Below are 115,343 nucleotides of genomic sequence, written 5' to 3' on the forward strand. Positions count from 1 at the left end.
TGTCATTGGTTTTCTCACAGGATGGTCTTGGATCTTACATTCTTTATCTCTAGCACATCTTTAGAAAAATGGTATAACTTGTACCCCAGAAAATCACGGTGCCGGCAATTGTAAATAATAACCCTGCCTTTGTACGCAAGCATTCAAGGCAGGGTTATTATTGAGTATTCGGAATTCTCTGCGGTGAAGCCAGGGCACTGCTGCCGAATTCGGCTGCCGAGCAGTGCACTACTCGCCTAATCGAGTTATTTTAGCGCTGCGTTCGGCCAACATCAGCAGTACATAAATAGTCATTACATAGCCGGCGGCCAGAATGGGAATAATTAGAGGAATATCGCGATAAATCATAATTAGAACCAAAAGTCAAGGACTAGGAGGAGGAGGACAAGTTCAAGACCTACTACATTAAGTCAGCACGCAAGACAATGCCTTGGTTCTGAAGGCCGCTTTTCCATATCAAGCCTGCGGGAACATTTAGGCGCTCCCGGTCATCAACAATGATTTACTGCTTTACAGATGCTTAAACAGCCTAAAACTATCCACTTTAGCTGCTTTGAGCTACCGTGCAAATAAGATGCGCTACTCTTAACTTCTGGAAACTTTTAGCCGCGAGGAACTAAAAATCTGTCCCAGAAATTTTCGCTGCGATCGACTAACAAGGCTGGATCTACGAAACTTTTACAGGCACCTAAAAGTTACCTGCCAGTCTGGCTGTACTTAATGTATAGAATTGTTGAAATCCTTAATAGCCATAATAACACAGGGTTTCTGGGATTTAGAGATTTTTTGGCAGTGTCCTTAACAATTCGATACAATAGGGACAACCCATCTGGCCGGGGGCTACTCGTCGTCTCTGGCAGTCGGGTCACTCCCATCGGCTTGCAGATGACAAATAACTCGCGATCGCCTAAATTTTTCTTTTCTATTGCAGAGAATTACCTTAAAATAAAGATATGATATGTAAAATTTTGTTACTTTACGGCTTGAGTCGGCGTATCCATGATCTCTAGCACTCTCCTATTTTCCTCGGTTGAAGAAGACCTGCGACTGTTGACAGAAAACTTAAAACAGTTAGTGGGTGCCCGTCATCCCATCTTGTACGCGGCTGCAGAATACTTATTCGGCACAAAGGGAAAACGAGTGAGACCCGCAATCGTTCTGTTGATGGCCCGGACAACTATGCCCGATGGGGAAATCACGGAAAAACACCGCCGCCTCGCTGAAATCACGGAAATGATCCACACAGCTAGTCTAGTGCACGACGACGTGGTTGACGAGTCGGATCTGCGGCGGGGAGTGCCGACGGTTCACAGTCGGTTTAACAACCGAGTGGCAGTATTGGCAGGAGATTTTCTGTTTGCTCAATCTTCCTGGCATTTGGCAAATCTCGACAACCTGCCAGTAGTCAAACTGCTTTCAGAAGTGATTATGGATTTAGCTGAGGGGGAAATTCAACAGGGACTAAATGGATTTGACACCAGCTTGTCGATCGAAGCGTACCTAGAAAAAAGTTATTACAAAACAGCGTCTTTAATTGCCAATAGTTCCAAAGCAGCGGGCTGTTTGAGCGAGGTTTCAGTGGAAATAGCAGACGACTTGTACAACTACGGTCGCAACATTGGTTTGGCATTCCAAATAGTAGATGATATATTAGATTTCACCGCTTCAACGGAAACTTTGGGCAAACCAGCAGGCTCGGATCTCAGAAGCGGTAATCTGACAGCACCAGCACTATTTGCCCTAGAAGAAAAGCCTTTCTTGGAAGTTCTCGTCGATCGCGAGTTTGCTCAAGAAGGAGATATAGAGCAGGCCCTGGCACTGGTAGAAGATTCTAAAGGCATAGAGCGATCGCGAGAACTAGCAACAAATCACGCACAGAAAGCCGTCGAATACTTAGCTGCGCTGCCCCATTCAGAGTCCCGTCAAGCTTTGATTGATTTGGCTGAATACGTTTTGAGCAGACTTTATTAGAGGTTAAAAAGTTACACTTTTAGGACTTACGCAAGAAATTATTTTTTACACTATCTGTAGTGCTAAGGTGCGGTGTGCATCGCCCTACAGTTATAGTCTGCGCGTCCAAGACCGACTTTATTGGTAATGGGGAATTGGTAATGGGTAATGCCCAATACCTAATCCCCTATTACCAATTAATAGAAAATTGAGTTGTTTAGGCAATATCCGGCGGTGGAGCAGATCGATACTGTTGCAAGTAAACGTTAATTAAGCTCTGTATTTGCTCGCGAGGGATTTCCGTCCCCACTTCCTGATTGCCTGGACTTTCAAAAAAAACAATGCTGTCTAGACCTTCAAGAGCTATCATCTGAAATAAAATGTGAGTGACAGGCAAAGTCACCGGTCTGAGGCGATCGCCCCCAGCCGTAGCCGCCTGCGACGCATCTTTAAGACTGCTCCAAGCATAAATCACCCTCTTCTCCCGTCCCGGTTGCTTGAGATTGCTCAAAACCACGATCGCCCAACTTTGGTCTACCGCTTGCAGGATCGAGTAGTCGAGGTGCTGTAGCTGTTGGGCAATTAACACCAGGGCCGGAGCGATCGCCTTTAAGATTTGTGGGGTCGAACCGTCGGGCGGAGCTTTTTCGATCAGTGCTTGAATCTGTTGGTCTAAATCCATCAGTCAGTTAATTTGAGATTTGAGTTTAAGAATTTCAGGGTAACAGGTGGGAGTCCAAGTATGTGATACCCAGCACTGCCCACTATAAAATGTAAAATCCTAAATTTAAAGTCGCAGGGTGTGCTAGTTTCATTGTTAGCTGTAAACTATCATGCGGGAAATCTGCCAGAGCGTGGAAACCATCTTTCAACTGCTGTTAGACGAACTCAAAAAGTCCACTCGCGCGTCTGAGCAGAACTGCCGGGATGTAGCAGGACGACTCGCAGCAGAAGTCAACAGGATATGCACCGAAAGCCAGCGGATTCAAGCCTCTGGAGACATAGAAGGTTCGGCTCTAAGTCTCGCCCAGCACCGCTTGCAACAATGCCTCCACTATCACAATTTAGGTTCCGGGCCCGGGCGAGTAGAATTGCACAGTACCCTCAGCGCGATCGTCTATCGCTACATCACTCCTCCGCAGGTGCAGTCTAGCTATCAGGCGCGAGTAGAACTGATCAAAGATTTTTTGCAAGGATTTTATCTCGAAGCTTTAAAGGCATTCCGGCGCGAAACCCAACTGCCACCTACCTACAGTCCCCGCACTCGCTTAGAACTAGCAGAGTACATGGCTTTTGTAGAGCGCTTCGGCAAGCGGCGCATTCCTTTGCCTAGGAACCGCAGCCAGCAACTAATTATTTTACGGGCCCAAACCTTTTCCCAGCAGCAGCCCAAAGAAACGTCCGTAGATATGGAACAAGCCGCCGACGGAGGGGCTTCTGATTCCGACCAAACTTGGAATGACACCTCGGTGCACTCAGTGCGGGAAGCGATGGCCGGACAGGGTTCGGCGGCAATTCGTCCGCTAGGCGACGAGTCAGAATCTCTGCGGCAAAACGTGATTGACGAATTAGTCGCTTACTTGAAAGAGCGCAACCAACAAGACTGCGCCGATTACTTCGTGCTGCGCTTGCAAGACTTACCGACTAATGAAATAGAGTCGCTCCTGGGCATAACTCCCCGCCAAAGAGACTATTTGCAGCAGCGCTTCAAGTATCATTTGCTCAGGTTCGCCATGTCGCACCGCTGGGAACTCGTTCACCAGTGGCTGGAAGCAGACTTAGATCGAAATCTGGGTTTGCTGCCTTCTCAATGGCAAGATTTTGGTGAGCAAATTGGCCCAGAGGGACAGCGTTTGCTAAAGTTGAAGCAACAGGGTCTGTCAGAGTCAGCGATCGCCCAAACCCTCGGCAGCACGGTAGCCCAGGTACAGAAGCGGTGGTTTAAATTGCTGGAACTTGCGTGGGAATTGCGAAATCGTTCAGATTCCGGAGAAGGGGCATCTAGTGATGAATAACGAAACGAACAGGGATGCAGAGGCTTTCGAGCGCCATTTTTTAGACTGGATATTGCAGGCGCCAATAGCGAATGCCTCTAGCCAAGATGAGGAAAACCTCAATCCGCCCCCTCGCTCACAAGAGTGGGGCGACACAGAAGAGAATTCCGGGGTGGAATACTGGGAATGGGACGAACCAGACCCGCTGGACTATCAAGTGGGGGCGCACAGCAATGCACCCGCACAACCGCTGACAATTGGAGAAATACCGACCGTGCAAGACCGTTTTCAGACCTTGTTAAAAGAAAGGCTTAGAGCCGAAATAGAATCTAACCCCCCGCTGTTCCCCTGGGAAACAGAATTCAAAAGCTACGACCACGATTACCCAGACGATGTAGCCCCGCAATGGGTTCCTCCCCTACACCTCTGGACTCCCCAACTACAAAATATCAGGTGGGGCCGCCTGCCAATTCCGATCGCCCAAGAGGTTTTTGCTCAACTGCTAGAACCTTGTCAGGAACTGGTAATGTCGTCGCTACGGCAAGGCTCGAAGTTAGTTCGCGCTGTAGATGGCTTGTTTCCGGGCCAGTCTCAGGAACTCAACGAGTTAGCTGGTTTAGTGCTCAGAGGTTCTTTGCGGGGACTTCTAGATTTAGAAGATTTCCCGAATTACGAAGCAGCGAGTACCGATCAACAAATGGTGCTGTCTCTGTTGGCCGCCAAGGAAATCATTGAGTCTCTAACTTTGGATTGTCCTGTGAATCAGCCGCCGGTTTCGCGGGAGTGGCTGACTGGTTTGGGTTCGCTGACTCTGGAGGCTCAATACCTGTCGAACCCCAACAGAGAACAGCCAATGCCGTGTTTAAGAGTTGAGTGCCAATTTCCGGGGGCAGGAAGTTTGGAACTCAAGGGAGGAGATGCCGAAGCAACAGCACATCGTCCGAATTCCGGGCATTTAAGTGTGGAGTTGTTTGACCCACAACCTGACAAGACTTATGCCCTAGAAGTTCGATTCCAAAACTTCGAGACCAGACCTTTGATGTTTGCTATTCGTCCTATTTTGGCAGGACAAGATAGCAACTAAAAAAGTCTAATTAGAGTAAATAATTTAGGTTTTTACTCTGTGGTTTGACCTCACACAAAAAACAGATGCAATCCCTCGACTTCTGTCGTGGTAAGCGAAAAAGTTTAGATTTTAGTTCAAGCCCCAGATTCATCTGTGAAGTTAATCTGTGGATTCAATCTAAAATCTAATGACAGAGAAATAAGGTTTAGATATTAGTTAAAACCCAGATTTATCTGTGGATAAAATCTAAAATCTAAAATCTAAAATCTAAAATCGTTGGATGGGTGCACATGACAACTGATAACCTGCGAAATATACCTGTTCTGGGTAAACTGTGGGAGCAGATCGAGGCCATGCCTCCGCCGGTGGTTGAGGATTCTTTACTGCTGCGAATCCTAGTTCAGTTGTTGGTAATTGTGGGAATTGTAGCTACTGACGTTGCTGCTGAAGAAGCCCTGAACCTGTGGGCTGTGCCTGTTAGTATTGTGGGAGCAACTTGGAGTTGGTATCGCCGCCGCGATCGCAATGTAGCTGCTAAGTTCTGCATAGCTATTGGAATGCTGGTGGCGCTGTTCGCTTTTTTTAGCCGCTTGGTTGGAGAATTGAATGATACGCGGTTAGTTTTGGCGCAACTATTAATTCAACTTCAAGTGCTGCACAGTTTCGATTTGCCCCGCCGCAAGGATTTGGGCTATTCGATGGTAATCGGGCTAATTTTGTTAGGGGTAGCAGCGACTCTCAGCCAAACCTTGACTTTTGGGCCGCTGTTGTTGGTGTTTTTGGCTTTAGCGCTTCCGACTTTGGTTTTGGATTATCGATCGCGCTTGGGACTCTCAAAGGTAGAAAATAGAAAACAGAAGGTAGAAGGTCAAGAAAAAAACAATAACTGGTCGTTATTTGGGGCTACTTTGTCTCCCAAGTATTTTGGTTTTTTGCTGATGATAACTGTCGGGTTGGGGCTGACTATTTTTGCGTTTTTGCCGCGCCTCCCAGGCTATCAGTTGCGGACTTTTCCGGTGAGTGCTCCTATTGAATATCAGGGCGAGTTTGACTCCCGCAGCATTCTGAATCCTGGGTATGTCAGAGGGGGAAATAAAAAAGGGACTGGCGGAGGCAGTGGGAGAAACCCAGACTCGGGGCCAGGAGAGGTAGACTCTACTTTTTATTACGGTTTCAACCAGCGCATCAATCAAAATTTGCGGGGGGAAATGAAACCCCAAGTGGTGATGCGGGTGCGATCGCAGGCTGCGGGTTTTTGGCGGGTGTTGGGCTTCGACAAATACACCGGTCAGGGTTGGGAAATTTCTCGCAACGAACAAGCTCAAACGGTGAATAGACCTAGGTGGTCTTATCAATTTTATCTGAATCCTTTTCCCAATGCGCCTCGGACTCAAGAGGTGATTCAAAGTTATACTATTGTTGCTCAGTTGCCGAATTTGATTCCGGCTTTAAACAAGCCGAGAGAACTTTATTTTCCGACGACAGAGGTGGCAGTTGATGCGGAGGGGGGTTTGCGATCGCCTGTGGAATTGGCGGATGGTTTGACTTATACGGTGATTTCAAATGTGCCTTTTCGCGATCGCTCTTTGTTGGGTAAAACTGGTACTAATTACCCGAAAAATATTCGCAATTTCTATTTGGATGTGCCGCCGGAAATTGCCCAGAAGGTGCGAGAAAAAACAGAAGAAATATTGGCGGCAAGAACTAGAGTATCTCAGTCGGACAGACCGATAGATTCTCCTTACGAAAAAGCTTTGTACTTAGCTCAATATTTGAAGCAAAACCCGAATTACAAAATAGAAAAAGCCTTGCCTTACTTAGAAGAAGGTGAAGATTTAGTCGAGGGTTTTCTGTTTGGTTACAAAAATACCCAGGATGGCAAAAAAGTTACAGGTGGATATCCAGACCACTTTTCGACGGTACTGACAATTATGTTGAGATCGATCGGGATTCCGGCGCGAATGGCGGGCGGTTTCGATACGGGGGAATTTAACCCGTTTACTGGTTACTATGTTGTGAAAAATACCGATGCTTTCTTGATGACGGAGGTATATTTTCCCAATAATGGCTGGTTTGGTTTTAATCCGATTCCCGGTTATCCGCTGATTCCGGCTTCGGTGGAAGACAACCAGACTTTTAGTGCGATCGAATCGTTTTGGAAGTGGATCGCGGGTTGGCTACCGACTCCTCTCAGAAGCGGGCTGGATTCAGTTATAGGTTTTCTAATTGGCTGGATAACTTTGATTGTGGGCTGGTTTCTGGGACAATTTGCTAAGGGTTGGGTGGGGTTATTTACTGGTTTGATTGCTGCGATCGCATTTGGCTTTATTGGCTGGTTAATTTGGCAAGTGTGGCGCAAGTGGCGCCACCGCCGCTGGCTGGCGAAGTTGCCGCCGGTGGAGGGGGTTTATCAGGAAATGCTGAAGGATTTGGCGAGTAGGGGATTTGCCAAGCAGAAAGCTCAAACGCCTTTGGAGTATGCTGAGGCAATGCGCGGTAATCACGCAATTGATGAAGCTGAGGTGATTGATGAAGTTTCGCAAGCTTACGTGCGTTGGAAGTATGGCGGCGAAGCGGGTAATTTGAACCAGTTGCGGCAGTTGGTGGAAAATTTGAGGCGATCGCACTTAAAGAAACTGAAAAAGTTAAGATAAAAATCAGTGATTGAAGTCGCTTCTACAGAAATACGAGTTACTGTACAGAAGTGCTAAACGCGCCGCCAATGTTTCAACGACCATCCCGATTAGGGGTGGGTTGAAAGATCGGGATTTGGTTCGTTCTATGGAATGATGGGGTGAGTTTCAACAACCATCCCGACTAGGAGTGGGTTGAAAGTCCTATTATTGCGACTGAAGAGCTCGCAGCAAGCCATCGAGGTTTCAGCGATCGTTGTAGGTGGGTTGAAAGAAGGTTCAAGTTCTTTTTTACTCTCGTAACCAAGGTCGTCTATCAAAACCTTCTATTTGTCAAATGGACAGCATTCTGTCAACAGAGACAAATAATTTAGCAACACGGACAGCAACCTATCAACGCGGTCAAATAATTTGACACTCAACAATTGACACTCGACAAAATTTGGGAATACAATCTGCTATGCGGATAAAAGGACTTGAACCTTCACTCCTCTCGGAACCAGAACCTAAATCTGGCGCGTCTACCAATTCCGCCATATCCGCATTTTGAGACTTAAACACTATAGCACACAACAGAGCGATCGGTCAATCGATTTTAGATTTTAGATTTTAGATTGAAGAAAGCGACCAACTGATAAATCCGCAGGCTGATGACCACATTGCTCGATAGATTTTAGATTTTAGATTTTAGATTTTAGATTGAAGAAAGCGACCAACTGATAAATCCGCAGGCTGATGACCACATTGCTCGATCGATTTTAGATTTTAGATTTTAGATTTTGGATAGATAAAACAAAGCGACCTACTGATAAATCCGCAAGCTGATGACCACATTGCTCGATCGCTCAACATTGAGAAACCCGGTCATTTTTGGACACCGGGTTCAATCATGAGTTATCGCCACAGCAATTTTCCGTATTTTTCACTTGTCACTTACTTTTGGCCCAGCGCTTTCCAGGTTGTTTCGTCCACCATGCCGCTAGCCGTCAAACCCTTATACTGCTGAAAGTTCTTGACAGCCGTAGCAGTGCGAGCGCCAAAAATGCCGTCGATGGGACCGGGATCGTAACCCTGTATTTCCAAACGCACCTGTAGCGTCTTCACCTTGGAACCGACAGCGCCTTTATTTAAAAGAGTTGGAGGATTGCCAGGAACAGCAGCATTGCCCAGAATTGGAGCATTGCTCTGCACAGTTTCAGGATCAGAGGCCGGATCTGCAGCTAAAGCTGTCCAAGTTTCTTTGTCCACAATGCCGTCTGCCTGCAAACCCTTAGACTGCTGAAAGGCACGGACCGCTGATGTAGTGCGAGAGCCATAGGAACCGTCGATCGTCCCTACCTTGAAACTGTGCACCTGCAAGCGCTGCTGTATGGCTGCGACTTCTGGCCCGTCAGCTCCCGCCGAGATAGTTTTCTCCTTTCTCACTGGCGGCTGCTCGCCGGCGTAAAAAGGCTTGTTAAACATATCTTGTTGCGAATTTCCCTCGGCGGGCGATGCCGACGCACCCGGATCGGCGGGAGCGGCAAAGTCTCTGCGGTACTGTTCCTGCACCAAGGGTTGGGAGTCGAAGGCAGCAGTTGCCTTTCTGGTCAAGGCGGGAACGAGCAGAGAGATCAAGCTGAAAATTGTAACAGTAGTCACACGCATAAATTTTATCCTGTTAGTCATGTTTGACAAGGTTTCGCTGTTTTCAAGTTTCTCAATCTAATTGTATTACCCGGACTGCTTTCTGAGAAAGATAACAGAATGAAGAAGGAAGAAGGCTCTTCCACTTCGCGAGTGGGTAACAAAAAGTCCGAGGGAAGGGGTAATAGACCGCATTGGTTTGGGCCATTAAGAACTTTATAACCGTCGGGCGCGGTTGCTATATCTGCCACAGCTTCTAGAAGTTCGGCAATGGGGACTGCCGCACCCAGAAGTTATGAGTTGGAAGCAGGGACGGGTTCGCACTATTCCTCAGAAACCCGGTTGATTCCGAGATGTTTTGTTACTAAAGCCAATATTTTAGTAGAAACCGCGTTTCTTCGCCTCAGTCCTCTTGTAGAAAACCTGCTGTCATTCACAAATCTTTACGGGCGGGTTGTGTAAAAAGTCGATCGGTGAGAGACCAAGTTTTTTCGTTCAACCAGCCCGTAAGAAGCAAAAGTCGCCACTTATCGGTTCGCGTGTTCTGCCAATAAAGCCTTGGCTCTCGGCTTGTAAATCAGATAAAACAGCGCTTCTATGTAGCGGAGCATATCTTCGCGGTTTTCCTGGGACGAGTAGTTATAGAAACCGTAAGTCCGCGCCAGCGCCAGCAGCTTGGTCGTGTGAATTTTCCATGTATACGTGCTGTAAACTCGGTCAATTCCTCGCGTTGAAATTTCATACCAATAGTTGGGATTTTGTTCGCATTTCGATAAAAAATCTAGAATTTTTTGGGCGGTTTCCGGGTGGTTGGTCGGGTTGATATAAAACCCATTTACGCCATCTTGAATAATTTCCAGCGGGCCGCCAAACTGCGTCCCGAAAGTGGGAATGCCGGTAATCATTGCTTCGAGAATTGTCAAGCCGAAAGCTTCAAATAAGGCTGGCTGAACAAATATACCTTGGCCGTCGGCGATTACCCGGTAGATTTCGCCGGACAGACTGTTGGAAAGCCTCACTCCCAGCCAGCGAATTTTACCGTGAAGGTTGTATTGGTCGATAATTGCGTAAAGCTTTTTAATTTCTTCTGCTTCTTCGTAGTCTTCGGTTTCTTCGACGCGCAGCTTGCCAGCTACTAGAATTAAGTTGCATTTTTCTTGCAATTCCTGGCTTTTTCCAAACAATTCTGCTAAGCCTGTCAGATTTTTAATGCGATCGAGCCGGGCGATCGAAAATAAAGGGCGCTTTTGCGGGTCGTCGAGTTTTCCAAAGACTTGTTCGGGGTCTTCTAGAGTAAACAGGAGTTCGTTGAGCCGATCGCGATCGCCTTGCACCCGGTCTTCTATCCGCGTGTAAGGAAAGTATACGCTTTCGTTGACTCCCGGCGGCACGACGTTGAATTTAGGGCTGAACAGTTCAATCCCGTTGACAACGTGGTACAAATCCGGCATCGTAAAACAATGGTAAGATTCGTACTGGCCGACACTATCGGGTTTGCCCACAATCTCTTGATAGGTGCTGCTGACAATACAATTAGCTGCATTCATAGCAATTATATCGGCAGTAAATTGCAGCGCAAAATGGTATTTGTCCTCTGATTCTTGCCAGTAGAGATTGCTGAGCAAATATTTAGATTTTTCCAGCGCATGGGCAATATTGCACTGAGTAATTTTGAGTTTGCGAGACAGCAAAAACGCTACCAAGTTGCCGTCGGAATAGTTGCCGACAATTAAATCTGGCTTGCCCTGAAACTCAGCCAGCAGTTCTTTTTCTGCATCGATCGCGTAAGTCTCCAAATAAGGCCAAATCTCGAACCGCGAAATCCAATTTTGAGTCATTTTAGGATTAAAATCGCGGAAGGGAACCCGCAAAATCCAAGCATTTTCTGTGCCGTGAACTTTTTCCAAACGTTCGTTGCAGCGGGTGCCATCGCTGTTAGGAATTAACCGGGTGAGAATAATTACTTTAGGTTTGACGCCTAAATAATCGAGACCGGCAAGATGAATGTCTTCTTGCAGTTGTTTCTCTAAATTCTTGGCTTGATCGAGGACATAAACTACCTGCCCTCCCGTATCCGGCCGCCCCAAAACCCCTTCTTGGCCGAACCAGCCGTGAGGAGAAACTAGGACGATTTTGAAAATCATCGGGATACGAGAAATAAATGCTTCTAAGGTTTGCGGATCGGGGGAATCAATTAATTCGTCAAAAATTCCTAGGGTTTCATGTACGCGGGCTGCGGTATTTCCCCAACCGGCCTCCAAACCCATCATTTGCAGGACAAATCGAAATGTTTCGTAGGGTTCTTCTTGAGAAAGTTCGCTGACAAAGGTGAGGGCTTTTTTGACTTGTTCTGAAAGTTGTTCTTGAGATTTTATGCGATCGTTAATTAGTAACTGTACGCCGTTGCAGCGGTGAATCCGCAAGAAATTAAATAGAGTTTCCTGCCACTGTCTGGGGTCTTGAAACAGTTTGCTGGACAGGTATCGGTTGAGGAATTTCACTCCTTTGCCGATGTTTTTGGGGTCGCGAATTGTGGGGGAATAGTCGTAAAACGGGCCGAAATCTAGTTCGAGAATGTCGCCTTCTTGGGGGTGAAAGTGGTTGACGAAACGATCGCGCGCGTCGAGCAATTCTTGCACTGTCATCGGTTCGATTGTCAAGTCGTCTCCAACTCGCACTATTTCTATAGTAGCAATTTTTGGCCGCACCAGGACGCAAAGGCTGCCATCTTCGAGAATAATTTCCTGAACGCAGTAAATCAGTTTGCTCAAATGAGAAGATTGATGGAACTGTTCGGGCTTTTCGTATTTGGTGCAGTAAGCCGCAAAAGCATTAACTATGTCGTTTCGCAGTAAATATTTCTTTCCCAAAGCCCGTAAATCGCTGGCAAACTGACGCAAGTCCGTTTTTTCGTCACTGCCGATAACAGCCTGAAACAGTTCGGACATATATATATATACTCCCTTATTTAAGATTTTTGATGCCGCTGTGAAAATAGGCGATACTGTCTTAGTATCGCCATTTTTTTTATGCTACTACTTTTTTTAATGTCATTTTAAAGTCTGCAAAGTGAACTTGCTATCTCTCAAATGACATAAAATTCCCCGTATTTGTGGCGAATGTAGCGGATAAAGGGATCGATAGTTAAAGGTGAACCTGTAACCCGATCGATCAATTCGACGGCAGTGTATTTGCGGCCGTGCTGATAGATATTTTGTTTTAGCCAGTCGTGGAGTACGGTAAAATTGCCCTGTTCTATTTCTACGGGAATTTCAGGATTGAGTTTTACTGCTGTTTCGTAGAATTGGGCGCTCATCAAGTTGCCTAGGGTGTAACCTTGGAACATTCCGCCGATCGTACCAACATACCAGTGAACATCTTGCATCGCGCCTTCGCTGTCGGTAGCGGGGACAACGCCGAGGTCGGTTCTATAGCGTTCGTTCCAGGCTTCGGGGAGGTCTCGCACTGCTAGTTTTCCCTCTACCATTGCCAATTCTAGGTCAAAGCGGATGGCGACGTGGAGGTTGTAGGTTACTTCGTCGGCGTCAGTGCGGACGAGCGATCGCGAGACTTTGTTAATTGCCCGGTAAAATGCGTCAGTGGATACGTGTCCCAACTGTCGCAAAAATACGCCTTGGAGTTGCGGGTAGAAACATTCCCAAAAACCGCGGCTGCGCCCGACCAAATTTTCCCAAAGTCGCGACTGACTTTCGTGGACGCCCGAGGAAATGCCGCCTGCCAGAAGCGTGCCTTCAAATTCCGGGGAATTTCCGAGTTCGTAGAGGGCGTGTCCGGCTTCGTGGATGCTGCTGAAGAGTGCTTGATCCAGGTGGTCTTCGTAGACGCGGGTGGTAATTCGCACGTCGTCTATGGAGAAGTTGGTCATGAACGGGTGCAGGGTGGTGTCTTGCCGTCCCCGCTGGAAGTCGAACCCCATGCGTTCTACGACTGTGCGGGTGAATTCTAGTTGCTGGGATTCTGGGAAGTTTTGGTGCAAGCAGGAGTCGTCGGCGGGTGGTTGGGAGGTGATGGCTTCGACTATCGGCACTAATTCTTGACGCAGTTTGGCGAAAAGCGGGCGCAGCAGGGATACTTTCATACCGTAGTCGCTGCGATCGATCAACGGATCGGCGATGTGTTCGTAGCCCGGGAAAAAATCGGCGTACTGCCTGCTTAATTCTAGGGTTTTTTCGAGATAGGGCTCGACGGCTGCGAAGTTGTTGGCTGTTCTGGCTGCGGCCCAAGCTTCGTAGCAGTCGGCTTGGTGGCGGCAGAGTGCTGACATGAAGGTTGCGGGTACTCTGGCGGCGCGATCGTAGTCTCTGCGGGCGATGCGGATCAGGCTGGCTGCGGTGGAGTCGTAGGGGAGGGTTTGTTCGTAGAAACGCAAGTCTTCTAGAAGTTCACCTATTTTTGGGTCTGTAAATTTTTCGTGGGATATTTGTTTGAGTGTAGCCAACTGGCGGCCTCTGGCACTTGCACCTTTGGCGGGCATATAAGTTGCTTGATCCCAATGCAGCAGCGAAGAGGCTGATTCGATGTCGTTAACTTCTCTGAGGTGGGCTGCTAGTTGAGCGAATTTTGCTTGAGTTTTGTCTAGGGTTTGCATGATGGGGGTTTATGGTCCTGTTTTGCCTACAACGGTTGCAGTGCGGCATCCGTATCCATCAATCATTGCTACCCTGAAATCAAGCTAAAAACCGCACTTCTTCCCGTATTGTACGCAATTTAGAGTCATTTTTGCACTGTTTTCGGTATTTGTCGGGATTGAGTTCGATCGCTTTGGATAAGTTTTCGATCGCCAGCCTGATGCTTTTGGCTACAAGTTCCTGGCTGTTTGCGATCTCGCCTGCTTGTTTTTCCAGGGCGTACACGCAAGCTTTTTGATAGTACAAGTTTGGATCGTCGGGTGTGAGTGCGATGATTTTATCGTAGGAGGCGATGGCTTCGGTAAATCGTTGAATGTTTTTGAGGGCGATGCTGCGGTTGTACCAGGCTTCGATGTTGTCTGGCTGCAACTCTACGGTTTTGTCCCAAGAGGCAATTGCTTCTTCAAAGCGCTGTAAGTTGGCGAAGGCTAAGCCGCGGTTGTACCAGGTTTCGCTGTTGTTTGGCTTGAGTGCGAGGGCTTTGTCCCAAGATGCGATCGCAGCTTCAAATTTTCCCATTTGTGCGATCGCCGTGCCGCGTTTGTTCCAGGCTGCAGCGGAATTGGGTCGCAGTTGCAGGGTTTTGTCGTAGGAGGCGACGGCTTCCGGGTAGAGTTTTTGGTCGGCTAGGGCTAAGCCGCGGTTGTACCACGCTTGATGCAAGTCTGGTTTGAGTTCGATCGCTTTGTCGTAGGAGGCGATCGCGGCTGTATTTTGGTCGCATTTTCTGAGGGTAAATGCTTTGTTGTACCAAGCTTCGCAGTAGTCTGGTTTGATGGCGATCGCTTTGTCGTAGGAGTCGATCGCTTCTGAGAATTTTTCTAAGCTGACGAGGGTGTTGCCGCGGTTCGTCCAAGCTTCGGGGTAGCTGGGCTTGAGTTCGATCGCCTTTTCGTAGGATGCGATCGCTTCTGAGAGTCTGTCGAGCTTCCGCAAAACGTTGGCGCAATTGTACCACGCTTCGGGATTGTTTGGTTTGATTTCTAGGGATTTGTTGTACGCTGCGATCGCTTCTTCTAGCTGCCCCAATTTTTTGAGGGCTACCCCTTGGTTGTACCGCGCTTCATAAAATTTTGGTTCTAGTGCGATCGCTTCTTCCCAAGATTCGATCGCAGCTTGGAATCGTCCCATTGCTTCTAGGGCGTTGCCGCGTTCGTACAACAAAATTTCAGCCTTTTGGGTGTTGGCTGCTATGGATTTTTCCCCTGAGTCGATCGGCTTTTCTATGCTTGCTAATTTTTGCAAGGGGTTTCACCTCATTTTCTCTCTAATTGATTCTTTTCTTTTTTATCTGCGATTTTTTTCGCCTTTTAGTGCTTTTGAGCGCGACTATTTGGTTATTTATCGCAATTTTACATGAATTTTGGAACTTTTTCAATCTTTTGCATATTAGTCCTATCTCTTCGATTTGTAGGTATAGATTAATACTGTTTTTTTAGATGACTGCGTAGAATAGAGTAAAGGGCGATCGTACTGAGGTATCACAAACCTCACCCAAGATATAACAGGACTTACAGATCCACCCTATTTGTAGTGCATTGCGACCCTTATTACTACGGGTAGTGTAAAAATTTAAAAGTTGCGTAAGTCCTGATATAATTTTCACCTATAGGCGATCACTTACTTAGCAAATTGCAGAGCTTTTCAGCAATTTGAGCCTGTGTATTTGATGATAATTCACCCAACTCACGTTGAACAACCACTGTAGAAACAGTCACCAGTTGATGCAGCCTGATAGTAGATGACACCCGCAGCCCCGAAGCCTGAAAGTCGGGATGAGAAGCTTCTAATACGATATCTGTTTCCAGTAGATTTGTGGGCAAGCGACTTGTAATATAAGCAAGAATAATATGGCGTCGTGCTCCCAAAGGGTTAGTCAAACAAGCTGCTGGACGCAGTTTGTTAGCCGATAAATCATCATAGGGAAACGGTACTAGGAAAATCTTACCCTTGGTCATGGAATGGTTTACCGTCAGCTATGGTATAAATGTCTTCTTCTGGGTCTAGGATCGAACCAAAATCAGGATCGATTGCTACTGTTTTAATCCATTCAGGGTCGTGGAAGGGCAAGCCATCAGCTAAAGTGTAGATATCTTCCGCTGAGTCTCTCAGAGAATCAAAAGCTGGATTTGCGATCGCAGCTTTTAGCCATTCATATTCTTCGAGTTTTGCTTTGTTAATTAGGGCGGCTTCTAGGGCCTCCAGTCGCTTCAGATCGGCATAAGTAATGATAGCAGCGATCGCCCTTCCTTCCTGTTCTATGACAATTCGTTCTCCAGTATCCTCGACACGGGCGATGAGTTCGGGAAATCTGTCATTGGTTACGGTTACATTGAGTTGAGTCATCTTTTACCTCGCTACTAATTCTTATATCATATCGTGTCCGCTAGCTTCGGTTGAAAAGTGTTTTTGATGCTGTTGGGGCTGGTTTTACCAACAATAATTGCCAAAACTGACAATCTCATAAACCCGCCCCGCCCAATGGCAAATCCCTATCCTTGAATCAAGGCTTGAAATTGAGGGTGCGATCGAATGCTGTCAAAATCCGAGTCAGTTTTTGCCATTTCTCGGTATTTGTCAGGATTCAGATTGATGGCTTGCTGTAAATTCTGAATTGCTTGGTCAATCTGACTCTGTAACGCATAGCAGCAAGCTTTATTATAAAATGCTGCGTGATCATCTGGTTTGAATTATAAGGCTTTGTCGTAGGAGGCGAGGGCTTCTTCCCATCTTCCTAATTTACCCAGTGCATAGCCCCGATTGTACCAGGCTTTGTGATAATCTGGTTTGAATTCTAAGGCTTGGTCGAAGGAGGCGAGGGCTTCTTCCAACCTGCCTAAATTACCCAGTGCAATGCCCCGATTGTACCAGGCTTCGTCATCATCTGGTTTGATTTCTAAGGCTTGGTCGTAGGAGGCGATCTCTTCTTCCCATCTTCCTAAATTACGCAGTGCAATGCCCCGATTGTACCAGGCTTCGTGATAATCTGGTTTGATTTCTAAGGCTTGGTCGTAGGAGGCGATCTCTTCTTCCCATCTTCCTAAATTACCCAGTGCAACGCCCCGATTGTACCAGGCTTCGTGATAATCTGGTTTGATTTCTAAGGCTTGGTCGTAGGAGGCGATCTCTTCTTCCCATCTTCCTAAATTACCCAGTGCAACGCCCCGATTGTACCAGGCAAGGTGAAAATCTGGTTTGAATTCTAAGGCTTTGTCGTAGGAGGCGATCGCTTCTTCCCATCTTCCTAATTTACCCAGTGCATTGCCCCGATTGTACCAGGCTGCGTCTTTATCTGGTTTGATTTCTAAGGCTTGGTCGTAGGAGGCGATCGCTGCTTCCAATCTTCCTAACTTACCCAGTGCATTGCCCCGATTGTACCAGGCTTTGTGATCATCTGGTTTGATTTCTAAGGCTTGGTCGTAGGAGGCGATCGCTTCTTCCAACCTGCCTAAATCATCCAGTACAATGCCCCGATTGTACCAGGCTTCGTGATAATCTGGTTTGATTTCTAAGGCTTTGTCGTAGGAGGCGATCTCTTCTTCCAACCTGCCTAAATTACCCAGTGCAACGCCCCGATTGTACCAGGCTTCGTCTTTATCTGGTTTGATTTCTAAGGCTTTGTCGTAGGAGGCGAGGGCTTCTTCCCATCTGCCTAAATTACGCAGTGCAATGCCCCGATTGTACCAGGCATAGTCATTATCTGGTTTGATTTCTAAGGCTTTGTCGTAGGAGGCGAGGGCTTTTGCGTATTCTTCAGCAGAGTCATGCAATAAACCTTGTTCAAAAAACAATTCAGCTTTTTGTTCTGATGTTTGCCGTTCCTCATCAATTAAAGATTGAACGATCACCAATTTCTGTTTTCTTTCTTGGGAAGTCAAAGCTAGATAATCTTCTAGATTCCTTCTTTCCCAACAAGCCTGCCTTGATTCCTGTTGCAGCAGTTCTTTATCCATCGACAACTTAAACAAACTAGATCGCCAATCAAAGAAATCCGGGGCCCGCTGAATAAAATAATTAATGGCAAAACGAGGCAAAATAAACACAAAGCAAATCTTAAAATCATCTCTAAACCTTTCCCGCTGCTGGTTTAAATTAATTAAAACCGGCGGCACACCCCGCCAACTATAAGAATAAATATCCTTGCTTTCCCATCCGAGATCTTTTTTTTCTTTCTCATATTCATAAAGTGAATATTCTAAGCCTTTCACAAACAGGATATTAATTGCATCTCGTTCTGGCAAATCTTCAATGATCTTATAAAAATTATAAACAGACTTATCCAGCGCCAACACCTCAATCTTTTTCTGCGGCACATCCGCTTGAACTTTCGCAATCAAGCGTTCCCCTTCCGCAGGCGAACACTCAACAAACAACAACCGGAAACCAGTAGTCCGTTTGAGAGTGCGTACCAGAGTTTGATATTCTTCCTCTGGTTCTGCTGGCGGTAAATCTTCGTCCCAATCAATTATTTCTGCTGTCATGGCTGAAGTATAGCGACTGCTTCCTTAAATTCCTGAATGCCTTTAATTAGCGGGTGAACGTCATACCAATTCTGCATCTCTCCTTCTTCATCATAGTATCGGTATTCCAAAATACAGCGGTTAAATAGCAAATTGCGGTGCTGTTCGTCATTAAGTATCCGGCGAGAAACAGATACTTTTGCTAAAATTGACCAGTCATCTTTGTCAGCGGTTCTGCGATAGACATTCCGCGCTTTCGTAATCGCCCTTTGGGCCGCTTTTGCAGTAATTGGCAAATCATCTGTCTGATTTATGGCTTCTTGCAACATCAACAGCAAATTTCTAACGTGACCCCCGCTCATCAAGCACAATTTTTCTAGCGTTTCTCTGGTGTCAAACCATTCTGTTTCTAATTCTAAAGATAAATCGGGAGCGACTTGTTTCACCCGCTTCTCAATCACCTCTTTCATTTTAGCAAGTCCCGCGTGATTAACTTCACCGCTGGGATTGCGTAGCATAATCATCGGCAGCACTTGCGGAGCATTATTATAATTAATGCTCAAATTGGCAGCGCGGTTGGAATGCACCATCGAAATCGGTACGGTGTAAACGACGTGACAATCTAAAGCTTTGAGTTGTTCGCTGCGGTCTAAAAAAATTTCGTCGAGATTGCTGCGTTGTCCTCCGTCTTTAGAAAACGGCACAATCCGGTCTAAATTATCGGCAATTATTGCCAGTTGTGAATATGGGGCGGGCAACTTTTTTTTAGCATCGCGAATAAACTGATTCAGCGCCTCAAGCAGCGTTGTGGTGTAGGGATTAACTTTTTCTCTAATTTTTTGGCGCAGACTCGGTTCGGTTCTCACATTCGCCGTCAGTTTGGAAAACTGAGCAATTTGCATTTCTAAGCTCAAGGTTTCAAAAGACACTTCTGTCAAGGCTAACTCTTTTAAATCGTTCCAGCGGTTTTTCATCCAATCGAGCAAAGGTTTCGAGTCAGCATCTTTAATTATTTCTAACAAGTGTCTGGTGCAAGCCAGCAAAATATCTGTATATTCAGTATCTTCGGGATTAATATCTTGTTCGTCAGCGGCGAAATAAACTACAAAATAGCCTTGTTCTGTTAAATATTTTTCTAGCCTCCGCAATTCGGTTGATTTTCCCGCACCGCGATGTCCGGCATACAACTGACAAGTCATCTTTTGGGAACGCTGAATATTGCGGCCCAAGTCTACGGTAATATTGTCATCTCCCCGCACTTCTCGACAGTCAACATATCGCGGGTCGCCTGCTGGTAAAGGATAATATGGGTTGCAAGTATTGTAGAGGTCTGTTAGTAATTTTTCGGAATTTTGAGTCATAATTTGATATTTATTTTATAAAATTTAATTTTTGTTGCAGCACTTACGCACTACGACCAAAGAAACCGGGTTTTTTACAGAATCTGCGGGTTACAACTGAGCTCTTTCAGTATTATCATGAACAGGCAAGATGCCTGTTCCACAAAGAGTGAGTTTTCTTGTGGGGTGGGCTGGAAAGCCCGCCCTCCCAAGACTTATTGAGAATGGCGCAAGATGTGAGTTACAGCGCGTAAAAAACCCGGTTTCCGATCTCCGATGCGTCAGTCCTAAGAATGCTGCTGCACCCTATTTTTAAGCTTGATATTTTTTCAGAATAGCAACTTTTTCGGGGAAGATTTCGATCGCCATTTTGTCATCATCACGAGTCGCGAGCGATCGCCTCACTTCGCCCAAAAACAGCGGCTGCGACAGCCCAGGCTCGGGATGTACAATTGTCCGAACCCGGATTGTCAAGTAGTCTCTGCCCCTTCCAGACCGCCCTGGAGAGTACAAATCCGCAGCCGCTTGCCGCATCGTTGCTTCTAACTCGGATTCGGCGATCGAAGGTGGCACGGTAATTACTGTTTGAGCGTTGCCAGTATCGTAAACTAAAGAATAACGCACGGCACCGGGAATTTCGGTGCGAGTAAACAGTCCCAAACCGAGACCGAATATACTCGCAGCGACTACTCCCATAAAGCTTGTCACTCCTACTAATCGGAAGCGAAAACCCCATTTGAAGATAAATGCTATAACTGTTAGAATAGCTAAAGCTACTGTCAGAATTCCCGCCCATTGGGCGTACATTAAAAGGTTAGAATTTACGTTCATCTGTCAATTTGGTAATTGGTCATTTGGTCATCAGTCGTGAAACGTTTCGCGCCACAAGCAGATAAGTCATCATATCGCCTTTGCCCTTGACTGGAATCACGCCGCGCTCTTCAAAAACGTACTTATCGCGCAGGCGCTCGTAGGTAGCAACTGTCACCTGAATGCTGCCGGCGACGCCTTGAGATTCCATCCGGGAAGCTGTATTTACCGTATCTCCCCACAAATCGTAAGTAAATTTTTTAGTACCGATTACCCCAGCTTCTACCGGGCCTGTGTGGATGCCGATGCGGATGCTGAGCGGCTGACCTCCCTTGGTACGTATCTTTGTCATTGCTGCTAGAATGTCGATCGCCATTTCGGCGATTGACTCGGCGTGGTTGTCGCTGGGCGTCGGCAAACCGCCAACCACCATATAAGCATCGCCGATCGTCTTAATTTTCTCAAGTCCGTAGCGATCGGCCAACTCGTCAAAAGCCGAAAAAATCTCGTTGAGCAACTCCACCAACTGGGCCGGCGACAAATGAGCCGAAAGCTTAGTAAAACCCACCAAATCGGCAAACATCACTGTTACCTCAGCGAAACTGTCTGCGATTGTACTTTCCCCCTGTTTGAGGCGCTGCGCGATCGCCTTCGGTAAAATATTTAACAGCAAACGCTCGGACTTTTCTTTTTCCTCCGCCAACTCCCGTAAATACGCCTGTTCCTTATCCCGCAGGCGCTTCTTTTCCAGACAAGCGCTAATCCGAGCCTTAAGCAATACCGGATTGAACGGTTTAGAAAGATAATCCTCCGCCCCCAACTCTATACACCGCACGATACTGTCGATATCGTCCACTGCCGAAATCATAATCACCGGGATGTAGCGCAACTTCTCGTCCGCCTTCAGATTTTCCAGCACCTGATAGCCGTTCATTTGCGGCATCATAATGTCTAGAAGAACCAAATCAAAAGGATCTCTTCGCAACAGTTCCAGAGCTTGGAGACCATCTTCAGCAACAGTCACCGCGTGGCCTTGACGCTGAAGTCGGCGGGCCAGCAAATCGCGGTTTACCTCATTGTCGTCAACAACCAGCACGCTGCCCTCGTCACCTTTCATGTCATAGCCTCTTTCAGAAGCGTTTCAATTTTACTCAAAAGTCTGGGAAACTCGACCGGTTTGGTGTCGTAGTCGTTGCAGCCTGCGGCCAGACACTTTTCACGATCGCCAGCCATTGCGTGAGCCGTCAGCGCAATCACCGGAATCGCGCTAGTTTCGGGAGCCGCCTTAATTTGCTGGGTTGCTTGCCAGCCGTCGAGGACTGGCAGACTCATATCCATCAGAATCAAATCCGGTACTTTCGCAAGCGCCATCGACACCCCCTCAGCACCGTCAACAGCGATAAAGACCTCGTGTCCCTTGCGGGCCAGACGCCTGGAAAGCATATCCCTGTTCATTTCGTTATCTTCGACCAACAGGATTTTAGCCATTGGTGTTCTCCTTGCCTTTCGAGTCGTACCTGCGATCGAACCTGTCATTCACTATAGAGCGAACATCGCGCAACAAAGTATCGCAACTGTAGACTCCCTTTTGTAGCACCCGATCGACACAACCGTTTAGCTGCTGGCTTTCGGCCGGTGTCAGGTCTTTCCCAGTGAGCACAACAATCGGTATTGGATCTCCAGAGTAGGATTTGCGAAGTTCGCCGATCAACTCAAAACCATCCATTTCTGGCAACATCAAATCCAGCAGGATCAGATGCGGTCGGGCAATTTCTAGCTGAGAGAGAGCAGCGCGCCCGCTGTCAGCTTCCGTTACTGTCCAGCCTTGTCTTTCTAGTATGCGTCGCAGTATTCCCCGCGTGGCAACGTCGTCTTCCACAATTAGAATCTGACAGGTCAAATTGTTATTTGCAACGCCGTCTTGGTCGCGTCGGTACTTGTTCAACAAGGCAGCCAGCCTTTTGCCGTCCACTGGTTTGGTGAGGTAGTCCGAGGCACCCAATGCAAAGCCGAGGCTTTTGTTGCCAACAAAGGATAGCAGGATTACGGGAATTTCGGCAAGGTCTGGATCTGCCTTCAGCGCTGAGAGTACCGCCCAGCCGTCCATTCCTGGCATGATCACGTCGAGGGTAATGGCGTCTGGCCGCAGTTGCTTAGCCAGCCGGAGAGCTTGCTCGCCACCGCCGGCGACTTCTATGTGCAGTCCTTGGCGAGCGAGGGCGCGCTGGATCAAATCCCGCGAGATCGGGTCGTCGTCAACTACCAGCACCGTGCCGACAGCGGGGGCGACCGGAGGGCTAGTGCTGTCGCGGACTTTGTTGGGGATTTCCGGGTGTTTGATGGCACTGGGCAAGAGTACGGTGAAAGTGCTGCCCTCGCCCAAGGTGCTGCTGGCCTCAATGCTGCCACCCATCATATGACAGAAGCGCTGGCTGATAGCTAGTCCCAAACCCGTGCCGCCGTACTTGCGAGTAGTCGAGGCGTCAGCTTGGGTGAAAGGTTGGAAAACTCGCTGCAATTGCTCTTTTGTCATGCCGATACCAGTGTCGGCGACACGGAAACTAAAAAATTCGGAGTTGGAAATTAAAATTTGGGAAGATTCTTCTTGATTTTTCATTCTTAAGGGTTCATTTTTAATTCTTTCCACTCCGATCGCAATTCTCCCGTTTTGGGTGAACTTGGCAGCGTTGCTGAGCAAGTTCAGCAGCACTTGCCGAACTTTGGTCATGTCCGCGTGCATGGTGTCGAGGTTGTCTGGACAGTACACTTCTAGGGTATTACCGTTTTTCTCGACCAGCGGCCTGGCCGTGGCGACAGCACTTTCAATTAAGGCATGGATGTCGAAGGTTTCTAGGTAGAGATCCATTCGGCCTGCTTCAATTTTAGATATATCTAGGATGTCGTCGATCAGGTACAGCAAGTGTTTGCCCGCGCTGCAGATTTTTTCGAGGTCGGGGACGGATTCGCAACTGCCCAATTCTTCGGCTTCTTCTTTGAGCATTTCGCTGTAGCCGATGATGGCATTCAGGGGTGTTCGCAGTTCGTGGCTCATGTTGGCGAGAAATGTGCTTTTTGCCCGATTGGCGGATTCTGCTGCTTCTAGGGCTGACTTCATGGCGGATTCTGCAAGTTTGCGATCGGTGATGTCTTGGACTGTGCCTTCGTAGTACACAACGCTGCCGGTTTCGTCGCAGATGCTGCGGGCGTTTTCGGAAATCCAGATCTTGCTGCCGTCTCGGCGGTATATTTGGGACTCAAATTTTGAGACTTGGCCGCGCGCGACCAATTGGGCTGCGAACTCGGCGCGTCGCTTGGGGTCTACGTAAAGTTGGCGGTTGAGGTTTACCAGTTCCGCGAGCATTTGGGTAGAGGATTCGTAGCCGTAAATGCGGGCTAGTGCGCGATTGGCACTGAGGTAGCGCCCGTCTGGGGTGGTCTGGAATATGCCTTCGACTGCGTTTTCAAAGATGCTGCGGTATTTTGTTTCGGCTTGTCTCAAGGCTGCTTCTCCTCGCTTGCGCTCTAGGACATTGGCGAGCATTTCTCCTACCATTTTTAGCTGTGTCGATATTTCGTTTGCTCGACCTGCTGTTTGCTTTAAGCCATCGAATCCGAGAAATCCTACTAGGTTTTTACTACAAATTAGGGGAACAATTATCAGCGATTGAATATTTTTTAGCTGTCTTTTAAATTCTAAATTATTGATATAAGCGCCTATCGAAGGTATTGAGGCGATTGCTGTTTGATTGGCTGTTGGGGATGGGGATTCTGTCTGGAATTGGGCGGGATTTTGACGGATAAAATAGGCAATTTCGGCGATCGCTGGGGGCGCGAGTTCGCCGATTTCTGGAATATAGAGGCATTCGGCGCGATCGAGTTTTTCTGCGATCCAAGGGATTTGTGCGATGTCTATTTGTTTGTCGGTGCTGTCTTTGATTGCCGGAATGCTGCCGGCGCACCACTCGTAGGTTTTGTCGGCGCGGGTTTTGTCTTCTGATAACAGGTAGATGTAACTGCGGTTAAAGCCGGTGAAGGTGGCGATCTCTTCGATAGTTCGATCGATGCTTTTGTCTATTTCTGATAAGGGCTGGCAGATAAAATTGGTTGACAAACTGGCAATCAACTGAGCGAATTTTACTCGATATTCTAAAGATTGTGCTACTTTTTTGCCATCGGTAACGTCTCGAAAGCTCCAGACTCTGCCGACTGTTTGCGCTCCGACTTTTGAGGGCAACGAATTTAATTCGAGAATTTTTCCGTCTTTAAATTCTAATAATTCGCGGATTTTAGTATCTGGATTTGCCGACACTTCGATCGCGTTTTGGAGAAATCTTTGGGGGTCTTTTAATTGTTCCCGGGCGTTGGGGAATTCTGTGTCGATCGGTTTTTTGACAGTGCCGAAGGTTGATCGGCTCAACTTTCCCGGGCTGGCGGACAAACCCCACATCTCGACAAATTTCTGATTGTAATTGCATACGTTGCCGTTTCTGTCAACCGCGAGAATTCCAGCATCTGTAGATTCTAGAACTGCTTGCAGCATCGAGAGCGGTTCTTGGTATTTTCTAATGTCAAAAAACACCAAGACTGAGATTTCGCCCCCCTCAACTGCGGGATGGAAGCAATAGGAAACTGGTAAAATCTGGCCGTCGCGACACAGAAACTCGTCGTCCCAATTGCTGCAAGGTTGACCGGAGGCGATCGCCTCTTGTAAACCTTGTGTAGGTGCGATCGTCGCACCTTCATTGTTGCTGGGTGACTGTTTCGGATCGTCTGTCAAAAGTGCGAATTTCTTGCCTTTCTTTTGCTTCCCGATGCGTTCTAGCAGGGAAACACCTGCAAGTTCCGACTCTCGCCACCCCAGCAAGCGTTCGGCCTCTGGATTCACCGAAATTACAAACCCTTTCGCGTCAAGGATACACAATCCCGCCCCCAAACTGTTGACACTTGCCCGCAGTCGATCGAATTCTGAAGCTGTTGCAGAGTCTTGAGGGGACTCGGGCGAGGACGCAAAATCAGGGCTAGCCACCGACTGGGAACTCAAACAAGCTTGCAGCAGCGGTTCCTGCTGGCTCGTCGGAGTTCCGTCGTAGCTACAACTTACTTGCTCTAAGAATAGCTGCCACTGCTCGGCAGTGGGAGGGGGAGACTCCCGGGCTAAACCGAGCTGTTCGAGTTGGCGCTGGAGGTGGGGATGCATAATTTCTGGCGCTTTGTAGGCAACTTTCTACAGTATATCTTTTTAATTAATAATATTATATATATACGCAGGTATACAGTTAGTCGAAAGGTACGGGATCGAGCAAATCCTAGGTTTTATCGAAAAGCCTATCGAACATCTCTGCTATCCAAAATCTTTAAAACTGCGCTAACTATATTTATATCCTAACGGCTTTATTGATTTGGCTATATGTTGAAAATCTCGATACCTGATAGCGAAAGAATCAGCAAATTGCGGAGGCTAATAAAATTGGCAACGCTCGAAAAGAAATGTCAATAAATTATTATTTATCAGACTTTTCGGTTGAGAGCGGAATGTCGGTGAAAATAGCTGGCAGCCTAATTGTAAAAGTAGAACCTTTATCCAGCTCGCTGAATGCGGTAATGTCTCCGCCCATCATTTCGCAGAATTTCTTAGTAATCGTCAGCCCCAAGCCAGTGCCGCCGTACTTTTTAGTAGTTGAGGAATCGGCTTGCGTGAAAGGATCGAAGATTCTGGCTAACTGTTCGGGACTCATGCCAATGCCGGTATCTTTGACTGTAAAAACGATCCAATCTTGAGCGGAAGATAAGGTAGACGAGCTATTTTCTGCTTTGCCACCTCCTCTATACGCTCCAAGTTTTTTGCGTCTGTTGGCAGCCTCGGCGGGAGTTTCGAGGGATCGGGTAACGGCGAAGGTAATCGTGCCCGAGCAAGTAAACTTCACGGCATTGCTGAGGAGGTTGAGCAGAGACTGCCGGAGTTTAGTCAAGTCGGTCTGCATCGAGCCAATATCCTCGGGGCATTGTATTTCTAGAATATTGCTATTTTTGTCAGCCATCGGCGCGATCGTGGCAGCTACTTCCTCAACCAGAGTTGAAATGGTGAAGGTTTCGACGTGCAAGTCGGTGCGGCCTGCTTCAATTTTAGAGAAATCGAGAATATCTTTAATCAGCGCTAGCAAGTGCTGGCCGGCCGTGTTAATTCTCTGGAGGTCGTCGATGAACTCTTCGGCACCGAGGTCTCGGGCGTCTTCTTGCAGGATCTCGCTGTAGCCGATGATGGCGTTGAGGGGAGTTCTGAGTTCGTGACTCATGTTGGCGAGAAAAATGCTTTTCGATCTATTTGCAGCTTCGGCGGCTAATGCGGCCCGGCGGAATTCTTCGGAACGCAAGCGTTCGGTGATGTCGGTGGTCATGATTAAAACGCACTGAGTGCTGCCGAGGTCGATGAGTTCGACTGACATCAGCCAGTCGCGCACTTCGCCGGTTTTAGTGCGAATTTTGATTTCTTGGTTGCTGATCGAATTTTGTGCTTGCAAAATCTGGGCTAGCCGCCGCCCCTCTTCCGAATTTACCAACATTTGTAAGTCGCTGGCGGTGCGGCCGATAAATTCGTGCCGCAGCCAGCCTAATGAGCGCAAAAAGCTTTCGTTGGCATCGAGGAAGCATCCGTCTGTGAGGGTGCAGATGCTGATGCCGACTGGGGAGGCGTGAAAGGCCTTGGAAAATCTTTCTTCTGAAGAACGCAGGGCGGCTTCGGCCCGCTTTCTGTCTGTGATGTCTTGGACGGTGCTGGTGATGTACAGGGAGTTGACGGCGGCTTGTTCGTAGACTGAGCGGTGGCTGCCGTCGGGGAGTACGAGCCTGTAGTCGATGCTGTAAGGCTGTTGCTCAAATAAAGCGGCTTCGATCGAGGTTTTGACTAATTCTCGGTCTTCGGGGTGTACGTATTCCAAGAAGGCTTCGAGGGTGGGTTCAAAAGTGCCGGGCCGCTCTCCCAGGATGCGATAAATTTCCTCTGACCACCGCAATTGCTGGGTGTTGCGGTCTAAGTCCCAGTTGCCTAGTTGGGCGATGCGCTGGGCGTTGGCGAGGCTGGCTTCGCTGGCGCGCAGGGAGGCTTCTGCTTGGTGGCGTTCGGCGACTGTGGCGGCTAAGACTAAGCCGGTGACGGCGATGACGGCGATGAAGGCTTGCAGGGATAACAGTGCTTGGGGGATGCTGCTGGCGTGTTTGAGAAAGGGGCCGCTGCCTCGGGCTATGCCCCAGATGGCGAAGCCGCAGAGGATGAAGTTGGAGAGGGCCGTGTAGCGCTGGCCGAATCGAAAGGCTGCCCAAACTACGAGGGGAAATGGTAAGTATTCGAGGGGATAGCGGGCGTAGGCGGCGCGGGTGCGGGAACAGAAGACTAGCCAGCCGACTGCTAGCAGCAGCAGCAGCCAAATCGCTCGTTCGGCAATCTGTTTGGGACGAGTGGGGGCTTTGGGCAATTGTTGCCACGTCAGCAGCAGCGGGGCGACGAGCAAAATTCCCATAGCGTCTCCTACCCACCAAGTGCCCCAAATCGTGCCCAAATTGCTCCAGCTAGATAAACCGGTCAGGCACACGACGATACTGCCGATGCTGGAGTTGATCGAGGTAGATCCCAAGGCTGCTAGTCCGACTATTCCTAAAACGTCTTTGAGCCGATCGAGCCCGGCGCTAAAATTAATGCCCTGTAGCAGATAAGTTCCCGTCCACGCTTGCAGGCTTCTGGCGCTTGCGGAGATCAATGCCGTGCCGATGTTGGCCGACGGTACGCTCATGCTGAACAGGAAGCCTCCGATCGCGATTCCCGGCCACAGTTTCCGCCCGAACAGCAGCAGGGCGACTTGGGCAATTCCTGCTGCTGGCCACATGGGGTAAATTTCTGAACTGAGGGTGAGGGTGGAAATTGCGAATTGCGACGCCAAATAGTAGACCAGCGCGATCGCGCCTACTGCGAGGAAGTACCGCCAGGAATGTCCTTTGATGGCGTTAAGGAACTTTGTCTGCATTGTCGTTTCGGGAAAAGGTGGACGGTGGTTGGGGTCTCAGTAGGTGGCACGGGACAGGCACAGGGTAGAGAAAATGTTTCTATTAGGTGATGGTAGGTCATGGGTGGTAGGTAGGGGGAGAACCTTTTGAGCTAACTTTTTGTGGCGCTGTTGAGGGTTCGGTTGTTTTTTGCTGTGCGATCGCATCTGTGCGTGAATTTCGGGAGCATCCCTTTTTTGCCAATATATCTGTGATGGCTGAAGATTTGGTCTGTAGATTTTTGGTTTTTGTTAAAGATTTATTACCGAGCGACTGCCGGTGTTTTTTGATGTTGGGCGATCCCAACTCAATTCGCCCTAACATTTTTCACCATGCTCAATAATACCTAAGAAACCGATAACAACGACGTAAAATCTCTGCGTTCAGGTAACTCCGGGGCAAGCAACCTGATTTCTGATTAGAAGTGCAGGCGGGAGTTATTTTCACTAGATTTGCGACCGATTTATCGAGGCTTCAAGTATTGCGATCGAATACAGTGAAAGCGGAGAAATTACAGCACAAAAAAATATTTTCCGTTCTCTATTTCCCTTTTGCTGCTGCACTATCTAAGGTTAGTGTCAAACGCTCTTGAGCTTCTTTAAGGGCGTCTTGGGGGTTGCGGCCCAGAAGGGTTGCTTCTATGGCGCGACCGAGGTTTTCTGAGAGGCGGGAGTAACCTGAGATAATGGGTCGCGCTCTGGCTGAGTTCATTTGTGCTAAAAATACTCGCAAAACAGGGTTTTTTTCCACAAAGCTTTGATAAGTTTGGTTCTGTCTCGATTTTAAGTTAATTGGCAAGTAACCTGTTCCCAATGCCCATGCTGTTTGGAATTCTTCACCTAGAACGTATTCTAAGAATTCTAGGGCTGCTCGCTCTCGTTCTGGGGAGGTTTTCATTAAAAATATGTTTTCACCCCCAACGACGGCTGCGGGGCGTTTGAGGGCGGGTATCGGCATCACTGCGTAGTCGATCGCGCTTTGCTGCAATTGTGCTAGCGTCCACGGCCCGGTGATTTGCATTGCGACTTTGCCGGCGATGAAGTTGTCGAGTTCGTAACCGCGTTCTGGTGCTGACAGTATTGCTGAACCTTCTTTTAACAAGTCGCTCCACAATTTTAAGGCGGCGCGAGAACCGGGATTGTCTATTTGGGGTACGGGATTTTGAGGTGTTGCGGCTTTGAGTTCGCCGCCGGCGCTGAACATGAATGGCAGCCACGTAAATACTGTCCATTCTCCTTTGCCTAGGGAGAGAACTATGCCGTGTTGGTCTGTGCGGCCGTCTCCGTTGGTGTCTCGCGTGAGCGATCGGGCTACTTGCTTTAATTGCGCCCAATTCTGCGGAACTTCTTTGATTCCTGCTGCTTTAAATAAGCTGGGACGGTAAAATATGGCGGCGTTGTTTGTGGCTAGGGGAACTGACCAAGTATGTCCGCCCAGTTCCATTGACTCGAATAGTGCCGGGTAGATTTCGGCTTTGCGGGGCGATTTGTCTAGCCACTTTTCTAAGGGTTGGATGGCGTTGAGTTCTGCTAGTTTTCCGGCAATTGTGGGAACATTAAACAGCAAATCAGGCGGCGCATTTCCTACTATTGATGTGAGAATCTTTGGCAGTTGTTGGTCTGGCTGACCGATGTAAATTGGTTCTAATTGGATCGTGGGATGTGTTTTATTGAATTTGTCCGTGAGGGTTTTAAATACGTCGCGATTGGGCGGGGGATTGATGCCGTGCCACAGTGTGATCTTGATTTTTTCGCTGTTTTTTTCTTGGCTTTCACAGCCGCTTAATATTAGCAAATTTAAAATAAGTAAAATGCAAGCAGCTAGTTTTAGTTGGATTTTGATGGTTTTGGATATTTTTGATAAAATCATTTTTTAGTGTTATTCAGGGAAGAAGTTTTTATGACCGCAGATGAAAGCGGATGGACGCGGATAGTTAGAGGTTGGTAAAACGGGCTAATTCTCGAAAATCTGCGGGTAGCTGATTTGTCTGTCCTGCTGAGGTCTTTTGAAACAAAACTGTGAAAGCTCCGGCTCCTAGTTTATCTTGCGGCCACATCCGATAGCAAGGAATTTCTGTCAGGTGCGATCGATATTTTTCTAAATGAGGAACAGTGACTGGCCAAAATTCGGGAAATTTGCTTAACAGCCATTCGCTGACTTGTTCGTTTTCTGCGGTTGAATAAGTGCAGGTCATGTATGCAAGATAACCTTGGGGGGCTACAATTTTAGCAGAATTGGCTAAAATTCTTTTTTGGCGGTTGGCATTGCTGTTGATGGTGACATGATGAAAGCAGCCGGGTGCTTTGTCTCCTTTTGCTAAGAGTGATTGACCGGTACAAGGAGCATCTACTATTACTAAATTAGCAGTTTGCGGTATTTTTTCGGCAAGTATTTTGGAATCGACGTTAGCGGTGGCGGATGGTTGAATCTGGCAGCGTCTTAAATTCGAGATCAGCATTCCCATGCGTTTGCCTATGACTTCGTTGCACAACAGCAATTCTGGCTTTAATGTTTTCCAGGCAAATATACTTTTTCCTCCGGGGGCGGCGCACATATCTAAGATTAGTTTGATTGGCTGCGGTATTGTTAACAGTGTGGAGGCGGCGAAGATTGAGGAAAAGTCGAGACAGTAGTAATGTCCGGCTTGATGTAAGGAATGTTTTCCTGGCTTCGATTCTAAGGCTAGTCTATCTACAAATTCCGGTTGCCAACTAACTGGATTTTCAATAATAAATGGGTTTTCTGTAGGTTTTGGTTGCAGCCACAAAATGGCAGGATTAAAAGGTTGGGGATTTGTGACTGCGTGAATAAACTTTTCTTGTTCGGCGGTGTCGGCAAATAAGCTGCGGCTGAGTTTAAGCAGGAGATTCGACGGGCTTTCCATGTTTGGGGAGATATGATAAGATTGAAAGGAAAACTAAAAACTGTAAAATCGATGATAATTCCTAGTGTAGAACAGTTAGATTTAACTTGGGAAGAATGGATGCAAAATCCTCCTGACGGGACGGAGTGGGCGGACGGTAAAGTTATAGTCAAACATCCTGTAGAATTTGTCAATGGAGAAGTAGTGGGGAAACCGGGAATGACTGCAAAGACTCGCCGGATTCAAGCTAGATTAGTACGATATTGGGGCATTTACATGGACTCAAGCGGCCAAGGGGGCGAGGTTTATGTGGAAGTCACTTGTCAAACTATGAAAAAAGGGCGAATACCCGATGTATCTTATATTACTCCTGAACTGTTGGCGCAAGTTGGGGAGTTTTCAGTTTTGCCCCAGAGTTTTCCGCTGCTAGCTGAGATTGTTTCGCCTAGCGATTTTGCAGATGATGTTTTTGCTAAGGCACAGGAGTATTTAGAATCGGGATGTTTGGAAGTTTGGCTGCTGTTTCCTAAGAGTAGTTGGGTGTTAGTAATTACTCAAAGTCAGGTGGTTTTGTTCAAGCCTGGTGAGGTGGCGGTAACTCAGGTTGTTTTGGCAGGATTTAGGGTGGCGGTGGATGAATTAATGGCGTAGTTTTGTTGTTATTATTGTACGAAATAAGTAAAAATCTATGAAAATTGTCTTTTTTGGCACTCCCGATTTTGCGGTTCCTACTTTATCCAGTTTGCTAAGTCACCCAGAATTTGAGGTTGTGGGTGTGGTGACTCAGCCTGACAAACGCCGGGGAAGAGGAAATCAATTGATGCCTTCACCTGTAAAAGATGTGGCTTTAAATCACAGTCTCCCGGTTTGGCAGCCGCGCCGAATTAAGAAGGATGCGGAAACTCTGGCTAAGTTGCGAGAAGCGGAGGCGGATGTTTTTGTGGTGGTGGCTTATGGCCAAATTCTTTCTCAAGAAATTCTGGATATTCCTAGTTTGGCTTGCGTTAACGTTCACGGTTCAATTTTGCCGAAGTATCGCGGTGCGGCGCCGATTCAGCGCTGTCTTTTTGACGGGGAAAAGACAACAGGAATTACTACTATGCTGATGGATGCTGGGATGGATACTGGGGCGATGCTGTTGAAGGCTTTTGCTGGTATTTCGCTGTTGGATAATGCCGATTCTTTGGCGGATAGGTTGGCGGAAATTGGGGCGGATTTGTTGGTTGAAACTTTGGTGAAATTGAGGGACGGCCAGATTGAAGCTGTTGTTCAAAATGATGCTGAGGCGACTTACGCGCCGATGATTAAGAGTGCGGATTATGTGCTGGATTGGTCGAAAAGTGCGATCGACCTTCACAATCAAGTTAGGGGCTTTTTCCCGGATTGCACAACCAGTTTTCGCGGCAATTCTCTGAAGGTGATAGCTACTGTACCCGTCGGGCCGGAATATTGGCTGCAATTACCAGCGGATTTGAGAGTTTTGGAACGCGAATGGCCTGTTTTGTCGGAGTTATCGGGCGCAAATGGGGCAGTTGTTAAGGTTGTGAAGGGCTTGGGGGCGATCGTCCAAACCGGTGATGGTTTATTATTGTTGCGGGAGGTGCAGTTGGCGGGGAAAAAGGTGCAGTCTGGGGGAGATTTTGCCAATGGAACTCGGTTGGTTGTAGGGGAAGTTTTTGGGAATGCGGGAGTTACAGATTAGATAAAACCTCGAAAGGTTTATTAGTTTGTTCCCATGTCTGAAGAGCTCTGTAAAGTTTTGTCTCTCGGAAATGAGCAGACTCATAGGCAACCCTTAAATATTTTTCTAGCACATTTGGCTCGACTTCCTTAGAGTTACAGGAACCTAATGCTTTACAAAGTGCGATCGACAAAATAGAAATCATATCGTGACCGCAACAAATGTACCACATATCTTGAGTATCTGTTTTTAAGTTCTCCATATTTGCTCTAATTTCTTGCTCGTCAAGTCCCGGCTTTTGAGAGTGGTTTTTCACAGTTTGAATCAACTTCGATTCATTTAGTGCCAATGTTTTATCATCTACAAATTTATTAAAAGCTAAACCTTCAAATTTCAAACAATAATTAAACTTCAGCGAAGCCCATCGCAAATAACCGATAACTTCGGCACTTTCCAATAAAGTCTGGCGGATATCTTTAGCAAAATTATTAATTTTTGCTTCCGATCCGTGTTCCAAAAGCACCTTTTCAAGTGCTGGCGACTTCAGCAGCATAGTTTCCAAATCGTGAGTATCTGTTAAGAGTAAATTAGGACTAAATGTAACAGTACCTTCTAATATGTCAAAATCAGCATCAACAACAGCTAAAACGCCAGAAAAGTTATCTTTTTCAAGGATATTGAGCACATTCACAGCATTATCCTTGTTATGGGCAATTTCCACACGACACTTTGCGGAGTCTACTAAGTTTTTCCATACCCGCGCATCTGTATCTCCCTCAGCGATTAAAAAAGAATGTTCAGTGTATTGAGGTTGATTTCTCAGTAGGCGAATTTGGTTGGCAATGTAGTTAGGGTTAATGTATTCTTTCATTCAACTGGCTTTTGTAATTCCACTGTCAAATCCCAGCGATCGTCTATAATACTTGGAGAGTGAGTAGCTAACAACACATCAAAGTTTGCCAGCTTAATAATTGCTCGCAAATCTTTGAGAAACTCGACTTGCCATGCTACGTGCAGCGAAATTTCTGGTTCGTCAATGAGAACGAGCGAGTTAGGTTGAACTTTGAACAACAACTGGTACAGCATTACCAGTTCGTGCTGTTCCCCGAACGATAAGTCTGTGGGCGACAAAGGCTTACCATCCGCCGTTGTAAAGGTAAAACCTTTCTCTTTACTGATGCTTATATTTTTATAGAGAAATCGGTGTTTAATAATTCTTGTGAAAAGTTCTATTTTAGTGGCGAGTTCCTTAAAAACCATTAGTTTATTTTCGACATCTTCAACATAAACTGACAGAATGTTTTTTGTAGTTCCATCAATATGTTCTTCGATTTGAAAATCAGGATTTTCGTCTTTATCTAAAAGACCAATTTCTCTGAGACGAGAACGCTTTTCCTCAATTTCATTTAATTTGTTGCGAAGCATTTCCTCTGTTAGATCGGAGGGTGTTTTGTTATTGAAAATTCTTGCAGGAAAGGTTCTTTCAAGGGATTGAGACAATGCACCGTATTCAGCCAGCTTTGCTTGAATATCTTCTGCGAGTTCCTGGGAATATATATTAACCGAGGGAATCATTGAGGGGTGTTTCGTATCTACCGCTGTTTTAGGAACACTTGAGGGAGTTAACAAACGCTGAGTTTCGATAAAATGAACATCGATCGAGCTTCTTAGTTCTGACAGCCACTTTGGTTCTTCCTTAACTCTCCTGGCTAACTTTGACATGAAGTTCCTAGATGCAGAGATGAGAATACTTTCTAATTGTAATTCCGAAATTTGAGTTGGTGTTTCTATGTCACCTGATGACTGTAGTGTATCATCTACGATCTCGGAGGACACATTGATTCCCACTGATAAATCTATTGAGTCCATGAATAAATTAGGTGAAAATATCTCTTTTTCTGCACCAGGCTTAGAAAAGGAAAACATTAAATCTTTATCTTTTTCATGTTCAGGTGTATCGATAGACTTAGTTATTTGTAGATGACTGCCATCATCAAAGTCTATTCTCAATTCTGCAAATGGAATAGTACGAAGCTCTGAGTAACGTGAATTAAAAAATCCATTAATTATCCTGAGTAATGCTGTTTTACCAAATCCATTCGGACTATGAATAATCGTGATTCTATCTTCCATATTCAAAGAAACCGGATGGTTGAAAACTCCAAAAAGTTTAGCAACATAAATCTTATTAATTCTCATTTTTACCTCTTGTGAAATATTGCAAGATAGACTCAATCGAGTTCGATCGCTGATAAGATTAAATCCGTTAGCATCGGAATTATTCATCTCTCTCTTCTCGTCCTCTGTGTTCTCTGCGTTCTCTGCGGTTAAATCATTCCGGTGCAGTCGGAATTGATATAACTTACCTAAAATTCTACCAAAACCTCCTCTTTTTCTCCCAACAAACCCTGCGCCGCTTCTAACATACTCTCAGCAACATCTTTCAAATCGTCGCGACTTGCCAGATAAGTTTTCAAAGCTTCTAACGGTTCTATACTATTATTAGCATTCAATTCTGGCAACCGCGGCCTCGCTAGCTGACTGACTAATTCCGGCTGGATTGTGTAGCTGTGCGCTTCGCCCAGAAGTGCGTGCAATTCTGCGCTGTCGATTAAATCCAATTGTTCCGATCGCAATTGGTAGATCAATCTCACAACCGCGTCTGCGATCTCCTTCTTCCCAATAGCTTTCACCAGCTCAGCTTGCGGGTTTTCCGATTCGGAAACATTCACTTTAATAGTCTGAAACACCCGCACTGGCAAAGTGCAAAATTCCCACTCTGCTTTTCCCCGTTCCAAATTAACTAACACAAAACCTTTATCTTCTTTCTCTTCGCTAAAATCAACTCGTTCGATACTTCCGGGATAAATTACGGGCGGATTGTTGTCAGCATTGAGATTTTGGTGTTTGTGAACGTGGCCGAGAGCAACGTAATCAAAACAAGGGCGAGTTAGCATGGAAACGGGAATGTTAAAACCTTTACCAACTGCTAAAAAACGTTCTGCACCCAGACTTGCTTTATCTGCCATTAAGTGCGCTAAAAGTACGGTTGGTATGTCGGGGTTGAGGCGGCGGATTTCGCCTTCCATGGCGATCGTCAGTTTTTCGGTTAACAATTGGTTAACATCGCCCATAGACAGGCTTTCAGTCTCGGAACGTGTCATTAAGGTCGATCGAGTCAACCAAGGCAATGTTACCACCTGTACGGGCCCGCTGCGGGTTTGAATCAGGTGAGTGTCCAGGCGATCGCCTACAATAAACTTAGGTATCCCCAAAGTCCGGTAAATTCCCAAACTCGCGCCGCCTTGTCCCTGAGAATGTTGATCGTGATTTCCTACTAGCAAAACCGTCGGAATTTGCGCGTCCACCAAGCGGCTGAATTGGCGGGCAAAAGCCTCTTTTACAAACGGCGCAGGCGTCGAATCCGGGAAAGCATCGCCGCCGAATATGACTAAATCTACGGGTTCAGAAATTGCTCTATCCATACATTTACTCAGCGTCGCCGCGAAGTCTTCCAGCCGCGTATTTAAACCGGTTTCTGGATTAATCCGGCCGTGGGAAAAGCCGCTGCCCATGTGAATGTCTGAAAGGTGTAAGATTTTAATCATTGTTTTTTCTATTTGTTAGCTATTGTTTCGGTTCTGAGTGAGGATTGAATTCCTCAGAGACCTGACTTGCATTCCTGACTGCGAACCAAAGAAAGTTGTTTTTCATACATCACAATATGAGGCCTGGTACTTTTTCATAGATTTCGCTAATTGGACAACTAAAATTCGCACTAACAAATTCTACTCTATCTCCTTGTCCGTAAGTTTGAGACACCCAATTTCCTGACTCATTCAACCGAAAACACTCAATTTTAATCTCAGATTGAGTGATGAGTACGTATTCTTGCAAACTCGGAGAAGTTTGGTAATCGACAAATTTATCGCCCCTGTCAAAAGATGCAGTTGAGGGAGATAGCACCTCAATAATTAGAGATGGATAGAGAATGAAGTCTTCGGTGGAACTTGTATCTCTTTCGTCGCAAGTCACAGCTACATCAGGATAGTAATAGCAATTTGCCTCTTCCAGTCGGACTTTTATATCTGATGAAAGAACTAAGCAGGAACTCTCGCGGAGATGATTGTTAAGCAAACTTGCTAAATTTACTGAAATAACAATATGAGGTTTTTTTGCCCCGGTCATTGCATAAACGTGTCCGCGTCTGTATTCGTGTTTGATGGGGCTTACTCGTTCGCCTTCTAGGTACTCTTCTGGGGAGATGTAAAAATTATTTTTGCTAACAAACATTGATGTTTCCTCCGATATTTTTATTTGACACTATTGGTTAATAATCGCATACCCGGGTGGGAAACGGCAGTGCCGTTTCCCTACAAATTTAACAAAACTCCAGAAATCGTGCGTGCCATAATTTGCCACTTTCCGTCAAACCCTGCGATCGCACTTTAATTTTGACACTTTTGGGGTTAGCCTCGTAGAGTCGGGCAATTTCCTGCATTTCCCCGGCGCTAAAACCCGTTCCCACTGTTCCTACTGGGACTAATTTGCCATCAATTTCTTGCGCTACTTTGACGGCGCTAAAGGGCCGCCCTGCAACTTTTGTATTTGTCAATCCGACAATGAAAAGGTCTAATTCTAGACAGTATTTAGTCCTCACCATAGGATATTGCTTAACATCTTTGCCGCCGACATAGCGGCAGTTGTGCAACACCCAAACTTCGCCTTCTTTATTTTCAGATTCCTGCTGATTTGCCAGGACGAGTTTTTCGGCTGCAGTGCGAAATGTCGGTAAAACTTCAAAGGCTGGGGATAAATTCGCCAGCATTTCGCCAACTTCAACTCCCGCTGCAATTCGTTCGGATTCTGCTGCGGTAGTTAAATCATTGCCTTTGAAAAACAAACTTTTAAAAATAGCATAAATTGCGTTAGGCTGAGTTGTCGGAAAACCGCTTTCAATATTAACTGTAGCAGCTTGCGCGCCCGTGCGGTGTTCGCTGCCGGTACAGCTTTTGTAATACAGTTCGCCGTCTAAAACAAAGGTGCCAATTTTAGCGGCTGTGTCGATTAATGCGCGATCGATCTCAATTGATGCTTGCTGTCGCAGGTTAGTCGATCGCGATTGGTAGTATACTTTATCTGGCGTCGCGATGGCAACTACTCGATTACCGTCGCGCTTCGGCTGCCCCCAATAATCGGGATTTTCGATATAATAAGAACGATCGCTCGGCGCGTCAACCGGCTGCATGGTGACAATCCTTCCCGGCTGCAAGTGCGGTGGCAATTCGGCAACAATGGGATTGTTGGCAGTTTCTATTTTTGGGGCGGAAGTTGATTGTTTAGCAGCAGCTAAATCGGCGGTAGAATTGTTTTGAGGATTCAGGGCGATCGGCTTTTCTCCCGTTTCCAATTCAAAAGCTCTTTTCCAAAAGCCAAAAGCCATTTCCGGGTATCCTTCCGACTCCGCGCACAGTGCAAAACTAATAACTTTTGCCGTACCGATGCCGCGCCCGTAATCAGCTAAATACTGCACTGCCCCCGCTTCACCCATCAAGTGCAATCCTCGCGTCACGATGCGATTGTTCCAGCGTTCTCGAATGTCGGCGCTAATTTTTTTAGCTGCTTTTCGCTTGGCTTCTGCGTATTCGGTGCAGTCCATACTGCCTCCTTTCTGTAGGGCTATTTATATACTATACTAAAGATTGATTTATTAGTCAATTGTATTTTGACAATTAGGTGGTGTGAATAAATTTAACTTTTTCATTGGTGAACTAGATTTATTTTTTTACCGCAGAGGCGCAGAGGACACAGAGGAAGAGAATAAAGAGATACTCAAGCGCGGTAATCTGTTGGCTGCTAATGCTAAGATAACTTCGATCGCGGATTGCGACCAATAAAGACGCGAGTTGCGTCTTACTCGCGTTGAGTTCGCCAACTTGCGATCGCACATTTGAGAATTTAAGATCGAGTTTAATCTTACTGTTATGATGCGATTGATTTTGTACAGCAAACCCGGATGCCACTTGTGCGAAGGTTTGCAAGAAAAACTCGAACAGATTGAAAGCCTCAAGTTTCAACTCGAAGTCAGAGATATTACCACACGCGATGACTGGTTTCAAGCTTATCAGTACGAAGTTCCAGTTTTGTTTAAAGTGCAGCCCCAGCCAACAAATTCTGCTGGCGAGGCTGGATTCTCCGCTGAAGAACTGTTACCCCGTCCTTCTCCCCGCTGTAGTGTCGCCCAATTGGAGCAAATGTTACAGAAATATTTGCAAATCGATCCGTCACAATAATACGATTTACCCAAAAACTCAGGTTTTCATCCTGACCTCGGGGTGCTCGGTGTGCAGCTTACTCTAGGCCGAGAGATTTTACACCGCGCATAAAAAAAACTTAGGGTTTGCACCGCGCACAGCAAAAACCTGTAGAGATTGGCTCAAACAATGTGTTCCGCCAGTCATATTCAAGACATTCAAGCGAGGAGTTTTTCCGATGAAATTGAGAGAATTATTAGCAGCAGTTCCCAACATTTCCTTTGACGCCAAACATCCTGCCCTCGATGCCGAAGTCAAGGGTTTATCCACTAATTCCCACGCTTGTCAGGCGGGAGATTTATTTTTGGGAATGCCGGGAACTCGGGTAGATGGCGGAGATTTTTGGCAAAGTGCGATCGAATCTGGTGCAGTTGCCGCCATAATTTCCACCCAAGCAGCCGAGAAGACACCTTCCGAAAACGGGGGTAGTTGCGTCATCGCAGCAGCCGATATGGCTCAAGTTTGCGGTCAAATAGCCACTGCTTTTTACGGCAATCCAGCTAGCAAATTAAAACTTGTCGGCGTTACCGGGACTAACGGCAAAACTACAACTACTCATTTAATAGAATTTTTGCTCAATGAAATGCAATTGCCGACGGCGCTTTTTGGCACGCTTTACACTCGCTGGCCGGGCTTCCAACAAACTGCACTTTACACCACACCTTTTGCAGTTGACCTGCAAAAGCAATTAGCAGAAGCTGTAGTCGCCGGATGCAAACACGGCGTGATGGAAGTCAGTTCCCACGCCCTAGCGCAGCAGCGAGTTTTGGGGTGTAGTTTTGAAGTTGCTGTGTTTACCAACTTGACTCAAGACCATCTCGATTATCACCGCGATATGGAAGATTATTTTAAGGCTAAATCGCTTTTGTTCAGTCCAAATTATCTCAAAAATCGCGCTGTAGTTAATATTGACGACCCCTACGGGAAGCGGATAGTTGAAACTGTTAAATCGGAAAAAGTTTGGAGTTATAGCACTAGCGACAAAACGGCAGATTTGTATGCTTCAGATTTGCAGTATCAGCCCAATGGAGTTAAGGGAATGCTGCACACTCCGAAGGGCGAAACGGCTTTTTCTTTGCCTTTAGTCGGTCAGTTCAATTTATCAAATATGTTGGCTGCGGTGGGTGCTGTTTTAGAATTGGGTTTAGATTTGTCCGCAATTGTGGAGAAATTATCTCAATTTTCGGGAGTTCCGGGACGGATGGAACGGGTGCAAATTAGCCCGGAACAAGATATTAGCGTTATTGTCGATTACGCGCACACTCCCGACAGTTTGGAGAACTTGTTGAAGGCGTCGCGGCCGTTTATTCCGGGTCAGATGATTTGCGTGTTTGGCTGCGGCGGCGATCGCGATCGCACTAAGCGCCCGATCATGGGTAAAATCGTTGCAGAATTAGCCGATTTAGCTGTTGTTACTTCCGACAATCCGCGCACGGAAAATCCCGATCGCATTTTGGACGATATTTTAGCAGGAATTCCCGCCGCAGTAAAGCCGATCGTGATGTGCGATCGAGCCGCTGCAATTCGCACTGCTATTATGGACGCTAAACCGGGAGATGGCGTGCTGATTGCAGGGAAGGGACACGAAGATTATCAAATTTTGGGCACCGAAAAAGTCCATTTTGACGATCGAGAACAAGCGCGAGATGCCTTGAAAGCCAGAATGAATTAGGTTAACTGAATTAGGTTAACAGTTAGCAGTTAACCGTTAACTGTTAACTGTTAGCTGTTTGCTGGCTCATCTTTACCTCAAGAGATGGAGTTGAGCCGAAATCCTCATTGAACCCTTCAATTATTCTACCTGAATGCCCTGCAGATATTCTTTTACTATTTCCCAAGACGCCGCCAAGAGATTTCTTTTAAACAGGAATGTCGATTTCAATGGAGATTTAGCTTCACATTGTGCATCTTCTGGTAAAATTCTGAATAACTATAGCGGTTCTCAGAAAGATGAGGTACGTAGTTGGGCCCCGGCCCTATACGTTTCATTGGTTATATAAGCTGTCATTCATACCTCACCACGCTTGAGAAAGGCTATAGATTGTCCCGTGACTGAACGGCTTCAGTAGATTGCAAGAGGAAGACTTTTGCTAGATATAGATTCTATCTCAGCCAGAGTGGGCTAGAAAATCCCAATATACCTAATCACCTATACAAAGACTACCAGTTCCACAGTTATGGCCATAGCAGAGCAAAGAATTAAAATTACCTATATCTTCACGCACCATATTCGTTGGGTTCCCTTTGAATTGGTCGCCAAATGTATCGATAAGAGTAAATTCGCCATTGACTATATCATTCTTAATGAAGGCGATCCTATGATTTCCTTTTTAAGCCAGATTGATGTTCCTTGCACTGTTGCTTCCTATCAGGATTATAGCAATACCCCAGAGATCGTCAAATTTATCTACGATCACTTGATTAGAAATAAGACTGATATTGTTCAAACTCATTGGTTCGCGGGAAGCTTGGCTGGGATGCAAGCTGCCTACTACGCAAATGTTCCAGTACGAATCTTCTTCAGAGAACATCCTTCAATTAAATACTATACGCGTCATGCTCCAAGCAAACATCGCTTGATATGGGAGTGCGCCACTAATATTATTGGTGCTAGCAACTCATGCAAGCAAGGTATGATAGAAGACGGTATACCAGATGATAAAATCACAGTTATACCAATGGGATTTGATATCAGTGAATTTGAGAATGTAGACCCTTCTCGCATTGATAAATTGCGCTCAAAGTATCTAGCAAATCATTACGGTCCTGTTATCGGTGTGGCTGCGAGGTATGTCAAATCGAAAGGAGTTGAATACGTCATTGAAGCACACAAGAAAGTTCTCGAAACTTATCCCAACGCAATCTTAGTTCTTTCGGGTACACATGTAAATCGTGCCAGATTCGAGGAGCAAAAGCGTAATGCTCGCAAAGAGGACATCGTTGCGCCTCAATACGAGGACATTATCAGCATCACAGATAAGTTGTCGCAGTTACCTGAGCAAAGCTATATTGAAATCCCATTTGAAGAGGATCTTTTTGCCCTGTTCAGGTTATTTGATGTTTTTGTTCATGTGACTACTGCTTCTTATCTAGAGGCGTTCGGTCTCGTCTATGTAGAAGCAATGCTTTCTAAAGTTCCATCTGTTATTACTCTTGCAGGTACTGCTTTAGATTATGCTGTACACAAAGAAAATGCCTGGGTTGTTGATTACAAGAACAGCGATCAAATTGCCCAAGGGATATTAACACTCTTAAACGATTCATGCCTTAGAGAAACGATGATTAACAACGCTTTTCTCTGTGCCCAACGATACGACATAAAGAATCACATACAACGACTTGAAGAACTTTATATCTGTGAGCTTCAAAAGAGAAGGAAGTAGGATAAAGTGTCAAGCCTTCAGCCCTGCTGTATAAAACTGCCTTTGTTTAATTAGATTTTACCCCTTTTTCAAGTTCAATAGATACAGTATCTACAGCAATGTTTCTACCATCAACAATTTTTAATAACAAGGATGTGCTGAAATAGTATTTAATCTTAGGTTGTACAACAAGCTCTAGAAAACTTGATAATGTTATTGTGATAACAAGCCAAATTAATAAACCTAGTAAAAAACTCAAAACTGTTCCCTGCCAAGGAAAGTATTTATGCATTAGTATTGCAATCGGCATATGTAATAGATAGAATGCATAAGAAATACGACCCATAAAAGCCATTTTTGTTAAGCAGTTACCAGATGTATTATATTTAACCAAAAAAAATGCAAGTATAGTGAAAAAAGATGCTGCTACCAATTGCGGATCTTGAAAAAGATATCCCTTCAAAATTATCCAAACCAGGTGAAAGATAGGTAGAAAGAAACAGAGTAAACGCAAATAAATAAAACCACAAAAATAGCGACCTGTGATTTCACAGATTATTAATATACAGATTGGCAAAATTGTTAGGTCAGCTAAACTGACCATACCAGGAAAAACAGGATCGTTTAAAATTAATTTACATGTGAAAAAATGATTTGTAGCATGAAATAATAAAATATAGCTAATAAGAGGAAAAAATGATTCTTTGTGACTAGAAGGTGGTACTTTCCATGATAATAATAGTCCACTCAACCAAAAAATCCATCCAGATGCATAACCAGCAAGAAATTGTGGAAATAAGGGAAGAAACCAGCCAAGAACACTGATTAGAAGAGCGCCTAAAAATAGATATAAAATTTTAGGTCGCAACCACCAGACTAAAAGAAAAACTAAATAATATAGAATTTCGTAATTTAAACTCCATACAGCTCCATTACCTGCTAAAGGAGGTAGAAAAAAAGAAAAGTATTTATCAAAATTTTGTAATAAAAATAAATTTCCTAAAACTATATTTAATTTTTCATTTGGTTCAGCCAATACTGCGAAACAAATAGCAATGAAATAAATTGGTAAAATTCTAATGGCACGGCGTAATATATAATTATGAGCCTGCTGAATAGAGAACTCTTTTGTGGTCGTTAAGCCAATGAGGTAGCCTGAGAGGACAAAGAATAGTAAAACAGCACTATGTGCTGCTGGCAAATAACCAAAATAAATATTGGGATGGTAGGTAGGGTCTAAAAAGTTTTTTAGAAACAAAACATGAGATGATGCAACTGACAATGCAGCAAGTCCTCTAATCCCCTCTAAATTAGAGTCATAGCTTGAATTTTTTTCTAAAGAGTAATCAATTCTGTTGTCAGGCTCCATTTTTGCATTAATTTTCATCATATTTCACTACCTCTCACATAGCAACTTCTCAACTTGTAAGGTACACCATATGCCATCAAGCAAGGGGCTTAAACCCCTTGCTTGTAACTCATTAACTTAAGAAGCGCTATAGTTTACTCAAAAATCATCAGTCTAAATCTTGATTCCAAGGCGCACTTCCTTATCAATCCTTGTCAGCATTGGCCCGGGCACTTCACGGAAGTAGTCATCCGTGGCTTTGCGCGATCCAGCCCAGCAGCCATAGTCATCAACGATCAGAACGCCTCCTGTGGAGAGTCGAGGATATAGCAGTTGAAACTCAACGGCTGTTGATTCATACCAATCGGTATCTAGACGCAGCACAGAGATGGTTTCGGGTTTAATTTTTTCTAATGTTTCAATGACATCTCCTCGAACAAAATGAATCTTAAAATCAAAATTATGGACGGAGAAAGCTGCTTGCACATCTTCCAATGAAGCGTAACACCAGCCAATATCGTCCCCATATTGCTCCATCATTTCAAAGCCGGTACGTCCGTATTTGTCCACATCAAATTCAGTGGGGGTTGGCATACCCTGAAACGTGTCGTACAGATATAGCTGCCGATCGCTAACGTTTCGCGCTTTCATAATCAAGGCAGCAAGTAAAGCACTTCCTCCTCTCCAAACTCCGCACTCGAGAATATCACCGGGTATCTCGCGATCGAGGACGTAGTTCACCGATGTATAAAGGGCAAAGAGAGCCTCTACGCTGGTCATTGTATAAGGCTTTACCTGCTCAAATAAATCCATGAAAACCGGATCTTTACCCATATCTGGTGTGATCTGATCTTTCATGGTTGCTTGATGCTTTGTGGAGAAAACGATCGTGCGTTCAGTAGTAATCATAATGAAACAGGAGTAGAAATAAATGGACAGGATGAGGAGTGCAAAACTTTCGTGATTATATGCGAAACAGATTAAGAAATCATTTTTTCTCCTCGATTACGATTGATGGCTGCGCTGGACGATCAGACCTTCATTTCCTCGCAGCTCAAGGGTGTGTCCCAGTTGCCCTCCCTGGCGATCCATGAATGTAGAGAGGAGAACTTTTGACTGGTTGCGAAACTCGATCGGTAATGTCCATTCCTGGTATTCAGAACTGAAGTTCAAAACCACAACGAGATCCGATTCCTCGTCAAAGCGTCGATAGCAGAACAACTGTGATGGTGAGTATAAAGAAGTGTAGTCACCAAGCTGTAGTGCTGATTGTCGCCGACGCAAGCGCAACAGCGCCCGAGTTAGTGAGAGGAACGATCGAGAGTCATGCTTTTGTGCTTCGACATTAATACTGCTGTAGTCATGAGTGATGGGTAGCCAAGGATGAACTGATTCTGAACAGAAGCCTGCATTCGCAGAACGATCCCAAAGCATCGGCGTGCGTTCGGGATCGCGCCCCACCCCAATGCCGGGAGCTTTTTTTTCCCAAGGATCTTGGATATGCTCGGAGGGAATCCAGCCATCCTCCATTCCCAGTTCTTCTCCGTAGTAGATTGTTGGTGTACCGCGAAGGGTGAGCAATAGCATCATAGCGATTTTGGCTTGAGAAATCCCAATTCTGCTGGCGACGCGATGCTTGTCATGATTGCTTAATGACCAATTGGGCCATGCACCTTCAGGCAGCAGTCTCTCGTAACGATCGACAATTTCTCTGACGGACTCAGCACTCCACTGCAAATCCGATGACATCAATTCGGAATTGAGCGGTAAATGAAATTCGTCATTTGCTCCATAGTGCTTGACTATTTCTTCTAGTGATTTGTATAGTTCAGCAATCAAAAGCCGATCGCCGTACCCATCTACCAGCGTTCGCAGCATCCGATTGAAATCGTGAATTTCCGGTATATTTTTACTGAAGACTTCAAACAGGCGATCGGATGGTTCCATGCCGGGATGCCAGTCGGGATTCACGGGATTATCTCGAAACTGCAAATCCTTGTAAGCGCGATAGGCGGCATCAACTCGAATTCCATCTACGCCTCGCTGCAACCAAAAATGCAGTACATCCAGCATCGCCTGTTTAGCATCGGGGTTGCGCCAATTGATATCTGGCTGTTCCTTGAGAAACGAGTGTAGATAGTATTGCTCTGTTCGATCGTCCCATTCCCAGCCAGAAAGCCCATCAAAACGTCCCAGCCAATTATTGGGAAGGCTACCATCTGGCTTTGGATCTTTCCATATATACCAGTCTCGCTTGGGATGAGAACGCGAACTGCGGGATTCAATAAACCACTGATGCCGATCGCTAGTATGGGCGGCAACAAAGTCAATCAAGAGCTTGAGATTGCGATCGTGCAAATCTCCGATCAAACTATCTATATCTGAAAGAGTTCCAAAGACAGGATCGACGTTTGTATGGTCGCTAACATCATAACCAAAATCGGCCATTGGAGAGGGATAGTATGGTGTCACCCAGATGGCATCTATCCCAAGCCATTCTAAATAATCCAGTCGCTGGATAATGCCACGGATATCACCGATGCCATCTCCGTTCGAGTCCTGAAAGCTGCGTAGATAAGTCTGATAAATAACAGCAGACTTCCACCAAGGAGAATGAGACATTACGGTCATGGGTAATTAAAATCAATAAAAAGAGGAAGATTTCTTCGCTCAGGATTTGGTATAGTACCTAAACCACCTCGATCGCGGCGGATCGTGAAAAGACTTGCCAGCATGGATGGATACTGCTGTCAGTGTTGAACGGTTGATCGGATAATATCATAATCCCTCTTTGGTTACTTGGACTGTAAAAAAAGCTTTCGCCTTGCCGTCTCTGGATTTTAACCATGCTCAACAATTTATTCTTCGCAAGGCGAAAGCCTTACCAACCAATAGTTCCCAAAAATTATCTACCGAAAGTCACAAAAGAGGGATAATGATTGCCTAAATGATTTAGGTAGATCTATTCTCGCAGATCCCTGTTTCATCCTTTAAGGAAGTAGGAGTGAGAAGATTTACTTCACAAACAGCCTCTAAAGAAACATCATTGATATGATCCCTCAAATTCAACCTTGGATTGACGATACTGAATGGCAAGAAGTTAAGCGGGTGATGGAATCAACCTACTTAACCGAGAATAAGGTGACAGAGGAGTTTGAAGCTGGCATTAGGGCTTTAACGGGGGCAAAGCACGCAATTGCTGTTTGCAACGGTACTGCTGCCTTATACTGCATCCTCAAGGCTCTGGATATCGGTCATGGAGATGAGGTGATTGTCCCCAACATGACCTTTGTTGCTTCCTCGAATGCGGTGATTATGGCAGGGGCTAAGCCCGTCTTTTGCCCAGTTAGAGCAGATACCCTGTGCATTGATGTAGAAGCAGCCGCAGCGCTGGTCAATGACAAGACTAAAGGGATTATGCCTGTCCATTTGTACGGTCAAAGTGCAGATATGGATGCGGTGCTCGCCTTTGCTAAGCGCTTTGAGTTGAAGGTGATTGAAGATGCAGCACAGGCGATCGGAGTAGAGTTCAACGATCGTCATGTCGGTTATGACGGAGAGGCAGGTGCGTTTTCGTTCTATGGCAACAAAACGATTACCTGTGGTGAAGGTGGGATTATTCTCACCGACTGCGATACTGTTGCCCAGACTTGCCGCCGGCTTAAGAATCACGGGCGATCGCGCCGCGGCACGTTTATCCACGAACATATCGGCTTTAATTTTTCCATGACAGAAATGCAGGCAGCCATTGGTGTTGCCCAACTCAGAAAGTTACCTGCAATTATTGAGCGCAAACAGCAAATTTATGAAGCTTACATGGCTGGTTTAGCAGATGTGACGGAGTTGCAGCCGATCGTTATAGACCCGCGGTGTAAGCCCGTCCACTGGTTTACCTCTTTCTTTGCGGAAAACCGGGCTGAACTGGCTGACTATTTAGCCCATCGGGGAATTCAAACCAGACTATTTTTCTGTCCGCTTCATCTTCAACCTTGCTATCAAGGCTGGACAGATCCCAGCATGACCTATCCTGTCAGTACATCTGCTTATGAGCGAGGAATTTCTTTGCCCTCATCCTATAGTTTGACTGATGAAGAACTAGATTTTATCATCGCCGAAATTCAGCAGTTTTATCAGCGTTGCGAGCAATTGAAAAGTGCTTGAATCTCCCCTCTCCCAAACCTCCGAATATCTTGCCTGTCGCGATCGGGTAGTTGCGGCTCTTTTCGATTTGCCCCAGGGTAAAGCGTTATCTGAGGCGCTAATTGCAGGTCGCGACTTTCTTCACTCGATCGAGCCCGATGAGGTGGCAGGCGTAACCAGAATTCAGGTGCGGGAGGGGCACGGGCCTCAAAATCTCAATGATGAGCCGCTTGACACGCAGTTTCATGCTTATTTGGAAGCTGCGATCGATCCCCAGATTCGTATGGGTCTCCTCTCAGATGGCACTAAACCCAGCAGCTATGACGATCGCAAAGTCCGCTGGTCTGGCGCTGGAGTGGCTGGATTCTGGTCTCGCAGTCAAGACACCTTCACGCTGGAAGTTGGGCCCACTAGCTACCCGCGTTGTCGTCTGGATTTGACTCGCAGTTCCCTCGAAGCACTAAAGCTGATGATGCGCGGACTGACAACTTACCAAGATCCCTACGCCTATTTTGCCAGGGGAGTTGGGGTTGCGGTGGTTCCGCTGACTGCGGATGGTAATGTCTACATTGGTAGGCGATCGACTTCATCGGATTACACAGGCGTTCTCAATTTTGTGGCGGGTTGGGCTACATTTTCTCCTACAGCTCAAGACATCAATTTTTATCAAGATGCTCAGCGGGAGTTGCGGGAAGAAGTGAATGTTGCCATGACCTTAAATGACACGAATACTCGGTTTATTGGCATATCTGGCAACCCGATCACGGGAGAAGTTGATTTGGTCTTTGTGGTGCAAACAGAAATGGGCGATCGCCATTTTCAATCGGGTCAGTGGGAAGAGCATTCTTGTTTGGTTTGCATTCGCAATAAAGCTGAAGCTCAGGCTTTGCTGGAACACGGAGTGTTACCCGGAGAGCAAGAACCTTGCGCTCTGATGTTTTCCTCTCGCTTGGGATTAGAATACTTAGTTCAACAGCATTGGTGAACGGTAGATAGAAAACACCCGACACCGCTGGCAATCAAATATTTTGAACAGGATGAAACTCTATGCAATGGCTCAATGAACCCTCCCAATGGACTGACTCAGGCGATCGCTTGATTGTCAAAACTTCTCCCAAAACAGATTTCTGGCGAATTACCCATTATGGTTTTATTCGTGACACCGGACATTTTTACTTTGATTCCATCAGCACTGATTTTGTTGTTGATGTCAAAATACGCGGCAATTACAAGGATATCTACGACCAGGCGGGCATCATGCTGCGTGCAGATGAAAAGCATTGGATCAAGACAGGTATTGAATATGTTGATGGCGTACAAAATCTGAGTGCTGTCGTTACCCATGAATATTCAGATTGGTCAGTCATTCCCTTGCCGAATCCCCCTGATATTTTACACTTGCGCGTTGAACGCTCTAAAGAAGCTATCCAAATTTTCTACTTAAATGAAGCTTCTAACTATGCAATGCTCAGAATGACGTATTTACCCTATGAAACGCTTCAAGTAGGCGTTATGTGCGCCTCCCCAGACGGAGATGGATTCGAGGTGACGTTTGAGGATTATCAGGTCAATGCTACAGCGTCATAATCTTCCTTAAGATACATATAGTAGCGGATGATGGATAGCAACGAGGTGATGGGGCGAAAATTCCTGATTGAGAGAACTTTAAAGAGGTTGCTGACCACTGGCGAAAATAAATGTACACGCGACTTGAGTCCCCAGGATGACAAGTATTCAGGCTTTTAAAACATCCTCTAAACTGGAAGAAAGTTTTTCTATATTGCCTTGTCTCACCTGCCAATTTAGCTTGAGGTTTAGCCAGAAATTCCAGAGGGTAACGCAGGCGATCGCTACCAACTTTGCAATATATTCATTCACACCAAATCTATAAAAAAGCCAATTGACAATTAAACTATTTAAAATTAAACCAAAAAAACAAATCAGATTGAATTTGAAAAAACGTTGTAATCGCTGACTGATTAATTGCTGCGCTTGAGAAACATCACTAAAAGTCCACACATCATTCCAAAGGAAATTGTTAATAATTGCAACCTCTGTTGAAAGCACGGAACTGGGAGTTAATGTTAAACCTAACGGCTTGTGCAGGAGAGCAAACACTCCCAAATCTACCGCTACCCCACCCAAACCCACTACAGCAAAACGGATAAACAAAGCTACAGGTAAACCGGACAAGTATAACTTCAATCTTGGATAATCAATGTACAGATGGAGCTTCTCTCTAGTTCTTACTGCTCTAATTTCACTTTTCTGACGTTCTTGACACATTTAACTTACTTCTCCATGTTCAAAAATATTTTCTATTCTTTCTGAATTTTTTCGACTTGCCACAGTTCTGTGAATGGCTCGTCACTTAACCTAAGTGAATAGGTTTGATCTTCCTTAAATCGAGCAAGCAAGTTTTGGCTATTCGTCATATCAGAATCAAACAAAAAGATATTGCCGACTTCTTGAGGGAGCAGTGGCCTGCGGTCATCTTGCACAATTAGTAAATTGATGTTTGAATTTAAAAGATGATTTAAGATTAGCAAGCTTCCTATATTATAACTATGGTTGCTACTTACTAATAAAGGATTATCAAATTTATTGATATATTTTGCTGTTGCTATAGGATATTGATTACCGATTTGTAGCCACCAAGTATCAGCTTTAAAGAGCATCACATCTGAGACCAGTCCAGCCAACAGGAATCCAACCATTAAACATTGCCAAATTTTTTGCTGCCAGTGCTTCTCCGAGAAGATATGGATACCTAAAACATAAGCGACAGCAATTTGGAGGCTGAGGTATAAAGGCAACTGATACCGAAAAACAGTGGAGCGAATCCCCCCCAAAATAAGATCGGGTAACAGCAAGCAGACAGATGGGGTCGCCCCTAAAAGAATTAGAAACAAACTAAATTTAGTAAACCTTGCGTTGCGGAAAAAATACAAAATATAAAACATTAAAATTACAGAAGAAATACCCGCTAAAATATTGTAATTTATATGACCTATTTCCCAAAAGTCTTTATTAATTAAAGGGGTATAACTACTAAAGTTAACGTCAAAAAAAATTCGAGTGATCTGAGCCAGTAAAATGGCAATTAAATCGAAGGGATTATCTAATTTGTAGAATGATAAATGAGACGTTAGTTGATTTGCTGTACCGATATGAGTGATAAATACAAATATCCAAGGAAGAAAAATTAATAGCCCAACTAAAGTTGCAAACAGATAATTTACAATAGTTTTGTTAAGGCGAAAGCGTTGTTGAGAAGCCACATAAATGCCATGAGCCATCGCTACTAAAGCGGTCAATAAATGGGTATACAGTCCCACAGCTAGGGTCAGGCCATATATTGCCCAGTTCAAGAAAGTTTCCCGTCGGAGAGTTCTCAACAAGGCAGCACTGCATACTAGAATTGTTACCATCCACAAACCGTACTGGCGTGCATCTTGAGCTAAGAAAATCTGCAAGGGAGAAACAGCCATTAGAGCGATCGCCACCCATCCCACAGCTTTTGACTCGAACAACTCTAGACACAGCCAATACACGCTGGGAAATATCAATAGACTGATCGCCGCTGATAAACTCCTCACCCCAGCGGTTGAATCCCCAAATGCTTGCGCCCACAATCTCACCACTGTATAGTACAAGGGAGGATGCTGTGGGTCTGAGGTCATTAGATAGCGAACAGTATTGCTGACGCCTCGGTCTGGATTAATGTGTTGATATTTATCCAAAGCCGCAACAGGAATTACGCCCTCATCAAGAACTTCTTGTTGTACTTCAGTGACAGTATGACCAGAAACCGCTAGGAGGGTAAAAGCTTCATCGTACCAGATCGCTTTTTGACCCAAATGGGCAAAGCGAAAGAAAATCCCTATCCCAATCAGGAAAATTACTAATACTTTTAACCAAATAGGGGCATTTGGCTTAGCTATTGGAGTTAGTTTTTCTAAATTCATGCTCAGGCTGGCGAATCTACATATGTATTACACGCATAGAATTACGGCTAAAACTTCTCGGAGGCCTGAATCTGGCTTACAATTGCTGAAAGGGGCCAATATCCCCAAGATTCCGTAATCTTCTGGTTCTCAATCTTGAATATCTCTAACGCCTCAAATTCTACTTTCACTCCACTGGAAGCTAGACCAACAAACTCACCTCGGTGCGTACCTGTAAAGTGACCTCGAAATACAACTTTGTCATTTTCCTCAATCAGATCGTCAATCACCACTTTGATATCTGGAAAGGCTTTGTGAGTCGCCTTCAATATCTCAATCGCATCCTCGACGCTTCGCACTTGAGGTAGCCCACGATCTATATAATTCGGTGCAATATACTTGTATGCAGCTTCGTAATCTTGATTGTTATAGATTTCAAAAAACTGTTTAACTACTTCCTTATTAGTCAGACTATTCATTGAATCTCCTTTGTACTTTGACAGGTAAATCATATACGAACGCTGTTACTTTGTAAACTTGTCAGAACTTACGCACCCAACCAAAGAAACCGGGTTTTTTGACGAAAATACTTGGTTGTGGCCCACAGATTCTCTCAAAAATCCGGTTTCTGGGACTCCCTGCGTAAGTCCTACTTGTGTTCTTGAGTTTCCAGAGCGATCGCATACGTTTCTTAACATTTTCAGTAGTTTTGTGAAAGTTGCGTAAGTCCTGACCTACTTTCCTCAATTGCTTACAACCGATACCAGTGCTCGATCGATTGCTGCCAATACGTCCGCATCGAGTTGTATGCCTGATGCAGCAGCGTTATCAACAATTTGTTCCGGGCGACTAGCACCGATAATGGCTGAAGATACGTACTCAGACCGCAGTACCCAAGCCAGGGCTAACTGTGGCATACTCAACCCTAAGTCTCGGGCAATGGGTTTCAGTTTCTGTACTGCTGTTAGAATGCGATCGCTAAACAACTCCTCCAGCAAAAACCAATTCATTTTTTCATTTGCAGCGCGAGAATTTTGAGGTGGAACTTGCCCTGGCTGGTATTTGCCTGTAAGTACACCTTGAGCTAATGGCGACCAAACAATCTGACCGATACCATTAGCTGCACACAATGGAAACACTTCAGCTTCCGGTGTGCGCCACAGCATAGAATACTGAGGCTGACTGGAAACAAAGCGTTCAACATCAGCAATATTGAACGCAGATTGAATTTGCTCTGGACTCCACTCGCTAAAGCCGATGTAACGAGCTTTTCCCTGACGCACTACCTCAGTGAGTGCCGTCATTGTTTCCTCTAAAGGCGTGTCCGGATCGTAGCGATGACATTGATACAGGTCAACATAATCGGTACGCAATCGGTTTAAGGAAGCATCAATTTGTTTTCTAATTTGCGCTGCTGACAGTCCTCGGTCAGTAGGTGACGTGGGAAAGAAGACCTTGGTTGCTAGCATATAGGACGATCGCTCAATTCCTTGTAATACTTCCCCTAGAAATGACTCAGCGCCACCAGCCGCATAAGAATTAGAAGTGTCAATGAAGTTAATACCCAGGTCAAAGGCTTTGTAAATGCAAGCCTCTGCATTTTGCTGTTCTACACCCTCACAAATACCCCAGGAACCAAGACTGATTTCAGAAATATGCAATTCGCTGTTACCCAGTTTTCTGTATTTCATTTGTATTTCTTATTTCACTTGTGTTTTTTTATATTTATTGACCAATAAATGAATATAAAATGATAGTTTTGGCGATATTTTCAAGATAAATTAAATTATAAGTTTGCAACAGCCTCCTTTTCCTCATTTGATTGCAAAGTCATAGGTATCTGTATTCCCGAAATCAACGTGCAAGATAACATAAATACGGATAAAGCTAACCATAAAAAATGATTGCTATGAAAATAAAAGGTTGATAAACATAGAAAGATAAGTCCCACTAAGCCACTGACCAAGTACGTATTGCGTACAGCAGAGCCCTCACCCAAGCCAGAAAAATATCCATCTAGAATATAAGCAACTCCCGCGCCCAGTACAACAATTGGTATCCAAAGGATATAAATTTTAATGGATTCTATCAATTCTGAATGGCTAGTGAACAGATGAAATATAGGGTCAGGAAAAAAGACAGCAGCCAGCCCAACTACTAAACTGATCGCCAGATTGGTTGCTAATGCAATTTGCAAAAGAGGCACAAATTTATGTGTTGTTCCTTGACCTTGAAAATTACCGATTAAAGTTACAGTAGCGTATTCTACTCCATCACACATATACATACTTATTGCTACTATTTGAAGTAGTAAAACATTTTCAGCCAGAACCTCAGTACCCAATGTTGAGCTAAAAGCATTGAAAAGGACAAAAATAGATACGATAACTATAGACCTAACAGATAGATTGCCATTCAGAACAAAAGCAGTTTGAAATGCGGACACATTTAGGACTTTGCCTGTTAAATCACCTATTTCTTTTAAGGAAAATTCACGGCATATCATCACAAGTCCGACAAATAAAGTTATATACTGGCTAATAGCCTGCGACAATCCAGCCCCCATGCTAGACCAATCCCAAAGGACAATGAAAAGGTAATTCAGTGCAATATTAGCAACATTCCCAATAATAGTGAGTAAAAGAACTTTGCGGTTTTGTTCTCTTCCCAGAAACCATCCAATTAAGACTAAGTTGACGAAAGCAGCAGGCGCTGCCCAAATCCGACTATTAAAATAAGTAATCCCGGCAAGCTGCACATCGGGCGTAGCGTTCAACAACATAAAGCCTAGCTTCCCCAAAGGGTATTGCAGCAGCAGAAAAAGCATACCCAATCCCAAAGCGATTAAACCATTTTGTAGCCCAGATAGAAGTATGGCTTCTCGGTCATCTCGTCCAACTGCTTGAGATGTAATTGCAGTTGTTCCTGACTTGATAAAAGCACAACTTTCGTAGAGAAAATCAAACAAAATAGCACCTAATGCCACGCCTGCTAAATAACTAATGTTTGACAGGTGTCCCAGGAAAGCTACGCTGATTGCACCCGATAAGGGTATTGTAATATTTGACGCTACGTTAACAGCAGCCATTTTCAGAAAGCGATATAGAAAGTCGTATTGAAGCAATGTCAAAGTTCCTTGGGATAGATACTCCAGTCTAGTTTATCAGTATTTTTTGCCTAATGCCAACTTGAAATGAAATCAAGCAGAATCAAGGGACGAGAATCAGGAAGCTAGCTCCCTGGGTGTAGCGGCCCGCAATTATAAACAGTCCGGCTTGCAATCAAATAGAACTTACGCATTGACAAAAAAACACAAGTATGTATCAATTGCCAACTTTATTGTATGCCTTCGGGAAGAGAAGTTTCCGCGATCGCAAACAGTTGCAAAAGCCCCATAAATGAAGAATCCAATCAAGGACGGAATTTTGCCGATTTTCAAGTCCATCCAAATCAAATCACTATTCTGACAAAACTAGAAGGTGAACAGGTAAAAATTGCCATCGCAGATAGCAGAAACGGAATCTCAGAAGAGCTGAAATATCTGATTTTTTACTATCTATTTACCACTAAAGACGCGGGCAAAGGGACTGGGTTTGGTCTGGCGATCGCGCCTCAAATTGTAGAAGAAAAATACGGCGGCCAACTGAGTTGTATTTCTGCACGGGGAGAAGAAACGGAGTTGGTAATTGAGATTTTGATTGATTAATGCGATCGTGCTGTAGGGGCGGGTTTTACCAACAATATTTTAGGCTCACAAACAATCTATAAAAACCCGCCCCTACCCAACCAATCACCTAGATTAACATGAGTCGTTGGGCTGGGCGGGTTTATTATATTGTTCGTTTCTGACATAGATGGTTGGTTAAACCCGCCGCTACAGATTCGACCAATAATTAATAACTATTTTGCCGACCAAGCTGGGGCGGGTTTATTATATTGTTCGTTTCTGACATAGATGGTTGGTTAAACCCGCCGCTACAGATTTTGCCAATAATTAATAACTATTGCAGCGGCAAAAATACCGTCATCACCTCACCCTTTTGAGGGCGCTGGCGAATTACCAACTTCCCGCCAGCAGCCCGAAATAAATTCTTAGTCACGCTCAAATTTAAACTCAAACTTCCCGTCTCCGGCTGCACCATCAACAAAGGCCCGATCGATCGCAAAGGAGAATTCGCCTTAGCCGCAAAAGTCGATGCGCCATTACATTCAGGTAGATGTTCCGATTCCAACTGCAACTTTAACTGATCGCCCGCCAATGTCACCTCCACCTGAATGCGACTCCCCGATGGCAAAGTTCGAGTAAAATTCTCAATTAAATTAGTTAAAACCTGATCCAACATCGTCGGATCGCTGACTACTGCGGGCAACTTTTTCGGAACAATAACTTCCAAAGTGTGGTTGCGTACAGCAGCCTGTTTTTGCCAGCGGGGAATGCTATTTTGCAGCACTTCACCGAGGGACATTGCTGTTAGCTGCACGCAGGAATTTTTGGCTTGCGACATTTCCAATTCCACGGCGCGGAAAATTAAACCGAAGCGATCGATCTGAGCGGTACACTCAGCATCAATCATTTCCAAACGCTTGACCACTACAGGCTCGAGTTTGGGTCGCTTCAGCAGCAGCCGAGTCAGCGTGCGAATGGTAGCCAAAGGTGTGCGGACTTCGTGGGCGATCGCCTGTAGCAATTCCACCTCTTTACTAGCCAGAGGAATTGGAGATTTGCAGTTGATATCTGCAGGCGATAACTTGTGATGTCTATGCTTCAAACCATCATCAATTCTTTCATCCTTTACCCTGCCTGCTTCATCTTTCCCAACCGGCAAATTATGCAACAGCAAGCGGCTGAACTGCATCACTGTTTGATAATTTGGAGCAACAGGCAAAAACTGCTCGAACAGCGCATCTAATTTAGTAGAATTATTAGTTACTTGGCTAACTGGCAAATTGAAACTGCCATCAGAATTTACAAGCAAACAGTCGCTTTCAGTCACCCTGAGCCGCAAAACTTCCCAAGCTTTGGCGACTACTTGCGGGTCGAAAGAAAATAGAAAAGCCGGAATTCCCGCAGAATTTTCACCCAAAACCATCACCAGGCTAAAACTAGCAGTTAAAACCAAACAAAACTGCTCGTGCGCCAAAGGGTCGCCGATCGCCAAAGCCAAAGCCGGGGCCGCCGCAGGCACAGATATTTGCTCATCAGCCGCCGGCAGTAAAGCTAAAGTTTGTCTGGCCCGAAAAGACCACAAAGCTGCATCGTTGTCGGGAATACTCGTAAAAATCCAATTGGCAAAGCCGTTGGCCAAAGCGGGGTCAGTCAAAACCGAAGACGGGCCCGACAACACCAACCCATGACAGGAATTGGGGATTGTCGATCGACAATTTGCTCGATCGGCATCTGTTTTTTGTCCTGCTTTTTGGCGGTCGAGCATTTGATTCAAAGCTGCGATCGCCCCGTACCATTCCTGTTGGGCTTTCAGCCGAGAAGCCCCACGGCTGGCAGGACACCGATGGCGGTTGTTTTCTCCCGCCAACTTAGCATCAAAGAGACTGAGGTCATTTTCTTGGCCTTCGGAGGCTAAAATTTCGCTTATTGTCGGTAAAAAGTAAGTATTCACAGTTATAAAACCACCTTCGGAGGCATGAAGGGTGAAGTATTTATTTATAGGAAAGTTCAGGAGTTAAGAGTCAAGCACCAGCACGATCGAAAAATCCCGCATAATTTCTTGCGCCTTGCTCCTAACCCACAGGATATCGACATTTGTCAACTAACGACATTGGCAGAACCGTACCAATAAGTCGCAATCTCCGCGCTTGGGGCGATATTTTGCACGAACCAGGACGATCGCCCTGACAAAAGTGCAAAATGAATTGACACTCCTGGGCCTAAAGGCGTGAGGATTCTTCGTTCACAGACCCAACTTGCCCAGACAAGATTGCTCCAGCCTGAGTAGAGGTCGAATCTCCCGAAGCGTTCGGATTTAAAATCCAGGTTCCTACATGACCTGTAGTACCCAAGGCTAAATTCAGGATATTTCTAGCGGCGTTCCAATCTCTATCTAATTCCAGTCCACACTTGCAACTATGTGTTCTAGTTGATAGAGATTTTTTCACAACAGTGCCACAGTTAGAACATTTTTGAGAGGTATAAGCTGGATTAACGGCAATCGTTATTTTCCCAAGCTTAATTCCAAAATATTCCAACCATTTCCTGAATTGATACCAACCAGCATCATTAATTGACTTAGCGAGACAATGATTCTTCACTAGGTTTTTAACCCTCAAGTCTTCATAGGCGACCAAATCGTTAGATTGGATTACGCAACGCGCTATTCTCTTAGCGTGTTCTTGACGCTGCCTACTTATTTTGAGGTGTACTCGCCCTAGTCGATTAATGGCTTTCTTTCGGTTGGTAGAGCCTTTCTTTTTGCGAGAAACACGGCGTTGTCGAGACTTCAGTCGCTTCTCACCTTTTTTGTAAAATCTGGGGTTCGGTTCACTATGTCCGTTGCTGTCGGTATAAAACTCTTTGAGTCCAACATCTAAACCGATTGTTCGCCCACTCGAAGTTGTTTCAACTTGGCATTTAATCCTGATTACAAATTGGACATAGTAACCGTCAGCACGTTTAACCAAACGTACCCGCTTAATTTGCTCGACTTGGTAGAAGTTTAAGTCCCACGTCCCTTTCAGCTTGAGTCTGCCGATACCTTTTTTGTCGGTAAAAGTGATTTGCTTGCGCGTCTGGGAAAGTGACCACCCTGATGTCTTATACTCAACTGAGCGACAGTTTTTCTGAAATTTTGGATAGCCTTTCTGACCGGAAACCTGGCGCTTGCAATTGTCGTAGAACCGAGCGATTGAAGTATAAGCACGTTCAACCGAAGCTTGACAAGCATGGGAATTTAAAGTCTTGACAAACGGAAATTCATCCCGCAACGCTGTGTTGTAGCGATAAAGCTCTTTCTGCCCAATGCCTCTGTTGTCCATCCAGTAACGGATGCACTTGTTGCGGACAAACTGAGCGGTTCTAATCGCCTCATCTATAGCAGTGTATTGGGTTGTTTTTCCTTTAACTTTAAATTCCAGAACTATCATTTGACGTGGAAAAACCCTACGGCAATAGTCTAACATAAAAAAGTCGCCCGCTTGTGGGCGAGGCTTGAAACCCAAATTTTTGGTCAGTTAAACACCGTGCTTTCCTTATGCCCACCTCGATCGCCGACTCGAAAAATCTGCTGTCAGACTTAATGGCACGCTACCGCAACCAAGTCGATTATCTAGCAATTCGACTCGAAGAAGCCGAAGGCACCGACATCCTGCTGCGAGGCGAAAAAATTGAAACCCTCAGCGAAGGAGTCTCAATTGGCGGCCAAGTCCGAGCTTGTCACAAAGGCGGCTGGGGCTTTGCCAGTTTTAACCGACTTTCCACCCTCGCCGAAAGAATCGAAGAAGCCATCGCCGCGGCTAAACTGATCGGCGAAGAAGAAACGATTCTGGCACCTGTCACCCCAGTACAAGACATTTGCTTGCTGCCGCTGACTGGAACAGACCCGCGTCTGGTTCCCCTTATTGACAAAAAGCAATTGTGCGATCGCTACGCGGCCATTCTCCGCAGCATTGACCCCCGCATCGCCACCATCTCCGTGCGCTACGGCGACAGCACCCAGCGCATCATCCTCGCCACCTCCGAAGGCACCATGCTCGAACAAGGTTGGGCAGACATGGAAATGCGGTTTGCCGCCACGGCCCGCAGCGGGGAAACCGTACAAACCGGCCGCGAAACTACCGGTTCCCGCAAAGCCTACGAAGATTTAACCGATCTCGATGTTCAAGTTCGCAGCGCCGCTCAGCGCGCCGTAGATTCCCTAGCCTTACCCCCCGTCCAAGGCAACACCTACACCGTCGTCATCGACCCAATTCTGACCGGATTGTTCGTCCACGAAGCCTTCGGGCATCTTTCCGAAGCCGACATGGCCTACGAAAATCCCGACATTTTGGAAATTATGACTCTCGGCCGCCAGTTCGGCCCAGAAAACTTGCAAATTTTCGACGGTGCAGCGCCAGAGGGACACCGGGGCAGCTTTTTCTACGACGACGAAGGCACTCCCGCGACTACTACTCAGTTAATTAAAGACGGCGCTTTAGTCGGGCGGCTGCACTCGCGGGAAACGGCGGGCAAATTGGGAGAAACGCCTACTGGCAATGCTCGCTGTTTGAATTATCATTATCCGCCGATCGTCCGCATGACGAATACTTGGATCGAACGGGGTAATACGCCAGTTGCAGACTTATTTTCTGGTATCAAAGAAGGAGTTTATGCGCGCAATTGGCAAGGCGGCATGACTAACGGCGAAATGTTTACTTTCAGTGCCGGCGAAGCTTGGATGATCCGCGACGGAAAACTCGACAATCCGGTGCGGGATGTTACTCTTTCGGGTAATGTTTTCAGCACTTTAGCCGATATTGAGGCGATCGGCGACGATTTCTACTGGGATGAATCCGGCGGCTGCGGCAAGGCAGGACAAAGCGGTTTGCCGGTGGGCTGCGGCGGCCCTAGTTTGCGGATTCGCGATGTCGTGGTTGGCGGCGAAGCTGCCGAAGAAAATTAAAGCTGCAAAAGTTGAAAAAATCAAGGTAAAGCGCCAGATTCCTACTCGCGCTTTACCTTGATTTTTTCAGTGCAACATTTCGCGCCGGTTTGTGGCTTGTGATATCTTGAGTACGCTCGGTCAAAAAACCGGAACAGCCAAAAATTATGTCTTAAGTCGTCAAATACCGCTAAAAAATCGGTTTTTTAGTACGCAGTACGTAAGTCCTGAATTAATGGATGGAAATATTCAATTTTTCTCCTCTTCTCCCAATTTTCGATTCTCCCCGTACTTACCTAATCCCCAACAGACAATTATCGCTTTTTTCGCTTTTATCTCCCGCTTCCTCGTTCTGGCGGCGTATCTTTATCGTTATCTGCGTGAAAGGTCAGAGTGTCGGCTACGGCGGTTAAAATTTCGGGATCTGAGTTGTGTTGAGCAAAAAAGGTCGATCGAGTTTCTAAGCTTTGAGCGTTAACTGCGGTGCCGCTCAGTAACAGGCTTGACATCAGGATGGAAGAGTAAACGCGCATCATCAATTTTGGTGTTTGTATTTTCCCCTTCTTGATACGCAGTCTGTACTCTGCTATCAGGATAAAAAAATTAATTGCGGCGAAACCATCAATTAGTAATTGACCGCAACTACACTTTTTGTGATTTTTCCTTAAATGCGGCGGAAACCCCTCATCTAGCTCGCTTGTTCGCTCGCAAGTTCGAGTTGTCTGCTACTTACTGGCGGGCAACCAGCAAAATTCAATACCATCTACAAAAAAAGAATGCCACTCTAGGCCGGTACTCCCAACCCGGTAGTTATAAATAATTCTCAATTTTGAAATCTCAAATCTCAAATTTCTAATCTCAAATGGTATAAACCCTGAAAGCCTATTGAAATACTCTATCAATAAGTAAATGAAAAGCGCAAACTATAAATTTTTAATAGTTTTCAGATTAATTTCGCAATTTATCGATCTGACGATTCCACCCTCGAATCAAATCAAAATAGCAGAGTAGAGAGGCGCGTCATCAACACTCTACATATAAATATTTGGGTGCACGAGATTCCTAAAGCAAGCAATGTCTAATCCTTCAGAATAACTTCATAAAGAGTTGCTACGGTATTTTTAAATGAATTGTGAACATTTTTATTTTTTTTCGGCTATTGCTTTTTGTCAAGATGGCTAGCGGCCCGCTCCGAAGGACGAGTCGAAAGCGGTTCGGGGAAAAAAAACCGTTCACAAAATCCTGGAGTCAATCTCAAATGTCAATCTCAAATGTCAAATCTCAAAACTCAAATGACTAACTTGCGCGCAGGGATTAAAAAAACCGGGTTTTTAAACCGATATCGCGGAGTCAAACTCAAATCTCAAATCTTAAATCGACTGACTTGTGCATCTATCTGCACGAACAGCGAATCGAGGGTTGACGAGTTGTCCAAAATAACATCAGCTTGTTGACACTTTTGAGCTAGCGGCAACTGGGCGTTAATGCGGGCATTAGCTCGATCGTAACTCAAGCCGTCTCGCTGCATCAGCCGTTCTAACTGCACTGCGGGCGAACAGTACACCACCCAAATTTCGGTACACAAGTCAGTCATGTTAGCTTCAAACAGCAGCGGCACAACCAAAACCAAAGTTAACTTGTCAGTCGGGGCGCAGAAACCGGAGTTTTTTTCAACAATACTTCGTTCTAGCTTTCGATCGCGGTGAACAAACCCGGTTTCTTGAGTTTTTGTACTTAAGTCACGTGTGTCCTGGGATACCGGACTCAATGCAGCAATGCAGGTTTGAGTTTCCTCAACTAATCGGCGGCGGACATAAGGGTGAATCTGTTGTTCCAACCAATTCCGCTCGGTTGGGTTACAAAAAATAATATTTCCCAACTCGGGCCGATTTAAATTGCCATCGGGCAGCAAAATACCCGCGCCGTATCGTTCTACAATAGAGTACAGTATTGGCGAACCGGGGTTCACAGCTTCGCGGGCGTAAATATCGGCATCTAAAATTGGAAATCCACAGGCATCTCTCAGATAATTAGATATGGCGGTTTTACCGGTGGCGATGCCCCCAGTTAAACCAATCAGACGCACAATTCCATCGCTCATAATTTTCAGGCGTTTAAACTTCCTGTGTTTCGACACTTACTGTCAGTCTTTGCTATGTTGGTGACACAATTAAATTTAGACTGAAAATTTAAGATTTGCGATCGAGAACTAGCGTTAGGAAGTGTCAGCATTGGGGTGCGATCGACTCTTTTTTACCTAAAATCTCAATTTTAAACTTGAATCAAGGTCTAGACCGAGGCAAACTTATGAATGCTCAACGTGCTGTACGGTCGATTCTGGCAGCAATTCCCATTGCCGGATTTTGGATATTAGATTTTTCCCCCAACCTGCTTTTCCTCAAAGAAAACACCAGCGGATGGGTATTCGTCGCAATTTATCCCCAACCTCAAATTGCAGCAGCACAATCTATTACTCCAGCCCCAGACGGCACCGGAACCGCTGTCACCGCCCCAGGTACAGGGTCGCCCCCTCGCTACGACATTCAAGGTGGCACTCCCTCCAGAGATGGAGCAAATCTGTTCCACAGTTTTACTCGGTTCGGTCTGAATTCTGGTGAAACTGCCAATTTCATCTCCAACCCAACCGTTAAAAATATCCTCGGCCGCGTTGTCGGCGGGGACGCTTCCTTAATTAACGGTCTAATTCAAGTTAGCGGCGGCAATTCTAATTTGTTGCTGATGAATCCCGCAGGCATCATCTTCGGAGCAAATGCCCGACTCGATGTGTCCGGGTCTTTTTTGGCGACCACCGCTAGCGGTATCGGTTTTGATGACCGTTGGTTCAACAGTACAGGGGCGAACGACTACGCAGCCCTAGTCGGAACGCCGAATGCTTTTGTTTTTGGCACACAGCCGGGGAGTATTGTCAATGCGGGTAACTTGGCTGTCGGAACCGGGCAAAATTTGACTTTGCTGGGCGGTACGGTCATCAGTACGGGCAAACTTTCAGCCCCGGGCGGTCAAATTACTGTGGCGGCTGTCCCGGGCGAAAATCTGGTGCGGTTCAGTCAAAACGGACTTTTGCTGAGTTTAGAAGTTTCTCCGGCTGCGGGAGTCTCGGGTTCGGAAGCTCTTCCCTTCTCTCCCCAGAGTTTACCTCGGCTGCTTTCGGGCCCCGGCGTGGCTAACGCTACGGGTATAACTACGAACGATCGAGGTGAAGTCGTGCTCACAGGCGGCGAAACAGGGCCTGCAGGCGGTGGAACTGCGCTGGTAGCGGGTGATGCAGACGTGTCTGCCAGGGGGGGCGCGGGAGGAAGCGTCAACGTGTTGGGCGACAAGGTAGGGCTGTTGGGAGCGAAGATTGAGGCTTCGGGGCCCGACGGCGGCGGAACGGTGCGGATCGGGGGAGATTACCGAGGCGAGGGAAGCGTGCCGAATGCCAGGATGACTTACGTGGATGGCAAAAGTTCGATCGCTGCCAACGGAACTCAATCAGGCAACGGCGGCAGAGTGTTTGTCTGGGCGGACAACACAACAGCATTTTTGGGCAGCATCAGCGCGAATGGCGTTTCTGCAACGGAAACCGCAGGTGTTGGCGGGTTTGTGGAAGTTTCGGGCAAGCAAAGATTGATTTTTAACGGTACTGTCGATACTTCCGGGACAAACGGTTTGGGGACTTTGCTGTTAGATCCAGAGAATATTTTAATTACAGATTCTTCAGAAGGTACCGGCGATGCGGCAATAATTGCCAACAATAATATTTTGTCAACAGGAACGCCATCTCCACAGCAAAACAATTCTGAGCCTTCGCTGACAATTTCGGCTAGATCTCTGGAAAGTATGTCGGCTACATCAAATGTGGTTCTCGAAGCGCTCAACGATATTACAATTGCTGATTTGGCGGACAATCAGTTGAGCTTTCAAGCAACTACTGGTTCGGTGACATTGAAAGCAGATTCCGATCGCAGCGGCGCGGGTGTTTTTTCGATGAATTCTGGAGATACAATTAGCACGGCTGGCGGCGCGATCTCCATTTCAGGAAATAAAATTACTGCGGGCAATTTGTCGAGCAACGGCGGAAATGTTATTTTAACGAGTCAGGGATCGACCGTTGCCAACAATATTTCTTCATCGAATCCCAGCACCGGCAGCAGCGGGAATATTTTACTGGAAGGCCTGAACGTAACCGCCCAAAAACTTGATGCCAGCGGCCCGGAAGCGACGGGAACTGTAACTTTGACAGCTCAGAGTGTTCTGGGAGTTGGCTCGATCGCAGGGGGTTCGGGAAACATTACTTTGACTGGTAATGAAATTAATTTGACAGGTGCCAAAAATTCAGTCAGCGGCACAGGCTTTTTGGTACTGCAACCTTGGAGTCCCGGTCAAAATATTGCGATCGGCGGTTCTGGAGATGTCGGCACTAATATTTATTTGAATCTGACGGCAAGCGACCTCGGAAGTTTGCAAAATGGGTTTGCTGGAATTACGATCGGCCGCAGCAACGGTATCGGTTCGATTCTGATTGCCAACGATTTTACATTTTATGACCCGCTCATTATTCAATCGCCGGCGGGTTTGGGAACGATCACTACCACAAGTTCCCTGACAGGGGCAGACAATGCCTCAATTACTCTCAAAGCTGACGGCAATATCAGAACCGGAAATATCACTACCCACCATCAGGAAATTCGCATCGCCAGCACCGCGGGCAATGTCACAACCGGTCAGCTACGTACTGGAACTGCCCCCACTATCAACACTTCTGTCAATTCTGCCAAAGTGCCACAATCGGAGGCGGGAGATGTTAGCGTTACCGCACAGGGCACGGTGACAGCAGGGGCGATCGACACGAGGGGCGACCGCGCGGGGAATGTGACGCTGACGGGGCCCAAGGGAGTCACTGCCGGGGCGATCCAAGCTGGCGGCTCGAAAACACCGGGGAATATTACTTTAACCGGCAACGATATTGACTTGACCGGTGGCAACAATTCGATCGCCAGCAACGGCAATCTGGTGCTGCAACAGGCCGATCCCAGTCAAAATATTGTAATTGAAGGTTCTGGCGATACCGATGCTCTGAACTTGAGTGCTGCTGAATTGAGCACTTTTCGGAATGGGTTTGCTTCGATCGCGATCGGGCGCGCTGACGGTAGCGGTGCGATCTCGATTGCTTCTGGAACGCCAAATTCAACGCCAGTGACGGTGACATTTCAAGATCCGACGACGATTCAATCGCCCTCTGGCAGCGGCGCGATCGTCGGAACGGGTGCGATCGTCGGAACTGATAACGCCACGATCTCTCTGATGGGCGGTACTGTAGCCGTCGGAGACGTTACTTCGACTGCGGGGATTAACATCACTAGCACTCAAGGCAACTTGACTGCTGGTACGCTTTCATCTCGATCGGCTTCCGCAGCGGGCAATATCAACATCGACAGCGCCGGTGCGGTAGAAACGGGCAAAATCGATGCTTTTGGTGCCAAAAGCGGGGGAGATATCTCGATTGCAGCGCCGGGCCGGATCGTTACAGGGGTGATCAACTCGAGTTCGCAATCGGGAACTGCAGGTTCGAGCAAAATTACCGGGCAGAAAGATGTTGAAGTTGTTTCGATCAAAGCTCGCGGCAATACGGGCGGCAATGTGGAAATCGATGCTGGGGGAGCGTTTCGGGCTGCGGGAACAGGAAAGGCTGCCGATCGCGCCGAGGTCAGCATTTCTACAGACGGGCTGGCTCGATCGGGTTCGCTGACCCTCTCTCAAAGCACTTGCCCGTCGGGAACTTGCACGGTGGCGACTGTTGAGACGGGAAACTCGAAGTCGAATGCTGCCACCTCCTCAACTACTATCGGGCCGCTGGCGATCGTGTCGAGTCCGGCACCAACTAGCAGCGTGGCACTAAAAACTACAGACAATTCTCAACAAATTGTGACTCAGGTGAGTCTCCCTCCCGCAGCGTCTGCGCCCAAGAGCAGCAACACAAATGTCTCGCCAGAACCTGCTGCTGCGTCTGTTGAGGCGGGGTCGAACCAGACGGCGACCGGCTCGGTATTGCTGTCGCAGTCGGTGTTAACAGACAATCAGGGTGCATCTGCTGCCACAGAAAACGGCAGCTTGCAGGCAACTGGACAGAAGCCGGCGAGCGGGGTGAGTGCAGAAAGTATCGGGAATGTGAGGGTTCCTGAGATTTCTCGATCGAGTTCGATCGGGCAAATAAATCCGATCGACGCAGTGCAGCAAAGGGATAGAACTCAGGGGCAGGAATTTGAACGTTACTTTGGGGGCAATCTCGGTCAAAAGTCGGTCACGCAGCAAAGTATTCGAGATACTCTCAGCAGTGTCAATCAGTTGACTGGAGTTAAACCCGCCATCCTTTACGTGTGGGCAAAAGACAAACATTTAGAACTTGTGTTGTTATTGCCAGACGGCAAAAATGTTTTTAAAAGCGTGCCTGCAAGCCGCGAGACAGTTCTGCAAGTTGCTAAAGAATTCACTAATGCTATCAGAACTCCCAGGAGATTGAATGCTGTTGATTACAAGGAACCTGCCGAGGAACTTTACCAGTGGTTAATTGCACCGCTGCAACCGGAATTGGATGCTAACAAGATTGACACTTTGGTGTTTTCGATGGATGTCGGTTTGCGGACTTTGCCTTTGGCTGCTCTTTACGACGGCAAGAAGTTTTTGGTAGAAAAGTACAGTTTGGGGCTGATTCCGAGTTTGAGTTTAACTGATACTCGCTATGCCGATTTTAAGGGTTCTGAAGTTTTGGCGATGGGTGCGTCGAACTTTCCGGCCAAATACGAGCAAAATCCTTTGCCGGCAGTGCCGCTGGAAATATCGACAATTGTGGGCAAGATTTGGCCGGGTTCGTCTTTTCTCAATGAAGCTTTTACTTTGGCAAATTTGAAGCAGAAGCGCAATCAACCGCAATACAAAATTATTCATTTAGCTACTCACGGCGATTTTCAGCCTGGGGGTGCCCAAAATTCTTACATTCAGTTTTGGGATACTAAGTTGCAGTTGAATCAGTTGGATCAGTTGAAGTTATCTAACCCGCAGGTCGAGTTGTTGGTTTTGAGTGCCTGTACTACGGCGGTGGGAGACGAACAAGCTGAGTTGGGGTTTGCGGGGTTGGCGGTGCACGCAGGGGTAAAATCTGCTTTGGCGAGTTTGTGGTATGTCAGCGATGTCGGTACTTTGGGGCTGATGACTGAGTTTTACCAGCAGTTGCGTACAGCGCCGATTAAGGCTGAGGCTTTGCGGCAAGCGCAGTTGGCGATGCTGCGGGGAGAAGTGCGGTTGCAAGATGGTTATTTGGTACGATCGGGCAAAAATCAAGCTCTGCCTTTACCCTCGGAGTTGACTACCAGGGGCGATCGAAATTTGTCGCATCCTTATTATTGGGCCGCTTTTACCATGATCGGTTCGCCGTGGTAATTCTGAAGGAAGAGGGTGCGATCGCCCAAAAAACCGGGAGAGAACAAGTCGCAAAACTCTGAGGATGCGAATACCTAAAAAGTTTTAGCCCCGATAAATTATGATAATTCAATCAAAAAGTTTCGATTACCCAACAACAATCGCTCTTGGTTATCAAACCATAAGGCTCGGCGGTGATAATAAACTCATTGGGAGCCACGCTTTCTCCGTTTTTATCTAGCATTTTTAACAAAATTTTATCATGCTCTAATCATGGGTTAGAGGTAATAGAGCCAATTTTTTTGGAGTAGAGACAAAAACGAGAGGTTTCTAACGCACGGCTGATTTTGCAAACCATGTGCCTCTCACCACGTTGTGTAATTATATTAGTTCGCCATCATCTAGACAATAAACATGAACACAGTTGCGACCTTTGCCTTTGGCAGCATAACAAGCTGCATCAGCCGCCCCCATAACATCCCTCAAATCTTGGCTGGCTTCGTTAATGGCAACAACTCCAATACTGACGCCAATGATAAAGGTTTTGCTATCCCAAATAAACCGAAACTGATGCACTAGGTCTTTGAGGTTTTCCGCAATCTGAGCTGCTTTAGAGAGGGGACATTTAGTCAGCAAAAGACCAAATTCATCACCTCCCAAACGAGCCAGTGTGCCATTAGCGCGGACTCCGTTTTGTAAAAGCGCAGTGATTTGGCGCAATAGTTCATCGCCAGCAATATGACCTGCGGTATCGTTAACGACTTTGAACTTATCTAAATCTAAATAACAGAGAGCGTGCGGCTGATTGCTATCTTGAACAGAAGCGATCGCCTCAATTAGTCGCTGCTCAAATCCTCGACGGTTGATTAAACCCGTCAGAGCATCGTGACTGGCTTCCCAAGAGAGTTGACGAGCAAGATTGCGCGATTCGGTAACATCGTGAAAGACGATGACTGCCCCGATAATTTGACCTTGGCGGTCTCGAATCGGTGCTGCTGAGTCCTTAATGGCATACTCCGTCCCATCGCGGGCAATGAGAATAGTATCGTTAGCTAAGCTCACAATTCGCTTCTCCAACAGAGCCTTGCCGATCGGATTCTCTACTGGCTTTCGCGTTACTTCATTGACAATTTCAAAGACTGTAGACAGGGGGAGTCCCTGAGCCTCATCAGCCTTCCAGCCTGTCAGTTGCTCAGCGATAGGATTGAAATATCGCACATTACCTTGAGCATTGGTAGTAATAACTGCATCACCAATCGATTGGAGGGTCACTTGAGCTAGTTCTTTTTCGGCAAAGAGGGACTCTTCGAGACGTTGGCGTTCTTCGATTTCTCTCAAGAGACGCAAATTCTGCTCTTGGAGGCTTTGTTGCAACCGTCGGATGGTTAGGTGAGTTTCGATACGAGCTAATACTTCTTCGATTTGAAACGGCTTAGCAATATAATCTACCCCACCAACAGCCAGCCCCTGAACCTTATTGAAAGTTTCATTGAGAGCACTCAAAAAAATTATCGGAATGCCTGTGGTTTGCTCGTCAGATTTTAATTGTTTACAAACTTCATAGCCATCCAAATCGGGCAATTTAATGTCTAGTAAAATTAGTTCCGTCGATGGCAATTGGGCGGCTCGGAGCGCCATTTCGCCTGTTGTGGCACAGCGAACTTTATAACCATGTGCGCTCAAAGTACGGCCCAGAAGACGCAGGTTACCAGGCAGATCGTCAACAATTAAAATATTGCCTCGGTAGTTGGTAGCTCGATCGCTAAGCCGATCGCTAGTGCTATCGACACTCCTACTGATTTCCATACTTTTTTGCTAGAGAAATATAACCCTATGAATAAGAGTATACTTGAATTATTAGGTTATTAACTCACTTGACGTAGAAAGAAGTCCTGCGATCGCAGGGTTTGAGGACTGGCACGCTGGCACAGCCCCTACAAAATCTGACTTGTTGAGGTAGGGATAATCTCCCCGCGGTTGCCCTTCTTCGTTTCGGGTAACATTAGGAGAACACTTTTTAAACCCAAGCAGCCGGTTGATGAACAACCAGATTTCTTACAGGGCAAGTCTACTCCTCATTGCGATCGGATGTCTCGTGCTGCTGAGTTGGCAATTTGGTATCTCCCTACTCAAAAGTGGTTTTCCCGGTATGACTTCGACGATGAAGCGTACAATGGCAGAAATCAATCGCTAAGCACTTCAGCACTCATCAATAATGCAGGTTAGTTATGATTACACATTTTTTTGAGACTGGAGGATTCATTCCTCACGGTCACTGCTATCTGTGGCAAACAAACTTAGTAGGGTTACATATTTTATCCGATGGTTTAATTGCTTTAGCTTACTACTCCATCCCAATCACGATCATCTACTTTGTGCGACAGCGCCAAGATACTCCATTTCAGAAAGTATTTTTTCTGTTTGGCGCCTTCATAATTGCCTGTGGTACAACTCATATCATGGACATATGGACGCTTTGGTTTCCTACTTATTGGCTTTCGGGAGGACTTAAAGCTATTACTGCTCTGATTTCTATATATACTGCATCTGAGCTAGTGTTTTTAATTCCATCAGCGTTAGCTTTACCTAGTCCAGCTCAACTTATTGTGGCAAATCAAGCCTTAGAGAAAGAGATCGATGAGCGCAAGCGGGCTGAAAACGAACGGAAAAAAATTGAGGTAGCTTTACGAAACAGTGAAGAGCAGTTTCGCAATGCGTTTGAAAATGCGTCAATTGGAAAGGCGATCGTTTCACTTGATGGGCACTGGGTTAAAGTCAATCCTGCCTTGTGTCAGATTCTTGGCTACTCCTCAGAAGAGTTGTTAGCGTTAACTTTCCAAGACATTACCCATCCTGACGATTTAGACGGGGATCTTAGTTATGCACATCAACTATTAGCAGGAACAATTTCAACTTACCAAATGGAAAAACGGTATTTCCACAAACAAGGACATATAATTTGGATTCTGCTTAATGGCTCGATAGTACAAGATGGACAGGGAAATCCACTGCATTTTATTGCTCAAATCCAAGACATTACCGCTCGAAAAGAAGCTCAAAAGACGCTAGAGCTTCAGAGTCTTATTATCCATAACATGGCAGGTGGAGTGTGTTTAATTAAAGCCTCAGACCTCACGATCGTCTACACCAATCCCAAATTTGACGCTATGTTTGGCTACACAGAGGGCGAACTCGCAGGTCAATCGGTTGGTGTCTTGAATTATATCGATACAGAGGTTACACCAGACGCCAGCGTTCTAGATATTGTCACTCAACTCGATCGGAACGGAGAAGCACAATATGAAGTCTACAATAAGAAAAAAGATGGCAGACTTTTTTGGTGCAGGGTTCATACGTCTAGGTTTGATCATCCTGAATATGGAACCGTATATGTTGCGGTTCAGGATGATGTGACAGAACTGAAACAAGCTGAGCAAGATTTGCAGGCTACCACAAATCGCCTCAACTTTCTTCTGAACTACAGCCCCGTCGTTATTTTTGGCTGTAAACCTGGTGGCAATTATGAACCAACGTTCATCAGCGAAAATATCAAAGATGTATTGGGCTATGAAAGCATTGCGTTTTTAGAAGATTCTGAATTTTGGGCGCATAACTTACACCCAGATGATTTAGAACGAGTAACTAATGACTTAGCCAATCTATTCGTCAATGATTTTTATTTCCATGAATACCGTCTTCGTAGCTCAGATGGGGTTTATCGCTGGATACTCGCTCAACTCAGACTAATTCGAGATCGTGCAGGTAGACCAGTGGAAATCTTGGGATATGTAATTGACATTAGCGATCGCAAACAAGCCGAGTTGGAACTTCAGCAAGCTAAAGAAGCAGCAGAAACAGCAAACCAAGCCAAAAGTCTGTTCCTGTCCAATATGAGCCACGAACTCCGTACTCCTCTCAATGCTATTTTGGGATTTACGCAATTGATGATTTACGATCCTGTCCTGACTCCCGAACTCCAACAAGATCTGGCGATCGTCAATCGTAGCGGCACACATTTATTGGAATTGATTAACGACATTTTAGATTTATCCAAAATCGAGAGCGGACAGATGATACTCTATCTTTCTGACTTCGATCTAAAATTTTTGCTGATTTCTCTTGAAGAAATGTTGCAAATTAAAGCGCAATCGAAAGGAGTGAAACTAATTGTCGAGCGAGAGTCCGATCTGCCCCAATTTGTGCATAGCGATGAGAAAAAACTGTATCAAGTCTTAGTCAATCTGCTCGGTAATGCGATTAAGTTTACCAATCAAGGAAGCGTCACCTTACGAGTAAAATCGGAACAGATCGACCAAACGTCCTGTCGCCTATGTTTTGAAATAGAGGATACTGGAGTGGGAATTGCTCCAACAGAAGTTGAGAGCTTATTTAAGGTGTTCGTGCAAGCTGAAGCTGGGAATAAATTGAATCAAGGTACTGGTCTAGGTCTAGCTATCAGCCAAAAATTTGCCCAACTCATGGGTAGTCAGATTCGGGTTCAAAGCATATTGAATCAGGGCAGCATTTTTTACTTTGAACTTGAGGTAAAGTTACCTCAAGCAGTCTGCCTTGCCTCAGAATTGCCTAAACAAAGAGTGATGGGTATAGCTGCAGGACAACCAACTTACCGCATCCTTGTTGTTGAAGATGTAGAGGAAAATCGCCGCTTATTGGTCAAACTCCTTACGTCAGTCGGTTTTGAGGTGCGCGAAGCAACACAGGGAGTTGAGGCGCTATCCCTGTGGGAAAGTTGGGCCCCACACCTGATTTGGATGGATCTACGAATGCCGATCGTGGATGGCTACACAGCTACCAAACGCATTAGAGAACACCCTCAGGGACAAGAGACTGTCATTATTGCTTTAACTGCGAGTGCTTTTGAAGAAGATCGAGAGAAAGCTCTTATGGCTGGTTGTGACGACTTTATGAGCAAGCCATTTCAGCAAGCGATCGTCTTTGACAAACTCGCTCAACACTTGGGAGTAGAGTACATCTACACAGTTGTAGGAAAAGATTCCCAAGAACTATTTGTTGCTTCTTTATCTCCAGAAGATCTAGCCGAGATGTCCTCTCAGTGGTTAGAACAAATGTATCAAGCTGCCTACTATGTCGATCTTGAAGCCATGAACGAGCTAATTAAACAAATTCCCGCATCTCAATCAACCCTTTCCAGTGCGCTAATTGATTGTGTCAATAACTTTATGTATGACAAAATTGTGGAGTTAATTCAACCTCTGATCCCGAATCCAGTTTAGTTATCGAGTTTAAGGACAAAGAAGCTATAGTGTTCTAAGGAGTGGCTAGGGAGCATCTCAATGAAAGCAGCCCAGCTAGAAATTGGAGTTTTGAGGCTCTCTTGCTGCGGGGAAAGAGTCAGAAGGAAGGAGCCCGAAGAAGTGTTTTTACAAATATGAGATGCTCCCCTCCCGATCGAAATCGCTCTGACTTGCATTCCTCGCTACGAAATGGTAACGGTTCTTTTATTAAAGATGATATAATAAGTCAAAAGAGACTTCTACTAATTCCAAATTTTTGGCAAATTGAGCACAAATCCAGGTAAAACATTTTCCCCAGAAAGGGTGAGAGGAGATTGTAAAACTTCCACATTTTGACCGGGGCGATAAATTTCAACTTCGCGTTTTTTGCGGTTAATCAGCCAACCCAAACGGCAGCCATTTTCCATATATTCTTGCATTTTTTCCTGAGTCTTTTTCAAGCTGTCCGTTGGGGAGAGAATTTCCACAGCAAAATCGGGACAAAGCGGGATAAATTTTTCTCTTTGTTGAGGTGTCAAAGCTGACCAGCGGGATTTCTCTACCCAAGACGCATCGGGAGAGCGATCGGCGCCATTGGGCAGAGTAAATCCTGTGGAGGAATCAAAGGCTTCACCGAGTTGGGTTTCTTCGTTCCAAAGTCCAATCTGTAAGTTGAATTTTGAGTTGCTTCTTCCCGTTTCTCCTCCGGTTGGCGGCATGGCGATTAATTCTCCGTTGGCGGTGCGTTCTAATTTTAAATCGGGGTTTTCTTCGCACAGTTGGTAAAACTGTTCGGAAGTTAGTTTAATTATGGAGTTGAGGTTTAAGGTTATAGCAGTCATAGCATTTTTTTTAAAATTTAAAAACAATCGATAACTCAAATTAATTCCAAATTTTTGGCAAATTGAGAACAAATCCCGGCAAAACATTTTCCCCAGAAAGAGTGAGAGGAGATTGTAAAACTTCCAGATCTTGACCGGGGCGATAAATTTCAACTTCGCGTTTTTTGCGGTTAATCAGCCAACCCAAACGGCAGGCATTTTCCATAAATTCTTGCATTTTTTCCTGAGTTTTTTTCAAACTGTCGCTGGGCGAGACTAATTCAATGACAAAATCGGGACAAAGCGGGATGAATTTTTCTCTTTGTTCGGGCGTCAAAGCTGACCAGCGGGATTTTTCTACCCAGGAGACATCTGGAGAGCGATCGGCTTTATTGGGCAGAGTAAAGCCTGTGGAGGAATCAAACACTTCTCCGAGTTCAGTTCGATCGTTCCACGTCGAGATTTGAGCATTCGCTGTTGAGTTGCTTTTTCCTGTTTCTCCTCCGGTTGGGGGCATGACAATTAATTCTCCGTTGGCGTTCCGTTCAAGTTTCAAGTCCGGGTTTTCTTCGCACAGTTGATAAAACTGTTCGGAAGTTAGTTTTATAATGGAATTGAGGTTTAAGGTGATAGCAGTCATTGTTATTTACCTGCTGTTTTTATAAACGACATTAAGAATTAAAAATGGGATAACTCATTTTTAATTCTTAATTCTTAACTTCTAATTCTACTGCAATTGTTTGATTCTGTTGAGCGCGTCTTGATAGGCACTTGTTCTTCCGCCTTGCTTGTAAAGTTCTGCTGCTTTTTGAAAGTCGGCAATTGCTTTCGGTTGGTCTTTGTTGTCCAGGTAAGCTAAAGCTCGGTTGTAGTAAGCGTCGGCAAAACCGGGATTGGCTTCGATCGCCCGCGTGTATGCTTGAATAGCGCTGGGCGCGCGGGTTGTCTCGAAGCTGGCGATCAGAGTGCGGGCATTGCCGATGTTGAAGTACAATTCCGGAGTGTAGTTGGGCTTGAAAGTGAGTGCTTTGTTGAAATCGGCGATCGCCTCCGAAGGATTGTCTTGATCTAACCGCGAAAGTCCTCGAAAATAATAGGCTTGGGCGTCTTGAGGATTAATGGTGGATACGGGGCCTTGAGTTGCGGGAGTATTGTCTACTTTCAACTCGGATTTGTTCATTCCGGCCGCCACCAGCTTCGCGATAAATGTATTGATTGGAACTGCTGCGTTAAATCCGGTTTTAATCGGGGCGACTTCGCCGGAACTGGTTTGCGCGAAACCGAATTCCCCTTGTCCGTGTAAACCGATGACTCGGCCGTCTGAGTCAAAAACTGGGCCGCCGCTCATGCCGCTCCAAGTTACGGCTTGATACCGCAAAGTGTAACCTTCCGGGCGGTTGCGCGGGCGGCTGGTAACGAGGCCGGGAGAGAGTTCTGGTTCTCGTTCGGCGCCGAAAAGTCCGCCCGTAGCGGGATAGCCGTAAACGAAGATTTGAGTGCCGATGACGGCTTGATCGGAATCGGCGATCGTCGCGACTGGATATTCTTCGGGGCTTTCAAATTTGACTACGGCTAAATCCGGGTCAGTTTCGGCGGTTTGCAAACGGGTGACGGAGGTTGCTTGATAGTTTTTGCCTTTAGAGGTGCGAACGGTGTATTTCACGTCTGCTTTTTCTACGACGTGGTTGACTGTTAAAACTGTGTAAGTTTTGCCTGTTTTGGCAATAATTACGCCAGAACCGTCTCCGAGGGAACTGTTAATTTGTACTGTCAGCGGCCCGGCAATGTTGGCGACTTCTTGGGGAGTTTTGGCGATCGCAGGTTGGCTGATGACGATGGTTAAGGCTGCCGTAGTTCCTGCTAGCAGGGTGATTAACGTGTCGTAACGAGAAAAATTTATATTCATGGCTATTGCTAATTAGTAGTTGGGTAGCGGGATTTGCGGTAGAAAGGGCGATCGGCGGTTTGTGCTATTTTCTGTTTAGTTTTATTGCTGATTTGACGCAAAGGCGATCGGCTTTGTTCTTTAGTGATAATTTTACTCGCTTTTTTGTTCCGCAATTCGCTATTTCAATGTAGCGTGAGTACGCCGCACCTTACTTAACCTCAATGAATGCGGCCCAACTTACTTATTAAAACTCAAAAATACATGACTCGAACTCGGTGGTTAGTTCTTCCTTAGTCATAGTTCCCCGTGCGACTCGCATGACTAAATCATATGCTCGATCGTCCGTCAAATTCAGACCGCAACCATTCAAACGCAAAAAGGTATCTGTCACCGCAAAAGCCGTTCGTTTATTGCCGTCAATAAAGGGATGATTCATCGCTATGTGATAGAGATAGGCGGCAGCTTTTTCGCTAATTGTTGGATGCAAAAATTGACCGCCAAAAGTTGCTTGCGGTTGAGCCAAAGCCGACTCCAACAAGCCTTCATCTCTAACGCCGGGAGTGCCGCCAAATCTCTCTATCTGTCTGGCGTGGATACTTAAAACCATACTTTTGCTGACAAAATTAGGAGTTGGCAAGGCGACGGTAAACCTCCTTTCTTTCGCGTTCTGAATCTAGATAGGCCTGCCATGCTTTGGCTTCTAGATCACTTTTTTCTGCTTTTACAGGCTGTATAGGCTTCAGGGCTAGTATAAACTCCAGCACTTCTTTCAACCTAGGTTTTGGTACACGGTAAACCTCCTCTCGTTCTTTTTTAGAGACTAGATAAGCGTTCCAAACATCACTTTTTTCTGCTTTTACAGGCTGTTTTGTCTTCAGGTATAGTACAAACTCCAGCACTTCTTTCAACATAGGTTCTGGTACAGGGTAAACGTCCTGTAGTTCTTTTTTAGATGCTAGGTAAGCGTTCCAAACATCACTTTTTTCTGATTTTACAGGCTGTTTTGCATTCAGGGCTAGTACAAACACCAGCACTTCTTTCAACATAGGTTCTGGTACTTGGTCTAGTTCTTGAAGAAGTTGGTCTTTTGCGGTCATATTTCCTCCTAGTTATCTTACAACTATTTTATCCTAATTGATAAAAGTTTTGCCACCGAGAGATTGTACGCGACCATCTGTAGGGACACGGCACTGCCGTGTCCTTACCCGGAATTTGTTTAAATTGGTATTATAACCCTTTTACCACCTACAGATTAGATAATTAACGGCTGTTCGCTCGCACTTACAGATTTTGATAGTCTGCAACCCATTCAACGATCGCCTCAGTCAATCCGTCTAAAGTATATTCTTTGGCTTCTACGTCTAACTTACCCAATAATTTCTGACAGCTTTTGGAAGTTTCCGGCCCGATGGATGCGATGCAAACGCTTTCTAACCAATCCTTAGACAGGGACAATTCTGGGCTTTTTTCTAGGAGGTGACAAAAGTTATGCACAGTTTTGGAACTGGCAAATGTTATGATATTTACGGCTTGATTTTGGAGTGCGGAGAGGGCGATCGGGTCGATAGTTTCCGGACAGCAAGATTGGTAAGCTGGCACTTCTATTACTTGCGCTCCTTTGGCGGTGAATTCTTTAACTAAAACTTCTCGGCCGCCGCTTTCTACTCTTGGAAATAGGATTTTGCAGTTTTGCAAGTGATCGGGGAAGTTCTCGACTAGGGAATCGGCGACAAAGTTGGGGGGAATAAAGTCTGGTTGTAGAGAGTGCGATCGCAAACTTTCTGCTGTTTTTTTGCCGACAACTGCTATTTTAATGCCAAACAAGCTGCGGGCGTCTTTGCCTTTTGCTTGTAATCGTTGAAAAAAGCAGTCTACAGCGTTGTGGGAAGTCAGAATTAACCAGTGAAAGCTTGACAATTGTGCGATCGCACTGTCCAATGGTTCCCAACTCGAAGGCGGCCCAATTACCAAGGCGGGCATTTCGATCGCGCGGGCTCCTTGTTGCTGGAGTCGATCGCTAAATTCAGCCGACTGAGAAGCCGATCTCGTGACTAAAATGGTTTGTCCTGCTAGCGGCAATTGGCTGTTATTAGTGGTGACTGGTGTATCGATCATATTTGTGCTTTGTGGCTGGATTAAATATTCGCGCAATCTAACTACTTCCCCAATTACTATCACGCAAGGCGATAGAGATTGACCTGCTGTTTGCTGTAAAATGTTGGAGAGATTCCCCAGCCAAATTTGCTGTTCGGGGCGGCCGCAATCTCGGACAATGGCGATCGGAGTTTCGGGCGATCGTCCGTGCTTTTGCAATTGCCAAATTATCTCGCTTAAATTGCGCCCTCCCATCAAGATCACCAAAGTTTCTATCTGCACTAATGCTTCCCATTCCAAAGCATCTGGTTCGTGGGCGCTCATCACTGCAAAACAGCGACTCATTACCGGATCGGTGAGGGGAATTCCTGCTAGTAAAGGTGCGGCTAATACGGATGAAATTCCGGGTACTACTTCAAACTTGCAGCCTGCTGTGATTAATGCTTGAATTTCGGAACTAGAACGACCAAAAATAAACGGATCGCCGCTTTTTAAGCGGATTACTTGTTTTCCTAGTTTGCAATGTTCTACCAGCAAACGGTTAATTTCTTGCTGCTGGGTGGAAGGTTGACCGCCGCGTTTCCCGACTTCAATTTTTCGACAAGTTGCTGGGATTAATTCGAGTTGCGGGATGTCGATGAGAGCGTCGTAGATTAAGACTTCGGCTTGGGATAGCAGTTTGTGCGATCGCACTGTCATCAAGTTACAATCTCCGGGTCCGGCACCGACTAGATAAACTTTCCCTTTTTGGTTTTTCACACTTCCTCCTCGATCGTCTCGATAGTATAGTTTTATGAATATTGCGGAACTTCGGCGCACCCTACCCTACCCTATAATTTAATCAGACTTTTCAAGCAGCCTGTAGGGGCGGGTTCACCCATCGCCCTCAACGGTGCAAACAGGTTAAATAAACCCGCCCCCACCCACTATTTATGCAGATTATCATCATCACGGCCGCCGATGCAAATTACTTTGAATTGGTGCGAGGTACTATTTTATCGGTGCGGGAAAAACCAGAGGGTGAAAATGTGGCGATCGGCTTTTTCGATCTCGGCTGCACTCCCGAACAGTTGCAGTGGCTAAAAACCAAAGTTAATATCATTAAAAAGCCCGATTGGGACTTTGACTTTCCTGGCAGAAATGAAGCTCCCGAACATTTAAAAGGACTATTAGTTAGACCTTGTTTGCGAAAATACTTTCCCAATTTTGATATATACCTTTGGATAGATGCGGATGCTTGGGTTCAAGACTGGAGAGCAATTAATTTGTTAGTTGCAGGAGCATCGCGCCGGGGACTGGCAATTGTTCCCGAAGTTCACAGGGCTAGCTTGCAGCAGTACGGACAACTTCCTCAGTTTTGGCAGTGGGTTTATCAACAATACGAAGCTAACTTTGCTGAGGAAGTCGCTAAAAAATTATACAGTTATCCGATATTAAATGCTGGAGTTTTCGCACTCCGAAAAGATGCTTTGCACTGGGAAATATGGGCTGAAAAACTCGATCTAGGATTGCAAAAATCCGGCTGTGTCATGACAGATCAATTTGCCCTCAACCTAGCTGTTTACAGTGGGGAATTGTTCGAGCTTACTGAAATGCTACCAGCTTGGTGCAATTGGATATTCAACGGTTTTCCGGTTTGGGACAAGCAGCGAGGCTGTTTTGTGGAGCCGTACTTGCCGCAGGAGGCGATCGGCATTTTGCATTTAGCTGGCCGCCAGCATTTTGACCGACTACAATTGAGGGCAACAGATGGCGACATACTGGAAATAAGCGTCCGTTACCAACCTAAACACAAGGAAGAAATACAGATAGTTGAAGAGTTAAAAATGGCAGAGAAAAAATCTGAACTTAGCAAATATAATTTATTACAGCCAGGAGATTATGTCTCGCCAGGATTCCAAATAATTATACCTGACTCCTATTTCCCCAATATGATTGTTGCCGATCCAAATGCAAGTAACTGGCCTTATTTGCGCCGGGAAATTCCGCATAATTGGTATGCAGACAAGCGCTATCCATTCATCGGGTTTTTGAATCGCGACGAAGCGCACATCCTTTACAATACAGCTCTGCAATTCAAAGGTAAAAAAGCCTTAGAAATCGGCTGCTGGCTAGGGTGGTCTGCCTGTCACTTAGCCCTCGCAGGAGTTGAGTTAGATGTTGTCGATCCGCTGTTAGAAAGAGAAGACATCAGACAAAGCGTAATCGATTCAATTCAAGGTGCTCTAAATGCGTCTGGCGTTCAAACATCAGTCGAGCTAATACCCGGCTACAGCCCCCAAAGAGTCGAAGAATTTTCCGCTCAATTCAACCGCAAATGGTCGTTAATTTTTATTGACGGAGAACACGGAGAACCGGGGCCGTTAAATGACGCAATTGTTTGCGAAAAATTGGCGGAGGAAGATGCAATAATTTTATTTCACGATTTAACTGCTCCCGATGTTGCTCAAGGTTTAGATTACTTGAAGCAACGGGGATGGCAAACGGTAGTATATCAAACAATGCAAATTATGGGGGCTGCTTGGCGGGGCAATGTCGAGCCAGTAAAACATCAACCAGACCCCAATATTTCCTGGCAGTTGCCAGCACATTTGCAGGATTATTCAATCAGCGGTATGCCCGTTAGCAAAGAGTTGCCAAAACAGAAATTGCCAACGCTAGAACAGCGAAATTGGCAGACAATTATTCCAAGCAGCAAATCGTCACTGCAAACTTATACTGCAAACTTTAAAAATATTTTGTCAACTGTTCGCCCCTATACCTTGCTTAGCGAATCGAGACTGTTTTCTCTTTATTGTTTGGCAAAGCAAATATGTGTGGAAGATTTGCCGGGAAATTTTGTCGAATGCGGAACTTGTAAAGGCGGGTCAGCAGCATTGATAGCATTTGTGATTAAACATTACAGCCGCCGTCCGAGAGTGCTGTATGCTTTTGATACGTTTGAAGGAATGCCGGCACCTACCGAGATCGATCGACATCAGGGAATACCTGCAAATCTTACTGGTTTTGGTGAAGGAACTCTCAAAGCTTCCATTAGTGAAAATTTGGATAAAATCTGTAAATTACTGCAAGTTAGAGATATTGTTGTACCTGTTAAGGGATTATTTTCCCAGACTTTACCCAAATACAAGTCCGCAATAGGAAGTATTGCGTTTCTGCACGCTGATGGAGATTGGTACGAGTCAACAATGGATATATTTAATACGCTTTATGACAGCGTTATTTCTAACGGTTTAATTCAGGTTGATGATTACGGTCACTGGGAGGGGTGCAAGCAAGCAGTACACGATTTTGAGAGGATGAAAGGCGAGTCATTTTCTCTGCATACGATTGATGAAACAGGAGTGTGGTTTCAAAAGTTGAAATAATATTCAGTGTGGCAGAGCACCTGTAATAATAACAAATTTTGGCTTTTTACCCCCCTTTATTATAGAGTCCGCGTGGGCGAAGCCAGCGCGGCAGCGCTTAGGCGGAATTCGTTTGACAAGACACGGTTTCAACCGCCGTTTTAGCTCACATTGAGTATAACATCAAGAAAGCGCTTAACTTGTTTTTCCCAAGTCCAATCCAGCATAAAATTTGCCGCAGCTAAACCGCGACGTTTTGATTCTTCGCGATTAGTATAAATTTGTTCCAAAGCCTCGACAACTTCTGCAACCTCAGACTCTCCCCAACCTTCTACACCGGAAAAATGAGCCGTAGATTTTACTTTTCCTTGACTCGATAAAGGATAGCAAATGTTGCTGTAAATCAAGTCTAAATGACCAGTATTTGCTGATAAAATAGTCGGAATTCCGCAGGCCATACTTTCCATCGCGACTAAATTAGTGCCGCCTTCGCAGCGGTTGGTGAAAACAGCGCAGTCGGCTTCTCGCAAAATTTGTCCGGCGAGGTGATTGGGAATTAAGCCGATGTCGATAAAAGAGTCAACCGGCAAACCGTTAGCCACTAACCATTGGGAAATTCCTAAACTTCCGTCGCGGTTGATATTGGGAAGTCCGACAACGTTGCCGGTTTGTTCGATTCCCAGCATATACTGAGGCCAAAAGTTGTGCCATGTTGTTAGTAACAAAGCCTCTGGATGTTTGGCGCGAAATCGTTTGAAAGCGGCAATTACAATATCTTGACCTTTGCGATATTCTAGTTTGCCGCCGGAAAAGATGACGAAGCGATCGCCAAATAGATTAGACTTGGGTGCAGGATGAAAAATTGCGGGGTCAATTCCTTGATTTACCATAGCCACATTAGTCAAGCCGCAGCTTCTCAAAACATCCGCATTCCAGTTAGAACCGGCAACAATTGCGCTATATTTTTTGGCTTTTTCTAGTGCTTCTGCCGTGATTCGCGTGTCTTCAAAAAATATGACTCCTATTTGACAAGCGCTGGTAATTTGATTCTCAACTCCAGAGGATGCTAAATTATTCCCCAAAGCGTAAAGTACGGGAAAGTTGCAAGTAATCTGTTTGTCTGAATTTGCGGTTACTAATTCCTGAAAATTTTTCTGCTTTTCTACTACAGGTAATAACAGGGATTTATGCAGCGGATTGATAGATTCTGAGGTGATAGATGGCGGTACTAAAAGTGCAACTTCCCATGCGGAATTTCGCAGCAGTTGCAGTGTTAAATTCATGCCGTAAATTCCCCAGCCGCTGGTGATGCTGACTGGCCAACTAATGCCGATTCCGGTAATTTGTGGGGGAGTTTCTGGGCGTTGGATTGGAGACTGAGCATCAGAATCTCCGTTCCCAGGCTCAGCCTGGGAACGAGTAGAGATTAAGTGTTCTAAGGCTGCTTTTATACGATCGCAAACTCCATCCCAATCACCCGGTGTTTGCTGCCTAAACAACCGCACAGTGGGATACCAAGGGCTATCTTCGCGTTCCAGCATCCAGCGCCAATCGGGCACGAAAGACAGCAAAATCCAGACGGGTTTGCCCAAAGCACCGGCCAAGTGCGCCACAGAAGTATCTACGCAAATTACTAAATCGAGTTGCGAAATAATTGCTGCGGTGTCGGAAAAATCGAAGCAATGTTCGCTCAAATCTTGAATTTTATGTCGATCGAACAAAGTGATATCGCCCTCTAAAAAATCTTTTTGAAGGCTGTAAAAAGTCGTTCCAGCAACATCTAAAAATTTGACAAAATGGCTCAATTTACACGATCGCTGACGATCCTTGCGGTGCAGCGCGCCGCCCGCCCACACAATACCTACTTTTAGTTGATTGTTTGGTTCTAGAGAAAATTTAAAATCCTGTTGCGGGGCTAAATAAGGAATCTTTGCCGGTATATTTTCCAAAGTTGTTCCCAAAATTCGCGGCAAACTTAACAGCGGCGCTTGCACTTGAAAATCTACCAAATCACTCGACCGCGCTATTACTAGATCGACTCCTGCAATTCCTTCAAATAAACGCTTCAGCAAGACATGACAAGCCACAACAACTTTGCCGCCTTTTTGCTTGACTAAAGGTGCGTAGCGGATAAACTGTATCGTATCGCCCAAACCTTGTTCTGGGTGCAATAAAATCGTTTTTCCCTGCAAATCTGAGCCGTCCCAAAGCGGTTGGGCGAAATATCTGGGTTCCAATTCTTGAGTTTGCCAGCGCGATTCGTACTCCGCAAAACCGCGCTGAAAATTGCCAGTCAAAAGCAAAGCTAACGCTAGTTTTAAGCGCCAATTCGGTGATTCTGGAGATAGTTGAATTGCTTTAGTATACCAGTCGATCGCCTCGATAACTTTTCCTTGTTCTTCCAGGGCGCAACCTAAATATAAGTTTGTTTCGCTCAGGTTAGGATTGGTTTCAAGCGCTTGTTTGTAGTGCAAAATTGCCTCGGTTATTTGGCCGTTTTCCTGTTTTAAATAACCTAAATAACTGTGGGCTTCTGCGTGGGTGGGTGAGGCTGAAATTACTTGTTCGTAACGAGCGGCTGCGGCTGCTTTTTTACCTTGTTTTTGTAAGGTATTTGCTATGTAAAATTCTACCTGTGCAGGTGACAAGGAAAGTTGAGGCATAGCATCAGAATCTGTGTTCCCCGAATCAGCCTGGTAACGAGTAGAGATTAGGTGTTTTAAAGCTGTTTTTATGCGATCGAATACTTCCTCCCAATCACCCGGTGTTTGCTGCCGAAACAGCCGCGCAGTCGGATACCAAGGGCTGTCTTCGCGTTCCAACATCCACCGCCAATCCGGCATAAAACACAGCAAAATCCATACGGGTTTACCCAAAGCACCGGCTAAGTGTGCGACAGCAGTATCCACGCAAATTACTAAATCTAATTGCGATATCACCGCCGCAGTATCGGCAAAATCGTTCAAATTGTCGCTCAAATCTATCACTGGAATTTGAGTTAATAAAGTACGATCGCCCGCAGACACTTCTTTCTGAAGACTGTAAAAACTTACACCCGCAATATCTAACAATTTTAGGAAATAACTTAAATCGCTCGATCGCTGAAAATCCTTCAAATGTTCCGAACTTCCAGCCCACGCAATCCCAACTTTGAAATTGCCATTCCCTACGGGATAGCTGCGCTTCACGCAATTTAGGGAAAATTGCCAATTCGGCGGCGCAGCTAAATAAGGAATATTTGCCGGTATACTTTCTAAATTTGTTCCCAGAATGTGAGGCAAACTCATCAGCGGTGCTTGCACTTGGAAATCCGGCAATTCCTCCATCCGAACCGCCACTTGTTGGATGCCAGGAATCTGCTTAAATAAACGCTTCAGTTCTTGATAGCAAGAAATGATTACTTTGCCGCCTTTTTGCTGCACGATTGCCGCGTAACGCACAAATTGAATGGCATCGCCCAAACCTTGTTCGGATCGGAGCAAAATAGTTTGCCCGTTCAACTCTGAACCATCCCAAATCGGTCGATCGAAATTCAACCGCTGCATTTTTTTCGCCTGTTCTGTTTGCCAGCGCCACTCGTATTCTGCGAAACCGCGCGGCAAGTCCCCAGTCAACAGCAGGACTAAGGCTAAATTGAAGTGAGCTTTTGCACAATTAACATCGATTTGTATGGCTTTATTGTAACATAATATAGCTCGATTTATGTCTCCTAATTGTTCTACAGCACTGCCTAAATTCGTGACAGCTTCTAGATAATTCGGATTCAAAAATATGGCTCGTTCTAAGCTAGAAATTGCCTGTTCTATTTTACCCGCACCCAAGCATAAAGTTCCCAGGTGATAGTGTCCTGCAGGATTGTTTGGTTCTACTTCAATGGCACGCTCGTAAAGCCTTTCTGCCTCTACTAGCTGACATTTTGCTTGCATCGCCACGCCCAAATTTATCAAGGCTGGCACGTAATTGGAATTGATTGAAAGTGCTTGATGAAAACACGCGATCGCACTCGGCAACTCGCCCTGCTGCTGGAGCGTCGCGCCGAGATTGTTGAGAGCTTTGACGTACATTGGATTTAGGGCGATCGCCTTTTGAAAACAAGATACAGCATCGGCTGTATTGCCTCGATCTTGCAGCAAAATGCCCAAGTTATTTTGCGCTTGAGGGCAGTTCGGGTCGATTTCGACCGCGCGCTGATAATAGGTGGCAGCTTCGGCTAAGTCGCCTGTTTGATGCAGCGTCACTGCCAAATTAGTTGCAGCTTCTATCAAATCTGGCTGCCAAACTAAAGCATTTTTAAAACAAGCGATCGCCTCGGCAAATCTACCTTGCGCTTTCAGAATATTTCCCCGATTGAAATGTTGTTGAGACAATTCAATATTGGGATAAGTTTCTCTTGGCGGCTGAGCTTCCTCATGCTGGCAAATTCTTTCTCTCAGCGCCAAACTAGCTTGTTCTAAAACTCCTTCCCAATCCCCCGCTGTTGACTGGCGAAACAGCCGCGCCGTCGGATACCAAGGACTATCTTCGCGTTGCAACATCCACCGCCAATCCGGCACAAAACACAGCAAAATCCACACTGGTTTTCCCAAAGCACCGGCCAAGTGCGCCACAGAAGTATCTACAGAAATAACTAAATCCAGAGCGGAGATTGCCGCCGCAGTATCGGCAAAGTCGTGCAAATAAGAGCTTAAATCTGTTACGGGCATTTGCTCTAACAAAGCGCGCTCCTCTGCTGTTATTTCCTTTTGCAAACTGTAAAAATTTGCTCCGGGAATATCTAACAGTTTAGTTAACAAATTCAGCGGTAAAGATCGCACCTTATTTTGCGAATATTGAGGATTGCCCGACCACACAATCCCTACTTTCAAATTAGCAGTTGGACTGAGAGTAAATTCCAAACCCGGGGGCGGAGCTAAATAAGGAACTTTCGCAGGTATATTTTCTAAAGTTGTTCCCAGAATGTGAGGCAAACTCATTAGCTGCGCGCGAACTTGAAACTCCGGCGCATTCTCTGGACTAACTATTAACGCATCGATTCCTGAAACTTGTGCAAATAAGCGCTGCAACTGCGGCAAACACCAAACAATTACTCTACCGCCTTTTTGCTTGACTAAATCTGCGTAGCGGATAAACTGAATTGCATCGCCTAAACCCTGTTCCGGGCAAAGCAAAATAGTTTTTCCCTGCAAATCTTTGCCATCCCAAATAGGTTGGTGAAAGTTGTGGTGCGGGGACTGTTTTTGTTGAACCAGTAGCCGCCATTCGTACTCGGAAAAACCGCGCTGAAAATCTCCCGCCAGCAGTAAAGCTAAAGCTAAATTTAGGTGAGATTCAGGATTGCCGATATTGAATTTAACTGCTTGGCTGTAGCAGGTGATAGCATCTACAAATTGTCCGCGATCGTGCAAAGCATTTGCCAAACTGTTGAGAGAATTGATATAACCGGGTTTGAGTTCGATCGCCCGATGGTAGCAATCGATCGCCTCTGCCATTTTTCCCGCTTCCTCAAAAGCTTTGCCGAGATTGTTCAAAGCTTCAGGAAAGTCGGGTTTCAGGCTCAAAGCTTGGCGGTAGCAGGCGATCGCATCTTCAATTTTGCCCTGTTTGTGAAGGACAATTCCCAGATTGCAGCGAGCCTCTGCTGAGGCTGGCAATTTCTGAATCGCCTGCTGGCAAAAAGCTAGAGCCTCATCTAACTGATCTTGGTTTGACAGCCAACTCCCCAAAGCAAGATCGGTTTGGGCCAAATCCGGTTGCAGCTTCAGAGCTCGCTCGTAGTATGCGATCGCATCTGCAACTCGCCCCTGCCGGATCGAAGCGTATGCTAAGTTGTGCAAGGCATCGAAATAATTTGGATCGATCGCGATCGCCCGTTCGTAATTCGCGATCGCCCGTTCGTAATTCGGGCTCGCTTCCCCTTCCTCCCCTTGTTCCTCCAAAGTAATTCCCAAATTCAAATAAGCCGCCGCGCAATTAGGATTGACTTGAATCGCTTGCTCGTAGCACCTTACAGCCTCCGTCACATCTCCTTGTCCTTCCCGCAGCAGGCCCAAATTAATCAGCGCTTCCGCGCAATTAGGGTTCAAAGAAAGCGCCCGTTCATATTCTGCGATCGCCTCTTGAGTCTCCCCTGCTTCCGCCAGCGCGCTGCCCAAATTGCTCGCAGTTTCCGCCAAATTGCGGTCGATTGCGAGCGCTTCTCGGTAGTGCGCGATCGCCTCTTGTAGCCTGCCAGCGTGCTGTTTGACAACGCCTAAATTGCTGTGAGCGGCCGCATAATTTGGATCGATCGCGATCGCCCGCTCGTAACATTCGATCGCACCGCGAAACTGCCTTTGCTGCTGCAAATCTCGACCCAACCGAAACTCTGCATCCGCCAAATCCGACGGCGCAGATGCTGCGGAAACCAGGCAGCCCAAAGCTTGAGCCACCCGTGCGAAAACACCCTCCCAGTCGCCCCGCTGATGCTGCCGGAACAGCCGCGCCGTCGGATACCAAGGACTATCTTCGCGTTCCAACAGCCACCGCCAATCCGGCGAAAACGCTAGCAAAATCCACACCGGTTTGCCCAAAGCCCCCGCCAAATGGGCGACAGCGGTATCGACACTAATGACTAAATCTAGTTTGGCGATCGCAGCAGCAGTATCGGCCAAATCGTCAAAATGCGGGCTCAAATCTACGATCGGCGTTTGATTCAACAGCGCGCGATCTGCCTCGGAAACCTCTTTCTGCAAGCTGTAAAAACTTACCCCCGAAACGTCCAAAAGCGGCAGAAACTGGCTTAAACTGCACGAACGCTGCTTGTTTTTGCGGTGTTTTGGATTCCCCGCCCAGACAATCCCAACTTTCAAAGTGCGATCGGGCAAAAGCCCAAAATCCGCACCCGCCGGCGGAGATAAATAAGCAGTATTTGCCGGTATTGTTTCCAGCTTTGTACCGATAATATACGGCAAACTCAACATCGGCGCTTGCACGTCAAATTCCGGCAGCGGCTCGCCTTTAACTATTAGCAAATCAATGCCGTCAACCGTTGCAAACAAACGGTGCAATTGCGGGTAACAGCCAACAATTACCCTACCGCCTTTATTTTTGACGATCGCAGCGTAGCGGATAAACTGAAGCGAATCGCCTAAACCTTGTTCGGCGTGGAGCAAAATAGTCTTTCCCACCAAATCAGAACCGTCCCACAGCGGCCGGTATTCTCTCGCCGAAACTGTATTTTCCGGCCCCGTTAAAAAACACGAATGACCAGTGTGAAATTCTTTAATTTGCCAGCGCCACTCGTATTCGGCGAGACCATTTTCCAAATCTCCCACCAACAGCAAAGCCAAGGACAAATTCAGGTGAGCGCTAGCGTGGTTGGGACTTAAATGAATCGCCCGTCTGTAACAGGCGATCGCATCTTCTACCGCGCCTTTTTCCAGAAACGTCCTGCCTAAATTGTTGATAGCTTCCACAAAATCCGGCAGCAATTCTAGAGCTTTGTGATAATACTCCAGCGCATCTTCTAAATTGCCCTGTTCTTGCAACACTGTTGCCAGATTGTTGTAAGCTTCCCAGCTATGCGGCTGAATTTCCAGCGCTTGCCGGTACAGCTCGACCGCCCTTAAAAGTTCGCCTTTTTCTTGCAGCGCCACCGCTAAATTAATCAGTGCTGGCACGAAATCTGGTTGAGCGACAAGAGCTTGTTCGTAATGCGCGATCGCTTCTTCTACTTGACCTTGTTCCTCAAAAATTTTTGCCAAGTTGTAAGCTGTTTGAGGAATATTTGGAGCGAGGGCTAAAGCTTCTTGATAATGGGGAATAGCTGCGTCTAACTCGCCATTTTCTTGCTTGAGAAAACCAAAATTAATCAGCGCTTGAACGCAATTTGGATCGAGAGATATTATCTGTTCGTAAAGGGCGATCGCCTCTTCCTTATCGCCTGTCTCCATTAACTGTTCTGCTTGCCGCAATAAATCCTCTAAAACAACCGGATTTTCGCCACCAGTTGCGATCGCAACCGATGTCTCAATCCCCTGCGATTGCTTAGCTGCGGAGCCTTCTGCCAAGCCTTCGCTCGCCATCACAAATATGTTTTTACTCTCTTGAACCACGCTTGCACCTGTAATTTTGAGAAGCACAGAATCGAGGTCAGGCTTATCATTAGCAATCATTGCGAGTGAAACGAAGTCAAGCGAATCTTTTGCAGAATCCTCGGAATAACTAGCACTATTGGCGATCGCAAAAGAACTCAAAGCCGCCTGCACTTCGTCAAACAATTCTTGCCAACTGTCCGGCTGACTTTTGCGGAAAAGCCTTGCAGTTGGATACCAAGGATTATCTTCGCGCTGCAGCAGCCAGCGCCAGTCAGGAACAAAAGAAAGCAGCACCCAAACCGGTTTTCCTAAAGCACCGGCTAAGTGCGCCACAGCCGTATCGACACTAATGACTAAATCCAGTTGAGATATCGCCGAAGCGGTATCAGCAAAGTCGCTCAAATGCGGGCTCAAATCCGGCACTAAGTGTTGGTTCAACAAAGTGCGATCGCTCTGGGACAAGTTTTTTTGTAAACTATAAAAAGCGATTCCCGGAATATCCAAAAATTGAATAAAATCGCTCAAACTGCAAGAACGCTGATTGTCTTTCCGGCGCTGCGGGCTCCCCGCCCAAACAATCCCTACCTTCAGTTTTGCATCAGAAGAAAGCGCAAAATTGCACTCATCAGGCGAAGCTAAATAAGGAACATTTCCCGGTATTGTTTCCAGAGTTGTCCCCATAATTCTCGGCAAACTCATCAGCGGTGCGTGAACGTCAAATTCTGGCAAACCCTCAAGACTAACTGATAAATATTCAATGCCGGCAACTGTCTCAAACAACCGCAGCAGTTCTGGATAGCAAGCCACCATAACTTTAGCCCCTCGGCTGCGAAGAATCGGCGCGTAGCGAATAAACTGAATCGAATCGCCGAAGCCTTGCTCGACGTGCAGTAAAATAGTTTTTCCCTGCAAATCTGAACCATCCCAAACCGACTGTTTAAATTGCCTTGGTTGTAGTTGCGGAGTGCGCCACCGCCACTCATATTCAGCAAAACCGCGCTGAAAATCTCCGAACAATAGCAAAGTTAAACCTAATTCCACGTGTGCGGTGGCGTTGTCGGGCTGCAATTCCAATGCTCGACGGTGAAAAAAAAAGGCTTCTTGAAATTCCCCTAAATCGACCAAAGCGTGTCCGAGGTTGTTAATAGCATCCACGAAGTCTGGCTTTAAGTTCAATGCTTGTCGGTAGTAAGATATTGCTGCTTTGGTATTGCCTTGTTCGTGGTAAAATGCCCCGACATTGTTGTGAGCTTCGGGATTGTTTGGCTCTAGTTGTACAGCTTGCTGGTAGCAGTTAAAAGCTTCGGCTAATTTACTTTGCTGCTGAAAAACTGTTCCCAACCCCATCAGAGAATATGTCAAACTCGGATTAATTTGTAAAGCGTGCAGGTAACAGGCTACCGCTTCGTTTAATTGATTTTTTTGTTTAAATAAACCTGCTAAGTTGTGTGCTGTTTCGTGCAGGTTGGGGTCGAGCTTGAGCGCTGTTTGGTAATATAAAATTGCCGAGTCTATTTCGCCGACTTGCTGTTTGAGCCAGCCCAAATTATTGTAAGCTAGTGCGGAATTTGGCTGCATTTTGATGACTTGTTCGTAAGTGGAGATCGCCCTTTGATACTCGCCTACATCCAGCAAAACATTAGCCTTATTTAAATGTGCTTCTACAAAATCGGGGTTTTGGACGATCGCCTGTTCGTAAAAGTCGATCGCTTCGGCAATTTTTCCCTGCTGTCTAGCAGCTATTCCCAACAAACACAGCACGTTTGCTGACTCCGGCTGCACTTCTACGATCTGCCGATACAAATTCTCAGCTTCTAACAAACGTCCCGCTTGGTGATGTTCCCAAGCTATTTTCAAAGAGTCTTCTGCACCCAATTTGCAGGCAGATTTTCGCGATTTTTTTTGAGAAGCCATAGTTGTCTTTGTTGTTTGGGAGTTCGCTAACTTGTAATTGCCAACTTGTTCTAATTTGTTAACTCTTCCATCCTTCTTCCTTCTTCCCTTCTTCCCCCTTCCTTCTTCCTTCTTCCTTCTTCCTTCTTCCTTCTTCCTTCTTCCTTCTTCCTTCTTCCTTCTTCCTTCTTCCCCTTCTACCCCAACAAACAAGCTGCGGGAAAAATCAAATATTCTAAGAAAAACAACTTCCAGATAAACTGATAAAAATCAGCAATTTCTTTTTGATCGTCCAAATCAACTTTGACGCTCCAAAACCACATCAAACCCAAAGCCGCCAAATGAGAAACTGCCAGAAACACTAAATTAACATTAGACAATAAGATCGTTCCTGCCAAAGTCGCGCCCAAATAACAAACCGTCAACACCCAGCGAGATAAATTAAAGACGGCAGGCTTGCCCAGCTCAATCGTAAACGTAGTAATATTATATTGCTTGTCCCCTTCCATGTCGGGGATATCTTTAAAAATGGCGATCGCAAACGTAAACACCACAACAAAAACCGTCAGCACCCAAACTTCCGCAGGAATCGCAAAAGACACACTCTCCAAACTCCAGCCAGAAAAAGCGCTTTTCGCCCTTCCCAAACCCAACACCCAATTAAAGTGCAGAAATAACCCTAAATTTACGATCGCGCCCCGCACCGTCAAAATGCACAGCGCCGCCCAAAAAGGAAACCGCTTCAGCCGAATTGGCGGCAGAGAATAAGCAGTCCCGATCGCCAAACTAACGCCAACTGTCGCCAGCAAAAACGGGCCTTGTAAAACAGCAGTCAAAATTCCTAGAATTCCCGTTGCAATTACAATTAATTCTCCGGTGTTTCGAGAAAACACTCCCGAGGCGATCGGCAAATACGGCTTATTAATTTTATCAATTTCAACATCTTCTAACTGGTTCAATCCCACAATATAAATATTGCCGCAAATGCAAGCCAACCACGCAAAAGCTAGGGGCAAAAATACAGGATTCACAAACAGCCGCGCGCTTTGGGCGATCGCGTACAAAGCCAATACACTCAGGCTAGTACCCACAATTGTGTGCGGCCGAGAAAACTCCCAAAAAGCCCTCACCCAGCTTGGCGGAGCCGAGCCATTTTTATCAATCCAAGACTTGTCAATCGAATCGTTGCCCATAAAACTCACACCCGCACCAAACAAATAATATTCTGTAGGTGCGCGATACGCACCTTACTCATCTACTTACTCATCAACTCAAAACTCAAAACTTCTCGGCTCCCTCCCTGTTATTTTACTGCACAAATCAGCCCGAAACGAATCAATCCGCTCTGATATCCACGGCTCATCAATCCGAGAGCAAGTGCAGCTTGAATAGTCGTCCAACCGCTCGTCAGCAAACCCCAAATCGCGATCGGAGTCAAAGCAGAATCGATCACCACATCCCAAAAAGGAGCGACAGCTTTTGACCAATCAGCGGTGCGAATACTTGTCAAAGGCAAACTGCGGACGATTTCCTCATATTCCGGCAAAGAAATCACGTAAGGCAAAGCATAAACCCGGTAAATTTCTGCCAATTCCTTTCTCTCTTCATCAGTTAATTCTCCCGCCGTTTCTCCCACCGGGCGGTGACACCAAGTCGCCAAAATCAAAGTTCCTCCAGGCTTGAGCACGCGGCAACATTCCTGCACAAACTTAATTTTGTCTGGCATATGTTCTCCGCTTTCTAGCGACCAAACCAAGTCGAATGACTCGTCAGAAAAAGGCATATTCAAAGCATCTGCTACCAAAAAGTTCACATTGCTTTCCATGCCAGCAATTTTAGCGCGTTCGGTCGCTCTGTTGGCCTGTACCGGACTCAGAGTAATCCCGGTCGCTGTAACGCTAGCGCCCGTTTTATTTGGTTCGGGCGATCGGCTAAAATCTCGATCGACCCCGCCATCCAACTTTAAATTATTTTGAGCGATCGAACTAAACTTTTCGGTCAAATAAAGCGTGCTGCCGCCGATCCCGCAACCGACATCGAGAATGCGGTAAGATTCACAGAGTGCCTGCTCTGACGGTACTCCAGCCCATGCCAACAGTTCTTCTATCAAATCTATCTGAGCCTGTCGGCGCTCTTTTTTCAAATTGCCATCCGGGCCGTAGTAACCGTGGTGCATATGTTCGCCCCACACCTGCTCCCACAAACCGCTAGAAGCGTCGTAAAGTTGCTGAATTTGCTGGTAAAGTGTTGATGTCATCGCCGGATCGCAAGTTATTAAAGGAATTCTACCGTTATTTTCCCGCTGTTGTCATAGAATTTGGCGATTGAGTTCGATCGGCCTCCGGCCTTCGCCAGACAGAGATGTCCTGATTTCCAGCCCGACGATCGATTTGTGCCTTCCCTCTAAAATCTCAAATCTCACATTGATTTGTGGGTTACCTCTCAAATCTCAAATCTAAAATCTCAAATCTAAAATCGAATGACTGTCTCGCGAACCATTGCTTTGGGCTTTCTCGCTGTCATCCTCGCAGGTGCTCTATTGCTAATGATGCCCTTTTCCACAATTGATGGAACTTGGAGCGATCCAATAACAGCACTGTTTACCTCTACTTCCGCTGTCTGCGTCACCGGCTTGTCGGTGGTTGATGTGGGAAAATATTACTCTTTTTGGGGGCAACTGTGCCTAGTTTTACTGGTGCAAATAGGAGGCTTGGGCTACATGACAGCCACGACTTTCTTGCTGCTGTTATTGGGCCGCCGCTTTGGCTTGAAAGACAAAATTGCCCTGCAACAATCTCTCGACAAATCAGGACTAGCCGGCGTAGTACAACTGGTGCAGTCAATTCTAGCAACAACGCTTTTGTTTGAATTAACTGGAGTGTTTTTGCTGATGTCGGTTTTCGTCCCCCAATACGGATTTAAAGAGGGTGTGTGGTCTGCTATATTTCACAGTGTTAATTCGTTTAATAATGCTGGTTTTAGCATCTATTCAGATAATTTAATCGGCTACATCAGTTCGCCTGTGGTTAACTTCACAGTCAGCGGTTTAATCGTATTTGGGGGAATCGGCTATCAAGTAATTATGGAAATGTACATGTGGCTGCGCGATCGCTTCAATAAAAGCCCTATCTGCACAGTTTTTTCCCTAAATTTCAAAGTCGTTACCAGTACAACTGCTGTTCTTTTAATTTTAGGAACGCTAGCCTTTTTGGTGCTGGAATACGACAACCCAGACACTTTCGGCTCTCTAAATTTTCCTCAAAAAGTGATGGCAGCTTGGTTTCAATCTGTTACTCCCCGCACGGCGGGATTCAATACAATTGACATTGGCAAAATGAGCGAAGCCTCGCTATTTCTGACTATCGCGCTGATGTTGATCGGCGCCAGCCCTGGCAGCACCGGCGGCGGCATCAAAACCACAACTTTTAGGATATTGTTTTGCTGTACCACAGCAGTTCTCGAAGGCCAGGAAGATGTGGAGTGCTATCAGCGTCAAATCCCGCCAGCAATGATTCTAAAAACCATTAGTGTAGTCTTCGGTTCCATGTTGGTCGCATTCACATCTGCAATTTTAATTGAGCTGACAAATCCCGAAGTAGAATTTATCGCAGCTCTGTATGAAGCAGTTTCAGCTTTTGCCACGGTCGGTCTTTCCACAGGGATTACAGCCAAGATTTCAGCGATCGGCAAGCTGGTTTTGATTGCTACAATGTACATAGGTCGGGTTGGCGTGTTGCTGCTGATGAGTGCTGCATTCGGAGACCCAAAACCCAGGTCTTTTAAGTATGCTGAGGAAAGTTTGTTAGTTGGATAAACAAATCCTGCCTCGTTGCTGATAATCTAAACAATGGGTGACAACCCAAATCAACTTTTACTACTTACCCAAAAATCAAAAGGAGGCGGCGCTGTCTCTGCTAAAATTTAAACAGCAAGACTGTCAGCGCTGGATATTCAGTGAACCTGTCATCTTTGAATTTTTTTCGCACTTTGCGCGCCGACAACAAGCAGTTTGCAGTTATTGGTTTGGGACGCTTCGGCAAAGCTGTGTGTTCGACTCTGCACGGCTTGGGTTACGAAGTCATGGGAGTTGACACGGATGAAAAAAAAGTAACTCAAGCTTTGAACGATCGTATTGCTGCTCACGTTGTGCAGTTAGATTCTACTGAGCCTAGCGCTCTTGCGGAAGCGGGTATATTTGAATTTGAAACAGTGATAGTTGCGATCGGCAATTACCTAGCAGAAAGCATTACCACCACCCTAAATCTTAAGGAAGGCGGGGTAAGTCACGTAATAGCCAAAGCTTCTTCGGAAACTCACTTAAAACTGTTGAAAAAAGTCGGTGCAGATCATGTAGTTTTTCCAGAACGAGAAATGGGCTGCTCTTTGGCCCGGATTCTGACACAACCCAGCATTTTAGAACGCTTTGACCTCGACCCAGATCACAGCATCGTTGAGTTGCTCGTTCCTGAAAAGTTTGACGGTAAAACCATCTCCGAATTGGAGCTCCGGCGCAAGTATGGTTTGAACTTGCTAGCAGTCGGGCGCGCCGACAAGTTCGAGATTAATCCCGAGCCAAGCGAACGCTTGAGAAAGGGCGACGCGATGGTAGTAATTGGTTCTAATAAAGATATCAATCGCTTGCCAATTTAACAGCTCGCCATTTTACGCACATATAGCAACACTCCTGGACTCAGAAACCCGGTTTCTTGAGTTCCGAGTCCCTAAGTCGCAAGCAAGTCTTGTGGGATGCGTGAAAATCTCATCCCCCCAAAAACCCGGTTTATCTTAGATAAACCGGGTTTCTCTGTCGATCTTTATGTTCTAATTTTTAACCGAAATATCTAAATTTAATTTCACCAATGCTGGGGTTGCTTGCACCTTTGCTAGTCCCTCTGAGAACATAGCCAGACAAATCGGGAAAATTTCAACAAAGTAGCAGCACCCGACGATCGCGCTCCAGCAAATCATAGGAGCGCTAGCCCTGAAAATTTAGCCGACTTTCAAGATATCTTGCAGGTAAGCTTTGCCCAAAACCAGAACCGCCAAGACTAGAGCGAGTTCAACAGGCCAAGGACACACCGCCAGAAACCAAATTAACGAACACACTCCAATAATTGCAGCTATCGGAGCCGGAATCCCGTCTAGCGTTCTGTTGTCAGTCCCCGCAGTCACCCACCCAGCAATCAAGCAGAGCGTCAACGGAATCAAGCAACTTGCGATCATGGTTTTTACCCCGTCAAAATTTTTTTTACATATGGCATTTGAGCATATTGTAACAATACATCAAAAATTACGAAATGCACCATAAATTACGATAAAATTTAAGGTTACGTAATTAATACCCTGGAGCCATATTATTTTTAAATTTTTAGCTTCGGCTCTATCCCAAGGCAGAATTAGGTAGGCATCAGGCAGAATTGGGTGATTATTCTTTGTACAAAAGTGCTTTTGCTTTCTACCTTGAGATGAATTGCGATACGCCTATCTACGCAAGTTATACTGAGCATTCCAGTCACTTACTCTAGAGCGTGAATCAATGCTGGGTAAATTTTTTCGCAAGCCAGAATCAGAAAACAGCGATCGCGTCCCCCCGGGTCAATACCTCGCCAACGGCTTTCCCGTGCTCACCTACGGCGATACACCCTCCGTCAGCATTGAGAGTTGGGAATTTAAAGTCTGGGGATTGGCAAAACCAAAAACCTTCACTTGGTTAGACTTCCAGGCCATGCCCCAAAGTAACTTTACTGCGGATTTTCACTGCGTCACCCGGTGGTCAAAACTCGACGTGCAATGGACGGGAGTCAAAGTCACAGATTTTATGAACTACACAGAAGTTGACCCGAAAGCTATGCACGTCTTGGAACACTGCTACGGGGGCTACACCACTAACATTGCGATCGCCGACTTCCTCCGAGAAGAAAACTTTTTCGCCCACACCGTCTTCGGCGAACCCCTATCCCCAGACCACGGCGGTCCAATGCGGCTGGTAGTTCCGCACTTGTACGCTTGGAAAAGCGCTAAATGGATTAACGGCCTGGAATTTACAGAAACCGAAAAACTCGGTTTTTGGGAACGCAACGGCTATCACCGGCGGGGCGAACCTTGGGCCGAGGAACGCTACAGCGGTGTGTTTTGATGGGGTCGATCGGGATTAGGACTTGCCCAGAACTTCTATGGACGGTATTTCTGGAGGGGAAATCCGCTGTTTGACCGCTTCAATCTGCGGAAATCGCATCTCGATCGCATCTTTGGGCTCTATCACTGCCGGGGTTCCCTCTAATTTCAGCAAAATACGTAAACCCGACGATCGTAGTTTGTACGTAATTTACCCGATAGATAAACTACTTTAACTCCCCTACACAAGTCCCAAAAAACAAATATTCCCCGTTTCTGGTTAATATAAAACTCCTTTAACTGTCAGTTAGCGCAGCTATTACCGTGTTTATACGTAAGTGTTTGGTTTTGATGGCTTAGACTTGAAATAAAATAAAAAATTAGCCTAAACTCGACCCAAATCATTTTTGTCGCTCCGCGCTCCCATGCTTGCTACTGCAAGGTTTAAAGCCACAATTTTTATAATTATTTGGTGTGTATTTAGAGGGAGCGATCGCCCGCAGGCTTATTCGCTAGACAGGATTTATGAAGGATATGTAAAGCCTTGATAAAGAATATGTCAAAATAGACCTAAAGTGGCAAAAACACAAACAAAATATCTGATAATAAAACTATTAAGATCGTCACGCGAAAGGAAACAAGTTATGAATACCAAACTCTTATCCGCCCTAACAGCTACCGCAGCCGCCACAGCTCTGTTTGGCACCGGAGCTCCAGCTCAGGCATTCTCCTTTGGTACCACCGGCATCAAATTCCAGCAAGATACAAGTGTCACCTTTAACTTCAAAGAATCTCACGGTATGTACCAATCCTCTTTGGGAGTCTACACTGTGAATGACTTGGCGATCTCTAAAGTGGCCACCCTGTTTTCGGAAACTAAATCCTCAGACAACGGCGACGAGAACGAATGGAAAGGAACTCTAGGCAATACAGTCTTGGTTGGAGCGACAACATTCACATTCCTGGCAAATCAAATTTACACTTTGGGACTCGACAGCGACTGGGCCGGCACTGTCTACTCAACCTCAGCCTTGAACGCCGGCGCCCAGCTAGCCGTGTTGGGCGGATCGTCGTTGTGGAACGCGCTGGGCAAAGAAACTACAAACACCTTCCAAGCTGCCGGACTCTTCACAGACGCAACAGCTTCTCTGTTTAACGGAGGCGCAGTCATCTCCTTCGACGATGGCGGTAACGGCAAGGACGCGGACTTCCAAGACTTCACCGTAACGGCAGAAGCAGTTCCCGAACCGATGACGATGACCGGTTTGGCTCTCGGTTTGGGTGGCTTGGTGGCAGCGCGCCGCCGCCGCGCTAGCAAGACGGCTTCCTAATTTTTTCAACCGGAACAGTCGGCTCAATGACGTTTGAGAAAAAAGAATACGATTTGCAGGCGCGCTGATGGGAAGTCGGCTCGCCTTTTGCTTGATTTCAAGCAAAGGACACCTTAATATTAGGCGTCGCTAGGTGAATTTGACCGAAGAGTTGTTCGAGGAGTGCAAGCAGTACAAATTCACCGGTACGGGTTGAGGAATTTTAACCCACTTTTGGCACACTCCACTGTCACAATCGGTTTTGAGGTAATTTTGAAAACCACATCAGTCATTTTTTTAAGTAATTGGACAGAATTAATTACACGCTGATTCTTTGCTAATTTTTTACTAGACAAGGCTTGTAGCCCATAGTTTTGTGTAATTAATTGTGTCCTGCTACTTATATAAATAATGGAAAAATTGGACTGGCGATCGCCAGTCCAATTTCCCCAAACTCCCAAAATTCCTAGTGTGACACTTGGCGGGTGCGGAATGTGGGTTAGAAAATCAGAACTTACGCGCCGAACATACAGCGCGATGGGAACAGCCAGCGACTGTAAATATCGCTCAATTGAGTTCCCGCACTAAAAAAGCCCATTCATCTGCCAATTCTTCAATGATTTTCGCAGTGGGTTTGCCGGCACCGTGTCCCGCCTTGGTTTCAATCCGAATTAACACTGGTTTTTCTCCCTTGTGCATTTCTTGCAAAGCAGAAGCAAACTTGAAACTGTGGGCCGGAACTACTCGATCGTCGCGATCGGCTGTTGTAATCATTGTTGCCGGATAAGCCGTGCCCGGTTTGAGATTGTGCAGGGGAGAATAGCCGTGAATTGTGGAAAATTCTTCGGGATTTTCCGGCGAACCGTATTCAGAAGTCCAGGCCCAACCAATGGTAAATTTGTGGAAGCGCAGCATATCCATAACGCCGACTGCCGGCAGTGCTGCACCGAACAATTCCGGCCGCTGAGTCATACAAGCTCCCACCAATAAACCGCCGTTGCTGCCACCTGCGATCGCCAATTTTGCAGGTTTGGTGTATTTGTTTTCGATCAACCATTCAGCACCAGCTATAAAGTCATCAAACACGTTTTGCTTATTCAACTTTGTGCCTGCTTGGTGCCATGATTCGCCGTACTCGCCGCCTCCCCGCAAGCAGGCGATCGCATAAACTCCCCCCATCTCCAACCACACGACATTGCTAACAGAAAAACTCGGAGTCAGCGACACGCCAAAACCGCCGTAACCGTACAGGTATGTGCGGTTGTTGCCATCCAACTGCAAGCCTTTCTTGTGCGTGATAAACATGGGTACTTGTGTACCGTCTTTGCTCGGGTAAAATACTTGTTTTGTCTCGTAATCCTCTGGATTAAAATCGACCTTGGGCTGTCGATAAATCGTACTTTCATCTGTCACCAGATTGTACCGATAAATGGTGGTTGGTGCCGTGAAACTGGTGTACGCATAAAAAGTTTCCGTGTCGTGCCGCTTGCCGCCGAATCCTCCCGCCGAACCGATTCCGGGCAAGGCAACTTCTCGCACGAAACAGCCGTCTAAGTTGAAGATTTTAATCTGGGTGTAGGCGTCTTTCAGGTAAGAAGCGACAAATTGATTGTTCAGGAGGCCAATGCCTTCGAGAGTTTCTGCTGCTTCGGGGATAATTTCTGTGAATTTTTCTTGACTTTCGTCACCAGCGAGGCATGAGCGAGGTGGGTTGTTGGTGTCGATCGCAATTACGCGGCCCAGCGGTGCATTCAAGTCTGTTTGAAACCAGAAAAGAGAACCGTCATTGTCGATGAAACTGTACTCAGCCTCAAATTCGTTAATAAGTTCTACAACGGTTGATTCCGGTGCAGTTAAATCCTTGTAAAAAATCAAGTTTTTAGTTTCCGTTCCCTGCCAAACAGAGACTATTAAGTAGCGCCCGTCTTCGGTGACGCCGCCGCTAAATCCCCACTCTTTCTGGTCGGGTCGCTCGTAGATTAATACGTCTTCAGATTGGGGCGTACCGAGTTGGTGGTAAAACAGTTTTTGGTAATAATTAACGTCTTCGTGCTTTCTTTTTTCGTTGGGCTCGTCGTAGCGGCTGTAAAAAAAGCCTTTGCCGTCGTGAGTCCAGGATGCTCCTGAGAATTTAATCCACTTTAAATGGTCTGATAAATCTTCGCCAGTTGTTACATCGCGGACTTTCCATTCCTGCCAGTCGGAACCGGAATGTGACAAACCGTAGGCCATAAGTTTGCCATCTTCGCTGATAGCTACACCGCCCAAGGCAACAGTTCCGTCTTCTGAGAGAGTGTTGGGGTCAATTAATACTTTGGGTTCGCCATCGAGGGATGTTAACGTGTAGAGTACGGATTGATTTTGCAGGCCGTCATTCTTGTAGTAGAAATAGCGATCGCCTTCTTTGAAAGGTATGCCGTATTTTTCGTAATCCCAAAGTTGAGTCAGGCGCTGTTTGATTTTTTCCCGCGCCGGAATTTCGTTGAGGTAGGCAAAAGTAACTGCATTTTGGGCTTCCACCCAAGCTTGAGTTTCCTCAGAGTCGGGATTTTCCAGCCACCTGTAGGGGTCTGATACTTTGACGCCGTGGTAGTCGTCTATTTGGTCGATTTTGCGGGTTGTGGGGTAGCTTAAAGGTCGATCGAATTTAGCCATGATTTTGTACTCTCGGTAACTTTGTCTAGTTTACCCTTTCCCGGCAGTGACAGGGGAGAGTCGCTCAATTGGGGATTTGAGATTTTATCCTAAATCTGGGTTAAATAAGTCACTCCAACTTAAAAAACAGAAAATTTAGATACCTGAATTATTTAAAATATTGGGTATCTAACATATAGCCTTTTTCAGATATATGAGGTACAAGTTTAGATTTTAGATTTTAGATTTTAGATTTTAGATTGGGGGATTGGGGGATTGGGGAATTTAGGAATTTTTAATTAATTAGTAAATGCCTCATCTTTACGAGAAGCGCTATAGAAGCTATCGCCAATAAATCCTATTTGAAAATGAGATATAATTAATTTGGTTTTTTTCGGAATCAAGTGCTTCCCAAGAATGAATAAATTTCCCCATGACCAGTTTGCCAAAGAATACCTAAAATAATTGTTATCGTATCTCGGTCAAGTCAAAAATAGTAAATATCTCTGTGCTGAAGTCTGAGAAATTGAGGTCTGGTTTCAAGCGACTTCAACACACTTTTAAAATCGAAAATCGAAAATCGAAAATCAAAAATCGATTGACTCCCACTGCTTCGGAGGCTTTGTTAAGCAGCTTTAATTTTATGATTCCAGAAGACTCAGAAGGTTGGGGGAGGGGGGTTTATTTTCTATCGGAAGTTTGGCGAGTAGGATTGATAGCTATTCACCAGTTACCGAATGTTCCAGAAACGATGCGGTTGCGGATTTTAGGTAAGGGTAAAGTACAGCAAGGGGCGATCGCGGAATTAACAAGATTGCCTGTTGATAGTCCCCTACGAGCTAGTACGCTAGAATTATTGTACAACCTGCAAGCGAATCTGCAAGTAAATTTAGCAGCTAGTGTCCCAGGAAATCAGGAAGATAAGGAGTTAGTTATGGCGCTCGTACCTCTCTTACAACAAAAAATAGATGAGGCCACACAACAAGGAAGAGAAGAAGGAAGAGAAGAAGCACAGCGGTTGATTTTGCAGAACTTTATGCAAGTCAGATTTGGGGAGTTAGACGCTCAGACAATTGCCTTTTTTTCCTCTGTCTCGGCTTTACCTGTTGGTGAATTCACTATGTTGTTAGTGCAATTATCCACATTGCCAATCGCCCAAGCAGATAGACAACAAGTACAAACTTTAATCGCCGAAAATGTCTTGAAAAAGCGCTTTGGTCAATTAGAAGTAAACACCGTCAATCTCATCCCAAATTTGCTCGCATTGTCTGCAGAAAATTTATCGCTATTGCTGTCACAACTGCCGGATTTGTCAATAGAATAACTAATTGCTAGATGAAAAAACTCTTCCCTTTGAGTAAAAAAAGAGCGATTAAGCTTGATAAAGTTCTTGTGGAAAGTAGGAGTTGGGCGTCCCGCCCGCCAGAAAACACAATTTAGATGCGGGACAACTTATAACTAATCCAACTCCCTCCTTCCTTCCAAAGCACGAGCCAATGTAACTTCATCGGCATATTCCAAATCTCCCCCCATCGGCAAACCAAAAGCTATGCGCGTCACTAGGGTAAAAGGTTTTAATAAGTGACCGATATAAAGAGTAGTAGTTTCGCCTTCCACGCTGGGACTAATAGCAATAATTACTTCCTTAATCTTTTGCTGGCTGACGCGCCGGACTAACGGTTGAATGTTCAATTGTTCCGGGCCAATTCCATCCATCGGCGAAATAACGCCGCCAACAACGTGATATTTACCCATATATTCCCGCGTTTTTTCTAAAGCGATTACATCGCGGGATTCTGACACAACACAAAGGGTATGACTGTCGCGGTTTGTATTGCGGCAAATTTCGCAAACAGGGTCAGCAGATAAGTGAAAGCATACTTGACAGAAACCTACTTGCTGTTTGGCATCAATCAAAGATTTAGCTAGGGCTTGCACTTCTTCTTCCGGTCGCTTCAAAATATGTAAAGCGAGCCGCTGGGCTGTTTTTGGGCCGACTCCGGGCAAGCGCTGCAATTGTTCGATTAAACGAGCTAAAGGTCGAGTGTACATTAAAAATTGGCGGTAATTGGTAATAGCATTTCTGGTTGATTCGCGACAATATCATTTGTGCGGTGTAGGGGCGGGTTTTACCAACCATCTATGTTTAAAACTAAGTATATCACAAACCCGTCCCGCCCATACACTGAGGAATATTGACTAATTTACCCTCCACTAATTTTAGCTTTGTAGCCTAACTTTGTGATAATTTCTAGCAGCTTTTGCTTGTGTTCGCCTTGAATTTCGATTTCATTATCTTTAACTGTGCCGCCAGTACCGCATTGGGCTTTTAGCTGCTTGGCTAAAGTTGCTAATGTTTCGGGTTTTTCCTGAAAGCCGCTGATGACTGTAACTGTTTTGCCGCCGCGTCCTTTTCGGGATGCTTCAATTTTGAGGTTTTGTTGATTGGGGGGAACTTCGGCAACTCCCCGTTGGAGGGCGGCGGAGTTGTCAACATTCCCAAACTCGGAGTAAACTATTCGTTTGCCGTCGGTTGTTTTGCTGTCCGAATCTTTGCGTTTGGATGCTGCCATAGGTTAAGATGCTTGAACTTTTTTTACTGGTATTTCTAGTTTTAGCGGATTGGGGTATGCTTGCGATCGCTCGGAAGGCGCTCTATCTTCTACTTATTGTATTAGCCCGTCAATCGATTTTAGATTTTAGATTTTAGATTTTAGATTTTAGATTAAAGAATTGAAGGATTGACCCCACGGATAGATTCGGGGGGCAAGTTTCTCGGATACAGGTTTTTTATTTCTGGACGGATGAATCTGGGGGCTTGTATCCTGGATGCTTTCGGTCAAGCGTTCAAGGAATTATAATGAAATTTGTTCGATCGCCTCCAGTCCACAACCGATTTGGTACGATCGACACCAAGCCTCTAGCTTACCCGCGAATCTAAAAAATCTAAAATCTAAAATCTAAAATCAAATGACTGTCACCCCCCTGCATCTCACCACGGAAACCAGCGCCCAACGCCCCGACTCCCTCGGCAGATTCGGCAAATTCGGCGGCAAATACGTCCCCGAAACGCTGATGCCCGCTTTATTTGAACTAGAAGCCGCTTTCCACAAATACCGCAGCGAACCGGAATTTCAACAGCAACTCCAACAATTGCTCAAAGATTATGTCGGCCGCCCCAGCCCTTTGTATTTCGCCGAACGCCTCACCGAACACTACGCTAAAGCAGACGGAACTGGCCCGCAAATTTACCTCAAACGCGAAGATTTAAACCACACCGGTGCTCACAAAATCAACAACGCTTTAGCTCAAGCATTGTTAGCAAAACGCATGGGCAAAAAGCGGGTAATTGCTGAAACTGGTGCCGGTCAACACGGCGTTGCCACTGCCACAGTTTGCGCTCGTTTTGGTATACAATGCGTTGTCTACATGGGCGTTCACGACATGGAAAGACAGGCTTTAAATGTGTTTAGAATGCGGCTGATGGGAGCCGAAGTGCGGCCGGTGGCGGCGGGTACGGGAACGCTCAAAGATGCGACTTCGGAAGCGATTCGCGACTGGGTGACAAATGTCGAAACAACTCATTACATTCTCGGTTCCGTAGCGGGCCCGCATCCTTACCCGATGATGGTGCGCGATTTCCATGCGGTAATTGGTGAAGAAACGCGGGCTCAGTGTCAGGAAAAGTGGGGTGGTTTGCCGGATATTTTATTAGCTTGCGTCGGCGGCGGTTCTAATGCAATGGGTCTTTTTCACGAGTTTGTTGGGGAAGAAACTGTCAGATTGATCGGTATTGAAGCGGCCGGCGAAGGTGTGGAGACAGACAAACACGCTGCTACTTTGACTAAGGGAAGTGTGGGAGTTCTGCACGGGGCGATGAGTTATTTGCTGCAAGATAATGAAGGTCAAGTGATTGAGCCGCATTCGATTAGTGCGGGTTTGGATTATCCGGGCGTGGGGCCGGAACACAGTTATTTGAAGGATGCCGGCAGGGCTGAATATTATAGCGTAACTGATGCAGAAGCGCTGGGAGCATTTCAGCGGCTTTCGCAGTTGGAGGGGATTATTCCGGCTTTGGAAACTGCTCACGCGATCGCCTATTTAGAGACTCTGTGCCCGCAGCTAACAGGCAATCCCCGCATTGTGCTTAACTGTTCGGGACGCGGCGACAAAGACGTAAACACTGTGGCGAAGGTTCTCGATATCTAGGTTAGCGGAATCTGGGGCGATCGCCCTGTAGGAATCGGTAACAATTAACTTTATTTTTCTTTGATTTCATGTCCAAAGGTTTGATTTTGACGTGCTTGGGATTGTTGACAATCCTGCCAAAATGTGACACCTCCATTCCTACGCGATCGCTCCCACAAACTCCCATGAATACTAAGGTTGCTTCCAGTCCTATTACTGACTTAGAAAAAGCGGTTAACCAACAGATTAATCAATACCGAGCATCTAAAAAGTTGCCGCCGCTGACTATCGATCCGCAAATTAGTCAGGTAGCAAGAATTCACAGCGAAAATATGGCTAACGGTAAAGTAAGTTTCAGCCACGATGGATTTGAAGGGCGGGCGAAAGCAGTTACTATTCCTTATAAAAGTGTAGCTGAAAATCTTGCTTACAATTTCGGCTACAGCGACCCGGTACGCAATGCTGTTGAAGGTTGGATTAAAAGTGACGGCCACCGCAAGAATATGGAAGGTCAGTTTAACGTGACCGGTATTGGGATTGCAAAAAATGCCAAAGGCGAGTATTATTTTACTCAGCTTTTTGTCCGCAGTCGATAATTTGAAGGAAGGGACGACTTAATTATCGAGTGTGAGGTAGATGCTGAAGTCAGAAGGAAGAGGGAAGACAGAAAAGGGTAGTCAACAGTCAACAATCAACAGTCAACAGTCAACAGTCAAAAATTACTAATAATGGAATTTGCAGATTTTCAAGTGTGCGATGGTGATATTCCCGATTCTCTCTTATCTTATTATTTGACAGCAGAGGCGATCGCCGTTGATACGGAAACAATGGGTTTGATGCCGTGGCGCGATCGCTTGTGTTTGGTGCAGTTGTGCAATCCCGAAGGTAAAGTTGCAGTGGTGCGGATTGCCAAAGGCCAGACATCAGCACCGAATTTAAAGAAATTAATGGAAGCCGAAAATATTGAGAAAGTATTTCACTTTGCGCGCTTCGATCTGGCAACAATGCGTTACAATTTAAGTATTGACATTGCACCTGTTTTCTGCACAAAAATAGCGAGCAAGCTTGCGAGAACTTACACCAACAAACACGGACTTAAAGATTTAATCCAAGAATTGGAAAAAGTAGAACTCAACAAAACTTCTCAAAGTTCTGACTGGGGAAATTCGGAGTATCTTTCAGACGAGCAACTCAGCTACGCTGCTAACGATGTCCGCTATTTGCTGAGCGCTAAACAAAAGTTGAGTGCTATGTTGCAGCGAGAAGAACGCTGGGAAATTGCCCAGCAATGTTTTCAGTGTTTGCCAGTTTTTGTGAGTTTGGATTTATTGCAGTACAACAATGTTTTCGAGCACAGTTGAAACTCGTGCAGTTAGAAACCTCTCGATCGAACTAGGCAATTGAAATCAATTCCGCTAGCATCGTCCGGGGTAAAATCCAGTCAACAATCAACCGCAGACTGTGCAACCGGAATTGAGCTAATTAATCTGCGTTAATCTGTGTCTATCAGCCCTCATCTGCGGTTCAAAAAAGAGAATGTATTAACCGCCCGGACAAAGGATTGACGCCCATTCACGCAGAGGAAGAGAAGAAATATCTGAATAATTCCGATGCTAACAGATTGGATACTAAATCCCTACTGCACAAACTTTCGTCTGCGCAGACTAATCAATAAAGGAGAAATATAGGAAGAAACAGGGTTTGAGCTAAGCGAGTCCGATCGCGAAAACAGTCATCTATGACTAATTAACGCTGGTGGGAATGGTGTTCGTGCATCAAAGCTTCTATTTGGCCGTCAAGATTTCTAATCACCTGTTCCAAAGCGGGCAATCCCTCTAAAGGCAAAGGAGAAAGCCGAGTTCGATAGCGTATTAGATTAACTTTTCGCTGCAATTCTTCGGCCAGCCGCAGCGCGTCCCGACTCAAATTAGACAACTGCTGCTGCTGGTAAAACCTCAAAGCTGCCCCGCGCAAAACTTGCAGCGTGGCTTCTTCCTTACCCCCCACCGCCATTACCCGCAAGCGCAACAGCAAATGAGTTTCTTGATATATGCGTTCAACTTCTACTTGTTGGGGCTGTTCCACCGGGCAAATAGGCATATCTGTCAGCCGCTTTAACTCGTTGATGACCTCTTGGAACAGGACGGGTTCGATACCTTCGATCATCGATTTTAAAACCCCGTCTTGACTCCAAAGAATTCGCCCTTGGGATTGGTGCCGCTCAAAAAACAGGCGGCCGATACCCTCTAGTAGCACTCTACCGAGCAATTCTTGCAGCAGTTGGGGCGCGGGCAAAGTTGCCAAAACTTGGACAGGGCTTGATAAGTGCAAGGCCTCGACATCCAAAACCGACAGATCTGCAGGCGTCGGGAAAACCTCAGCCCCGGCAGGTTTCATTGCTGCGGGGACTGGTTTAAACTGCTCGCGAGCGGGAATCGAGGGTTCGGGCCCAGACAGGATCGTTTCTGCTTTGGGGCCTGAAGTTACTGGTGCGGGATTTTTGGGTGTTGGGGCTGCTGCGGTTTCAGTCTGGCTGGGCGCTCCTCGCTGGCTCCCGTGGAGCAAGTAAGCTGAGAGCATCGAGCGCTGAGTTTCCGATGCAATTGGCTCAGTTGTGACTGAGCAATTCATGTAAGCTAAAATCCGCTGCACGTAGTCCAAGGCGGAGTCGTCTTGGGCATCGACTACGCCCAATTTAAATAGATTACCTTCTAGAGATAGAGGCAAAACTTGATAGTAAAGGCAAGCTTCAAAGGGGACAACTGTGTCGATTAGTTGAAATATTCGATCGGAGTCCATTGTAGCTGCGGATTCTGTTGAAGATGTATGTATCATTAGCTGCTCTGTAGTCGGAAGCGCGATCGAGCGCCACGCACCAACCTGATGCCAAAAAGTTCAATGCTGCAACTTCCCTGACGGAGGAATTGCTCTAACAACCGGAAGCTTTTATTAAATAAAAATCCTTAGTCCCAGTATTTTCTCCGTTCTGTATTGCAGCCTCAAATTTTACCAAAAGATTGACTACTAGATGATGACTGGCGCACTCTTGACCAACTATCATCGATCGCGCGAGATTGATTCCCGTAGCTGGCAACGACAGATTTATGTCTTCAATGCGCAAGTATTACAGATGCACCATGATTTACGGGCAACCGCTTAATTTAGGATTGGTTAAAAAATCCTCAAAAGTCGATCGCGCTGATAGTATCTTATCCTACGCAGCAGCGATCGTCATTAATTCCCTTGCCGTTAACCTTCGACGGACGACACGGAATTGCGGAGGGATTGAGCTGCTAAATAGAGTTTGCTCCACTCGCCGATGACTTGATTGGTTTTCAGCTTTAATTCAGATGCGATCGCCTCTACACTTTTCCCTGCTTTGAGCGATTCTACCAACCGCCGCTGCACCGGCGTGAGGTTTTGTAAATATTGCTGCCACTGACCGGGAGTCAAGCCCAAACTGTGTTCTTGGAGCGAAGTTTCCAGCCAGTTGGCGACTAATTCCGGTGCTTGTTTGACCGCAAAAACGCGAATCGCGTGGTAACTGACTTTTTCTCGCAAGCGGTAAATTTGCTTGATCGGAACCTTCAACTCCTCGGCAATTGCCTCTTGGGAACGACCTTGCAGATAAAGCTGCAGCCACCGGGAAGCCAGCGGATCGACTTGTGCGGCCAAGTAATTCTCAAATTCTTGTTGGACAATCTGCCGCTGAGTTTGCTGCTCTTCCCAAGCTTGATTTTCTCGGTACTCGGACACGGCCTGTTCGTCTAACAGGCTGAGCGGTTCGTCGGTATCGTCGGGTAGAACCTGTTCCGATACCAGCCGCACCCAGTCTCCAGCAGGCACTTGCGTCAACCCGCCCCGCTGGGCACGCCGCAGGTAGTTGACAAAACGGTACACCAGCAGCGGCTGGTTGCGGATCGGCCGCAAGCAGTATTCTTCTGTGCTCGCTAGCAGCAAAGCATTTCGCAGGCGTTTGTCTGAGGTGCATTCGGCAATCCAGGCGACTTGCTGCTGCAGGTAGCGATCGGAATTAAGCATTTCCTGAATCACTTCTTGCAGTACCTCCACCGCACTCCGCTGTCTGTCGCGACTCAGGGAAACCCACGCTTGGATTTTTTGCCGGAGCACAACCAAGCCGCCGAGCCGCCCGATCAAGTTGCGGTAAGCTTTTTCTGGCGGTACTCCCAGATACCGAGAAATCAAAATTCGATATAAAAAGTCGATCGCGCCGGAGGCGACGGTTAGTTGAGCCGGATCAAGAGTGTCAAATCTTTCTGGCCTGTCTCCCAACAGCCAGCGGACAACACTCTCGCGAGTGCTAGAACTCTCCTCCGGGCAATCTTGTTCGAGTCGTGACTTCCAATCTTGTGCCAGTCTTTCCGCCAAGGTCATGAGCTGTTGAGCTATTTGTCTTTCACCCCCGATTTTACGTGGTATGCTGATCATTTGAGTCTTTTTTGGATCTAATAGGACTTGCGCGTCGGTAAAATAATTCTGTCATTGGGTTATCGCCAGCGGTAACTTTTGTAATGATTAAACGGGCAGATTAATTGCCTATTGACAAAAACACCTAACACTGTTATATGGCTAACTTTTTATTAGAAATCGGTACAGAAGAATTGCCCGCATCTTTTGTCTCAGGCAGCGCCCAGCAGTGGCAGCGGCTCGTACCTGCAAGTCTGGCAGAAGAATCCTTGACAAATGACTCAATTAATGTATACGCTACTCCGAGGCGTTTGGCCGTTCTCGTGAAAGGACTGCCAGTTAAGCAATTAGACAGAGAAGAAGAGGTAAAAGGGCCGCCCGCGAGTTCGGCTTTTAAAGATGGCAAACCGACGAAAGCAGCCGAAGGTTTTGCGAAAAAGCAGGGCGTAGAAATTGATGCTTTGGAAGTTCGCGCTACCGATAAAGGCGATTTTGTGTTTGTGCTCAAAAAGATTCCGGGGCGGATGAGTGCGGATATTTTGGCAGAACTTGTGCCGCAGTGGATTAACAAGTTAGAAGGCAAAAGATTTATGCGGTGGGCCGACGGAGATTTGAAGTTTCCGCGCCCGATTCGATCGATGGTGGCACTGTTAGATGATACTGTACTGCCAATTACATTGGTGAGCGGTTCGGATACGGTCAAGAGCGATCGAATTTCCCAAGGACACCGGGTGTTATACACCCCACCTACACCCCAGAAGGGGGGGACAGGGGGGGTTTCGATTCCCCAAGCCGAGGATTATGTCGAGTGTCTGCGGGCTGCTTGCGTGGAGGTCGATCGAACCCAGCGCAAAAATCTAATTAAAGCACAAGTAGAAGCCGCAGCGACAAAACAAGGCGGTTACGCCGCCATTACCGAAGATTTGTTAGAAGAAGTCACCGACTTAGTAGAATGGCCGAACGCAGTTGTCGGCAAATTTGACGAGGAATTTTTGATATTGCCACCGGAAGTAATCACCACAATTATTGTCACAAACCTGCGGTATTTTCCAATTCTCAAAAGCCCGGATTTTCCCGAACTGCTGCCCTACTTTATTACAATTTCCAACGGCGATCCGGCTAAAGCGGCGATTATTGCCGCAGGTAACGAGCGAGTAGTGCGGGCGAGATTGGCAGACGGTCAGTTTTTCTACAAAGCCGACTTGGTAAAGCCTCTAGAGGATTATTTGCCTAAGTTGGAAACAGTTACTTTCCAGGAAGATTTGGGGACTGTGCGCGCCAAGGTCGATCGCCTGTGCAAGATTGCCAGCCTCATCACCAACCAACTGCAAATCACAGGCGAAGAACAAGCTTACATAGCAAGAGCAGCCTTACTTTGCAAAGCCGACCTCGTAACCCAAATGGTTTACGAACTTCCCGAAATGCAAGGAATCATGGGGCAGAAATACGCCTTGGCAAGTGGCGAACCGGAAGCAGTAGCCACAGCGATTTTTGAACATTATTTGCCCAAAGGTGCAGGCGACAATTTACCCCAAACTCTGACAGGTCAAATTGTCGCAATAGCCGATAAATTAGATACTTTAGTCAGCATCTTCAGTTTGGGAATGTTGCCTACTGGTTCATCCGATCCCTTCGCTTTGCGCCGCGCAGCCAATGCAATAACTAACATTATTTGGGCGGCTCAGTTGCCAGTCAACTTGCACCAGTTGCTCGCCGAAATTGTTGCCGAATTTACCGCAGCGCGTCCTGAAACACCGGCGGAGTTGCTGGATCAGTTATACGAGTTTTTCTTGCAAAGAATTAGGACTTTGTTGCAAGAAGAAAAGAATGTAGATTACGATTTGGTAAATGCAGTTTTGGGAGAAAACGACCCAGAATATACTGAACGAGCATTGAGAGATTTATTGGACGCACTGGAAAGAGCGCTTTTCCTGCAAGAAATCCGCAATAACAAGACTTTGGATCTGATTTACGAAACAGTCAACCGTTCAACTCGTTTGGCGGCTCAAGGAGATTTGGATAAAGTAGAATTGGAACCGAAAACGGCTGTGAAACCTGAGTTATTTCAAAAGTCGTCCGAACAAGCTTTCTACGATGCAGTCGTGCAATTAGTGCCGCAAACTCTGCTATCCAAACAAACTCGGAATTACCAGCAGTTGGTAGATAGTTTGACTGAGATTGCTCCGACTGTCAGCAACTTTTTCGACGGCCCAGAAAGCGTTTTGGTGATGGACCCTGACCCGGAAATTAAACAAAATCGGTTGAATTTACTGGGTTTGCTGCGGAATCACGCGCGGGTGTTGGCTGACTTTGGGGCGATCGTCAATCGATTTTAGATTTTGGATTTTAGATTTTAGATTGAAGAATTTAACTGCTTCCCTGGTATAGCTTGGAAGCCGATTTCACTCTTGCTCTGCCTCGCTCTTGAAAATGGAGGCAGAACCTCCGAATCTGCGTTACCAGGTAGAGCCTGGAAACGAGCCGAAACAGTCATAATTTAAGCAAAATGGCCAATAGTTAACAACCAATTCAAGGTTAAGATATAAACTTATAAAACCAGGGAAGTTTGCTCCATCACACACACAACTTATGCCGATCGCTCATATCATTGGACTAGGAAAATCAGGAATTGCCGCCGCCAGACTGCTAAAACGCGAAGGATGGGAAGTAACGCTGAGCGATCGCTCATCTTCCCCAAGCTTGCTCGAACAGCAACAGGAACTCACTAGGGAAGGAATTAAAGTTGAGTTAGGTCAATCTTTTGAACCAGTCGAATCTATAGAATTAATAGTAGTAAGTCCGGGCGTTCCCTGGGACATTCCAGCATTAGTGCGCGCCAGAGAGTTAGGCATTGAAACAATCGGAGAAATGGCTCTCGCGTGGCGTTACCTCAAATCTCCTTGGGTGGGAATTACCGGCACTAACGGCAAAACTACTACTACTGCTTTAATTGCTGCTATTTTTGCCGAGGCAGGGCTTTACGCTCCCGCTTGCGGCAATATTGGTTATGCTGCGTGCGAATTAGCTTTAGCCGAAAAACAGCCGGATTGGGTAATCGCAGAAATCAGCAGCTATCAGATAGAATCTTCGCCGTTGGTAGCGCCGCGCATCGGAGTTTTGACGACTTTGACGCCGGATCACCTCAGCCGCCACAAAACTTTGGAAAATTACTACAGCATTAAAGCGCATTTGCTGAAAAAGTCTGAATTGCAAGTAATCAACGGCGACGATCCTTGTTTGCGGCAGCAAGGAGTTGACATTTGGCCGGATGCGTGTTGGACGAGTGTCAAAGGTGAAAAAGAACTGTTGGGCGATCGCACTTTTGGAGCGTACATCGAAAACGGTTGGGTAATAGCTCAAAGCGAGAAAATTCTGCCTGCTGATTCTTTGCGGATGGTGGGAGAACACAATTTGCAGAATTTGTTAATGGCGGTAGCGGCGGCTAATTTGGCGGGGATAGATAAAAGTGCGATCGCCCGGGCGATCGCTAAATTCCCCGGAGTTTCGCACCGCCTCGAACACATCTGCACTTGGGAAGGCATAGATTTCATCAACGACAGCAAAGCTACTAATTATGACGCCGCCCAAGTCGGGTTGGCTTCTGTGAGTGCACCGGCGATTTTAATTGCGGGCGGCGACGCCAAAGAAGGGGACGATCGCGCGTGGATTGATACAATCAAGGCGAAAGCTGCTGCGGTGTTGCTAATTGGGGATGCGGCAGGTATTTTTGCCGATCGGCTCGAACAAGCAAATTACAACGCTTGGGAAATAGTCGAAACAATGGAACGAGCCATCCCGCGAGCAGCAGAATTAGGCAAACAAAATCATGCTAAAGTAGTGCTGCTTTCCCCAGCCTGTGCTAGCTTCGATCAATACCAAAACTTCGAGCAACGGGGCGATCATTTCCGCCAATTATGCCTCGAATCCCTAGTTTAGATATGTCATTGTTCGCTGTGTAAAAATTAAGATTGTTCTACACAGCGAACACTAACAAAATTAAATCTGCGTTCATCTGCGTCTATCGGCTTACATCTGCGGTCAAAAATTAAAACCTCTGATTTTGCCCAATCTACTTTAACTAACAGTCTTCCAAACAGTCTTAATTCTATCCTGTTGTTCCCATTCTAGAGCCTGAAAAACTATCATTATTTCCTCATGAGTATAATCAATAATGATTGCCGCCAAATGAGCAGCGGTTTCCGCTTCCAGCATGGCTGTTTTTAACTTTGCCATTGCCTCTTTATCCATTAGCACTAAACTTTGAATATTGACCTCACTTTCCTTTTAATTTTCTCTGCAAATGCCTTTTAATTGGCTCTGAAAATCAGCAATCTGAGCAGCACTTATTGTATCAGAATGCGACGACGATATTTTAAATTCTTGCCTACAAAGCTGAGAGCGCAATTTTTCATCAATCTCCAGAATCCGGTCTTCGGAAGCGACATTTTTTTGCAACAAAGTTGCGATTTCCCTTTCCAGTTGGCGATTGCCTTGCTCAAAGAAATCTTGAGAGTTAGAACGAAACAAGCCGCTATTGACTTGCTGAATTTGGCTGGGTGTCAGCGATTGAGCCGAGACAGCAGCCGGAAATCCCAAAGATGCTGCTAGCCACCAGCTAGAAATTATCTGTTTGAGGATGCTGTTCATCACTGTCGGGAGGATTTTGTACCTCAGTTGGTTTCTCGTTTTCTGACTCTCTTGCTAATTCATCTTCTCGTTCAAGTTTTTCTTGCCACTCGACAAGCTGCTGAAAAAGTTTCGGGTTAATTTCAAATACGGGTTTGTTGGTTTCTGACATATTGACTCCTAACATTTATTAAATTTAACTGCTTCCCGGACTCTTCCTGAGAACCGCTGTGCAGAGACTCTGCCTCGCTTTTTCAGCAGGAAAATTGGAGGCTGAGTCTCCGGATATGCGTTACCAGGCAGAGCCCGGGAACGAGTAGAAAAACAATTATGCCGATCGCCAGCTACGATCGAACCTTCAGCAGCGACATAATTATGCCAGTTAAGGAACCACCAAGCAAAGTTAAAGTAGCTAAGGTACTAATGCCAAATCCTGCCGCTCT

At 46.0% G+C, this 115,343-nt stretch carries 84 protein-coding genes, 1 tRNA gene and 1 pseudogene (1 of these 86 running past the window's edge); 29 read left to right on the forward strand and 57 right to left on the reverse strand.

All coding sequences use genetic code 11. From position 1 onward, the window contains the following. The first annotated feature begins 999 nt into the window (after nt 1-999). Nucleotides 1,000-1,971: a solanesyl diphosphate synthase gene (gene sds / locus QUA80_RS03755; protein ID WP_333421541.1), complete on the forward strand. Its 972-nt coding sequence runs from the start codon at nt 1,000-1,002 to the stop codon at nt 1,969-1,971. A 196-nt stretch (nt 1,972-2,167) separates the two neighbouring features. Here sds and QUA80_RS03760 read toward each other — a convergent pair whose 3' ends face one another. After that, nucleotides 2,168-2,632, reverse strand: a complete 465-nt coding sequence (locus tag QUA80_RS03760; RefSeq protein WP_333421543.1) for a hypothetical protein — start codon at nt 2,630-2,632, stop codon at nt 2,168-2,170. A gap of 151 nt (nt 2,633-2,783) precedes the next feature. Between QUA80_RS03760 and hetZ the strand changes: the two genes are divergently transcribed. From hetZ to QUA80_RS03775, 3 genes are all read left to right on the forward strand, one after another. After that, complete coding sequence (gene hetZ, locus QUA80_RS03765) at nt 2,784-3,965, forward strand: heterocyst differentiation protein HetZ (protein ID WP_333421545.1); 1,182 nt, start codon at nt 2,784-2,786, stop codon at nt 3,963-3,965. Next, nucleotides 3,958-5,028 carry a hypothetical protein gene (locus QUA80_RS03770; RefSeq protein WP_333421547.1) on the forward strand — a complete coding sequence of 357 codons (1,071 nt, stop codon included), beginning with the start codon at nt 3,958-3,960 and terminating at the stop codon, nt 5,026-5,028. The genes hetZ and QUA80_RS03770 overlap by 8 nt, the downstream gene beginning before the upstream one ends. Before the next feature lie 272 nt (nt 5,029-5,300). Continuing rightward, nucleotides 5,301-7,664: a transglutaminaseTgpA domain-containing protein gene (locus tag QUA80_RS03775; RefSeq protein WP_333421549.1), complete on the forward strand. Its 2,364-nt coding sequence runs from the start codon at nt 5,301-5,303 to the stop codon at nt 7,662-7,664. Between the two features lie 440 nt (nt 7,665-8,104). On the opposite strand, the gene QUA80_RS03780 is transcribed toward QUA80_RS03775, so the two are convergent. Together QUA80_RS03780 and QUA80_RS03785 are read right to left on the reverse strand one after the other, a co-directional pair. Continuing rightward, a tRNA-Leu gene (locus QUA80_RS03780) sits at nt 8,105-8,186 on the reverse strand. 390 nt (nt 8,187-8,576) lie between these two features. Beyond that, on the reverse strand, nt 8,577-9,290 hold the full coding sequence (locus tag QUA80_RS03785; protein ID WP_333421550.1) for a peptidoglycan-binding protein: 714 nt from the start codon (nt 9,288-9,290) through the stop codon (nt 8,577-8,579). Nucleotides 9,291-9,539: 249 nt separating this feature from the next. On the opposite strand from QUA80_RS03785, the gene QUA80_RS03790 reads away from it, so the two are divergent. After that, nucleotides 9,540-9,731, forward strand: a complete 192-nt coding sequence (locus QUA80_RS03790; protein WP_333421552.1) for a hypothetical protein — start codon at nt 9,540-9,542, stop codon at nt 9,729-9,731. Nucleotides 9,732-9,796: 65 nt separating this feature from the next. Here QUA80_RS03790 and QUA80_RS03795 read toward each other — a convergent pair whose 3' ends face one another. The 16 genes and pseudogenes from QUA80_RS03795 to QUA80_RS03870 all read right to left on the reverse strand — a co-directional run bounded on the left by QUA80_RS03795 (nt 9,797) and on the right by QUA80_RS03870 (nt 31,446). Continuing rightward, nucleotides 9,797-12,217, reverse strand: a complete 2,421-nt coding sequence (locus tag QUA80_RS03795) for a sucrose synthase (RefSeq protein WP_333421554.1) — start codon at nt 12,215-12,217, stop codon at nt 9,797-9,799. A gap of 137 nt (nt 12,218-12,354) precedes the next feature. Continuing rightward, nucleotides 12,355-13,878 (reverse strand): carboxypeptidase M32, encoded by a 1,524-nt coding sequence (locus tag QUA80_RS03800; RefSeq protein WP_333421555.1) that lies wholly within the window; start codon nt 13,876-13,878, stop codon nt 12,355-12,357. Between the two features lie 79 nt (nt 13,879-13,957). Further along, the gene (locus QUA80_RS03805) at nt 13,958-15,163 is read right to left on the reverse strand and encodes a tetratricopeptide repeat protein (RefSeq protein ID WP_333421557.1); all 1,206 of its coding nucleotides are present in this window, start codon (nt 15,161-15,163) and stop codon (nt 13,958-13,960) included. 371 nt (nt 15,164-15,534) lie between these two features. Then, nucleotides 15,535-15,876, reverse strand: coding sequence for a type II toxin-antitoxin system PemK/MazF family toxin (locus tag QUA80_RS03810; protein ID WP_333421559.1), 342 nt, complete (start codon nt 15,874-15,876; stop codon nt 15,535-15,537). Continuing rightward, on the reverse strand, nt 15,863-16,264 hold the full coding sequence (locus QUA80_RS03815) for a type II toxin-antitoxin system Phd/YefM family antitoxin (RefSeq protein ID WP_333421561.1): 402 nt from the start codon (nt 16,262-16,264) through the stop codon (nt 15,863-15,865). Before QUA80_RS03815 ends, QUA80_RS03810 begins: the two co-directional genes overlap by 14 nt. Nucleotides 16,265-16,410: 146 nt before the next feature. Continuing rightward, nucleotides 16,411-16,578 (reverse strand): annotated as a pseudogene (locus tag QUA80_RS03820) (tetratricopeptide repeat protein); the annotation flags it as partial. Between the two features lie 30 nt (nt 16,579-16,608). Continuing rightward, nucleotides 16,609-18,399, reverse strand: a complete 1,791-nt coding sequence (locus QUA80_RS03825) for a tetratricopeptide repeat protein (protein WP_333421563.1) — start codon at nt 18,397-18,399, stop codon at nt 16,609-16,611. Next, nucleotides 18,396-19,739 (reverse strand): ATP-binding protein, encoded by a 1,344-nt coding sequence (locus QUA80_RS03830; protein ID WP_333421565.1) that lies wholly within the window; start codon nt 19,737-19,739, stop codon nt 18,396-18,398. Before QUA80_RS03830 ends, QUA80_RS03825 begins: the two co-directional genes overlap by 4 nt. A gap of 291 nt (nt 19,740-20,030) precedes the next feature. Continuing rightward, nucleotides 20,031-20,549, reverse strand: a complete 519-nt coding sequence (locus QUA80_RS03835; RefSeq protein WP_333421567.1) for a Ycf51 family protein — start codon at nt 20,547-20,549, stop codon at nt 20,031-20,033. Between the two features lie 19 nt (nt 20,550-20,568). Next, nucleotides 20,569-21,645, reverse strand: a complete 1,077-nt coding sequence (locus QUA80_RS03840) for an adenylate/guanylate cyclase domain-containing protein (RefSeq protein WP_333421569.1) — start codon at nt 21,643-21,645, stop codon at nt 20,569-20,571. After that, nucleotides 21,642-22,016 (reverse strand): response regulator, encoded by a 375-nt coding sequence (locus QUA80_RS03845; protein ID WP_333151004.1) that lies wholly within the window; start codon nt 22,014-22,016, stop codon nt 21,642-21,644. Before QUA80_RS03845 ends, QUA80_RS03840 begins: the two co-directional genes overlap by 4 nt. After that, on the reverse strand, nt 22,009-25,725 hold the full coding sequence (locus tag QUA80_RS03850) for a response regulator (RefSeq protein WP_333421571.1): 3,717 nt from the start codon (nt 25,723-25,725) through the stop codon (nt 22,009-22,011). Before QUA80_RS03850 ends, QUA80_RS03845 begins: the two co-directional genes overlap by 8 nt. Nucleotides 25,726-26,029: 304 nt before the next feature. Continuing rightward, nucleotides 26,030-28,543, reverse strand: coding sequence for an MASE1 domain-containing protein (locus QUA80_RS03855; protein WP_333421573.1), 2,514 nt, complete (start codon nt 28,541-28,543; stop codon nt 26,030-26,032). Nucleotides 28,544-28,640: 97 nt separating this feature from the next. After that, entirely contained in the window at nt 28,641-28,886 is a 246-nt protein-coding gene (locus QUA80_RS03860) for a hypothetical protein (RefSeq protein ID WP_333421574.1), read from the reverse strand. Between the two features lie 216 nt (nt 28,887-29,102). Continuing rightward, a complete protein-coding gene (locus QUA80_RS03865) occupies nt 29,103-30,431 on the reverse strand; it encodes an ABC transporter substrate-binding protein (protein WP_333421576.1) in 1,329 nt (442 codons plus the stop codon). A 64-nt stretch (nt 30,432-30,495) separates the two neighbouring features. Next, nucleotides 30,496-31,446, reverse strand: coding sequence for an RsmB/NOP family class I SAM-dependent RNA methyltransferase (locus tag QUA80_RS03870; protein ID WP_333421578.1), 951 nt, complete (start codon nt 31,444-31,446; stop codon nt 30,496-30,498). A 51-nt stretch (nt 31,447-31,497) separates the two neighbouring features. On the opposite strand from QUA80_RS03870, the gene QUA80_RS03875 reads away from it, so the two are divergent. Continuing rightward, nucleotides 31,498-32,076, forward strand: a complete 579-nt coding sequence (locus tag QUA80_RS03875; protein WP_333421580.1) for a Uma2 family endonuclease — start codon at nt 31,498-31,500, stop codon at nt 32,074-32,076. Between the two features lie 37 nt (nt 32,077-32,113). After that, entirely contained in the window at nt 32,114-33,127 is a 1,014-nt protein-coding gene (gene fmt / locus QUA80_RS03880; protein WP_333421582.1) for a methionyl-tRNA formyltransferase, read from the forward strand. Here the strand turns inward: fmt and QUA80_RS03885 are convergent. The 5 genes from QUA80_RS03885 to QUA80_RS03905 form a co-directional block, all read right to left on the reverse strand. Next, nucleotides 33,117-33,977: a DUF4435 domain-containing protein gene (locus QUA80_RS03885; RefSeq protein ID WP_333421584.1), complete on the reverse strand. Its 861-nt coding sequence runs from the start codon at nt 33,975-33,977 to the stop codon at nt 33,117-33,119. The genes fmt and QUA80_RS03885 overlap by 11 nt on opposite strands. Further along, on the reverse strand, nt 33,974-35,392 hold the full coding sequence (locus QUA80_RS03890) for an AAA family ATPase (protein WP_333421586.1): 1,419 nt from the start codon (nt 35,390-35,392) through the stop codon (nt 33,974-33,976). The genes QUA80_RS03885 and QUA80_RS03890 overlap by 4 nt, the downstream gene beginning before the upstream one ends. An 80-nt stretch (nt 35,393-35,472) precedes the next feature. Beyond that, a complete protein-coding gene (locus QUA80_RS03895; RefSeq protein WP_333421588.1) occupies nt 35,473-36,714 on the reverse strand; it encodes an exonuclease SbcCD subunit D in 1,242 nt (413 codons plus the stop codon). Nucleotides 36,715-36,823: 109 nt separating this feature from the next. Continuing rightward, nucleotides 36,824-37,399, reverse strand: coding sequence for a Uma2 family endonuclease (locus QUA80_RS03900; protein WP_333421590.1), 576 nt, complete (start codon nt 37,397-37,399; stop codon nt 36,824-36,826). 88 nt (nt 37,400-37,487) lie between these two features. Beyond that, on the reverse strand, nt 37,488-38,765 hold the full coding sequence (locus tag QUA80_RS03905) for an ATP-dependent DNA ligase (protein WP_333421591.1): 1,278 nt from the start codon (nt 38,763-38,765) through the stop codon (nt 37,488-37,490). Between the two features lie 328 nt (nt 38,766-39,093). Here QUA80_RS03905 and QUA80_RS03910 point away from each other — a divergent pair, with 328 nt between their 5' ends. The 3 genes from QUA80_RS03910 to QUA80_RS03920 all read left to right on the forward strand — a co-directional run bounded on the left by QUA80_RS03910 (nt 39,094) and on the right by QUA80_RS03920 (nt 42,803). Continuing rightward, a complete protein-coding gene (locus QUA80_RS03910; protein WP_333421775.1) occupies nt 39,094-39,399 on the forward strand; it encodes a glutaredoxin family protein in 306 nt (101 codons plus the stop codon). A 199-nt stretch (nt 39,400-39,598) separates the two neighbouring features. Further along, nucleotides 39,599-41,092 (forward strand): UDP-N-acetylmuramoyl-L-alanyl-D-glutamate--2,6-diaminopimelate ligase, encoded by a 1,494-nt coding sequence (locus tag QUA80_RS03915; RefSeq protein ID WP_333421593.1) that lies wholly within the window; start codon nt 39,599-39,601, stop codon nt 41,090-41,092. A gap of 505 nt (nt 41,093-41,597) precedes the next feature. Continuing rightward, nucleotides 41,598-42,803, forward strand: a complete 1,206-nt coding sequence (locus QUA80_RS03920; protein ID WP_333421595.1) for a glycosyltransferase family 4 protein — start codon at nt 41,598-41,600, stop codon at nt 42,801-42,803. A 46-nt stretch (nt 42,804-42,849) separates the two neighbouring features. Here QUA80_RS03920 and QUA80_RS03925 read toward each other — a convergent pair whose 3' ends face one another. The 3 genes from QUA80_RS03925 to QUA80_RS03935 all read right to left on the reverse strand — a co-directional run bounded on the left by QUA80_RS03925 (nt 42,850) and on the right by QUA80_RS03935 (nt 46,761). Continuing rightward, complete coding sequence (locus QUA80_RS03925; RefSeq protein ID WP_333421597.1) at nt 42,850-44,172, reverse strand: acyltransferase; 1,323 nt, start codon at nt 44,170-44,172, stop codon at nt 42,850-42,852. A 132-nt stretch (nt 44,173-44,304) separates the two neighbouring features. Further along, a complete protein-coding gene (locus QUA80_RS03930) occupies nt 44,305-45,039 on the reverse strand; it encodes a TylF/MycF/NovP-related O-methyltransferase (protein ID WP_333421599.1) in 735 nt (244 codons plus the stop codon). A 96-nt stretch (nt 45,040-45,135) separates the two neighbouring features. Continuing rightward, on the reverse strand, nt 45,136-46,761 hold the full coding sequence (locus tag QUA80_RS03935; RefSeq protein ID WP_333421601.1) for an alpha-amylase family glycosyl hydrolase: 1,626 nt from the start codon (nt 46,759-46,761) through the stop codon (nt 45,136-45,138). Between the two features lie 420 nt (nt 46,762-47,181). Between QUA80_RS03935 and QUA80_RS03940 the strand changes: the two genes are divergently transcribed. The 3 genes from QUA80_RS03940 (at nt 47,182) to QUA80_RS03950 (ending at nt 49,857) form a co-directional block, all read left to right on the forward strand. Then, nucleotides 47,182-48,291, forward strand: a complete 1,110-nt coding sequence (locus QUA80_RS03940; protein WP_333421603.1) for a DegT/DnrJ/EryC1/StrS family aminotransferase — start codon at nt 47,182-47,184, stop codon at nt 48,289-48,291. After that, complete coding sequence (locus QUA80_RS03945) at nt 48,284-49,255, forward strand: hypothetical protein (protein ID WP_333421605.1); 972 nt, start codon at nt 48,284-48,286, stop codon at nt 49,253-49,255. The genes QUA80_RS03940 and QUA80_RS03945 overlap by 8 nt, the downstream gene beginning before the upstream one ends. A gap of 62 nt (nt 49,256-49,317) precedes the next feature. Next, entirely contained in the window at nt 49,318-49,857 is a 540-nt protein-coding gene (locus tag QUA80_RS03950; RefSeq protein ID WP_333421607.1) for a DUF1349 domain-containing protein, read from the forward strand. Nucleotides 49,858-50,004: 147 nt separating this feature from the next. Here the strand turns inward: QUA80_RS03950 and QUA80_RS03955 are convergent, their stop codons facing one another. From QUA80_RS03955 to gntT, 5 genes are all read right to left on the reverse strand, one after another. Beyond that, nucleotides 50,005-50,475, reverse strand: coding sequence for a GtrA family protein (locus QUA80_RS03955; protein WP_333421609.1), 471 nt, complete (start codon nt 50,473-50,475; stop codon nt 50,005-50,007). Between the two features lie 113 nt (nt 50,476-50,588). After that, nucleotides 50,589-52,238, reverse strand: a complete 1,650-nt coding sequence (locus tag QUA80_RS03960; RefSeq protein ID WP_333421611.1) for a glycosyltransferase family 39 protein — start codon at nt 52,236-52,238, stop codon at nt 50,589-50,591. Nucleotides 52,239-52,285: 47 nt separating this feature from the next. After that, the gene (locus QUA80_RS03965; RefSeq protein WP_333421613.1) at nt 52,286-52,696 is read right to left on the reverse strand and encodes an ester cyclase; all 411 of its coding nucleotides are present in this window, start codon (nt 52,694-52,696) and stop codon (nt 52,286-52,288) included. Between the two features lie 264 nt (nt 52,697-52,960). Further along, nucleotides 52,961-53,908 carry an aldo/keto reductase family protein gene (locus tag QUA80_RS03970; RefSeq protein ID WP_333421615.1) on the reverse strand — a complete coding sequence of 316 codons (948 nt, stop codon included), beginning with the start codon at nt 53,906-53,908 and terminating at the stop codon, nt 52,961-52,963. Between the two features lie 95 nt (nt 53,909-54,003). Further along, nucleotides 54,004-55,341, reverse strand: coding sequence for a guanitoxin biosynthesis MATE family efflux transporter GntT (gene gntT / locus QUA80_RS03975; protein ID WP_333421617.1), 1,338 nt, complete (start codon nt 55,339-55,341; stop codon nt 54,004-54,006). A gap of 219 nt (nt 55,342-55,560) precedes the next feature. On the opposite strand from gntT, the gene QUA80_RS03980 reads away from it, so the two are divergent. Beyond that, complete coding sequence (locus QUA80_RS03980) at nt 55,561-55,923, forward strand: ATP-binding protein (protein WP_333421619.1); 363 nt, start codon at nt 55,561-55,563, stop codon at nt 55,921-55,923. Between the two features lie 295 nt (nt 55,924-56,218). Here the strand turns inward: QUA80_RS03980 and QUA80_RS03985 are convergent, their stop codons facing one another. Next, nucleotides 56,219-57,835: a HAMP domain-containing sensor histidine kinase gene (locus QUA80_RS03985; protein ID WP_333421621.1), complete on the reverse strand. Its 1,617-nt coding sequence runs from the start codon at nt 57,833-57,835 to the stop codon at nt 56,219-56,221. Between the two features lie 268 nt (nt 57,836-58,103). Further along, nucleotides 58,104-59,315 (reverse strand): transposase, encoded by a 1,212-nt coding sequence (locus tag QUA80_RS03990; RefSeq protein WP_333421623.1) that lies wholly within the window; start codon nt 59,313-59,315, stop codon nt 58,104-58,106. A 107-nt stretch (nt 59,316-59,422) separates the two neighbouring features. On the opposite strand from QUA80_RS03990, the gene QUA80_RS03995 reads away from it, so the two are divergent. Beyond that, nucleotides 59,423-60,829, forward strand: coding sequence for a TldD/PmbA family protein (locus QUA80_RS03995; RefSeq protein ID WP_333421625.1), 1,407 nt, complete (start codon nt 59,423-59,425; stop codon nt 60,827-60,829). Nucleotides 60,830-61,140: 311 nt separating this feature from the next. On the opposite strand, the gene patX is transcribed toward QUA80_RS03995, so the two are convergent. Both patX and coaE read right to left on the reverse strand, forming a co-directional pair. Beyond that, nucleotides 61,141-61,344, reverse strand: coding sequence for a heterocyst-inhibiting protein PatX (gene patX / locus QUA80_RS04000; RefSeq protein ID WP_445302198.1), 204 nt, complete (start codon nt 61,342-61,344; stop codon nt 61,141-61,143). A gap of 827 nt (nt 61,345-62,171) precedes the next feature. Continuing rightward, nucleotides 62,172-62,909: a dephospho-CoA kinase gene (gene coaE, locus QUA80_RS04005; RefSeq protein WP_333421629.1), complete on the reverse strand. Its 738-nt coding sequence runs from the start codon at nt 62,907-62,909 to the stop codon at nt 62,172-62,174. Nucleotides 62,910-63,115: 206 nt separating this feature from the next. Here coaE and QUA80_RS04010 point away from each other — a divergent pair, with 206 nt between their 5' ends. Next, entirely contained in the window at nt 63,116-68,248 is a 5,133-nt protein-coding gene (locus QUA80_RS04010) for a CHAT domain-containing protein (protein ID WP_333421631.1), read from the forward strand. A gap of 360 nt (nt 68,249-68,608) precedes the next feature. On the opposite strand, the gene QUA80_RS04015 is transcribed toward QUA80_RS04010, so the two are convergent. Beyond that, nucleotides 68,609-70,033, reverse strand: a complete 1,425-nt coding sequence (locus QUA80_RS04015; protein WP_333421633.1) for a diguanylate cyclase domain-containing protein — start codon at nt 70,031-70,033, stop codon at nt 68,609-68,611. 232 nt (nt 70,034-70,265) lie between these two features. Here QUA80_RS04015 and QUA80_RS04020 point away from each other — a divergent pair, with 232 nt between their 5' ends. Together QUA80_RS04020 and QUA80_RS04025 are read left to right on the forward strand one after the other, a co-directional pair. Further along, on the forward strand, nt 70,266-70,421 hold the full coding sequence (locus QUA80_RS04020; RefSeq protein ID WP_333421635.1) for a hypothetical protein: 156 nt from the start codon (nt 70,266-70,268) through the stop codon (nt 70,419-70,421). 34 nt (nt 70,422-70,455) lie between these two features. Further along, nucleotides 70,456-73,482 carry a PAS domain S-box protein gene (locus QUA80_RS04025; RefSeq protein WP_333421637.1) on the forward strand — a complete coding sequence of 1,009 codons (3,027 nt, stop codon included), beginning with the start codon at nt 70,456-70,458 and terminating at the stop codon, nt 73,480-73,482. Nucleotides 73,483-73,745: 263 nt separating this feature from the next. On the opposite strand, the gene QUA80_RS04030 is transcribed toward QUA80_RS04025, so the two are convergent. From QUA80_RS04030 to cobA, 7 genes are all read right to left on the reverse strand, one after another. Further along, complete coding sequence (locus QUA80_RS04030) at nt 73,746-74,324, reverse strand: Uma2 family endonuclease (protein ID WP_333421639.1); 579 nt, start codon at nt 74,322-74,324, stop codon at nt 73,746-73,748. A 40-nt stretch (nt 74,325-74,364) separates the two neighbouring features. Continuing rightward, nucleotides 74,365-74,943, reverse strand: coding sequence for a Uma2 family endonuclease (locus QUA80_RS04035; RefSeq protein ID WP_333421641.1), 579 nt, complete (start codon nt 74,941-74,943; stop codon nt 74,365-74,367). An 87-nt stretch (nt 74,944-75,030) separates the two neighbouring features. Continuing rightward, complete coding sequence (locus QUA80_RS04040; protein WP_333421642.1) at nt 75,031-76,209, reverse strand: tetratricopeptide repeat-containing serine protease family protein; 1,179 nt, start codon at nt 76,207-76,209, stop codon at nt 75,031-75,033. A gap of 8 nt (nt 76,210-76,217) precedes the next feature. Further along, nucleotides 76,218-76,364 carry a hypothetical protein gene (locus tag QUA80_RS04045; RefSeq protein ID WP_333421644.1) on the reverse strand — a complete coding sequence of 49 codons (147 nt, stop codon included), beginning with the start codon at nt 76,362-76,364 and terminating at the stop codon, nt 76,218-76,220. Nucleotides 76,365-76,435: 71 nt separating this feature from the next. Then, nucleotides 76,436-76,798: a type II toxin-antitoxin system death-on-curing family toxin gene (locus QUA80_RS04050; protein WP_333421646.1), complete on the reverse strand. Its 363-nt coding sequence runs from the start codon at nt 76,796-76,798 to the stop codon at nt 76,436-76,438. A 16-nt stretch (nt 76,799-76,814) separates the two neighbouring features. Continuing rightward, a complete protein-coding gene (locus tag QUA80_RS04055; RefSeq protein ID WP_333421648.1) occupies nt 76,815-77,288 on the reverse strand; it encodes a hypothetical protein in 474 nt (157 codons plus the stop codon). Nucleotides 77,289-77,472: 184 nt separating this feature from the next. Then, nucleotides 77,473-79,044 (reverse strand): uroporphyrinogen-III C-methyltransferase, encoded by a 1,572-nt coding sequence (gene cobA / locus QUA80_RS04060; RefSeq protein ID WP_333421650.1) that lies wholly within the window; start codon nt 79,042-79,044, stop codon nt 77,473-77,475. A 173-nt stretch (nt 79,045-79,217) separates the two neighbouring features. On the opposite strand from cobA, the gene QUA80_RS04065 reads away from it, so the two are divergent. Further along, nucleotides 79,218-81,653: a TylF/MycF/NovP-related O-methyltransferase gene (locus tag QUA80_RS04065; protein ID WP_333421652.1), complete on the forward strand. Its 2,436-nt coding sequence runs from the start codon at nt 79,218-79,220 to the stop codon at nt 81,651-81,653. A 140-nt stretch (nt 81,654-81,793) separates the two neighbouring features. Here QUA80_RS04065 and QUA80_RS04070 read toward each other — a convergent pair whose 3' ends face one another. The 3 genes from QUA80_RS04070 to QUA80_RS04080 all read right to left on the reverse strand — a co-directional run bounded on the left by QUA80_RS04070 (nt 81,794) and on the right by QUA80_RS04080 (nt 93,857). Then, nucleotides 81,794-91,813, reverse strand: a complete 10,020-nt coding sequence (locus tag QUA80_RS04070) for a tetratricopeptide repeat protein (RefSeq protein WP_333421654.1) — start codon at nt 91,811-91,813, stop codon at nt 81,794-81,796. Then, complete coding sequence (locus QUA80_RS04075) at nt 91,798-92,793, reverse strand: homogentisate phytyltransferase (protein ID WP_333421656.1); 996 nt, start codon at nt 92,791-92,793, stop codon at nt 91,798-91,800. The genes QUA80_RS04070 and QUA80_RS04075 overlap by 16 nt, the downstream gene beginning before the upstream one ends. Before the next feature lie 110 nt (nt 92,794-92,903). Continuing rightward, nucleotides 92,904-93,857: a methyltransferase domain-containing protein gene (locus tag QUA80_RS04080; RefSeq protein ID WP_333421658.1), complete on the reverse strand. Its 954-nt coding sequence runs from the start codon at nt 93,855-93,857 to the stop codon at nt 92,904-92,906. Nucleotides 93,858-94,079: 222 nt separating this feature from the next. On the opposite strand from QUA80_RS04080, the gene QUA80_RS04085 reads away from it, so the two are divergent. Together QUA80_RS04085 and QUA80_RS04090 are read left to right on the forward strand one after the other, a co-directional pair. Continuing rightward, nucleotides 94,080-95,414 carry a TrkH family potassium uptake protein gene (locus tag QUA80_RS04085; RefSeq protein ID WP_333421660.1) on the forward strand — a complete coding sequence of 445 codons (1,335 nt, stop codon included), beginning with the start codon at nt 94,080-94,082 and terminating at the stop codon, nt 95,412-95,414. A gap of 140 nt (nt 95,415-95,554) precedes the next feature. After that, the gene (locus QUA80_RS04090) at nt 95,555-96,250 is read left to right on the forward strand and encodes a TrkA family potassium uptake protein (RefSeq protein ID WP_333421662.1); all 696 of its coding nucleotides are present in this window, start codon (nt 95,555-95,557) and stop codon (nt 96,248-96,250) included. Between the two features lie 339 nt (nt 96,251-96,589). Here the strand turns inward: QUA80_RS04090 and QUA80_RS04095 are convergent, their stop codons facing one another. After that, the gene (locus tag QUA80_RS04095) at nt 96,590-96,823 is read right to left on the reverse strand and encodes a hypothetical protein (protein ID WP_333421664.1); all 234 of its coding nucleotides are present in this window, start codon (nt 96,821-96,823) and stop codon (nt 96,590-96,592) included. 313 nt (nt 96,824-97,136) lie between these two features. Here QUA80_RS04095 and QUA80_RS04100 point away from each other — a divergent pair, with 313 nt between their 5' ends. Further along, nucleotides 97,137-97,736 (forward strand): sulfite oxidase-like oxidoreductase, encoded by a 600-nt coding sequence (locus QUA80_RS04100; protein ID WP_333241440.1) that lies wholly within the window; start codon nt 97,137-97,139, stop codon nt 97,734-97,736. Nucleotides 97,737-98,358: 622 nt separating this feature from the next. Continuing rightward, a complete protein-coding gene (locus QUA80_RS04105) occupies nt 98,359-99,045 on the forward strand; it encodes a PEP-CTERM sorting domain-containing protein (protein ID WP_333421666.1) in 687 nt (228 codons plus the stop codon). A gap of 546 nt (nt 99,046-99,591) precedes the next feature. Here QUA80_RS04105 and QUA80_RS04110 read toward each other — a convergent pair. Further along, on the reverse strand, nt 99,592-101,679 hold the full coding sequence (locus tag QUA80_RS04110) for a prolyl oligopeptidase family serine peptidase (RefSeq protein ID WP_333421668.1): 2,088 nt from the start codon (nt 101,677-101,679) through the stop codon (nt 99,592-99,594). A 622-nt stretch (nt 101,680-102,301) separates the two neighbouring features. Here QUA80_RS04110 and QUA80_RS04115 point away from each other — a divergent pair. Next, a complete protein-coding gene (locus tag QUA80_RS04115) occupies nt 102,302-102,982 on the forward strand; it encodes a hypothetical protein (protein ID WP_333421670.1) in 681 nt (226 codons plus the stop codon). Between the two features lie 134 nt (nt 102,983-103,116). On the opposite strand, the gene recR is transcribed toward QUA80_RS04115, so the two are convergent. Continuing rightward, nucleotides 103,117-103,710 (reverse strand): recombination mediator RecR, encoded by a 594-nt coding sequence (gene recR, locus QUA80_RS04120; protein ID WP_006634457.1) that lies wholly within the window; start codon nt 103,708-103,710, stop codon nt 103,117-103,119. Nucleotides 103,711-103,862: 152 nt separating this feature from the next. Beyond that, a complete protein-coding gene (locus QUA80_RS04125; RefSeq protein WP_333421672.1) occupies nt 103,863-104,231 on the reverse strand; it encodes a translation initiation factor in 369 nt (122 codons plus the stop codon). Nucleotides 104,232-104,628: 397 nt separating this feature from the next. Between QUA80_RS04125 and trpB the strand changes: the two genes are divergently transcribed. The 3 genes from trpB (at nt 104,629) to QUA80_RS04140 (ending at nt 107,207) form a co-directional block, all read left to right on the forward strand. Further along, nucleotides 104,629-105,867: a tryptophan synthase subunit beta gene (trpB, locus tag QUA80_RS04130; protein ID WP_333421674.1), complete on the forward strand. Its 1,239-nt coding sequence runs from the start codon at nt 104,629-104,631 to the stop codon at nt 105,865-105,867. Between the two features lie 68 nt (nt 105,868-105,935). Continuing rightward, nucleotides 105,936-106,442 (forward strand): CAP domain-containing protein, encoded by a 507-nt coding sequence (locus QUA80_RS04135; RefSeq protein ID WP_333421676.1) that lies wholly within the window; start codon nt 105,936-105,938, stop codon nt 106,440-106,442. Nucleotides 106,443-106,574: 132 nt separating this feature from the next. Then, on the forward strand, nt 106,575-107,207 hold the full coding sequence (locus QUA80_RS04140) for a ribonuclease D (protein WP_333421679.1): 633 nt from the start codon (nt 106,575-106,577) through the stop codon (nt 107,205-107,207). Between the two features lie 385 nt (nt 107,208-107,592). Here QUA80_RS04140 and QUA80_RS04145 read toward each other — a convergent pair whose 3' ends face one another. Both QUA80_RS04145 and QUA80_RS04150 read right to left on the reverse strand, forming a co-directional pair. Next, nucleotides 107,593-108,681: an ATPase, T2SS/T4P/T4SS family gene (locus QUA80_RS04145; RefSeq protein WP_333421681.1), complete on the reverse strand. Its 1,089-nt coding sequence runs from the start codon at nt 108,679-108,681 to the stop codon at nt 107,593-107,595. A 414-nt stretch (nt 108,682-109,095) separates the two neighbouring features. Beyond that, on the reverse strand, nt 109,096-110,295 hold the full coding sequence (locus QUA80_RS04150) for a HetZ-related protein 2 (RefSeq protein ID WP_333421683.1): 1,200 nt from the start codon (nt 110,293-110,295) through the stop codon (nt 109,096-109,098). A 137-nt stretch (nt 110,296-110,432) separates the two neighbouring features. Here QUA80_RS04150 and glyS point away from each other — a divergent pair, with 137 nt between their 5' ends. After that, the gene (gene glyS / locus QUA80_RS04155) at nt 110,433-112,610 is read left to right on the forward strand and encodes a glycine--tRNA ligase subunit beta (protein WP_333421685.1); all 2,178 of its coding nucleotides are present in this window, start codon (nt 110,433-110,435) and stop codon (nt 112,608-112,610) included. Nucleotides 112,611-112,863: 253 nt separating this feature from the next. Next, complete coding sequence (gene murD, locus QUA80_RS04160) at nt 112,864-114,210, forward strand: UDP-N-acetylmuramoyl-L-alanine--D-glutamate ligase (protein WP_333421687.1); 1,347 nt, start codon at nt 112,864-112,866, stop codon at nt 114,208-114,210. 138 nt (nt 114,211-114,348) lie between these two features. On the opposite strand, the gene QUA80_RS04165 is transcribed toward murD, so the two are convergent. The 4 genes from QUA80_RS04165 to QUA80_RS04180 form a co-directional block, all read right to left on the reverse strand. After that, a complete protein-coding gene (locus QUA80_RS04165) occupies nt 114,349-114,522 on the reverse strand; it encodes a hypothetical protein (RefSeq protein WP_333421689.1) in 174 nt (57 codons plus the stop codon). A 36-nt stretch (nt 114,523-114,558) separates the two neighbouring features. Continuing rightward, nucleotides 114,559-114,921 (reverse strand): hypothetical protein, encoded by a 363-nt coding sequence (locus QUA80_RS04170; protein WP_333421691.1) that lies wholly within the window; start codon nt 114,919-114,921, stop codon nt 114,559-114,561. Further along, nucleotides 114,890-115,072 carry a hypothetical protein gene (locus QUA80_RS04175; RefSeq protein WP_333421693.1) on the reverse strand — a complete coding sequence of 61 codons (183 nt, stop codon included), beginning with the start codon at nt 115,070-115,072 and terminating at the stop codon, nt 114,890-114,892. The genes QUA80_RS04170 and QUA80_RS04175 overlap by 32 nt, the downstream gene beginning before the upstream one ends. Before the next feature lie 172 nt (nt 115,073-115,244). Further along, nucleotides 115,245-115,343, reverse strand: the 3' portion of a protein-coding gene (locus QUA80_RS04180) for an MAPEG family protein (RefSeq protein WP_333421695.1). 318 nt of this gene lie beyond the right edge of the window; the window shows 99 of its 417 coding nt (coding positions 319-417); its start codon lies off the right edge, out of view; its stop codon occupies nt 115,245-115,247.

The sequence above is a fragment of the Microcoleus sp. F4-D5 genome (genome assembly GCF_036704885.1).
In the GTDB taxonomy this organism is placed as follows: Bacteria; Cyanobacteriota; Cyanobacteriia; order Cyanobacteriales; family Microcoleaceae; genus Microcoleus.

What these genes read in the sequence shown, in the direction of transcription:
- sds (WP_333421541.1), top strand. Translation starts at nt 1,000, where the DNA reads ATGATCTCTAGCACTCTCCTATTTTCCTCGGTTGAAGAAGACCTGCGA.
- QUA80_RS03760 (WP_333421543.1), bottom strand. Translation starts at nt 2,632, where the DNA reads ATGGATTTAGACCAACAGATTCAAGCACTGATCGAAAAAGCTCCGCCC.
- hetZ (WP_333421545.1), top strand. Translation starts at nt 2,784, where the DNA reads ATGCGGGAAATCTGCCAGAGCGTGGAAACCATCTTTCAACTGCTGTTA.
- QUA80_RS03770 (WP_333421547.1), top strand. Translation starts at nt 3,958, where the DNA reads ATGAATAACGAAACGAACAGGGATGCAGAGGCTTTCGAGCGCCATTTT.
- QUA80_RS03775 (WP_333421549.1), top strand. Translation starts at nt 5,301, where the DNA reads ATGACAACTGATAACCTGCGAAATATACCTGTTCTGGGTAAACTGTGG.
- QUA80_RS03785 (WP_333421550.1), bottom strand. Translation starts at nt 9,290, where the DNA reads ATGCGTGTGACTACTGTTACAATTTTCAGCTTGATCTCTCTGCTCGTT.
- QUA80_RS03790 (WP_333421552.1), top strand. Translation starts at nt 9,540, where the DNA reads ATGGGGACTGCCGCACCCAGAAGTTATGAGTTGGAAGCAGGGACGGGT.
- QUA80_RS03795 (WP_333421554.1), bottom strand. Translation starts at nt 12,217, where the DNA reads ATGTCCGAACTGTTTCAGGCTGTTATCGGCAGTGACGAAAAAACGGAC.
- QUA80_RS03800 (WP_333421555.1), bottom strand. Translation starts at nt 13,878, where the DNA reads ATGCAAACCCTAGACAAAACTCAAGCAAAATTCGCTCAACTAGCAGCC.
- QUA80_RS03810 (WP_333421559.1), bottom strand. Translation starts at nt 15,876, where the DNA reads ATGACCAAGGGTAAGATTTTCCTAGTACCGTTTCCCTATGATGATTTA.
- QUA80_RS03815 (WP_333421561.1), bottom strand. Translation starts at nt 16,264, where the DNA reads ATGACTCAACTCAATGTAACCGTAACCAATGACAGATTTCCCGAACTC.
- QUA80_RS03825 (WP_333421563.1), bottom strand. Translation starts at nt 18,399, where the DNA reads ATGACAGCAGAAATAATTGATTGGGACGAAGATTTACCGCCAGCAGAA.
- QUA80_RS03830 (WP_333421565.1), bottom strand. Translation starts at nt 19,739, where the DNA reads ATGACTCAAAATTCCGAAAAATTACTAACAGACCTCTACAATACTTGC.
- QUA80_RS03835 (WP_333421567.1), bottom strand. Translation starts at nt 20,549, where the DNA reads ATGAACGTAAATTCTAACCTTTTAATGTACGCCCAATGGGCGGGAATT.
- QUA80_RS03840 (WP_333421569.1), bottom strand. Translation starts at nt 21,645, where the DNA reads ATGAAAGGTGACGAGGGCAGCGTGCTGGTTGTTGACGACAATGAGGTA.
- QUA80_RS03845 (WP_333151004.1), bottom strand. Translation starts at nt 22,016, where the DNA reads ATGGCTAAAATCCTGTTGGTCGAAGATAACGAAATGAACAGGGATATG.
- QUA80_RS03850 (WP_333421571.1), bottom strand. Translation starts at nt 25,725, where the DNA reads ATGCATCCCCACCTCCAGCGCCAACTCGAACAGCTCGGTTTAGCCCGG.
- QUA80_RS03855 (WP_333421573.1), bottom strand. Translation starts at nt 28,543, where the DNA reads ATGCAGACAAAGTTCCTTAACGCCATCAAAGGACATTCCTGGCGGTAC.
- QUA80_RS03860 (WP_333421574.1), bottom strand. Translation starts at nt 28,886, where the DNA reads ATGTTAGGGCGAATTGAGTTGGGATCGCCCAACATCAAAAAACACCGG.
- QUA80_RS03865 (WP_333421576.1), bottom strand. Translation starts at nt 30,431, where the DNA reads ATGATTTTATCAAAAATATCCAAAACCATCAAAATCCAACTAAAACTA.
- QUA80_RS03870 (WP_333421578.1), bottom strand. Translation starts at nt 31,446, where the DNA reads ATGGAAAGCCCGTCGAATCTCCTGCTTAAACTCAGCCGCAGCTTATTT.
- QUA80_RS03875 (WP_333421580.1), top strand. Translation starts at nt 31,498, where the DNA reads ATGATAATTCCTAGTGTAGAACAGTTAGATTTAACTTGGGAAGAATGG.
- fmt (WP_333421582.1), top strand. Translation starts at nt 32,114, where the DNA reads ATGAAAATTGTCTTTTTTGGCACTCCCGATTTTGCGGTTCCTACTTTA.
- QUA80_RS03885 (WP_333421584.1), bottom strand. Translation starts at nt 33,977, where the DNA reads ATGAAAGAATACATTAACCCTAACTACATTGCCAACCAAATTCGCCTA.
- QUA80_RS03890 (WP_333421586.1), bottom strand. Translation starts at nt 35,392, where the DNA reads ATGAATAATTCCGATGCTAACGGATTTAATCTTATCAGCGATCGAACT.
- QUA80_RS03895 (WP_333421588.1), bottom strand. Translation starts at nt 36,714, where the DNA reads ATGATTAAAATCTTACACCTTTCAGACATTCACATGGGCAGCGGCTTT.
- QUA80_RS03900 (WP_333421590.1), bottom strand. Translation starts at nt 37,399, where the DNA reads ATGTTTGTTAGCAAAAATAATTTTTACATCTCCCCAGAAGAGTACCTA.
- QUA80_RS03905 (WP_333421591.1), bottom strand. Translation starts at nt 38,765, where the DNA reads ATGGACTGCACCGAATACGCAGAAGCCAAGCGAAAAGCAGCTAAAAAA.
- QUA80_RS03910 (WP_333421775.1), top strand. Translation starts at nt 39,094, where the DNA reads ATGCGATTGATTTTGTACAGCAAACCCGGATGCCACTTGTGCGAAGGT.
- QUA80_RS03915 (WP_333421593.1), top strand. Translation starts at nt 39,599, where the DNA reads ATGAAATTGAGAGAATTATTAGCAGCAGTTCCCAACATTTCCTTTGAC.
- QUA80_RS03920 (WP_333421595.1), top strand. Translation starts at nt 41,598, where the DNA reads ATGGCCATAGCAGAGCAAAGAATTAAAATTACCTATATCTTCACGCAC.
- QUA80_RS03925 (WP_333421597.1), bottom strand. Translation starts at nt 44,172, where the DNA reads ATGATGAAAATTAATGCAAAAATGGAGCCTGACAACAGAATTGATTAC.
- QUA80_RS03930 (WP_333421599.1), bottom strand. Translation starts at nt 45,039, where the DNA reads ATGATTACTACTGAACGCACGATCGTTTTCTCCACAAAGCATCAAGCA.
- QUA80_RS03935 (WP_333421601.1), bottom strand. Translation starts at nt 46,761, where the DNA reads ATGACCGTAATGTCTCATTCTCCTTGGTGGAAGTCTGCTGTTATTTAT.
- QUA80_RS03940 (WP_333421603.1), top strand. Translation starts at nt 47,182, where the DNA reads ATGATCCCTCAAATTCAACCTTGGATTGACGATACTGAATGGCAAGAA.
- QUA80_RS03950 (WP_333421607.1), top strand. Translation starts at nt 49,318, where the DNA reads ATGCAATGGCTCAATGAACCCTCCCAATGGACTGACTCAGGCGATCGC.
- QUA80_RS03960 (WP_333421611.1), bottom strand. Translation starts at nt 52,238, where the DNA reads ATGAATTTAGAAAAACTAACTCCAATAGCTAAGCCAAATGCCCCTATT.
- QUA80_RS03965 (WP_333421613.1), bottom strand. Translation starts at nt 52,696, where the DNA reads ATGAATAGTCTGACTAATAAGGAAGTAGTTAAACAGTTTTTTGAAATC.
- QUA80_RS03970 (WP_333421615.1), bottom strand. Translation starts at nt 53,908, where the DNA reads ATGAAATACAGAAAACTGGGTAACAGCGAATTGCATATTTCTGAAATC.
- QUA80_RS03980 (WP_333421619.1), top strand. Translation starts at nt 55,561, where the DNA reads ATGCCTTCGGGAAGAGAAGTTTCCGCGATCGCAAACAGTTGCAAAAGC.
- QUA80_RS03990 (WP_333421623.1), bottom strand. Translation starts at nt 59,315, where the DNA reads ATGATAGTTCTGGAATTTAAAGTTAAAGGAAAAACAACCCAATACACT.
- QUA80_RS03995 (WP_333421625.1), top strand. Translation starts at nt 59,423, where the DNA reads ATGCCCACCTCGATCGCCGACTCGAAAAATCTGCTGTCAGACTTAATG.
- patX (WP_445302198.1), bottom strand. Translation starts at nt 61,344, where the DNA reads ATGATGCGCGTTTACTCTTCCATCCTGATGTCAAGCCTGTTACTGAGC.
- coaE (WP_333421629.1), bottom strand. Translation starts at nt 62,909, where the DNA reads ATGAGCGATGGAATTGTGCGTCTGATTGGTTTAACTGGGGGCATCGCC.
- QUA80_RS04010 (WP_333421631.1), top strand. Translation starts at nt 63,116, where the DNA reads ATGAATGCTCAACGTGCTGTACGGTCGATTCTGGCAGCAATTCCCATT.
- QUA80_RS04015 (WP_333421633.1), bottom strand. Translation starts at nt 70,033, where the DNA reads ATGGAAATCAGTAGGAGTGTCGATAGCACTAGCGATCGGCTTAGCGAT.
- QUA80_RS04020 (WP_333421635.1), top strand. Translation starts at nt 70,266, where the DNA reads ATGAACAACCAGATTTCTTACAGGGCAAGTCTACTCCTCATTGCGATC.
- QUA80_RS04025 (WP_333421637.1), top strand. Translation starts at nt 70,456, where the DNA reads ATGATTACACATTTTTTTGAGACTGGAGGATTCATTCCTCACGGTCAC.
- QUA80_RS04030 (WP_333421639.1), bottom strand. Translation starts at nt 74,324, where the DNA reads ATGACTGCTATAACCTTAAACCTCAACTCCATAATTAAACTAACTTCC.
- QUA80_RS04035 (WP_333421641.1), bottom strand. Translation starts at nt 74,943, where the DNA reads ATGACTGCTATCACCTTAAACCTCAATTCCATTATAAAACTAACTTCC.
- QUA80_RS04040 (WP_333421642.1), bottom strand. Translation starts at nt 76,209, where the DNA reads ATGAATATAAATTTTTCTCGTTACGACACGTTAATCACCCTGCTAGCA.
- QUA80_RS04050 (WP_333421646.1), bottom strand. Translation starts at nt 76,798, where the DNA reads ATGGTTTTAAGTATCCACGCCAGACAGATAGAGAGATTTGGCGGCACT.
- QUA80_RS04055 (WP_333421648.1), bottom strand. Translation starts at nt 77,288, where the DNA reads ATGACCGCAAAAGACCAACTTCTTCAAGAACTAGACCAAGTACCAGAA.
- QUA80_RS04065 (WP_333421652.1), top strand. Translation starts at nt 79,218, where the DNA reads ATGCAGATTATCATCATCACGGCCGCCGATGCAAATTACTTTGAATTG.
- QUA80_RS04075 (WP_333421656.1), bottom strand. Translation starts at nt 92,793, where the DNA reads ATGGGCAACGATTCGATTGACAAGTCTTGGATTGATAAAAATGGCTCG.
- QUA80_RS04080 (WP_333421658.1), bottom strand. Translation starts at nt 93,857, where the DNA reads ATGACATCAACACTTTACCAGCAAATTCAGCAACTTTACGACGCTTCT.
- QUA80_RS04085 (WP_333421660.1), top strand. Translation starts at nt 94,080, where the DNA reads ATGACTGTCTCGCGAACCATTGCTTTGGGCTTTCTCGCTGTCATCCTC.
- QUA80_RS04095 (WP_333421664.1), bottom strand. Translation starts at nt 96,823, where the DNA reads ATGATCGCAAGTTGCTTGATTCCGTTGACGCTCTGCTTGATTGCTGGG.
- QUA80_RS04100 (WP_333241440.1), top strand. Translation starts at nt 97,137, where the DNA reads ATGCTGGGTAAATTTTTTCGCAAGCCAGAATCAGAAAACAGCGATCGC.
- QUA80_RS04105 (WP_333421666.1), top strand. Translation starts at nt 98,359, where the DNA reads ATGAATACCAAACTCTTATCCGCCCTAACAGCTACCGCAGCCGCCACA.
- QUA80_RS04110 (WP_333421668.1), bottom strand. Translation starts at nt 101,679, where the DNA reads ATGGCTAAATTCGATCGACCTTTAAGCTACCCCACAACCCGCAAAATC.
- QUA80_RS04115 (WP_333421670.1), top strand. Translation starts at nt 102,302, where the DNA reads ATGATTCCAGAAGACTCAGAAGGTTGGGGGAGGGGGGTTTATTTTCTA.
- recR (WP_006634457.1), bottom strand. Translation starts at nt 103,710, where the DNA reads ATGTACACTCGACCTTTAGCTCGTTTAATCGAACAATTGCAGCGCTTG.
- QUA80_RS04125 (WP_333421672.1), bottom strand. Translation starts at nt 104,231, where the DNA reads ATGGCAGCATCCAAACGCAAAGATTCGGACAGCAAAACAACCGACGGC.
- trpB (WP_333421674.1), top strand. Translation starts at nt 104,629, where the DNA reads ATGACTGTCACCCCCCTGCATCTCACCACGGAAACCAGCGCCCAACGC.
- QUA80_RS04135 (WP_333421676.1), top strand. Translation starts at nt 105,936, where the DNA reads ATGTCCAAAGGTTTGATTTTGACGTGCTTGGGATTGTTGACAATCCTG.
- QUA80_RS04140 (WP_333421679.1), top strand. Translation starts at nt 106,575, where the DNA reads ATGGAATTTGCAGATTTTCAAGTGTGCGATGGTGATATTCCCGATTCT.
- QUA80_RS04145 (WP_333421681.1), bottom strand. Translation starts at nt 108,681, where the DNA reads ATGATACATACATCTTCAACAGAATCCGCAGCTACAATGGACTCCGAT.
- QUA80_RS04150 (WP_333421683.1), bottom strand. Translation starts at nt 110,295, where the DNA reads ATGATCAGCATACCACGTAAAATCGGGGGTGAAAGACAAATAGCTCAA.
- glyS (WP_333421685.1), top strand. Translation starts at nt 110,433, where the DNA reads ATGGCTAACTTTTTATTAGAAATCGGTACAGAAGAATTGCCCGCATCT.
- murD (WP_333421687.1), top strand. Translation starts at nt 112,864, where the DNA reads ATGCCGATCGCTCATATCATTGGACTAGGAAAATCAGGAATTGCCGCC.
- QUA80_RS04165 (WP_333421689.1), bottom strand. Translation starts at nt 114,522, where the DNA reads ATGGATAAAGAGGCAATGGCAAAGTTAAAAACAGCCATGCTGGAAGCG.
- QUA80_RS04170 (WP_333421691.1), bottom strand. Translation starts at nt 114,921, where the DNA reads ATGAACAGCATCCTCAAACAGATAATTTCTAGCTGGTGGCTAGCAGCA.
- QUA80_RS04175 (WP_333421693.1), bottom strand. Translation starts at nt 115,072, where the DNA reads ATGTCAGAAACCAACAAACCCGTATTTGAAATTAACCCGAAACTTTTT.